Source organism: Dyadobacter sp. CY327 (assembly GCF_021390415.1).
GTDB classification, from domain to species: Bacteria; Bacteroidota; Bacteroidia; order Cytophagales; family Spirosomataceae; genus Dyadobacter; species Dyadobacter chenhuakuii.
This window is the reverse complement of sequence record NZ_JAJUXJ010000007.1, coordinates 1-115,343: the sequence shown is the minus strand read 5'-3', so window position 1 is coordinate 115,343 and position 115,343 is coordinate 1. Positions and strand designations below refer to the sequence as shown.

Below are 115,343 nucleotides of genomic sequence, written 5' to 3'. Positions count from 1 at the left end.
GAAGCACACTTTCAATCTGAGCCCTGCGGGGTTCGTATTGAGCGGGAAGCTGTAAACCCGTTCCCAATTCCTCAACCGTTTCATCCGTTGCAAACCCAGGATTATCACTTGCGATTTCAAACAACACACCGCCTGGCTCGCGGAAATACAGCGAATAGAAGTAATTCCGGTCAATTTTATCCGTGATCTGATGTCCTGCTTCAATCACTTTTTTACGGAACTCCATCAAAATATCATCATTAGCAACGCGGAAAGCAACGTGGTGAACAGATCCGCCAGCTACGTGACCGGCGCGTTCGCCAGGCACTTCGACCAGGTCAACGATCGCCGCATTTTCAACCGCATCCGTCACAAAGCGGTAACGGTTCACATGTTGTTCCAGCAGTTTATAACCAAAAATGTCTGTCAGGATCTTCGCCGTTTCTTCGATTTTGTTGCTGGTGATCGTGATGCTGTGGAATCCGCGTGTGGCGTTTTCCGCAGTCACTTCCGAGGTTTCGTAAGGCGTTCGGTTATCAGCCGTTTCGGACACAGTAAGCTCGAATTTCAAACCATCCGGATCTAAAAATGTCAGGTATTGCTCTCCGAATTTTTCGGCCACTTTGTTGTAAGTAACGTGATTGGCATCCAGTCTTTTCAACCAGAAATCTAGACTTCCTTCCGGCACAGAGTAACCGATCTCAGTAACCTGCCGCGTTCCCCGGCGACCAGCAGGAATCTGGCTGCCCCATGGGAAGAATGTCAGGATAGTACCCGGTGTTCCTTCCTTGTCGCCATAATAGAAGTGATATGTATTAGGGTCATCGAAGTTGACGGTTTTTTTCACCATCCTCAAACCTAAAACCCTTGTATAGAAGTCATAATTTTTTTTAGCATCACCAGCTATAGCTGTAATGTGGTGGATCCCGTTGATTGTATGTTCCATGTTTTCTAAAAAGTTTAGTTCTCTTTGTTTTTGCTGACACAAAGATACCACCCCCCGAAAGGGCAAAACATTGAACTAGGACAAGAAAAACGGGATGATAGGAAGTTTCAGGAAATCCGCTTCGCCACTTCCTCAAGCAAGGCCTCATCTTCCGTTACCCGCTTATTTTGTTTTGCAGCTTCCAGGTAGACGCTCATGGGAAACTTGCCGTCGAAAGTGGGGTCGATTTCGACCATGGGGACTTTGAGCCTGGCGTGTTTGATGCTTTCCAGGTCGGTGATGGAAACGTAGCTCAATTCTGGTTTTCCCTGGCCCAGATCGCACAAACCGAATGCAATGTTGTTAGTCGCATCCAACTCGGACAATAGCCATATTGCCTTACCATATTTAGAATGAAGCTTAACGACGGGCGGGTGATCCTTAGCCAGGTCGCTTTGCACTTCCTGCGCATTATGGATCATTATTTCTCTTAAATTCTGTGGGATCATCTTTGTCATTCCACAAAAATAGTGGATTTCCGGCTTAAAACCGGGCGTAGAATTAGAGCTACGTGCCGTCTTTACGGTTAATAAATAATGCGGGGGGATTGGCAAAAACTACGAATCATCCTCTATTTTGCACCTGGCAATTTTCTCATTTCTCCAAGGCAAAGCCCTGATAGACGGGCAAAAAATCAACTCTGGCGAGTCAGGACACTTATGTCCGCTTACATGAAAAATCTTATAAATAAATTAAACAATAATCACAACCAACTTCTACTCTATGAAGAAACTCCCTGTAACCTGGAAGTATTTCAATGTCCGCAACACAGGAAACAGCCGACCTTTGATCCAGTGGGCAACTTCTGAGGAAACGAACGCATCCCATTTTGAGTTGGAGCGCAGTGAAAATGCAGTTGTTTTCACAAGCATTAACACGGTTGCAGCGGCCGGACATTCGATGGCAACGAACGCCTATGCATATCAGGAAGAATTTCTTCCCTCAGGCGTTTACTACTATCGTATCAAACAAGTGGATCTGGATGGGAAGTTTAATTTCACCCGGGTTGTAAGCACCATTATTGAAGAAAGCAGCATAATCAAAGCGTACCCTAATCCGGTAACCGATCTGCTGAACATTGAGTCAGAAAAAGTGCTGGGAATTGTGGAAGTATTTAATGTAGCAGGAACAAGGCTTTATACATCCAAGCAAAATTTGAATACTATGTCCCTGGATATGAGCAAATTTCCAACCGGCCTGTATACTGTCACTACGAACGGCAAAAGCGCTAAGGTGATAAAAAAATAAGGTTTGAACGCTCGAAGAAGCTGTCGGCTATGTGAGCATTCTTTGTTTTTATCACGCCAGGCTTAGCACGGAAGCTTAGGGTGTATTGCTAAATCAGGACATCAGCGGAAGAGAAGGCGTTTCGATCAGCTTGATCGATAACGCTTTCTCTAACTTGCAAATCGTTTCCAAAGTAAGATTCTCCGACCCTTTCACAATCTTGTTGACATATTGAGGAGAGCATTTCAAATTCTCTGCAAGATCTTTTTGCGTCATTTTGCGCTCGCGTAAGGCGCTCAGCACGCTGACGCCAATCGCAAATGAAATCCGCAGCCACGCATGATTCTCCTGCCTCGCCTTCGCCTCGGGCAGCCAAGTAATGTCCTGCTTGGCATTTTTTAGTTTTTCTTTGATCTTTTCCATTTTTCTCCGGTTAATACATCTCAAAAATCTCCAACTCATTATTTTCAGCATCACCAAGGTAACCCCGCAAAAATTCCAGTTTTTCCAATTCCGTTACCAGATGACTCCGCTCATTCATAGTCCTTGTCAACTTAATTGCACCACCAGAAACCACAAAAAAATTAACATCCACCCTGATTGCATAGATTCGCAACCAACTACGCCGCCGCGAACCTCTCACCTTGCTTCTCTCCAGTTCTTCCAGTTTTGTTGTTCCATTTCGCAATGGCCTGAACAAGCAGGAAAGCGTCTCATTCTCGTCTGTCAGCCCGGTTTGCGCTACTGCCACTAACTTCCGCTCCAACAAAATGGCTTCATTCATTGTCGCGATAACAGCTTCCTGAACAGTCACATGCTGCCAGAAGGCGTTCAAATCCTGCTTATGTTCCTCAAAAAATGCTTCAAGGAATTCGGCATCATTCCAGAGCTCAAACATTCGCGCGAACGCATTGCGGTCTTCCTTCTGGAATTTTGCCGCAAAGAGGCTGTCCCGAACAATCACAAAGATATTACTAATTTTCATAAATCAACTTATAAGTTTATATTTATTTCATTTGTTTTCCTTTTAGACGTTGATCGGTTATTTGGTCACATTTTTTACAAAAAAGAATTGCAAGCGTATGTTCATGAAAAAGACAGCGTACCATGTTTACATCCATACGCCGCTGCACCCAGCTTTAGACTAACTTTTAACCTACCTCCTCCAAACTGGAACGCTTTTTTTCGGGATGGGGAATGAAAAAAGGTGTTAATGTTGTTGTAGAGACATTGCCGGAATTAAAGTCAATTTTTCGCTTGAAATTATGAATTGGATTACAATCAATAGTACGGAAGAGGTCGAGAGAATTTACAAGTCATCTGAGTATGCTATCATTTACAAACATAGCCCGCGATGCATGACGAGCCTGATGGCTTATCGCCAGTTGAAATCGGACGTAAGCTCGGTTCCAGATATAGATGTGCCTCTTTACATTGTGGATGTGGTCAATAACCGCACGGAATCCCTGTCCATTGCGAACACATTCAAAATACAGCATGAATCTCCGCAACTCCTGGTTGTAAAAAATGGGGAATGTGTTTTTGACGCTTCGCACGAGGACATTTCACTGCATGATACGCTGGGCTATTTTCAGTAGGCAAATGTTTAGTAAGCAAACATGTTGAAATAAAAACATGTTGATAAAAAAAAGAGATCGTTCCAAGGGATAAACCTTCTGAACGATCTCTTTTTTTGGAATACTAATATAAAAACACAGGCACACTAAAAGCACAAACCGAGCACTAGGTCGCCAGCGGCGGGCCTGATGGGATCATGATTTTCTCACGCTTCATTTTGAATTTTTGCTTTTTGGCCGTGAACTTCGCAGTCATGTATTCGCCCATGTAAATAGAGCCTGTCATTACATCGTCTTTAACAGTTCCTGAAAACATAAATGTGATGGCATCACCCGGCTGACGGTCTGTACTGCGCATTTTAAACTCATTTCCTTCCACTGTTCCCTGCATTTCGCGGACGCTGAACTCGCCCTTGTGAGAACCTTCAAGCCAGTTGCCATCCTGCTCGATGATGAGCGTTTGCTTGCTTTTGGAAGAGAAAAACTCGACGTCCGCCTCCCAATGTCCCTTCAAAGAAACCGAAGGAGCAGTCATCTCCGCTTTTTGCGGCGTTCTTTTTTGAGATAAAACCTCAAACAGCCGATCTGAAACCACCTTATCGTCACCCGGCTGCATTTGTCCGGTCGTGATCGATACAAATGTGGCGCCGTCGCGCGTTCCGCCACCCAGGGCGATCCGTGGTTTTGTACGTCCGAAAAGTTCTGCGATTTCCTCACCTGTAATATTCAGTTTCGCCGGGTCCCACGAAATTCTCAGCTGGGGCGTACGGTTCGAGAGTTGCTTCGGTTCAACAACCGTTGTCTTAACGGAATCAATGGTCGATACTTTTTTGGAAATGTTGTCGAGCCAGGAAAGCCATTTTTTCCATTCGCCTGCATGGTCTCTTTTAATCCAAGCCTCCACAGCAGCAACCATTCCCATCGTCTCTTCCCTACCCACTTTATTATCGCGACCGGGACCGTGATGGGGAGCACTTGCCTGCCAGGCAGACATGAGCAAATCTTTCCTGCCCAACACCAAACCGGCACATTGCGGGCCGCATAAGGCCTTTCCGCCGCTATAAATCACCACATCCGCGCCCATTTTCAAATGCACGTTCGGAATAGTAAGGTCCTCTGCAGCTGCGTCTACCATAACAGGAATATTTTTCGGCTTGGCCAGTTTGGAGATCGCTTCCAGCGACATAGGCCCGCTCATGGACTCGTCGCCAGCCATCAGATATATCATCGCAGTCCGCGAGCTGATTGCATTTGACAGCTCGTCGATGGAATCAACCGTGATCAGGGTTACGCCCACATTGCGCAGCGCATGATCGTAAACATTGCGGGAATATCTTGGGATAATCACTTCTGTTTTATCAAAGCCAGCCAGGTTGGGAACACGGATGAGCTTTTCGGGATTACCACCCGTTACACATGCAACCGTAACATGCTTCATCCCTGCGGCACAACCGGCCGAAACCAGGCCCCACTCCGCACCGGTAAGCTCGGCAAGTCGCTTTCCGGCACCAAATGCCAGCTCATCATACTGCACAAAAACCTGTGCTGCGGCATCCATTGCAGCCCTTACTTCCGGCCTTTCAATGGATCCGCCAATGATGGTGAATGTTCCGCGACAGTTGATAATCGGCTCCACACCAATAGCCTGGTAAATCTCCTTGCCCGCAGCTACATCCGCATTGCGGGAGACCGTTTCAGCTGATTTTTTCTGCGGAAGCATAATACTCCCTGCAAGCGGAAGCATGGATAAATCTTTAATGGCATCTCTACGTTTCATTACTTTTTCAAAAGAGGTTAAGGAATATTAAAGGTTTGGGGATACACAAGCGACTTTGAGTATAAAATTTTGCATATTAGCATGACTACCGACCATTGTATGGCACAATGCTGAATATCAGGACGAGTTTAACACTAAAACAAAACTTAACCAAATTCGAAAAATCACACACTCGGGCAGGTCACCGGTTTTTTGGAATTTGTAACTAATGGAAAATTAGCGTTCGGGATTTCGCCTAACACATTAATTTTCTTTCGCGCTTTGCGCATACATCGCATTAATTCGTGATATTTACACTAATAAATACCTTCCTATCATACCTAAATAAAGCTACTGTTTTGCGTTCCGAATCCAAGCTTTACAATTTTTGGATCAAACTGTCTGGGTCATCTGACGAATTCCCTCTAAATGCCCGGATTTTTCACTCCGTTTGTCTGATATCCCTAGCTGCGCTGATTTACAATGTTCCATTTAATTACATCATCGGCTTGCCCAAAGTGGCACTCATCAGCTTTCTAGTCCTGGTTGCAGTTGCCGTTTTATATTATAATTCGCGTTTCCGTCATCGGTTTGGCATCTCTATCCTGATCGCCGACATTGTGGGGCTTTTACTGTTTGTGGTCAACTACTTTTTGAACTCCGGCCTCCGCGGGCCGACGGATCTGTATTTCCTGCTTCTTCTGTTGCTGAGCATTGGAATCAGCCCGGCGAAGCAGTACAAAATATGGATCCCGGTCAACATATCGGTGGTGCTGGCGTTGAATGTTTTTGAATATTACTACCCGGGAACCGTACCCTATACGTATGCAAACAGGTTCGCAATGTTTGTGGATCATATGTCTTCGTATGTGGTGGTGGCCATATTGGCTTATATCTGCACAGATTATATCCGCCGGAGTTATGAAAATGAAAGGCGGTCGGCGGTGGAGAAATCGCTGTTTATAGCAGAGAAAAATCAACAGATTCTCAAACAGAATGTAGAGCTCGAACGCATTAATGCTGAAAAGAACAAGCTGATGTCGATCGTCGCACACGACGTGCGGGGGCCATTGGCCAGCATTCAGAGTTTTCTGGAATTGCTTTCTGAGTATGATCTGGATGAAACGGAACGGCAAGGCATCAAGCGGGAACTGCTGCATGCTACAAATGACACGATGGCTTTGCTGTCCAAGTTGTTGAATTGGTCAAAATCACAATTGAATGGTGTTTCAGCTCAAAAGGAGGCGCTGAACCTGGATGAGCTGCTGAATTCGACATTATCGCTGGAAAAAAGCAGCGCCATCAGGAAGGATATAAAACTGAATTACGAAATCGATCCGTCGATCGAAATTTTCGCGGATCGTGATATGATGCAGGTTGTATTCCGGAACCTGATCGGCAATGCCATAAAATTTACACCGGAAGGCGGACAAGTAAGCATTGAATCAGAAATATCCGGCAATGAATGTATTATAACGGTTCGCGACAATGGAATCGGGATTTCGCCGGATAAGCAAGCCGTGCTATTTTCCTTGAATGTTCAATCGACTTACGGCACCAAAAATGAAAAAGGTGTCGGCTTGGGTTTGCTGCTTACGCAAGAATTTTTGGCTGCGCAAAACGGGAAAATCTGGTTTGAATCGACGCCTTCGGTAGGCACAAGCTTCTTTGTTTCTGTTCCCAGACATGGCTATTCTTTGATCAAAAATGATTAGTTTTGATCAAAGAAAATTTTTGAAATGAATTTCCAGGAGCGTAAGAAAAAGATCATGGCTGCGGTTGATGAGTTTGGCAGCTTATCTGTATTTGAATTGTCCGAAAAACTGGGCATGTCGCCTGCAACAATCCGCCGCGATCTTCACGACATTGCGGAAGAAGGTTTGCTCTTGCGTACGCACGGCGGCGCAATGAAAATTGAGGGCTTAGTACTAACCAGTTTTGCCGCCAAAGCAGGTCATAACGAAGATAAAAAAGATAAGATTGCTCAGCTCGCCGCTGGTTATGTGGCCGATAACGACATTATATTTATGGATTGCGGCAGCACGGTTTTCAAAATGTGCCGCTATCTGAAAAAAAGAAAAGGAATTAAGGTCATCACCAATTCGCTGCCGATCATGGCCGAGCTGATCGACACGCCTTCGATCAGCCTGAACCTGATCGGCGGTGAAATCGATAAATCGCGCAAGGCGGTTCATGGTCACAAGGCAATCGCGCATATCGAAAGTTACCACGCGCACAAAGCTTTCATTGGAATCGATGGAATTTCGGCGCAAAATGGCCTTACCGCACACAGCGAGCATGAATCGTCAATCACATCGGCATTCATTAACAATGCTTCGCAAGTGTTTGTATTATGTGATTCGTCCAAAATCGGCAAGGATAGTCATATGAAAGTTGCCAGCTTATCCCAGGTTAACAGTCTCTTCACGGATCCGGATCTGGATGCTCCAAGAAAAAAAGAGTTAATGGAATCAGGGTTGGACGTGGTTGTTGCCGATTAAGTAAACTGGTGTTCTCTTAATGCGTATGACACCCACCGTTATGCTCATTATCAACTTAATACGTTTTTTTAAACGCTCCACAAACGCAATTGTGGAGGTAGCTGTCGACTGGCATAATGCAAAGATTCAAGAATGCTACTCAAAGTTTATGGGTACGTTTTAGAATAATTTCTACAAATGTTTGGCTATTGATAAGAAGTTGTATATTAGATTTGCTATTTTTAAAGGAAGGCAAGCTCACATACTCACTTTGAAACACCTGACAGCAAGAATGAAACAAATATTACTTGTAGAAGACCACTCAGTTGTCAGACTGGCGACCCGCTTTTTAATCAACGACCTCATTGGCTCGGCCAATGTTCTGGAAGCATCCAATTTTGAAGAAGCACTCACACAAGTCGCGTCCACACACATTGATCTCATCATCCTGGACATTGACATTCCTGGTGGCGAAGGTTTCAACATGATCCCGAGAATCAGGAAATTACAACCGAAAGTTTGCATCCTGGTGTTTTCAGGCATGGACGAAGCACTTTATGCCATGCACTACCTGAAAGCAGGGGCCAACGGATTTCTTGCCAAAAACTCACCGCAACAAACCATCAAAACGGCGATTTTATCCGTCCTGGAAAAAGGAAGATATGTAAGCGACGTGGTGCAGCAACAACTCATGCGGCACACTTTCGAAGCCAATACAAACAGTGAACATCCGCTGGAAAACCTGTCTCAAAGGGAGCTGGAAGTGATGGATCTGCTGCTGGACGGCAAGTGGACGAAGGAAATAGCAACACAACTGAACATTACAGGAAGCTCCGTCAGCACGTATAAATCACGGATTTTTGAGAAACTTGAAGTTTCCACTATCATCGAAATGTTTGTAAAGGTAGAGCATTACAAAAACGGAAGCCCTGGTAAATAAGGGCTTACAAATTCTATCCATTTATTAGCTTAATTAGCTGCGGAAGATTTACGCAATGTGATATTTCAAATTATATTTGTAAATCACAAGCTTCAAATGAAGGAACAAAAGAAGATTTATTTGGCCGATGACGATCAGGACGACCGTTTCTTCCTACGACAAGCCATCCAGGCAGCCAACGCCTCCACCGAAATAATTGAGGTTGAAAACGGCCTGGAGCTGATCAAAGCGATGAAACAGCTTCCCGGGAAACAGGCATCACTTATTCTGATGGACATGAATATGCCCAAAATGAATGGCCTTGAAACCATTGCTGCAATCCGCGCAGATGCGGATCTGTCTGCTGTCCCGGTAGTGATGATTTCCACCTCTTCCAACACATTGTTAATTGAGAAAGCTTACCAGGCGGGCGCCGACAGCTTCATTACCAAGCCCAGCACATTTGAAGAATTCAACCAGCTTGGCATTCAATTGACCGAGCAGTTTCTCTCCTAGCATACGCACTTTGGGTGAAGACGAACCATTGTTACTAATGTTTTTTGTGCAACCAAAAAAACAATTGGTACGGTATTTGTAAATGTGCTTCCAACACACATTTAACCGAAGTGAAATCAGAATAGCTTAATCAAATGAACTCCAACTCCTCTGACTCAATAATCGGTCTTCCAGCATTGCAGAAGGCACGAACAGGCATCAAAGGTCTCGATGAAATTACCCTCGGCGGGCTTCCTCAGGGTAGGCCCACATTGATTTGTGGCTCTGCCGGATGCGGCAAAACACTTTTTTCTATTGAATTTCTGGTCCATGGCGCACTTCAATTCGGAGAGCCTGGCGTGTTTGTTGCATTTGAGGAAAAAAGTGAAGAATTGAGCATCAATGTCGCTTCCCTTGGTTTCGATCTGGACCGGATGCAAAAAGACAAGCTCATCAAACTGGACCATGTTCACATCGAAAGAAGTGAAATTGAGGAGACAGGAGAGTATGACCTCGACGGGCTGTTCATCAGACTAGGTCACGCCATTGACAGCATTGGTGCAAAACGCGTTGTTTTAGACACCATTGAAAGTCTTTTTTCAGGATTGAACAATGAGGCGATCATACGCGCCGAGTTGCGGAGATTATTTGAATGGCTAAAAGAGAAAAACGTAACGACCATTATAACAGGCGAACGCGGTGAAGGCTCGCTGACACGCCAGGGATTGGAAGAATATGTGTCCGATTGCGTGATTTTGCTGGATCACCGTGTCGCCAATAAGATTTCAACACGTTTGCTGCGCATTGTCAAATACAGAGGCTCAGTACACGGCACCAACGAATATCCGTTCCTGATTGATGAAGATGGCATTTCCGTTTTGCCGGTTACTTCCCTGACTTTATCCCACAATGCATCCAGCAAACGCATTTCATCCGGTATTCCGGCATTGAATAGAATGCTGGGCGGAGAAGGTTTTTTTGAAGGAAGCAGCATTCTTGTATCCGGAACCGCCGGGACGGGAAAAACAAGCATTGCAGGCTCATTTGCTAACGAAACCTGCCTGAACGGCAATCGCTGTATTTATTTTGCTTTTGAAGAATCGCCCAAACAGATCGTGCGCAACATGCGCTCCATAGGCGTCGATTTGCAAAGTCATATCGACAATGGCCTGTTGAAATTCCATGCTTCCCGCCCCACATTGAACGGGCTGGAAATGCATTTGCTTTCGATAAATAAACTGATCACACAGTTCAAACCAAAAACGGTTATCGTGGATCCGATAACGAACCTGATTACGGTTGGGTCCGTAAGTGAAGTAAAAAGTGTGCTCATTAGGCTGATCGATTTTCTTCAGGCAGAGGAAACTACTGTCCTGTTTACGGCGCTCTCGTTAAACGATAGCATTTCTGAACAGACAGATGAAAGTATTTCTTCCCTGGTAGACGCCTGGCTGCTTATCCGCGACATTGAGATGAACGGCGAGCGCAACAGAGGTCTGTATGTAATGAAATCCCGTGGGATGAAACATTCCAATCAGGTGCGGGAGTTCGTGATCAGTGATAATGGATTGGATCTCGTGGATGTGTTCCTGGGACCAGAGGGTGTACTTACGGGATCAGCAAGAGAGGCACAACAACTGCTCGAACAAACGGGTGTTGTGTTGCGTGACCATGCAGTATCAAGGAAAGACAGAGAGATTGAGCGGAAAAAAATGGTGCTGGAAGCCAAAATTGAAAGCCTGAAAGAAGAATTCGCATCCTTGCAAGAGGAGTTGAATAAAACCTTTATTGAAGATGATTTAAAAAAAGAAGTCTTCGAAAAGAACCGGCAGGAACTTTCCCAGATTCGGGATGGCAAAAAGAATGAGTAATAACCGCACCAATCAGATATAAATGGAAGACGCAGCAGAAATATGGGAGCTTAGATTGTATGTAGCCGGCAAAACCACCAAATCGGTCACCGCGCTCGCTAATCTTAAAAAATACTGTGAAGAATATTTAAAGGATAAATATGTCATTGAAGTAATTGATCTGCTGTTACAACCGCAATTGGCTGAGGGCGACCAGATACTTGCTATTCCTACGCTTGTGAAAAAAGTCCCCGAGCCAATCCGCAAGATTATCGGCGACCTTTCGAACGAGGAAAAAGTATTGGTTGGACTTAATATACGCCCTGCAAAGAGAACAGAATGAGCGATAACACAGACATTATGCCGTCAAACGGGGATGAAGATGATATTCACTACGAGCTAAGGCTGTTCATTACAGGCGCGTCCATCAATTCCAGAAGGGCAGTCGTTAATGTAAAGGAAATCTGTGAAACATACCTCAAAGACAGATACTCTCTGGAAATCATTGATGTTTACCAACAAAAAACCATAGCTGAAAAAGAACAGATCATTGCCTTACCTCTACTCATTAAAAGTGCGCCGCTACCGGCACGAAGACTGATCGGAGACATGTCCGATACAGAAAAAGTACTCAAAGGTCTGGGAATTTCAATTGAAACATGAACACGCATAAGACATATGAAGAGCTGTTAAGGGAGAACGAAGAGCTGCACGCGCAACTTGAAGAAGCTACGGAGACGATCCATGCGATCCGTTCCGGGCAAGTGGATGCATTGGTTGTTCAGAATCCCGATGGCGGACATCAGCTTTTTACATTGAAAACCGCCGACCAAACTTATCGCGTTTTCATTGAGAAAATGAATGAGGGAGCTGTAACGCTCAATCATGAGGGCCTGATATTGTATTGCAACTCCATGTTCGCGTCTATGATCAACCTCCCGCTTTCAAAAGTGGTGGGACTGCATTTCGCCGATTTCATTGCCGATGGATTTCTTGAAATATACTTGGATCTTTTCCATAACGGGTGGAACGAGGATAGCAAAACAGAACTTTGCATTAGCAGAGGCGGCGCGCAGGTTCCCTGCCAGCTGTCCGTAACCATGCTGCAATTGGACGAGGGCCCGGCGCTGAGCATTATATTGACAGACTTGTCTTTTCAGAAAGAAATTCAACAACTACTGAAACAGAATAACTTGCGTCTCGCCGAGATTAACACCGAGCTGGAAACCAGCAACCATGACCTACAACAATTTGCATCCATAGCCTCCCACGACTTGCAGGAACCGCTGCGCAAAATATTAATTTTCTCCACGATACTCAGGAACAAGCTGGTCGATGAGCTGACGGAAGAGAACATTACATATCTGGACAAAATCATCGCATCTTCTCAAAGAATGCGCAACATGATCACCGATATACTCAGTTATTCAAGGCTTTCAACTAATCTTAACAACTATTCCTTGACCAGCTTAAATGAGGTCGTCAATGAGGTGCTGGAAGATTATGAAATCCTCATTTTGGAAAGAAACGCAGAGGTTATAGTTGACCAACTGCCTGATATAGAAGTCAACAGAGGTCAAATTAAACAGGTTTTTCAAAACCTGATCAGCAACTCTATCAAGTTCTCCAAGCCCGGGCTTGCGCCGGTAATACGCGTTTCGGGAGGCGTTCACGAGGAAGCGGAAGGTGCATTGAAAGATTCTTCAACGGCAGCGACCTGCTACATTACGGTTTCTGACAACGGCATTGGTTTTGACGAGCTGTATAACGAGAAGATTTTCTCTCTGTTTGAGCGGTTAAATACCAAAGACAAGTATGAAGGATCCGGCATTGGTCTGGCCATTACCAAAAAGATCATTGACAAGCACAATGGAAGCATTGCCGTGTCCAGCAAAGAGGGCGAAGGCGCCATTTTTGAACTGACATTGCCTGTAAATCAGCGTGTTTGACGCGTGGGATTTAACTATTTTTAAGATTTCGCCTATTAGTTAATGTATAATTTTGAAGATCATCGAAATCTTCAAAATGCATCCCATAGACCTCCAGACGTCGAAAAAGCGGTTCCTACAGTCTTGCCCTGCATAGCCAAACGCCCGTTTGCATGCTTACCGGAGCTAATACGAGTGGTAAAACTACCTTTCTAAAAACATGGTTGAAAATGCATGGTAAATTCGAAGAATGGCTATAATTTCCGTTCAATCCACACGGCAAGAAAGCAAACAATAATCAATGCAAACCACATCCAATCCGGAAGTTTTTGCTTGACTTCGTTTGAATGTTGCGATGAAATGCCGGTTTCATTCCGCAACTTTTTTTGCAGGCTGTTGTAGATTATTATGAAGTTCGTTAGCCTGGCTGTATTATAAAGATCTCCGGCAGTAGCCTGATTTTCAACAAACATTTCCATTTTCAGAGAGTCGCGCGAGCTTATCCAGCCAATTTCTGTGGGCTTAAAAAAGGCCTTGGCTGATCCCTCATTTATAGGTGAAGTGCTTAAAAAGACTGAGTCGGAACCGATCTTTATGAAATTTAATAAATTAGAAAATCCATTGAATGTCACCTCGGTATCAACGCCCTCGAACAAAGGTGCCTGCACTTGAACGTTATTGGTGGTTGCGGGCACAACGGGTGCCAGAATTGCATCCCAAACCTTTTGATAGGCAGCACTATCGCCTGCCAGTTGCAGTGGAAAAGTTTCATTTAATAAGCTCACGCCTACCCTTCCGCGAATCCTCTCAACTGCAATAGGCAGTGTCCCGGAAGTAAAATAACGATTGCCCGGCACGAAACGGAAAGGCAGCGCCGTAAGCCCGGGACTTACCAAAACGGATTCCTCCACCGATATCCTCCTTACCTTCAGCTGGGTTCCCAAGGAAGCGTTTATAGCCTTGATCTCATCCTCTGGCTTGTTAACATTAATAAACAAGACACTTTTACCAGCTGCTAAGACCTTCTTAACCAATCTATTGTTAACATTTCCAGCGTCAGTTACGACAACGTCAGGATCCTTTGCCCTGTTAATCGTCTCCTGGCTCCGGATGTTTTTGGACAATGTTGCTGCATAGATCACGGCGTGCCCGGCTTTGCCGAGCCAGTTTGCCAGCGCCCGGCTTTCAAAATCAGGGCTGTCCAGTAAAAACTGAAATGTGAATTTCTGTGATGGCCGCGCATAGAAACGGATTGTATCTCGAATTTCGCTGCCCATAGCAAGCTCAATAAGCGTCCTTTCTTCCGTGAACACCGGAAATTGCAGGTGGAATTGATTAAACCCTTTTTGTAATGCAATGCTATCGAGCACATTATCACCGTATTTTAATTTCAAAACCTGCGGTTTGGATGAAAGCACATTACCCTGCACAACCTGCATCTCCCCTTTTCGAACAACGCCTTTCCAGTGTAACTGCTGCCATTTGTCTTCCGGCAAATAGGGAATCCACTGAATTCGCTTCGGCGCGGCTTGCAGGATTGTGTTAAATATTTCGGGCTGAAAATCCTGGCCAGCCAGAATCAGTGTATCAAATCTTGCACTTTTAATATCGCTGGAAACCGTTTTTTTAAGACTGTTAATGCTGTCTGTTAATGCAGTAGCATACGATGACGGAATATCATCACCAACTATAAAACCCGTAACCGTTTCTGCCTTTTTGAGCAAATACGGCCGAATGATAAAAGCCACAACAGCCAACCATAACAACACGTTCAGGCTCAGTCTGAGCCAGTGCCGCGGGATCAGTTGATTATCCTTTTTCGCACGTAAGCTCAGCCACAGTTGCAAAGGCAACAGTAACAGCGCAAGTGCCAGAATAATGAGGTTAAGGGGCTCAGGCCAGTTAAAATCGAATTGAATCATACGTATTTGTTGAGCCAACCAGCTGTTTTTAATTTAATGCAGCTTTCTCCAAAATGCTTCTTCCAACCTTTTCTCGCTGGAATAATGGCTTCGGCTCTGCTCAGAATGATTGGTGTATTTGTATAAACCGTTTCTCAGGCGCTGTTTTTCATTGGACGACAACTTTCTCCCATTAACAAGTTTCTGAAGCGCGCCAATCATTTCCCAATTCCCTAACCCGCCATTGAACGGTTCGTTGTTCATGAGCCGGTCTGACAATGCAGTTCCAGCCAGTCGCAATCTGGCCCGTTGTTCGTTGTCAAGCTTTTCGTAGCCCAAAAATCCTGAAACTTCTGCTGCCAGCTGAGCAATCGTTTTATTTTTATAGAACTTTTCAACGCTTAGATCTGCGTTGATCTGCTTCAATTCACCGCTCAAACGCTTCTCTTTTTCCTTGATCGGCGGCGGATCATAACCGCTTTTTTTGACATACGTCCGGGCTTTTTGCTGAGCAGTTTTTAAGAATTCAAGGGCCTTATGCTCAAACGGGAGCGCTTTTTCGGGCTCATACAACCGTAAATGCAACTCTGACTGCCACATTTGTTCCAAGGCCATTTTCAGCAAACTCCGCGTCGATTGCTCATAAAATGTGTTCGTCTCCGCATCGTCATGCGCATGAACATATTGCTCCATTAATGCCGCCAGCGGATCCTTCTCCCCTGCATCCCCATGCGCTTTTTCATGCGCGTGCCCGTCATGGTCGTGCTGATGCTCCGGCTCTGCGGCCCGGCTGTCCGCAGCCCGGCTGTCCGCAGCCCGGCTGTCCGAAGCTTCTCCCTCACCATCCGACTTGTGCGTAAAAGCATCCAGCATATTGCCTCCATCGGCTTCCGGCGGTGCACCGCCGCCGCCAATGCTCGTTTCAAATTCCTCTCCCAAATACTGCCCGTAACGCAGCCTCAGCACTTTTTGATCAAAACCTATCTCATTGGAAACAGAAGCAAATTCCTTCGCAGGGATCTTTTTACGTTTGGCAATTAATTTTTCGGTGTCAATGATGATTTGTCGCTGGCTTCTGAAATATTCAGGCATAATGTTCACGGCCATTGTCGCCAGTTCTGCCTCCTCGACTTGGGAAGTGTCTTTGTAAACCAAGAAGTAAGTGTCTGATTTGCTGAAATTTGGCTGAGGTGACTTGTTGTCAACTGCTGCCCAATAGTAGTAAAGTTCGTCCCCCGGAGTAAAGTTTAGCTCATTGAGATTGATCACCTTTTGTAAATCAGCCTCTTTAAAATCTGTCGGGAATAATGGGAATTTCACCTCGCGGAACTTCACATTTTCCCCTGAGCCGCGTGCGAGCGTGGCTACAATAAATGCCTGACTAACACGGAAATCGTCCGAAATTTTTGCCGTAACCTTGATCGTCTTAGTGTCTTTCAGGAAATGATATTTATACAATTCTTTTGATGCAGGCTCTATTTTTGGCGCAAGATCGGGCAAGGCTTCGAGCCGGTAAAAATCAGATTGGTATATAAGCGAATCTTTCCAATAACCCTTAATGGAATACAACCCGGATCCTGTAATCTTGTCTGAATGTGTAAAAAGGCTATTCTGCCTTCGAAACGAGACCTCCTCACCCTGGCTGTTGGCGAGACGAAGGACAAGGTTTTCTGAATGGGTGAATTTCACATTCCATGTTAACGCCGAGCCGGTTACAGCACTCACATTCAGGTCACTCGACTGCTGCTCAGGCAATTTCGTATAGGCGGGTGGCGCAATGTTGATGGTGGCAGATTCGTATCTGGGTGCAAGGGTAACATTCGCTTTTTGTGGCTCCTGTTTCCTTATGTACTCTTGACCTGTTGTATTTTCATTAAATGAAATGGATGGATAAATGATATAAAATGCCACCGCAATCAGAAACAGGGCCATATAGGCGATGAGGCCGTTATAAAGTTTGGCGATAGGAAAGTCAAAATTGCGGTTCGCGATGCGCTCTAACTGCAATTGCTCTGCAACATTCAATTCAGTTTTTTCCAGGAGGTGGAGGCTGTATTCCGTTTCACCGACATGGTTGTGGATCAGCGAGATAGCCTCTTCTCTGTTGTTTTTATAAATCCCTGTGAAAACAATCCCGGCTCCCAAAGCCGCAAACGCAGCAAATATGCTGAGCATATGCAACGGACCTGCAAAAACCGAAACGAAAAGGTAGGCAGAACCGGCCAGCAGCAAGCACCGGAAAATCGCGCTCACATACAGCTGGCTCGTCACCGACCCGATCAGTTTCCTTAACTCATGCATTGCGCGCCGTTTTGTGATTGAGTGAAATCCAACGTTCCAGCATGACTACCAGCACAAACAATAACAATAACCAATGATACAAACCATCCGAATGCCGTTCTTTCAGCGGTTCCACGCTGCCAAATGCTGATTCCAACTGCCTTTGGCTTAAAGGCCTCAGATTTTTATCTAGCTGATAATGCGTGATCAACATTTCTCCTAGCCACTCGGGCAACTGTCCGTTCTGCACCATTGCGGATGTCGCCAACCGCAATGAATCACTTACTGAAATGACATTACCAAACACCTGGTTATCAATGCCTTTTTGTGGAACAACATACAAGGTTTGCTCATTTAGGAGGGTAATTGGCTTATCCGTAAATATCCAATCGTATTTGCTTTTTAACCCGGTTGCCATATCAATGCTGACAGGAATTTCAAAAACATCTTTCAATGCTTCCAAGCCAGCCTGAACCGTCTCCGCTTCATCCTGATTTTCATAGTCAATCAAAACATTAATGTTATCGCGACCCGTTTTCTGAGCGAACCCGATCAAAGGGTTCTCCGCCTGCTGCGCTGAATCCTTAACTGCATATAATTTGTAAGTTCCAGGGACCACAATTTTTGGTAACCGGCTTATATCCTGATTATTAAGCAGATATAAGTTCAAATGCGTGTTATCCCCGGCAATGCTATTAATGCTCTGCTGCAAGAAGAATAAGCTGCCCTTTGTCTCAGGAATGTTCGTTAGGTCTGCCAGTGGCTTCAAATCAGCGCTAACGAAGACGACCCTTTCTTTCCGTTGCAATGCATTTTCAAGCTCGAAACGAAAGTTACTGGTCACCTTTGGGTCAGCCTGGACCAGATGCACCTGCTCTTTTTCCTGATTTCTGCCGAACTGATTTAAGATAGGTCCACTCAGCAGCATTGAAAGTAAAATCACTAGTAAACAGCGAATCAACAGCAGGGGAATTTCGTCTATTCTAATGCCTCGGTGCTTTAACGAAGTTTTGTCGATAAGCCATTGCGAAGCCGCCCAGGCAATCTGTTTGCCTTTTTTTTGATACCAGAAATGGATAATTACCGGTAAAGCAACTGCCAGCATTCCCCAAAGCATATATGGATTCAGAAATCCCATTTATCCTTTCCGTTTGGTTAAATACGCCTTCAAAACCATCCCTATTGGATCGCTCATGCGCACACGCACCAGGGTCACATGCGGGATCTGCAAAGCCTCCTTCAATTCAAGTAAATACCGATCAGCCGATTCACGGAATTTCTCCCGAACAGATCCTGCTTCCAGTTCTATCTCCTTACCCGTTTCCAAATCCTTAAAACGATAGAAACCTTCGAGGTTAAAATCCATTTCCTGATCACCAAGGATTTGAAATACAACGATTTCACGATAAGGCCCCGCAAGGGAACGGATCAGATCCAGCCATTCATCGTGTGTTTGCAAAAAATCACTTACAAAAATCAGCTGCTCCTTTTTCTTCGATTGAAACTCGGGAAACTTGATTTTCTGACCGGTTTTGGATTCCCTATCCCATATTCCGCTCGCAATAGTTTTCTCTAAACCAACCAAAATCTTCTGGAAAGCCTGCTTACCGGAAGACGATGCGCCAGTCGCGGAAATGGTGTGGATCGAGCTGTCTTTCAATGTATAAAGCGACATTTGATCATTCTGAATGTAGCAGAGATACGCCAGTGAGGCCAATAAAATCTGCCCATACTGCAACCGGCTCACACCATTTTCAAGATAATTCATGGAACCGGAAAGGTCCAGCACAAACCGCACCTGCTTATCGCTCTCCGTTGAGGATTCGCGGATCAAATGCTTATCCGTGCGCGCAAACAGCTTCCAATCAATCCGCTTGGGATCATCCCCGGGCTCATAATGCCGATATTGCTCAAACTCCACTCCTATCCCCGACCGCTTGCTGGCATGGATTCCCAACATCAGCTCCTCGCTCACCAGCTTGCCGGTCAGTTGCAGATTTTTCAGCTTGATGAGCTGTGAAGCAAGCAGGCCGGTGGTCACTGCCATATGAATAATGTTATATGTCTCTGGAAATAGAAAAACGAAACTGAGTTGTGTCACCCGACCAACATCAGTTTTTCACAGCAGGCAGCAATTGGTCGATCACCTGATCGGTGGTTATGCCTTCTGCCTCCGCACGAAAATTCATGGCGATCCGGTGCCGTAATACCGGGTAAGCCAATGTCTGAATATCTTCCGGAATCACCGCGAAGCGTTCGTGCAGGACCGCGCGGGCTTTTGCGCAGAGTACGAGCGCCTGCCCTGCCCTTGGCCCCGCTCCCCAATCGCACCATTCCCTCACAAAATCCGATGGGCTTCCCTCGGGCCTTGTTGCCCTAACAAGCTTATTGATCCGCGTTATCAGCTCGTCGCTAATGTGAACTTGCCGGGTCAGCTGTTGTAAGGCAACGATTTCCGTGTCGGCCAGGACACGGTTAATGCCAGGCCTCAGCGATCCGGTTGTGCCTTTCAGCACGTCGAGCTCTTCCTGCTCATTGGGATAATTTAATTTGATATACAACAAAAACCGATCAAGCTGCGCCTCAGGCAATGGATAGGTGCCTGCTTGCTCGATCGGGTTTTGCGTTGCAATGATCAGGAATGGGTTCGGAAGCTCGTAGTTTGTTCCACCATATGTTACAGTTTTTTCCTGCATGGCTTCGAGCAATGCGGCCTGCGTTTTAGGCGGCGTCCGGTTAATTTCATCGGCCAGGACTACATTCGCAAACACAGGGCCGCGGTTGAATTTGAAGAATTTCTTGCCGGTTTCATGATCTTCTTCCAGAATTTCGGTCCCTACAATGTCTCCGGGCATCAGATCGGGCGTAAACTGGATCCTTTTGAAGCTCATATGCAGCGCTTCGGACATGGTTTTTACCATTAATGTCTTTGCCAAACCCGGAACGCCTTCCAACAGGCAATGCCCTCCGGCAAGCAGGGAAATCAATATTTCATCAATCGCTTCCTGCTGACCAACAATCACTTTGGCAATTTCCTTTTTCAGAAGCGGCAGCCTTGCAACCAGCTCTTTGTAATGGCTCAACTCCAATTTTTCCAAACCTCAGAATGCAGTTTTATTTGTTAAAAAGTTAAAAGTCGACAAGTGTAATGATCGTGTTAATCATGCTAAACTGGCTATGCATTTAGCGCATAGACTACAATATTCACACCAAAACGTGTATTGTCAACTGCCAGAAAACGCTTGTTACGAAAATCATAATCCCATTCGCAGCCGTAATCTTTATTGCTATATAACACACCGATCCGTCCATTGATCGTAATCGCTTTGAGATAATCATGCACAAGATCATCGCCCCAGCCATTCAACTCGAATGAAGTCGTTGGCGGCCCTTCCTCAAATTTGAAAAAACTGGAATAAATAGGGTGGTTATTGGGGATCTTTTGCAAGGCTTTGGGACCAAACGTCCGTTCCATTTCCTGCTCAAACGATTTGGCGAAAAGTCCATCGATATCATGATTGCAATCGTCCACAAAAACGAAGCCGCCATTTTGCACATATCGACGAAAATGGTCCCTTTCCTGCGTCGAAAACTCAACCAGCTTGTGCCCGCTCAGGTAGCAAAAAGGACTTTTGAAAATTTCATTGCTGTTCAATTGTACAACTTTTTCCTTCTCATCAATCGGAATAGTGGTGTATTCAACCAGCGAATGCAGCAGATTGGACGGCATTCGCTGGTCGGTGTCCCAGTTTCCGGACGTGTATTGAATTCGAGTAAAGAAAAAAGGCTTCAAACCGCGTCGGAAAGTGAAGAAAAAGTAAACTCCCTGATTTTCATTGGCGGAACCATATAATTCCTGTCCGATTCCGTACTCACGACCCTTTCTGATCTACCCAATGTTTCGAGGTTGTTCAGCATAATGACAGGACTTTCGTTAAAACGGAAATTTTTGACCGGATGCTTAATGACGCCGTTTTCAATGTAAAATGTGCCGTCCCGGGTAAGGCCGGTCAGTAACAATGTTTGCGGGTCCACTTCCCGGATATACCAGAGTTTGGTAACCAAAATCCCCTGTTTCGTGGATTTGATCAGTTCTTCCATGGTGGCGGTTCCTCCGTCCATAATCACATTGCTGGGAGATGGAACGGCCTTTACATTGTTTTTTTGTGCCCAATAGCGCGAGTAGACCATGTTTTTGACAACCCCTTTTTCTATCCAGGCCATTTTGTTCAAAGGCTGCCCATCTCCTGCCCAGGGCGATGCCGGCAGATCCGGATGCGTGGGATCGGAGTAAATGTTCACGCGCTCGTCGACGATTTTCTCGCCCAACTTGGTCTTCCCCCCTGGCTTGCTTAAAAAAGAGCGGCCTTCGTCAGCGCTTCTTGCATCAAAATTGAAATATATATTTTCCAGTAAAACCGCCGCCGCCGTTGGTTCCAGAATGACGGTGTATTTTCCCGGCTCCAATGCTTTCGCATTCATGGAACCCATCGCTTTCTGGATCGCTATGGTCGTTGCAGCAGCCGTATCAAGCTTGTTTACATCACTATAACCCCGCGCAATGTAGCCAGAGCCCGTGCCATCCGGCGTGCGAACCGTGAGGGAAAAGTTGACGCTTGTGCTCGGGTAATAAGCGAATAACCCTTTGGAATTCATCATGGCGGAATAGCCTTTCTGGTTGTCCAGGAAGCCCGCTGCCGTCAGGTTTTTTCCTCTCGATAGTTCCAGGCTTTTCGCAACGGCATCGGCGCGCTTATCAGCATTGATGCCAGCCGTGGATTCGAAGAAACCGGATGATTTGAGATAAGTCTGCGGACCCAGAATGCTCACATATTCAGGATTTTCGGGCGCCAGCTGAGCGAGCTCCTCAGACCTCCTTACCACTTTTTCCAGCGACTCATCGCTGAATTCATCAATGGTGGCGACACCCACTTTTTTGCCAAAAGCCGATTGTACGGATAAATTCTGGTTGACCAGCGATCCGCTTGTGGACACTTCGTTCCTTGCGTAACGCAGGTTGCCCCGCTCTTCTCCCAGCAGGTTAATTTCGCATTCGTCCGCTTTGGAGTAAGCCAGCACTTTCTGCATTAATGCCTTTGCTTCTGATTCAGATAGTATGATAGACATGGCTGGTTATATTTTTCTGGCTGTATTGATCACATTAACCCCGTTAAAACGCGTTGTCGAACTTCCGTGCGATACAGCGCTGGATTGCGAGGGCTGGCCTTTGCCGTCGAAGAATGAGCCGCCGAGACGATAGTCCTTTTCATCACAAACCTGCACGCAAGAATTCCAGAACTCCTGTGTATTGGATTGATAAGCCACATCTTTCAGCATGCCGACAATCTTACCGTCCTTGATTTCATAAAACAACTGCCCGCCAAACTGGAAATTATAGCGCTGCTGATCAATCGAGAACGAGCCGTCACCAATAATATAAATGCCTTTTTTGACATCCTTGATCATGTCGTCCACGGATAACGGCGTCTTGCCAGCAGCCAGCGAAACATTCGGCATTCTCTGGAATTGTACGGAAGACCAGCTATCGGCATAGCAGCAGCCATGCGACTCTTTCTCACCGATAATGTGCGCCTGATCGCGGATTGCCTGATAATTGACTAAGACACCATCCTTCACCAAGTCCCATTTCTTTGTATTAACACCTTCATCATCCCAGCCAACAGCTCCCAAAGATCCTTCCTGTAATTTGTCGGCGATCAGGTTCACTTGTTTGCTGCCATACTGGAAGTTTTTGGATTTCCATTTATCCAATGTTGCAAACGAAGTCCCTGCAAAATTGGCCTCATAACCGAGCACACGGTCCAGTTCGAGCGGGTGGCCGACGGATTCGTGAATGGTCAGCCAGAGGTGCGATGGATCCAGAATAAGGTCATATTTGCCGGCTTCCACTGATTTTGCCGTCAACTTTTCTTTGGCTTGTTTGGCTGCCGCAGTAGCATCTTCCAGCATGTCGTAACCTTTGTTGTAGCGCGTGGTCACGCCGGTAATTTTGTCGGACGGGTTGGCTTGCAGATAATCGTAACCCATGCCCATTGGTGCGCTTAATGCGTTCCTGGTTTCAAATTTTCCACTTTTCGGATCAATGGCCGTAACATTGAAGATCGGCCAGATCCGGTGAACGTCCTGGTCAATGTAGGAACCATCGGTGGAAGCAAAATATTTTTGTTCATTGACTAAAAAAAGCACTGAATTCACATAATTAGCGCCATTCTTCATCGCTGCATCATTTACAGAAAGCAGCAGGTCAACCTTCTCCTTAATAGGCACTTCGAAAGCATTTTTCTTGATCGGCGCTTTCCAGCTCACTTCACCAAAGCCTTTTTGCGCGGCCAGTTGCACGGGCTCTTTCATCAGCTTTGCATTCGCTTTCGCAATTGCCACGGCATCTTCGGCGGCTTTTGCCATTTGCGCCTCATTATTTACATCAACAACAGCGGCAAAGCCCCAGCATCCGTTGGCAATCACGCGCACGCCCACGCCGTAGGATTCTGTGTTTACAATGTTCTGCACTTTGTCTTCACGGGTTACCACAAACTGATTGAGATAACGTCCGATCCTGACGTCGGCATAGGAAGCGCCTTTGGATTTTGCAGCATTCAGCGCGGCATCAGCCAGTCGTTTTTTGACGGCTACATCCACACTTTTCTCAAGAAATGCTTCGGGGGAGACATTTCTGCCCATTGCAAAAGCAGGCATCATGAACGCTCCGGTTCCGAGTCCAGCCAATTGTATAAAGTCTCTGCGTTTCAAAGTATATGGTTGCTAATAGTGACGAATTGGGTCATTGGAATAAAAGGCGTAATGCATAAGCTAGCGAAAAGCTGCAACAGATTCAATGCACTTTTTATGTAAGGAAATTAAAAATACATGAGTGGTCATGTGCGCTAAACTGCGTCCGAGAGACTCGTGAATGTGAAATCGCGGATTTTCAGCGGCGGTACCAGGTTACCGCCCGCACGGACGGGCTTGCCAATCGCCTCTATATTATTGAGCATGATAACCGGACTTTCGTTAAACCGGAAATTCTTAACCGGATATTTGATCTGCCCGTTTTCAATGTAGAATGTGCCATCCCGCGTCAAGCCCGTGTAAAGCAATGTCTGTGGGTCCACCGCGCGGATATACCAAAGCCGGGTTACCAGAATGCCCTTTTCAGTTCCTTTGATAAGATCGGCCAACGATTCATTTCCACCCTGAAAAATAAATCCGGATGGAGGAGCAATGGCCTTAACACCTTGTTTTTGTGCCCAAAAGCGCGAGTAAGACATATTTTTAACCACACCATTCTCTATCCATATCACTTTCTCCTGTGGCCTGCCATCGCCACTGAATGGCGATCCGGGGATTTCCTGATTTTGAGGATCTGAATAAATGTTCACGCGTTCATCGAAAAGCTTTTCACCGAGCCGCGTCCCACCTCCTTTTTTACCCAAAAAACTTCTGCCTTCATCCGCATTACGCGCATCCATGCTGCGCATCATGTTATCCAAAAGATCAACGCCCGCAGTCGGTTCCAGGATTACGGTGTACTTTCCGGGTTCCAGTGCTTTTGCCGTTGCAGAAGCCATCGCCTTTTGCATCGCAACTTCTGTTGCCGAAGCGGTGCTGAGCTTAGAGGCATCATTGTAATCCCGCGCCGCATAGCCGGAGCCTTTGCCATCGGCCGTTCTAACAGTGATAGAAAAATCAATGGAGGTAGATCTGTTATATCCAAAAAGCCCCTTATTGTTGCCCATTGCATTAAATCCGGCCGCATCTTCCAGATAACCGGCCGCGGTCAGATTCTTTTTAATGCAAGGATCAATGCTATCGAAAGCTGCTTTGGCGCGATAATCCGGATTGATCGCTGCCGTGCTTTCTGCAAAAGAATTGGTTTCAAGATATTGCTGGGGCCCGAGCATAGGGACATATTCCGGGTTGTCGGGTGCGAGTTTGGCTATTTCTTCGGCCCGTCTTACTGTCTTTTCCAGAGAAGCATCATCAAACTCATTAATGGTTGACGTGCCTGATTTCTTGCCAAAAACAGACGTTACGGACAAGGAAAGATCAGTCGTTTCTCCGCTTGTGGATACGGAATTGCGTGCGTAGCGAATGTTGCCCGTCCGGTTGCCAAAAAGGCCTACGCTTATTTCATCGGCTTTGGAAAATGCCAATACTTTATCAATTATTTTCTTCGCTTCGTCTCTGGATAAAATAGCCATGTTAATTTCAATTTTGAATGAGTGAATGAGTGAATGATTGAATGTTACAGTAGATGATTGATATTGAAGCTATACATGTCGCCCCAACAAGGGTATGCATTAGCAAATCATTCACTCATTCACTCATTCAGTCATTCAATCCTTATATCTTCCGTCCCGTATTGATGACGTTCACCCCGTCAAAACGGGACGTTGAACTTCCGTGTGACACTGCGCTCACTTGTGCAGGTTGCCCTTTTCCGTCGAAAAACGACCCGAATGTGCGGTAATCGTCCTTGTCGCAAAGCTGTGTACAGGAATTCCAGAACTCTTGTGTATTGGACTGGTAAGCAACGTCATCCAGCATGCCTGTGATTGCCCCGTTCTTGATTTCATAAAACACCTGACCGCCAAACTGGAAGTTATAACGCTGCTGATCAATGGAATATGAACCCCGGCCAATGATATAAATGCCTTTTTCCACGCCTTTGATCATGTCCATTACGCTCCGTTTCTCAGTGCCCGGCTTCAACGAGATGTTCGGCATCCGTTGAAATTGAACGGAATTCCAGTTATCGGCATAGCAGCAGCCGTGCGATTCTTTTTCGCCAATGATCTTCACCTGATCGCGAATGGCCTGGTAATTCACCAAAACGCCATCTTTGATAATATCCCACTCCTTGCACGGCACGCCCTCATCGTCATAACCGACAGCCCCAAGTGTATTCGGCTGCGTTTTGTCCGCCACAATGTTTACTAGTTTGCTGCCATAGGCGAAGTTTTTAGACTCCCATTTATCCAATGTTGCAAAACTTGTCCCTGCATAATTGGCCTCATAACCCAGCACACGATCCAGCTCAGTGGGGTGCCCAACGGATTCGTGAATGGTTAGGCCAAGATGGTTGGGATCCAGGACCAGGTCATACTTGCCGGGAAGCACCGATTTTGCAGTCATTTTTTCCTTAGCCTGCTTCGCTGCATTGATCGCATCTTCCACCATGTCGTAAGAGTTCCGGTAACCGACCAGACCATTCGGGCCGGCAATTTTTTCCGAAGCTAAGCCATCCAGATATTCATAGCCCATGCCCATGGGCGAGCTGATGGCATCGCGGGTTTTGAATTTACCGGCAGCTTTATCGGTGACTGTTACCGTAAATGTAGGCCATATGCGGTGCACGTCCTGGTCGATAAATGAGCCGTCGGACGAAGCAAAATATTTCTGTTCATTCACAAAAAACATATTGGAGGTGACGAAGCCCGCACCGTTTTTCATGGCCTCACCATTCACATTCATGAGCAGGTCAATCTTTTCCTGAATGGGAATTTCAAATGCATTCTTCTTGATCGGCGTCTTCCACGTTTTGTCGCCAACTCCTTTCTGCTCAGCCAACACGACCGGTTCTTTTTGAAATTTGGAATTTGCTTTCGCAATCTCAACAGCCGTTGCAGCGCACTTGGCAATGCCCTCGGCCGTTACATCGCTGGTGGCCGAAAAACCCCAGGTTCCGTTCGCTATTACCCGGATCCCAACGCCGTAGGACTCCGTATTCACGATATTCTGAACCTGTTTTTCACGTGTAAATAAATATTGCTGTAAGTAACGCCCGATCCGGACGTCGGTATAAGTTGCGCCTTTGCTTTTGGCCGCATTGAGAGCGATTTCTGCAAATTTTTTCTTGGCAGCGACATCAATCCAGGGTTCGAGCAGATGCGCGGCGCTCACAGGATTTCCCACGACTGGCACGGACGAAAGCATTAAAGCTCCTGCGCCCATTCCTGTCATTTGCATAAAATCTCGTCTTTTCATCGAATATTTCAGGAAATAAAAATGGAAGATTACCGGGTTATGAAATGGCCGAAAACAGTCTAATTGGACCGAAACAGCGACTTCATGAGGAATGTTGATATTGAAAACACAATGTAAAAAATATTTCCAACAAATATTGCTGTGGCAATTTTTTTAGCATTTCGATAACTGGCACCCCTCAAAGAAAAATGAGCGTGCCCCTTGCCGGAACACGCTCACTCACTGCTTCTTAAAAGTTTTACATCATATTGGTGATGATCAGCCGCCTTAAATCCTGTTCATCCCACGGTTTTGTTACAAAATTGTGGAGATAACCTTTCACTTCCGCATGCTTGAATTCAGCATTGTAGGCCTGTCCTGTGAGCAGGACGCGGATACTTTCAGGATATTGTTTGGACGCCATTTTCAAGAATTCCAGACCCGTCATATCAGGCATCTGGTGATCGACGAAAATGACATCGATTTGTTCTTCTTCTAAAACTTTGCGGCCTTTATCCAAGGTGTCTGCGAGGTAAATTGTCGCGTCTCTTCGGAAGGAAGCTTTAAAGGAGTTGAGATTATTGATCTCATGATCAATGTAAAGTATGCTCATAATATTCTGATAGTGGGTTACGGTTGTCGCTAAAATACAACTTTTTACTTTTCTCGAATAGTTTTAAAAACAATACTTTAAACTCCTGCTGTTTACCTCCACAAAAGTCCCCAAAAATTGCTACCAGCCACTCACTGCAAGGTTATTGTCTGACTCATAGTACTCCTGCCAAACATCTACCAGATTGGGATCTCCCTGCCATGCCGAGCCATCAAAATTAGTGATCAGGTTATTATCTAAATCCTGTTTGAAGATGACGTGATGAATGTTTCCATCCTTCGTGCGCATGAATGCCTTCACAGCGTACTTCCTGACATAGGTTGTCTGCCATTTACGCGGGTTAGGGATCGGATCCGCCACGTCGCCGGCTCCGTAAAAACGTCTGTAAAAATCGGCTATCGCCGCCTCCTGGTTATATTCAAACGATTGATCAGCCTGGAAAAAATTAGACTTGAAAAAGTCTCTTAACTGCTCTGGGGTTGGTTTCATTGCTAAGTCTCATAAAGCATGCGCTGGACATTCGGCTGCCCATCTTGTAAGATACGATTAATATCTGCCAAAAGCTAAAAAACAGGGGAAACAGGACAATTGATTTGAGATTGTCGGCAACCGCATGATAAAAGGCAGTTGCCGCCTGATAAATGGCGCCGGCTGTTCGTCCTCGTTGGTAACAACCTCACAACTGTTTTCACCTTATTGCAACATCTATTTACAGAAAAAGTAAAGCTATTATGACAAAACAACTATTCCCTTGCAGCCTCTCGGCGAGACTGATCCTGCTCCTGTCCATTGCTATTTTCTCTTGTGAAAAAAGTGAGAAAATGCCCGATCCTGCCATGACTAAAAACGTAAAAACGGATGCGAATGCATTCGTTGTGGGGCAGCTTCTTTTACAAACCACAATGCCTGGCTTTGACATAACTGACATTCAGTACAATGCGAATAATTCACTCAAAAGTTACCGGACCGAAGGCGGAGCTTATGTCACAACTTTGACCTATGCCCCTGACAAAGTGATCTACACAACCGTTTACGGCGGCAAAAAGAGCTCCGACATTGTGTATGATCTTGTAAATCAATACGCAACCAGGAAAGTTGAAACATTTTATACGAGCGGCGGCAACATTACGGATGTGATACAAACCGATTACATTTATCAGGCCGGAAAGGTGGTTAAGGAATATTACCGGGAAAATAATCTCCCTGATGGCCATCTGGTGTATTACTATGACGACCAAAATGTTTCTTCCCAGGAGCGCTATGATGCGGACGGCGCCATTGTGAATAAAGTGAGCTACGAATACTATATGAAACATGCAGATAAGTCCGCTCATTTCAGCCAGTTCAATCTCAAAATGGACGGAAAATTGTTTCCCCCGAAGACATTGAACCTCGTGGAAAACAAGTATCTGAAAAAACCGGCCAAAAACCCTGTTGCCACGCATTACACATACTTACTGAATGCTTCCGGCTATCCAACTAGCGGCAGTGTCACCGGACCTGATCCTTATAACTGGACAAGCAACTGGCAGTAATGTTGCCATGGACCGGTCAGTGAACCAACAATTTTTGCGTGTACAATCGATATCCTTGCTGGTTTTTGATTTGTAAAATATAAATATCCGCTGGAAGATCGAATGTGTCGAAACGCGTGGCTATCCCTGGATTTATATCGAATCGCTTTCTGGGAACCCCACGTTTGTTAACGACCTCACCTGTGAGCAGATCCGTATTTTCTGCCGACTCGGTTTGTATTTCATAAATGTTTTGCTGCTTTTGCAAAACATTTATTTTCATTCCATTGCAAGCGTCCGGGGCGTAAAGGATACGCGTAAATTGATATCGTCCATCATAATCGACTTGTTTGAGCCTGTAATAGTTACGCGGATTAGGGAGGGAGTCTGTGAAGCGATATTGCTGAGATATGTTGCTTGATCCCGCTGCGCTTACCCGGCCAATATCCTCAAACGTTTTCGCATCGGCACTGCGCTGAATAACGAAATAATCCGCATTGACTTCCTGGCTGGTTGTCCAGTGCACATTTACATGACATTGTTCAGCCTGTGCTTCAAAGCTTGCAAAATGAACCGGAAGTGCGTCATTGATGGCGGTGCTGAAAAACGCAAACGGAGCGATTGTGACAGCGATTTCCTGGACCGTAAATTCCGACATTTCAACAGCCTCACGCGCGTCCGTATAGCGACGGAGCACAGGATAAGGGTCTTCTTTTTCGAAACCATAGGGATATCGGTTTGCCGAGTCCTGGATTGCAAAGCTGGACGGCCTGTTCATAACCAGCGACGCAGCAGGGCCAAATACCGGGATGCCGGGAACTGGCTCGGTGTATTTGTTTTGAACCGTTGACCAATGCAGAGGAAATTTCGGAGCATTTTTGCCAACGCCGGTAATCATGCTTTTAGATAATGGATTGTTGCCCAAAGGAATATCAAGCTGAATTTTTGCCAGATCCAGCAGTTCGGGCTTGGACAGCAGATAACTGAACATAATATAGTCAAATGCATAGCTCTGGGCCATGCCAAAAGTCCCGTAGCCGACATAACCCTTAAAAGGATGATATGCACCATGATACGCATGAATGTCCATTGTCCTATGGTTGTAATTGACCAGCACTTCGGTATTCAGCTTGGACTTAAACTCCGCAACAGGAGCATTACTGACTGGAAATTTGGTTGTAGAATAAGCCCACGCCGCTTTGAAAGTTTGGTGTGCCCAGCTCATGGTGGCATGGAACTCGTGAGGGATCTTGGCATAGTAATCCAGAAAAGCATTATTATACATGACTTCGCCCGTCGTCTTATAGAGCTCGGCAGCCGCCCAGGCGCGGTTATCCAGGTCAATAGGATCCGGATAAGGTCCAGCCGAAATGCCGGGCACATTCACAGGAGCTGATGCTTGCGGATGCAGTTGCAGGAAAGCCCAGGCTTTTTTCGCCATATCGAGACAATTCTGGGCGTAGTTGGGGAAATAGGCTTTCATATTTCGAGCCGCCATGGCCATCGCTGCTGCAAAAAGTGCTGTGGACTGCGTTGTTTTTTCAGAAACGAAAAGTGTACTGACCTCATCTTCCGGCAATCCGGTCGACCAGGTAGCAGGTGTAACCCGGAAATACACGCCACCATCTTGTGCCTGCATTTGTTTCAGCCAATCGGTTTCATATTTGATCTCATCGAGCAGGTCAGGAATGCTGTTGCCACTTTCGGGAATGTTGTAACAATTGTCCGGAAACTTTTGCGGATACAGCTCAAAAGCAGTAAAGAGAATAAACAAAGCACTTGCCGCCGTGGGAACATACCGGCCGTAGTCACCGGCATCCAGCCAGCCTTGGCTCATCGAAATTTTACTACCGACAGCTGGATCGGACGCACTATGCAGCGGAGATGATGCGTGAGAAGAATGAATTTCCGCCAACGACGCCGGCAAACCGCCGCGATGCCAGTTCCCTGCCTGCGGCGCATCCAGTTTTCCCGATCTCTGGTAATACAAAGCCCTGGCCGTGTGTTTATGTAACTCATCGTACACTTCATCAGCAATGGTGAATGTTTCAGAACGGCCGCAACCTTCTACATACAAATAATATGTGCCTGGAATGGTCACTTCCGAAAAATCCAGGTCGAAAACCAATTCGCCGCTAAATGATGAATCGGCTTTTAGAAACTTACTTATGCCGCTATAAACAACTTGATCTGCCTCGTCTCGAACCTCAAAAACAGGTATACCGACCGAATCAATGGGCATAAACCAGGCATCACCCAGAAAGCTGCCCAGCTTGCCCAGTTTCGGGCTATCGGGCAAATACCCAACCTGGTTGGCCTTTACGTTTCCGTAAATTGCAAGGTCATTGAAAGTGAACGCCGTGTCCAATGCAGCTGCATTACCAGATAAGTCTCTGATGTCAGTGACTGTCAAATTGTATAAGCCAGCATTAATCAATGGTTTATCAAAAATCAGATACAGCTCATACACAACGATTGGCACTCCGGACGTCGGAAGTAACCCCTTAACATAATGATGCCGTCCGATTTTAACGGGATGTTGCTGTTGCAGATACGCCGGATCTGCCTGGCTCGCCCAACTGTAGTTGGCAGTTTTATAGCATCCTGTCGTATCAAACCGTTCACTAACGCTGATCTTTAAAACCCGGCTGGAAACCGGTTGTAATGAGAGCTTGGGCGATTTTAAGTCGACAACCTGAATGTCATCGATAAAGTAGAAAAGTTGGTTTAAAGTTGTAGTTGCAAATTCGAGATATTCAATAGAACTGAGATCGTAACCTTGCTTTTTGAACAATTTCAGCGGAATTCTGACTTCCTTATAATCGGTAGTAATCCCGCCCGCACCCTGTATATAAGGGCCAATATCGACCCAATTGCTACGAGCGAAGTAAGTGATAAGCCGTATGGAAGTGGTCTGCGCGTTTTGATTTGACTTTACAAAAAAACGAAGCTCATCGAACCCCGAAATATCCGCCCGCCAGGCACCGCTGCAATTAAACCCGATTTTCGGCATATGAAACTTATCCGGCTCCGCGCGGAAACAAGCATCACCGGCAAAAGCATCGGATCCCGAAATGATAGAACCGTAGGCCTTTTTACAATTAGCCGGATTTGCTTCACCGTCCCAGAGTGTTTTTGTTTGAGAAAAGCATGGCACAGCAATGAAGGCCATGAAGAGAAAGAATATTTTGCACATAATAGCACTTAAAAGTTTGCTACATACAAGCGCTAAATCGGTGCCATACCAACTGTTTTTAAGCAGAGAGTTTTCAGGAGGCGGGTTTGGGTGATTGATCGGTCAAATGATCTTGGAAGAGACTTCAAATTGTGGGGTTAAACGCATAAGACGTGGCTCTTACGATCTAATAACCTTTGGAGATCAAATCATTGTTTAGATTTTGAAACGCATCCCTAAGCTTATCGTGCCGCGGATTATCATTTCGGAGGATTAGCGAAGCATAACCATAGAATGTGTCAGCTCCTTGCAGATCAATGTCATACTTTTCGATCAATGTCGGTTTGTATTCAGAAGCCTTTTTGTACCAATCTTTAAATAATTTGCGACGGCACAGTTCGCGTGCATCATTGTTAGCGCAAATCGAAACAATAGATTTAGTGGGGAACTTGGTCAGAAACTCCTCCATGATAGCGAAAATCGTATCCCGCACCCGCAAATCTATTTTTGCTCTTCGCTTTAAATTGCAATTTGAATCCAAGAAAAAAGCTTCAGACCTTCTCTCATTTGGAGAAAACCCAAAGCTCACAACATGTTCATTCAAATCTAAATAATCTTCAAAATAGTTAGTCCCGACAAAGAAAGCTGAATATTGATCGCCGGAATCAGTTACAAAATTGTAAGAAAGATTTACCTCAACGAAACTATAATGGTTTAATAAATTTGATTCCTCTGGCATTCAGCTCATCAATTGAAATTTCCCCTTGAAAAAAGCGGTAAATCGCTTTTTTGTCGTCCAGCATTCTAAGAAAAACAGGCTGCTTCTGATCCATATTGACACCAGCAACAACTTTTGCATCCGATGTTTTTGTTGTTTGTATCATTTTAAGTTGAGTTTCGTTTCTTAAAGATATTAAATTTTACGTGTCTATTCCAGCAGCAATACAGGGCATTTATCCTTCGGTGGAAATGAGCAAACAATCGGCAAAATATATTCTATACAAGGTTTCTCAACCCTAAAAATCCAAAATCCAAATCTCAATTACGCGCCTGCAAAACGCCAATACATTTATCAAATCGCTGCAACTGCATTAAAGATTAAACTCCCCCGGAGCATCGCGGCCTCAGAAACTTAGAAGCTCCGGGTTTCTTATTACAGGATATAAGTCGAGTTTTCCGACAAAAGTCAGTCAAAAATTTTAGTTTGGTGTGAACGTTATCTCAATCTTAACATCGATTTTACCAAAGTCTGATAAAATGTTTTCCATTCTCCTTTCAGAAATTCCTTGCTGATAAGTATAATCCTTCCAAGCACTTGTATACCTACCCTTTTTCACGTCCGGCGGCAAAGCCGGATAAATGTGCTTCGCCCACCAGTCAAAGGCCTCTTTCATCGTTGAGAATTTCTTCATAGCCAAAGATAGAAATCAAGTCGGAGTTTCCGACAAAACCTTTAAGTTCATTAATAACATTATTTTGGAACTACGCCTGTAAAGCTAATGATTTGCCTACCTGGACTAAACCCCGTTTCATACAAATCCCCCATCTTTATTGCCTCCAACACTTCTTTCGCGAGCTCTCGCTTGAATTGTCCGAAACATTGGCCATTCCGTATCTACCAGTCTTCGGATGAACAAAGGCAAGGTAGAGGCAGTCGTTTTTAATTACAATGTAATAGTAGGCCCGATAGCCTCCCGCGCCTTCCAGACGCTTCTTTATGAATGGATCTGTCGCATGACCATTCAATTTCGTCCCATTTCGCTTGTCGATTTTATCATTGAAGAAATACTCGATGAGCTGGCTTTGTAGGGAGGCGTAAGATTGATTTCTTACCAATTTATCAAACTGGCATTTGAAACTCTCAGTACAAAAAATTTTCATCTATAACTCCGACAGCTCGTCAAAAATTTTATTGAAGCCGTCAAGTTTGGGAAGGGTAATGATTGCGGATTCTACATCCTGGATTGTTTCTTGAAGATCGTCGAGTGCTCGAAGATAAGCGTTGGATTCTCCGCTATCAGCAAATTTTAGGGAAGCAATAAATTCTTTCTCCTGAGTGTAAAAGTCTTTTGCAATCTGAATAAGATCAATAATGGCTGTTCTTGTTTCCTCATCCGAAATTTTGATCCAGGTAAGATCTTGAAGAAAACCGATCAGTTTCTCAATGGACTTTGTCCTAGCGTTCAATTCGCGTTTTAATTCGTGAATTGTACGGTCGCTTGGGTTTGCAACTGGACTAGTAATTGTCGTGCTGTCAGCCTTGTGCAGATAAGGCCTGATATTTTGACTAAGCGTACTAATGCTTGAATGTGAAGAGATCATGTTCAATTTGAGTTAGTATGTGTAAGCAACGATTGCCTTGCAATGATAGGAAAGATAATGTAGAAGACAAACACCCTGGTAACAAAAAAAGCACCTAACAAATGTTAAGTGCTTGCGTGATCCGGATGTGATTCGAACACATGACCTGCTGCTTAGAAGGCAGCTGCTCTATCCAGCTGAGCTACCGGACCGTAGTCAAAAAAATAGGCAGTCAGCGATTCGCAGTTTTATCTGCAACGGCCTAACTGCCTAAATCTTTTTTGTCGGGGAGACAGGATTCGAACCTGCGACCCTCTGGTCCCAAACCAGATGCGCTACCGGGCTGCGCCACTCCCCGAGTTATTTTACTTGTTAGGCTGAGTCTCGATTTCGTAAGAGGTCAGCCCCTCTTTTTACTCTATTTTAGATCGGTGTAGAGGAAGCGGGATTCGAACCCGCGGTACCCTTGCGAGTACGGCAGTTTAGCAAACTACTGGTTTCAGCCACTCACCCATCCCTCCTTCTTTCCGTTCTGGGTTGCAAATATAGAAGGTTGCCGTTCAGAAAAACAAACATTTCCCTAAAAAAACTTTATCAGAAGCCACAATTCCCTATTTTTGAAAAATTTTAAATTACCCAAAGCGTTCATTATGAACTGGAATTACCCCTTTGACACCACTGAATTTTTTTTCATATTTTTTTTCATTTTAATCTACACAGCCTACATTATCCGCACCGTCCGCATCGCCCGGCAGTTGCAAACCACCGCAAGAACCCTCATCCTGAAACTATTTTTAAGGTCCATTACATTCGCATTATTGATCATCAGTTTGCTCGGACCGTCGTTCGGGGAGGCCGACCGGCAGATCCAGTCCAAAGGCAAGGACATTTTTTTGATCGTGGACCTTTCCAAATCCATGGACGCAGCGGATGTGACGCCCTCGCGGTTGGAAAAAGTAAAATTTGAGATGAACAGATTTGTGCAGAATGAGCGGGCAAACCGGATCGGGATCATTATTTTTTCCAATGAAGCATTCATCCACGTGCCGCTGACTTATGATGGCGCTGCTTTGGAATTATTTATACAATCATTACAAACGGATTTACTGGCGACGGGCGGGACCAACATTTGCGATGCAACCGAACTGGCTTACAACAAATTAATGAATGCTGCCGATCCCGGCGGACGCTCGAAAATGATGATCCTTTTTACGGATGGTGAGAATAATTCATCTTGCAGCGGGCCGTTGTACAACAATTTACGTCGGTTTGGAATAGGCGTTTACACGGTGGCGGTGGGGACGAAAGTGGGCATCAGCATCCAGCAGGACGGCAAGCCGCTGATGGATAAAAACGACAAACTGGTGATCAGCAAACTGGATGAAAATTTCCTGAAAACGATGGCAACCGCGGCGAGAGGAACTTACTATGAGCTTAATAATACCAAAAATGACATGTTGAAACTCATCAATGACGTCAACCAGGCGGAGGGAACATTGGTCGATTCGCGGACAATTACGGTGGTGAGTAACAAATACTATTATTTCCTGGGCGCGGCACTGATCCTGATCCTGCTGGACGTTTTAATTACGATAGGAACGTTCCGACTATAAGGATTCATGCTTATTTTTGCGACACAAATCGACCGCCTATGACCGCCATTATTCTTTATATTCTGCTTTGGCTCTGGGATAATCGGACATTTGACTCCATTACCAAGGCCAATGAGCGGAAACTGGGCGCGGAGCAGGCATACAACAACAAACAATACAAGCAGTCGGCCGATTTGTATTACCAAATTACGTACGGCTCCCTTTTTTCCAACCCGGCGGCGCGCCTGAATCTGGCCCACTCCTACTATCAGATGGGCAATTACAAATTGGCGTTGAAACATTACGAACTGCTGGATCACATTGATGATAACACCATTGCATCCATTGCAAACAGCCAAATCGCATTAATTCGAGTGAATCAAAAGGACACAGTGAATGCGCTCGATCATTTGAAAACAGCGCTGCGGCTGGAACCAGGAAACAGCCTGGCAAGGAGCAATTACATTGTTTTGAAAAAAGCATTTTCAGGCGTCGACAAGCCTTCTGACCAGAATAATAAGAAACAAAAATCGGAGCGGGATGCCATTGCGGAGCGCAACCAGCCTGCGCCGCCGGAGCCGAAACCGGAGACGCGGGAAGTGGCCGAAGATGTGCAGAAAGAGGAGCTGCTGCGAAGTTTGCGGGAAATGAATATGTCTGAGGAGCAGGCCCGTGCGATATTGGATGCCATGAAATCAAACGAATCGCAATATATTTACCAGCTCAGAAGGAAGCAATACAAGTCTAAAACAGCAAAACAAGACGAAATAGAGTGGTAATTTTTACTATAAAAAGATGAATAGCATTCCAGAAACCAACTTTCAATTTCCTGGCCAGACAGCGTTTTACAAAGGAAAAGTGCGCGACGTTTATTCCTTCGAGAAAAAACTTGTGATGGTTGCCAGCGACCGCATTTCGGCTTTCGACGTGATCCTGCCTCGGGCAATTCCATATAAAGGACAGGTTTTGAACCAGATAGCGGCACATTTCCTGAATGCAACGTCGGGCATCGTGCCCAACTGGCTCGAAGAAGTGCCAGATCCGAATGTGAGCATTGGGCTGAAATGCCAGGCTTATCCTGTAGAAATGGTCGTTCGCGGTTATCTGGCAGGACATGCGTGGCGGGAATATTCGCTTGGCAAACGCTCGGTATGCGGCGTTTCTTTGCCGGATGGATTGAAAGAAAATGATAAACTTCCCCAGCCGATCATTACGCCGACTACGAAAGCGCACGAAGGACACGACGAGGACATTTCGCGCGAAGAAATCCTTGCGCAGGGCCTGGTAAGCGAGGATGATTACGAGCATCTGGAAAAATACACCCTCGCGCTTTTTGCCAAAGGAACCGAAATGGCTGCCGATCAGGGACTGATCCTGGTGGATACAAAATATGAGTTTGGCCAACTGGATGGCATAATTTACCTCATTGACGAAATCCACACGCCGGATTCATCCCGCTATTTCTATGCAGACGTATATGCGGAAAACCAGCGGGCGGGACTTCCCCAGAAACAGCTTAGCAAGGAATTTGTAAGAGAGTGGCTCATTCAGAATGGTTTCCAGGGAAAAGAAGGCCAGACTGTTCCGGTGATGGACGATGAGCGCATTCAGCTGATCTCCGACCGTTACATTGAGTTATTTGAAAAAGTAACAGGCAATAAATTCCAGAAAAACAATCTGGACGATCCATTGAAAAGAATAGAAAACGCCATTTTAAGGGCATTGTAATCACATTCTGTTGATATTTTATTAAAAATCTTGTTTGAACAAAACAAAAAATTGAAATGAACTATAAACTGGAAAAGAAAGAACAATTCGTATATATAGAGCTGGAAGAGCCCGCATTTGCGGGTGACGTCCCGGCGGCATTTGAGGAAACGGCACGCGAAATTTTCCGTGAAGGTTACCACAATCTGATCGTCAATATGCAGCCTGTGAAATCGGTGGATGCGGCAGGAACTGCAATCTTGAAAAAAATAAACTGGCTCTGCGCCAATGACCTTGGCCTGCTCGTGATCGTGACGCGGGATGATGATTTTATGGACTTGCTGGAAGACCTGAAGATTCCGGATATGGAAGTTTTACCATCCAAAGAGGAAGCCATTGACGCCGTTTTCATGCATAGTCTGGAGAATGAATTTGGTGCAGGCGACGATGGTTATGATGACGAAGATTACGACAATGTAAGCGAATCCAAAGAGCCATAATCAGCACAAAAAATTCATAAACACAATTGCCCAGCCTTTCACGGCTGGGCTTTTTTTTGGTCATAACAGAAAGATTTATTATTTTAACAAGACGGTATTTGGATTTAGGTAAGACAACTTTATAGTGGTTTTTGATTATGAATTTGACAACTAATCACTAAAAGCACTGATCGTTTTATCAATATTTCTATATTAATTGTGATAAAAAAATCAAAATATCATACAGATAGAAAATTTTGCCATTTCCGTATTCGGCCAAATATTTTTTATGGTTATCTTGCGTGGCTTTACCCAATTCATAACGGGATGGCGGTTTCTTAAAAATTTTTAATTGCTTATTTAAACAAATTCTATTTACGAATTTGTCAACTCTAGAATCTTCGATTAATGTCGCAAATGTCTGAACCAATGGTAGAAAATCAGGGACTGTACCGTCCGGAATTTGAGCATGATGCATGTGGTATAGGTTTCCGGGCTAACATTAAGGGCCGCAAGTCACACCAGATCGTGGCTGACGCCATTCACATGCTCGAACGCATGGAGCATAGGGGTGCTACCGGTTTCGATCCGAACACGGGTGATGGCGCAGGCATTTTGATTCAGATTCCACACGAGTTCTTTGTTGAAGAATGTTCTAAGCTTGGTTTTCAATTGCCTCCTGCAGGCGAGTACGGCGTTGGGATGATCTTTTTTCCTGGCAACGAAATCATGCGTGAAGAGTGCCGCGACATTCTGAGCCGTAAAGCCAAAAAGCTTGGACTGCATATATTAGGTTACAGAAAAGTGCCAACATTGAACAACACATTGGGCGAAGGCTCATTGTCTGTTGAACCGCATGTTGAGCAATTGTTTATCAAGCGTCCGGACGAAGTAACGGACGATCTTGGGTTTGAAAGAAAGCTTTACATCCTGCGCCAGGTTTCTGCGCGGATTATCAGAGATACGGTTAAGGGCGTGGAAAGAAGCTTTTACTATTCTTCCTTATCCTGCCGCACGATCTCATACAAAGGCCAGCTTACAACTGCCCAGCTAAAATATTACTTCCCGGACCTGGAAAACGAATCGGTAGTTTCGGCCCTTGCGGTTGTTCACTCGCGTTTTTCTACGAACACATTCCCTTCCTGGGAGCTTGCTCAGCCGTTCCGCTACATTGCGCACAATGGTGAGATCAACACCGTAAAAGGAAATGTGAACTGGATCCGCGCCGGGGAAAAATCATTTGCTTCTGAGTTTTTTACAAAAGAAGAAATGGACATGATCGTCCCGATTTGCGACAGAAACCAATCTGACTCTGCGAACCTGGACAATGCCATTGAATTGCTGCACCTTTCTGGCCGTTCATTGCCGCACGTAATGATGATGCTGATTCCTGAGGCTTGGGACGGAAATGAGCAGATGGATCCGGAACGCAAAGCATTCTACGAATACAATGCTGCGATGATGGAGCCCTGGGATGGTCCGGCTTCGATCTCGTTCACAGATGGTAAAATGGTCGGCGCAACGCTTGACCGCAATGGTCTTCGTCCTTCGCGTTACTGGGTTTTAGATGACGATACGATCATTATGGCATCTGAGGCCGGGGTTTTGGATGTGGATCAGTCAAGAGTTGTTACCAAAGGTCGTTTGCAGCCAGGACGCATGTTCGTCGTGGACATGGAGCAAGGCCGTATTATTCCGGATGAAGAAATTAAAGCAGCAGTTTGTTCAGGTCAGCCTTATCAGAAATGGCTGGATGACAATAAGTTGCACGTAGATCAGCTGGATCATCCGATCCGGACTTACCGCGCTTATGACGACAATGCATTGCTGAAACGTCAGGTTGCATTTGGTTACACTTCGGAAGATTTACGCATGATCCTGGCTCCTATGGGACAAACAGGTCAGGAAGCAATCGGTTCGATGGGAACGGATGTGCCTTTGGCCGTGCTTTCTGAGCAAAGCCAGCATTTGTCTAACTATTTCAAACAGCTTTTTGCACAGGTTACCAACCCACCGATTGACTCGATCCGCGAACGTTCGATCATGTCGCTGATTTCTTTCGTCGGTGGAACTGAAAATATATTAACCGAGACGCCGAAACATTGTCGCCAGATCGCACTGCCGCATCCGATTTTGTCGGTGCAGGAGTTTGATAAGCTACGTTTTGTTGATAAAGATGGTTTCCAGGCGAAAACAATCAACACCTATTTCCGCGCTGACGAAGGCGGAAAAGCGCTGGAAAGAGCATTAGAACGCATTTGCCGCTACGCAACTGACGCGATTGATGATGGATTTGAAATCCTGATCCTGTCCGACCGTGCGATTGACTCAGATCATGCGCCAATTCCTTCATTACTAGCCACTGCAACCATTCACCACCATTTGATCCGTGAAGGATTGAGAGGAAAAGTAGGGTTATTGGTTGAAGCGGGAGACGTTTGGGAAACACACCATGTGGCCGCATTGATCGGTTATGGTGCTGCGGGAATCTGCCCTTACATGGCATTCGAAACGCTTTCGTTCATGAACCGTCAGAAGATGGTTGATGGTGAGTTTACCGATGAAAAACTACATTACAACTACATTAAGGCCGTTAATAAGGAGCTTTTGAAGATTTTCTCTAAAATGGGAATTTCAACATTGCAGTCTTACCAAGGCGCTCAGATCTTCGAATGCGTTGGTTTGAACAAAGATGTGGTTGACAAATATTTTACAGGAACCATTTCCCGCATCAGTGGAATGGGCATTTCTGAGATTGCGCGTGAAATTCTGGTGCGTCATAAAGTGGCTTACCACGAAACGCCGGATTCGAAACCGAAGCTGGAAGTGGGTGGATTTTACCAATGGAAACAACGCGGAGAAGCGCACATTTTTAACCCGGCGTCTGTGCATTTGTTGCAGCAATCTACGAAGACAAACAGCTACGAAACATTCAAGAAATACTCAAAACTGATTGACGATCAGAGCCATAAGGCGTTAACGCTTCGCGGTTTGCTTCGTTTCAAAAAAGGAACAAGTATTCCAATTGAAGAAGTAGAGCCGGTTGAGAGCATTTTCAAACGCTTTGCTACGGGTGCCATGTCATTTGGTTCTATCTCGTGGGAAGCGCATACTACATTGGCCATTGCCATGAACCGGATCGGTGGAAAATCGAACTCCGGTGAAGGCGGCGAGGACGAACTGCGTTACACGCCTTTGGCAAATGGCGACAGCATGAATTCGCAGATCAAACAGGTTGCTTCGGGACGTTTCGGGGTTACCAGCCATTATCTGAGCAATGCTGGCGAGTTACAGATCAAAACCGCACAAGGTGCAAAACCGGGTGAAGGAGGACAGCTTCCAGGCTTCAAGGTGGATGACTGGATCGGCCGCACGCGTCACTCGACGCCGGGTGTAGGCTTGATCTCTCCCCCGCCCCACCACGATATTTACTCGATTGAGGATTTGGCTCAGTTGATTTTTGACCTTAAAAATGCAAACCGTCAGGCGCGTATCAGCGTAAAACTGGTTTCGGAAGCGGGCGTTGGAACGGTTGCTTCGGGTGTTGCGAAAGCGCATGCGGACCACATTCTGATCTCCGGTTATGACGGCGGAACGGGTGCTTCACCATTGAGCTCGATTCGTCACGCTGGTTTGCCCTGGGAGCTTGGTCTTGCGGAAACGCACCAGACTTTGGTTAAAAACAAATTGCGCGGACGGGTTACCGTTCAGGCTGATGGTCAGCTTCGTACAGGTCGAGACCTTGCGATTGCGGCGATGCTGGGCGCGGAAGAATGGGGCGTGGCGACGGCTGCACTGGTTGCGGCAGGTTGCATTATGATGCGCAAATGCCATTTGAACACTTGCCCAGTCGGCGTAGCAACCCAAAATAAAGAATTGCGCGCATTGTTCTCCGGTAAGCCTGAGCACGTGGTGAACATGTTCCATTTTATGGCCGAAGAGTTGCGCGAGATCATGGCACAACTTGGTTTCCGGACTGTAAATGAGATGGTTGGCCAGGCTCAATATCTCGAACTGCGTAACGATATCAAACATTGGAAATATAAAAACCTGAATTTCGACGCCATCCTTTATAAAGAAGGTGATCTTTCAGTGGCTCAGTTCAAACAGGAAGAGCAGGATCACGGCATCGACAGCATTATCGACTGGGATCTGATCAAGGCAGCGCAACCTGCGTTGGACAGCCAGGAGGAAATTTATGCTGAGTTCGCATTGAACAACCTGAACCGTTCGGTGGGAACAATGCTATCGAACGAAATTTCTAAAAAATACGGCGGTGCTGGTCTTGCAAAAGGCAACATTCACTTCAAATTCCGCGGAACGGCCGGACAAAGCTTTGGTGCATTTAACACAGCCGGGCTTCGTCTGGAACTGGAAGGTGACGCCAATGACTATTTCGGAAAAGGACTTTGCGGCGCTGAGTTGATCGTTTATCCAGACCGCGACTCGAAATTCAAGCCGGAAGAGAATATTATCATTGGTAACGTGGCTTTCTACGGCGCAACTTCGGGAGACGCTTATATCAGAGGAACAGCCGGAGAACGTTTCTGCGTCCGTAACTCAGGTGCGAAAGTGGTTGTTGAAGGCGTTGGTGACCACGGTCTGGAATACATGACGGGCGGTTTGGCTGTGATTCTTGGTGAAACAGGAAGAAACTTCGCGGCCGGGATGTCGGGCGGAGTGGCTTATGTTTTGGACAAAAACGGCACATTCAAAGAGAAAGTGAACATGGAAATGGTTTCACTCGATCCGCTTAATGAAGAAGATCAGGGTATTTTGCGCGAATATCTGGACAAACATTTCCAGTATACAACCAGCAACATTGCATTCCAGCTAATCCAAAACTGGGAACAATCTGTGAAGCAATTTGTGAAAGTGTTGCCTGCCGATTTCAAAAAAGCGCTGGAAGGACGCAACATTACATTGGCGCAGCAGATTGCCGATAAGAATGTGGTTTACAAAGACATCGTTGTGGATGTAGTTCATCAATAAGCGATTACCCACATTTTGTTGAAGTTGTTTTAATTAGAATAACGATTTAATAAGAAATATAAGAATGGGAAAACCAACCGGATTTTTAGAGTTTGAAAGGGAGTTGCCAAAGAAAAGAAGTGTTGACGAACGTCTTTCGGATTACCGCGAGATTGAAACTGCCCCAACCGACTCTCATTCCAAACAGCAGGCAGCCCGTTGCATGGACTGCGGAATCCCTTTTTGCCACAATGGTTGCCCGCTAGGCAACATTATCCCCGAGTTCAACGACGCGGTGTATGATGAAAACTGGGCGCTGGCTTACGAAATTTTGTCTTCGACCAATAACTTCCCAGAATTTACGGGACGGATTTGCCCTGCCCCATGCGAATCATCTTGCGTGCTCGGCATCAACAAGCCACCAGTGGCGATTGAATACATTGAAAAAGCGATCATTGAGAAAGCGTTCGAACTAGGCCTTGTAAAACCAAGAATTCCGAAATTCCGCACTGGCAGAAAAGTCGCTGTTATTGGTTCCGGACCTGCGGGAATGGCCGCTGCTTACCAGCTTAACCAAGCCGGACATTCGGTGGTTTTGATGGAACGCGCTGATAAAATCGGTGGACTGGTTCGTTACGGAATTCCTGATTTTAAGCTGGATAAAGCCGTTATTGACCGTCGTTTGGCGGTTATGGAAGCCGAAGGCGTTGAATTCCGCACGAATGTGAATGTGGGTGTGACTGTGAAAGCAAACGAATTGCTGGATGAGTTCGATGCAGTTTTATTGACAATGGGATCGACGGTTCCAAGAGATGTGAAAATCGAAGGCCGTCATTTGAAAGGTGTTCACTTTGCGATGGAATTCCTGAGCCAGCAAAACAAACGCGTGGCGGGCATTAACCCGGAAGTGGATCACCGCGGAGCGCCTTACACAAACGGACAGATCATTGCGAAAGACAAACACGTGGTGGTAATCGGTGGCGGTGACACGGGTTCTGACTGTGTGGGAACATCCGGCCGTCATGGTGCAGCTTCCATTACACAAATTGAATTAATGCCTATTCCTCCGAAGGAACGCGATGCAAGTACGCCCTGGCCAAACTGGCCGATGATGTTGCGGACTTCAACTTCGCACGAGGAAGGCTGCGACAGACATTGGTCTATCAATACAAAAGAATTTGTTGGCGACGAAAACGGCAATTTGAAAGAGTTGAAAATCGTTGACCTCGATTGGCAAAAAGATCCTGAAACGGGCCGTATGCAGATGAAAGAAGTGGCGGGAAGCGAAAGAAACATTCCTTGCGACCTGGCATTTTTGGCAGCCGGATTCTTGCACCCGCAACAAGAAGGCCTTTTGAACGACCTGGAAGTAGTATTTGACGAGCGCGGCAACATTAAAACAAACGGTTACCAATCAACTTCCAATGAAAAAGTGTTTGCAGCCGGTGACTGCCGCCGCGGACAATCTTTGGTTGTGTGGGCGATCAGCGAAGGCCGTGAAGCAGCGAGATCGGTGGATGAATATTTGATGGGACAGTCGTTTTTGGAAGCGAAAGCGGTTTCCATGTTCAACCCCGCATTTGCGCATGCCTGATCGGTGATTTTATAAAAGCTACATATTATATTAAGCGAGAAGCTGCTCCAAATGGGCAGCTTCTTATTTTATATCCCTTTATATTTGACCACAAATATTGGCCGACACCATTTAAAATAATGTTTTTACACCATTCGCCTTTCTGGCTGAAAGCGTTTTTTCCGGGCTTTATCTGGCGCGTTCCGACGCAGGAAAAAAAGATTTACCTGACCTTTGACGACGGCCCTATTCCCGACATTACCGAGTCTGTTCTGGAAACATTGGCACGTTACAAGGCGAAAGCGACCTTTTTTTGCATTGGAAATAATGTGGAGAAACATCCGGAGATTTACAAACAACTGCTTGATAATCAACATGCCATAGGCAATCACACATTCAATCACATGAACGGCTGGAAGACTGAGGATGCAGTGTATCTCGACAACATTAAGCAATGTGAGAAGCAGCTGAATGTGCCGACGAATCTATTCAGGCCACCTTATGGACGGATCAAAAAAAGCCAGTCGCGTGTTGTTAAAAGTGAGCGCGACATTATCATGTGGGATGTTTTAAGCGGGGATTTTTCCAAAGAAATTACACAGGAAATTTGTCTGCGAAAATCGATTCAATACACCCGGCCTGGCTCAATTGTTTTGTTCCACGACAGCGTCAAAGCCGCACCTAATATGCAATACGCGCTTCCGAGGTTTTTGGAGCATTTCAGTAATGAGGGATTTACATTCGAAGCAATGGCGATGAAGTGACGCTATGACATTACTAATGAACACTTTATGATCGCAAAATTTATACTATTACATGCTTCAAACCGGCAATCGCATTAAAGTGAGCGTGCTCGTCGCGGCACGTAACGAAGAAAATAATATTGAAAGATGTCTCAAATCGCTGCATGAACTCGATTTTCCGAAAGAAAATATTGAAATCATTATCGGCGACGACGATTCCGAAGACCTTACCGAAGAGCTTATAGCCGGATTTATTTGGGACAAACACCAGTTTAAATGCCTTAAAATCACGAAGCAAGTTGCAGGATTAAAGGGAAAAGCTAATGTGCTGGCGCAGCTTGCGCACGAAGCCAAAGGTGATTATCTGTTCTATTGTGACGCCGACATTACCGTTGCGCCGACCTGGGTAAAGGGCATGCTAAGGCATTTTAAAGAAAAAACCGGCGTCGTAGTCGGCCTGACGCGCATGAAAAAAAGCCATTTACGAGCAGATCTTTTGTCCACCGAATGGCTGTTTGCACTGAGTGTCGCACGCTTTTTTTCTTTGTTCAAAATTCCTATGACCGGCATGGGTAACAACATGGCCGTGGCTCGGGAAGCGTATTTCGCCGTTGGCGGTTATGAAAAGCTTGGGTTTTCCATTGTGGAGGATTACACGCTATTCATGGGCATCGCAAAAGGCGGCTATGATTTTAAAATGGCGTATCACAGGGACATTCTGAATGTTTCCGAACCCGTTACCAGCTTTGCAGAGTTGCTGAAACAGCGGAAACGTTGGATGCAGGGCGTTATGCAGTCCTTTTGGGTGACCAAATGGAGCCTGATCTTGTCATCCTTGATCGTTCCCATATTTCTGATTCTCTCCATATGGTTTCCTATCGAGCCGTGGATCGGAATAGGGCGCTATTACGTGCTGATCACGATTATCTCGCTGATTTCCATTGTGTTGCTGCGGCAATTTGACCTTTGGAAAGCCGCGCTGCTGTTCTGGTTTCATATGACGCTGATCGGGTGGATTATGCTGGCCAATTACTTTTTACCTGGAAAAACCGTCTGGAAAGGACGTGAATATTAATACAGATGATTGAAACCCACGCTCATATATACAGTGACGATTATGCTGAGGACCGCGATGCCATGCTTGATCGCGCCTGGAATGCAGGCATAGAGCAGATTTGGATGCCCAATTGCGACCACGCCACCATTCCCGGCATGATGGAACTGGCCGAGCGCTTCCCCGGCAAATGCCTGCCGATGATCGGCTTGCATCCGACGTATGTAAAAGATGATTTTGAGACAGAACTTACCATCATCGAAGAATGGCTCGACAAAGCCAGCTTTATAGCCATCGGTGAAATCGGGATGGATTTATTTTGGGATAAAACATTCCGGGAACAGCAGGAAAAGGCATTTTTATATCAATGCAAACTGGCAAGAAAACACAATCTCTGGATCGACATTCATAGCAGAAGCGCATTTTGGGAAACTGTAAAACTCATTGAAGAATTTGGAGATCCCAACCTGAAAGGCATTTTCCACTGCTTTACCGGAACTTTGGATGAAGCCAACAAAGCCATTGAACTCGGTTTCAAACTCGGCATAGGCGGCGTTGCGACATTTAAAAACGGCGGCTTGGATAAAGTGATTCCTTTTGTTGACATTGAACATTTAGTTTTGGAAACGGATGCGCCCTACCTGGCGCCCGTTCCATACCGCGGCAAAAGAAATGAGGTTGCTTACATCGATCTCGTTGCCCAGCGCGTGGCCGATTTGAAACAGATTACCAAGCAGGAAGCCATTATAGCCACCAGTGAAAACGCCAGAAAAATGCTTGTAAAAGCATCCTAGCCTTCTCACTCGTACAAGCATCCAGCATTCCCAAAAGCAAATTTGCATGTCATACAGCAAAATTCACATTAACCCCATTTCTCCCGAGCCAACCGTAGGCTCCGTGCTAGTCATTTACACCGGCGGAACATTGGGAATGGTCTACGAAACCAAAGGAAAGCAACTCGTCCCATTCAATTTCGACCAGATTATTGACCGCGTTCCTGAGATCAGCAGGCTCAATTTCGACATTACATTCCTGTCCCTATCCGAGCCCATCGACTCATCAAACATGAGCCCTGAAATCTGGATCGAGCTGGCGACGATCATTGAACAGGAATATGCGCAATACGACAGCTTCGTTATCCTGCACGGCACGGACACAATGGCCTATACAGCATCCGCACTTAGTTTTTTACTCGACAATCTCAACAAACCCGTCATTCTCACCGGCGCACAACTGCCCATCGGCGTCGCTCGTTCGGACGCCCGGGAGAATGTAATCACCGCATTGGAACTCGCCGCAGCCAAAAATGAAAACGGCCAGCCGATGATTTCGGAAGTTTGTATTTATTTCAATTCAATGTTGCTCCGTGGCAATCGCAGCAAAAAGCGCGAAAGCTCCGATTTCAATGCGTTCCACTCCGAAAACTATCCCGCACTCGCTAACGCCGGCGTGAGGATTGAATATAATTTACCCTACATTAAGTCACACGAACCCAACCAGCAACTGACGGTCCACAAACACATGGACAATCATGTTGCATTCCTGAAAATGTTCCCGGGAATCAGTCAGTTGGTGGTCGATTCCATCTTGAATATCAAAGGCTTAAAAGGCGTTGTTCTGGAAACCTACGGAGCTGGCAACGCCACCACCGCGCCATGGTTCCTCGATGCTATTAGCAACGCTATTGCCAGAAACATCCTCATTTTCAACGTCTCCCAATGCGACGGCGGCCGCGTCGCACAAGGCCACTACGAAACCAGCCGCTTCCTCAAACAAGCCGGCGTAGTAAGCGGCTCGGACATCACTGCCGAAGCCGCCATCACGAAAATGATGTACATCTTCGGCAAAGAAAGCGATCCCCGAAAATGCGCAGAGTTACTGGCAACGCCGCTCCGGGGCGAGATGAGTGTCTAAGCGCTTAAATGCATTTATCTAAAACATGCGAAGTTTCTATTTGCATCTTGCATGAGAAAAGTTATCTTTGCACCCTCAATAACCACACAGAGAGGTGTCCGAGTGGTTGAAGGAGCTACCCTGGAAAGGTAGTATATGGGTAACTGTATCGAGAGTTCGAATCTCTTCCTCTCTGCAAGTAAGAATACCAAAAAGCATCAAAAGCCTGTAAATCAATTATTTACAGGCTTTTTTGTTTTTCAGATCTTACCAAAATATGCAAATATTCGCAATATTCGGGTGAGCATCTCGGGAGCATTTCGAAAGTGAAACAATGCTCACCCAATGCGATGCAACGGTTTGATTAACAACATGTTCACGAAATAAACATCTTGATTTTTTGGTAGCACTATTCGTAGTTTTATTCACTTAAAATTAATGTTATGCTAACAAGAAACTTCACTATGTTTTTTTATTTAAAGAAACGTAGCAATCACACAGAGGATGAACATTCGATTTATGCTCGACTCACACTGAATGGCGAGCGAGTAGAAATCTCCACCGGCCGCAAATGTGAGCCAGGAAAGTGGAATCCGAAAAAGGAAAGAAAAAACGGAACCAGGGAAGATGCTAAAATTCTAAATGCTTATCTCGATACTTTGCAATTCAGAATTTACGAGATATATCGTCAGGCAGTTGAATCTGACATAGAGTTCACCGCAGAAATGCTCAAGAATAGAATTAACGGAGTTCCCGACAAGTCAAGGCTTATCCTTGAGATCTTTCAAACTCACAATGATAAAATGGCGAAGCTTGTCGGGAGTGACTTTGCTATGGGAACACTCGGGCGGTATCGAACTACTTTTGATCATACAAAGGCTTTCATTGGATGGAAGTACAAAACATCAGATTTAAGTATTCAGGATCTCGACTTTGATTTTATCTCTGAGTTTGAATTCTGGATGAAAACGGTTCGAAAAATTGGTCACAATACAACAATGAAGTACCTCGCCAATTTTAAGAAGATAGTTATTATCTGTGTTAAAAAAGGATGGCTTGCAAGGGATCCATTCATTGCTTTCAAGATGTCTATCCGGGAGGTCAATCGGGACGCATTATCGCAAGTCGAATTGCAAAATATCTCTAATAAAGAGTTTGACAATGAGCGCTTGGAACAGGTTAGAGATATATTTCTATTTTGCTGTTACACCGGTTTAGCTTATGCCGATGTGTTTAAGCTTAAATCTTCCGAGATCATTGTCGGTATTGACGGCGAAAAGTGGCTTTCAATTAAAAGGCAAAAAACGGATACGCCATCCAGAATCCCTCTCCTACCCATGGCTATGATTGTACTTGACAAATATAAGGATCATCCAAGATGCATAGCGAAGAATAGCTTGCTGCCGGTTCTCACTAATCAAAAAATGAATTCGTACCTAAAGGAAATCGGAGATGTGTGTGGTGTGAATAAAATTATAACCTTCCACCTAGCCAGGCATACTTTTGCAACTACTGTAACACTTACTAACGGAGTACCGCTGGAAAGTGTTTCAAAAATGCTCGGGCATCGCAATATCAGAACGACTCAGCAGTATGCGAAGATCGTTGATAAGAAAATTAGTGATGATATGAAGAACTTGAAGATAGTTCTTGAAAAAAAATAGAATATCCAGAGATTTAGCACTACCGGAATTTACTCTCAACTCACAATCATCCGGTAGTGCTAACATCTAAAAATCTCGGTCAGATGAGTACGTTTTAACGTGTCCCTATAAGGAGTACTGTAATTTGTTTTGATGTACCACTACTCTGTAATTTGATAGTGCAGAATAGTGGCGATTTTTTCAACTGGACACACGGAATGCTACAAGTCTAAGAGTACGGAAATACCACCGGTTTATTTGGCGGGTTAAGATCGTATAATTGGATGTAACCAACCACTGTTTTGGTGTCAAAGTGGATCGACTAACCAGAAGACGTGCTTGAACCAAGAACCTGAATGACTTAACCACATTTTAAAATATGGTTAAGTCATTCAGGAAATCCCGGATTTTTCGTTCTATAATTTCCAACTATTGTCATACTTTCTGGATCACTTTGTGAGTATTAGATCATATACCATATGCGTTTCATTCAAAAGGTTTCATTCTACTTCACTCTGCTGTCCATTTTTGCATTTGCATGTTCAAAAAAAGGTGAAGATTGTGGTTGTGATGGCTCAACAAGCCGTATTTTAGAGAATCGAAAAGCCAGATACATTGGCGATGGTACTTTTGTTGTTCCAGATTCAATATCAATTTTTATAAGCGTACGTGCTTGTGTTGTTGATACTGTTTGGGAAATAAGTAAGAATGAAAATAACTGGAATTATACTATCTCGGGTGATATTAAAAACACATGTCTAGGCCCAAATCCTGAGTTAAGGCTTCGGGCACCAGGAGGCCCAATTCAGATTACATTCATAAAAAAGAATTAGGTTGAACTAGTGGAGCTACCAAATTCTATAACAGCAGTTTCTTGTGCTGCCATTTTTGGTTTCTGTCACCAGGCCTGCCGGTAAGTGCTTCTTCGGGGCTTCGGCATACACTGCCAACTTGTAACTAACTAACCTCTCTGAAGACTTATCATAAAAGCAGTTCAATTTAACCATCGGTTTCTTAAGGCTGTTTAAGGGGTTACACATTATATTAAAGAATACAATACTTTTGAGCCGAGCTGGTAGTATACGGAGCCAGAAGATACCCTAGACGAAGATCCAATTATAGCACAGACACAAACTAGTGTGAGGGTTTAAAAGTAAATTTCCTGCACCAATCGAGCATTCTGGGGTACAATGCATAAACATTTAATGACGGATGTTCCTTTTTTAAACTTGCTAGTGCTTTGTTGAAAGCAGGGAAGTTGATAAAACCCCGATAAGATACCATAAGTTGTTCCCGTGCTGCAATTAGAGATGCGGCCGTTTGCGGTTCGAAACGGCCCGAAGCATACAAACAGAATAAAGCATGGGTCATATATTCATTGAATACGCTCACCGGGGAGCCATAATACTCGGTTTCCCGCTTGAGATTCACCCATAATGCTCTTTTTGAAAATATACTGTCTATGGATTCTTCATAATCGCCGGACCGCTCGTTGACATAATTGTGATCTATTTCTGTAAATACAATACCGCTTACAAAGCCGGACTTCTGCATTTCGGAAAGTTCTTTTCTTATGTCGTAAATTTCGGGGCCGGAAACAAACATCACGCATTCCTGAAAGCGCTGCTCTGCCTGAAAATCCCATACAGCAAAGCGCTGGGTGCTGTGGCTGGCGAGTATGAGCGGAGAAAATATGACTTTGTAGGACCGGAACTTCGGGCGGGGAAACTCCTTTTCAAGCCAAGACCACATATCTTCTGCGTCCATCATTTGCCGCTCCTTGCTGATCAGCTCTTCATAATATCCGGTGTGCTTTTTGTAAAAATCCTGAAAACCGGTGGTTTTTGCAAAATCGGCTATTTCTGTGAGGTTATTGTTAAACAAATTGGAATAGGTTGAATCATCCGATCCATCAATAAAAAAGTAGTTTTCAGATCCCACAAGTTTGTCTCCTTCGAAATTAAAACATATGCTGTTTTCACGAAACTCATAATAGCTCTTCATATAAGCGGCAGTTTCAAAATCCAGCTTTTTGAACAGTGGATGATCCTGAAATGGCCTGAAATACGTCATCACCTCATTGTAGTAATCGCCGTCCTTTCGAATATTTGTGGCTTTCCTTCCCGCAGGGGACAGCGCAAGAATCACGTTCGCGAGTTCAAAAACTTCCGGGACAATTATCTGAACCTTGCCGTCGTGCTCTTTGATATAGTCTTTTGTGAAATAGCCGCGAACATTATTGAAATGCCAGCGAAATATATAGGGCTTTCCTGCAAGCACAATGGGGATATAATGCACCTGGAAGTATGGAAAGGACGAATTTTGAATGGTAATCGAATCCTTTCCAATCCATGCGGTAACAGAAACATCGCGCCTGCCGTCCATTCCGTAGTCGATCGTATCCCTGCTGCCGGCGAATACTGTGTACCGCTTGTCCGATGTCGAAAATTTCACCGTAAAAGCAAGATCCTGACTGCGCATCGTATCCTTGTGGGCTGTATACACCGGCTGTGCGTAAACAAGATTAAATGCAGAAAATATCGAAACTACAAGTATCCATAATCTCATGTCATTACAAGTTAAAGTTGAATGCAGTGTCAGTAATATAACCATTACAATTAAATATGTAACTATAATCTGATGTTTGTTAATTAATTAGGGGCCTCTTTATTTTAGGCCGAAAAGAGTACACTTTAACCACCGAATAATTTTCCAATTAAAGCCCATAGATGAAATCTATATGCTTGGGCTGACAGAGGGTTTAATTTTCGAAAAACACCGGAAACTTACTTTCTGTAGGCAATAAATTATGATATTCTCCTTTTCATATTAGGATGGCATCTATTGTGTCTTTTCCTCTTCTTAATTTTAGCAATAACATACAGTATTAATCCTGCTACATGAGACGAATCGTACTGATGGCATTAGTAATGTTAAAGGCTATTAATTCATTGTCGGCTCAAACTGTAACAATAAGTGGTCTTATCACGGAACGAGGATCCCAGGAGAGCGTTACAAGTGCTGTTGTTTATATTGTGGATCTAGGCGTTTTTTCCCAAACCAATGCCTACGGATTTTATTCTTTGACAATTCCAAAATCAGATTCTATCGATCTGAAAGTATCATTGATTGGATACCAGACACAGCTCAATCGAATTCCGGCAAGGGTTGATCGCCGGGTGGATTTATCCCTTACACCGGTTGACCTGGAACTAAGCGAGGTGACTATCAGCGCGCTAGAACAGGAAAAGAAAAGCCTGTCTCCAAAAATCAGCACGATCAGAATTCCTATACAGCAGTTAAACGACGTTCCTTCTTTGTTGGGAGAAAAGGATATTTTAAAGGCCATTCAGCTGCTGCCGGGTGTTCAGAGTGGGACTGAGGGAAGCAATGGACTCTTTATTCGAGGGGGCGGATCGGATCAAAACCTAATTCTGATGGACGAAGCGAAGGTGTACAACATCTCGCATTTTTTTGGTTTTTTTTCTATTTTCAACGGGGATGCCTTGCGCAGCATGGAGTTTATCAAAGGCGGGTTTCCTGCCAGGTATGGCGGACGCATATCCTCGGTTTTGGACGTTCAGATGAAGGAAGGCAACAAAAGCGGTACGCATGGCGAGGCTGGCATTGGCTTGCTCAGCAGCCGGATCACGTTGGAGGCGCCCATTAAAAAAGGCAAATCATCCTTTATTATTTCCGCCCGTCGTTCCTATCCGGACCTTTTGCTTTCACTGGCCAAAAACGCGAAGGGCGGCATCATAAAAAGCAATTTTTATGATGTTAATGCAAAAGCCAATTTTGAGCTGAATCGTAATAACAAGCTATTTTTGAGCACTTACCTGGGCAAGGATAATCTTTTTGAACGGGTAAACAAAAAAGGGGATGAATACCGGAATATGGGTTTTAGCTGGGGGAACAGGACCGCTACACTGCGGTGGAGCCACCTGTTTTCGCCCAAGGTTTTCTCCAATCTGAGCCTGGTTTACAGTAATTTTAATTATTCCCTGGAAAACACCTTTGGTGCATCCAGCCAGCAATATGCCTCCCGAGTCAACGAGGTCGGCCTGAAGTACGATTTTGAATACATACCCAATCCCCGGCACGATATCCGTTTTGGCATTAATCTGTCCCGGCTAAATTTTGTCCCAAACAGCTTTGCGTTTAGTAGTGACCGTGAACCGGGCAGGCAGGAGATAGAGCGCATCAACGCCATTGACGGAGCCTTGTATGCGGAAGATATCCATATCCTTTTCAAAAGGTTTACAGTCCATTACGGCATCAGATTAGCCATGTTCGCGCCATTGGAAAAATCGTACGTTTTTGTAGAACCCAGGCTAGCCTTCAATTACAACTTTATTGAAAATTGGTCATTAAAGGGCGCTTTCACCATCATGAACCAGCCGATTCAGCTGCTTACCAACAGTGGTCTTGGTTTATCTGTGGACGTTTGGGTGCCATCAACTGCAAAGATGCCCCCACAGAGTTCTCGGCAATACACTCTGGGGCTCACGTGGGATTTTGCGGACAAGAATTTGAGCATCGAAGTGGAAGTTTACTCAAAAAAGATGAAGAATATTCTCAGTTTCAAAGAGGGAGCAAGTATTCTTTCCATGGTAAGTTTGTTCAGAGACCGTGATTTTGCGTCATCCAGCATCCTTTGGAACGATGTATCTACTGCGGGTACAGGGAATTCAAGAGGCCTGGAATTGTTTATGCATAAACGAACAGGGAAGTTAACGGGATGGGGCAGCTATACGCTTAGCAGGACTGTTTACCAGTTCGACCAGATAAATTCAGGAAGAAGTTTCTATCCTTTTCATGACCGCAGACATCAGTTTTCTCTCGTCGGAACTTATCAGCACAGTAAAAGGGTGAAATTTTCGGGAAACTATGTGTTTCGCTCCGGGAACCCAGTGACGATTCCTAAACTTGTTTATGACGGGTTTATGGTTAATCCATTCACCAATGAGCTGGTCTCTAATCTGGATATCATTGATTACGGCAAGCAACGAAATGATAGCCGGACACGGGTCTATAATCGTCTGGATCTGAGCGTACAACTGATAAAACAGAAAAAAAGAGGTAGGAGGACATGGGAATTTGGACTCTACAACATCTTGGGTAGCAAGAATGTGTTCATGTATGAGGCAGATATCAATGGCAGGTTTGACCAGAACAAGGAATTTATTGTGACCAAAGCGCTGAATGAAGTGAGCCTGCTGTTGTTCGTCCCTTCCATATCATACAGTTTCAAATTTTAGCTATGCTCAAACCCATTTACACCCTTTTACTCATCTTCTTATTTGGTTCATGTATTAAAGAAGTGGGCGGATTACAGGATATTCCGGAAGAACTGGTCCTGCAGTGCTACATAAGTCCGTCAGATACGGTGATCAGTGCAGTTTTGTCAAAGGCGACATCTTTTGCCATTACCGAGATTCCGTATAAAGAACTATTTGTACAAGACGCAAAAATCACCATTAGTAATGGAGTACAGGAGAAACAGCTAACTTTTAATCCGAATAAGAACTTTTACGAATTTAAAGTTTCAGACGAGTTTAAAATTGAGAAAGGGAAAACGTATGCACTAAAGGCTATTGCCGGAAACGGCAAGGTGCTGACGTCTTCCTGTACTGTACCTGTGAAATCAGTTTCAGCAGGTGACATTATAGTAGATAAGTTGTTCAGAGGAAGTGATTTTGTAGATGTAAGGTTAAAGTGGCCTAATAGCCCGATAGGGTATTACGTACTGCGCCCATACTTCTATTATTCAGTGTCGCAATTCAAGGATTTACCCACTGCCCATACAGTTCAATTTTTGGATGGAGTCACAGACCATAAAGATGATATTACCTCCAATTATTTCACAAATAACCTGGTCACCAATCAGCGCAAAAATGTGATCTTTCTTTACGTAGCTGATGTTAACTTTTACACCTATGCGAAATCGGTCCAGCTGAATGACAACAATCAGAGCGATCCATTCGCGCAGCCAGTTAATGCAAAAACCAATGTAAATGGAGGGTTCGGTTGTTTTGGAGCGTACAATGTTACCCGAGTTGATTTGGAGTATTAAGAACTTTTGATCACTTCCTATGGGTCTCTGCCACCCTTCGCATATGGGGCAAATCTGACTTTCTACGTACCTCCAATCATGCACAGCTTAACAAGGGTGGAACAGCTGCATGCACTTCGCGCCTGGCTTTGGTTTGGTGGTGATAGACATCTCAGGCGAAAACAGGAAGGTGCCCAACAAGAAACTGCAGGTTGTTTAAACGTTCTGACAAACCTGGTTGTGGTTTAGAATACGGTTTATACACAGGAAGTACTTAAAAGGCATCAGGCGGAAGGCAATCCGGTCGATGGAAGTGATTTTGAACATATTTCACCGGCTAGGTTTGCACATATTAACCGGTTAGGCAGATATACTCTTCAAAAAGTAAAGCAACTCGAGGACAATGGTTTAAGATCATAAATCCTAAGCGCTATTCTTTTGTCCATTTACTATAAAAACCCCTTTTAGTTGTCCAGAAGCAATACTCTTTTAAATACGGGGTCAGAATTTATTAGATACTCTTTGGAGTTAGTATGCCTTTCTCGTAACCTTTTAAGCTGCTCTTCCAGTGATAGTACTAATTCTGGTTTAGCAACCAGCGATACATATCCGTTCCAACTTTGTCCCAGTTGTACATTTCATAATTCGTGTTTCCATTTTTGTCGACAGGAAAAAAGTTATGATCCAGTCCAATGTAAGCATGAAAGGTGAAATTATCTTTCTTTTCTCTAATCGTCTCTACCCTGAGATAATCGTTGTAGGGTGAACAATAATCGCTTGTTCCGTATCCAATTAATACAGGGATCGACAGTTTTTTTAGATAGTCCCGCGGTGGTATAGAAAACTGATAGGTAGCCTTGAACGAGTCACCTGTGCCTGTTATTTTTTCAGGATTTTCAACCACATTTTCCCAATAAATAAAATCTTCATCGGCAAGTCTGCTGCTGTCTGTTTCATTACGGCGGTCTCTTTCAATGATTGACATAATCCGCCCGAATGGATTCCCACTCAGATAAATGAGATGAGTTACAGCCTTGGAAGTACTTGCTAATTTTGCAGCAATTGTGCTTCCCTCCGAATGCCCGGCCAGAACCAGTTTCTTGCTTGAAACCCACTTCTGTTGTTGTAAAAATCGGATAACAGCTTTGTTTCGTTCAACGTAATAATCCAGATAATTTCGCTCTGTATAGGCCTGTGGAAATTCTTTGGTATCCGGATCGATAAAGTTTAGCTCCTTGGATAGCTGATTTTCAGAGGTTAGTAGTGGGATATATGGTTTTCCAATAATGGCAACATGGTAATGGAGCGCTAAACTATCCACATCAAAAGGGAATGTACCGTATGCACGGGTGGTATCATATATTACGATGAGTGGTCTGGGTAAAGACCCCTGGATAAAGAGGAATAAAGGTTTTGGGATCAGCTCATCTCCTTTTTTTGATTTTACGAGAATATCTACCTGATCAGTTTTGTAAGCAGTAGTCAGGTGCCTCAATCCCAAACTTTTAGGAGTTGGCCGTTGTCCATAAGCACCGATGCTTAGGATCAAGAAAGTAACAAGAACTCTATTTTTCATTGAAGGTTTTTTCACCAGGATAACTAAATACACTACAATTCGTAATATAGGGGGTATAATAATAACTTTTTGGTTTATCGAAAAGGATCTAGACGGAAAGGTGACCGGCGGACTTTTGATTGGGATACAGTCATAATGTGTTGTCAACTGCCTGGATAAAATTTAAAGTAGTATACTATCATTTAAATCTGATTAAATAACATGGCATTCACTTGGAAAATTATGACTATCCTTTTCGTTCTTCAGACTGCTGGTGGATTAATTAAAAATGTGTTTGCGCAACAAAAATTGGATCTTGGTAAACCTAACGATTACTATTTCTCTTCACAAATCTTCAAAATAGCAGAAAAGAAAGATTTTCATTTGGCCTCTTTTCAATTTTCATTTATTAGCGATTACAAAAAAGCACTTCAATATGCTGATAGCAGCGGATCTCAATTCGGGGTTTTAACCAAGGAAGACTCCTCGTATTTCAGCAAATTTAAACCTGTATCAGCTCATACTTATATTATCGAGCGGGCAAAACGGGAACGGATCATCATTTTTAATGAAGCGCACCACAATCCCCAGCACCGGGCTTTTACACTTTCGTTGCTGCAGGATCTTTATGATTCATGATACCGGTATTTTGGATCAGAAACGCTTAGCTTCGCTGATTCACTTCTCAATCAACGCGGGTACCCCGTAAAGTCTTCTGGATGGTATAGTGTTGAACCTCAGTATGGTGAGCTTATCAGGCAGGCACTGAAAATCGGCTTTCACGTTTTTGACTATGAGGCAAAAACGCTGGAAACTTTTCAGGACAATTATAAAAGGGAAATAGCCCAGGCAACTAACATAAAAGAAGTCCTGGACAAAGATCCAAATGCCAAGATCCTGCTGCACGCCGGTTTTGACCATATTAGAGAAGATTCGATTGGCGGAACCTGGGGGAAAGCAATGGCAGGCAGGCTCACGGAATTGACAGGAATCAATCCATTTACGGTCAATCAGGAGATGATGACTGAAAAAAGTTCTACCAGGTATGAAAACCCTTATTACAAGATGGTTGATGTCAGGCAGCCAAGTCTTTTTGTAAATGAGAATGGTGAAATATTTGCCGGACCATTCTGGGATAAACCAAGATTCGATGCAAGGCTTTTTCATTCTAGGACCAATTTAATATATGGCCGTGCTGACTGGCTATTTTTGGATGGGAAAAGAAAGCCATACCAGCTGAAGCCTGAAATTGTAAAAATGACTCCGTGCCTGGTTCTTGCTTACTATGAAAATGAGGATATTGAAAATGCGGTTCCTGCGGATGTCATAGAAATTACAAGTAAGCAATCTCCAAATACATTAGTTTTATATCCGGGAAACTATAAAATCCTTATAAAGGATACTCAGGGAAATACTGACCAAAAGCTTATATCCATCAAATAGTTACTTTTCCTTAAATAATGGTCATAAAATACCATCGATTTCAATAATGGGGTTGAATTAAAAAAGGTACGGCAATGACCTCGTCTAACAATTCCCACTCTGGGCTATTTGACTAGGCATAGCCCTTTGGAAGTCGCTGGTAAGCCAATTGCAATTCTACCAGGTCAATACACCGCCAGCGCTGGTGAAATGACAGTCATCTCTTTTCTTGGACTAGGCAACATAAAACTTTTTGGTCCGTCTACTCTGGGAGTTCCGACAGGCAAATCTAACTTGGCTTTACCAGATAGTGCCATAATTTCGCTTACGAGTTCTGTATGTTAAGATCGGCAAAAAGTGCGATATGTCGGCCTAATTCAACCCAATGTCGAATGCTTAGAAGAAGAAGCCGAGATGCTTGCTATAAGTTGGATAGATACTTTTAGAGCATTTTAGTTTAAATCTTTTGTGATTCTATTCTCAATTAACGACTGTTTGATGAACCTGCCATTGCAAAATATCTCTGTTAAAACAGTGCAAAACAATTCTAAAATTCACAGAAAAGGAAGAAAAATCGAGAGGCCAAAGAGTACAGAAATACCACCGTTTCCACATACGCTGATAAACGGCAAAAGAGAGGGAAATGGGCCACGGACTTAACGCACTGTCGGCCAAGCAAAATTGGAGGACGCCTTGGGGACGAACGTGTTAATCATACCTATCTATTTTGCGTTCATTTGAAGTGGAATCGATAAACCTACCTTTACGCAATTCATGGCGACCAATGTGCGAAAGCGTTTCATATTCGGATTGTTAAAAAATAGACGCCTGGTTAATAATTCGTAATCACCCATACTGGCTACTGAGACAACTAAAACAAAATCCATTTCACCGGTTACATAATAACATTGTTGTACTTCGGGTGTTGCAAGGAAAGATGCCTTAGCCTGGTCAATTAAGTCTACATGCTCGCTTTCCAGTTCAACTTCGACTATTATCGTAATGCGTTGGCCAACTTTTTCGGCATCCAAAACAGCAATGTTAGCTCGAATGACCCCATCAGCCTCCATCCGCTTGATACGACGATTAACTGCCGCAGCTGAAAGGTTGACTCGCTCTCCTATGGTCCGCTGGGGAGTAAGATTCCCTTCCTGGAGAATGGCTAAAATTTCAATATCAAAATGATCCAAAGACATAATCTTATAATACTGGCTGAAATGAAGGCCCCTATGAAACAAAATTGCAACTTTATATCAATTACAAAGGAAATGTTTCATACAAATCGCAATATTTTTGCAGAAATTCTAATTCAGATCTATAATAATTGAAAAATGAACCCTAAAACAAGTACCCTGATATTTTTCATGTGTATGTATGCAAATATCCTTTTCGCTCAAAAAACCAACCCAGCCACTCCTGACCAGCTCTACAAAGACATTGTTAAGGCGGACAGCCTCCTGTTTAATGCCTTTAATAATTGTGACAGCTTAACTTATCGTAAATTCATAAACGACGACATCGAGTTCTATCATGACCTGGGCGGTTTAAACGTAGGTGCGGATTACGAAATGCGCTCTATCATGGAAATGTGCGCCAGAGGCAACCATATCAGGAGAGAGCTGATCAAAAGCACTTTGGAAGTACATCCAATAAAAGGATATGGTGCTGTTGAAATCGGAGTGCATACATTTTATCACACCAACAAAGGCCAGGCACAGGAAAAAGTCAGTGGAACCTACAAATTTGTTCAACTTTGGCAGTTCAAAGACGAAGCCTGGAAATTAGCCCGGGTTATTAGTTACGGTCACAACGAGATGCATAATGATTAAGAAAGTCTTCTGTGCTCTGGTTTTGGCCTTTCTGGTCTCGGCAGTGCATGCTCAAATTAAAACCCTAAACGGAAATATAGTCTCGAGGGCATCCCTTGATCAGTTTCTGGCATCCCAGGTGAATCCGGGTAACTTGCCTGGTTTGTCCATAGCAATCATTAATAATGGAAAGATTGTTTATCACCGGTCTATGGGAACCACAAGTATGGAAACTCACGCACCCTTAAATGACCAGTCCATTTTTGAGGCTGCATCTTTATCCAAAACTGTTTTTACTTATTTTGTATTAAGACTCGTTGATCAGGGCATTTTGAATCTGGATACGCCATTATATAAGTACATGCTGTATGAAGACATATCTGGTGACGAGCGCTATAAATTAATCACCGCACGAATGGTGCTTGAACACACCTCTGGCCTTCCAAACTGGCGTACATCAGATCTGGCCGATAGTGCAAGACATATTGCAAAAGGAACGCTCTATCTCAAATTTAAACCAGGAACAGCGTACGCTTATTCCGGAGAGGGATATTACTACTTATCGAGGGTGATTGCAAAAATTACAAAGAATGAGTTGACCACTCTGGATGTTAATTTTCAAAAAGAGGTCTCAATACCATTGGGCATGTCCTATGCCTGGTTTAGTGTTAATCCGTTCATTACCAGTCACAAAGTGACAGGATACATGAATGGCAAAGCTATTCACCGATGGCCCGGTTCATTGCCAAAGCAGGATTCGACCTGGTTTGGAGCAGCGGGAGGCCTGCATACTGAGGCTGTAAGCTATGCCAATTTTTTAATTGCGCTGATGAAAGGCCATGGACTTAAAAAGGGAACTGCCGATGAATTATTCAAGGTGCAGGTAACACTTCCGGCTGATGGAAACTATGACGGCGACACGGGTTGGGGATTGGGTATTGGTATCAGACCCGGGTTCCACGGCACCGATTATAATCACCGGGGTAACAATGGCAACTTCCAATCCTATTACCGCATCAACCGGGCGAAGCAAAGCGGCTACGTCTTTTTTACCAATTGCGACAAAGGGGGAGATTTTAATGAACGGCTTGAAAAATTCTTTCTGACGGGAAAGTAATTCAGAATCGGTAAGATCAAACCAACCTTTAATTTAATTAGCTATAAGCCATGAAAATTCTATTGCTTCTCATATGCTACATCTTTGCATTAGATGTCACTGCACAAAATCAAGAAACTCCTTTTCAGTCATGTAATGTGAAAGGGAGCACGACCATTTATGATTATAACAAACATCAATGGACTACCACGGACGAATCTGACTCCCACATAGGGAGCCAACCAGCTTCTACTTTTAAAGTTATCAATCTATTGATTGCGCTTGAAACTGGTGTAGTCAAAAATGAAAACGACATCATCAAGTGGCCTGGGACAACAGATACCACAATTTATGGCTATCGTCCGGATATTTACAGGGACATCTCTGTAAAGGAGGCATTTGAATTATCAGCCGGGTGGGCCTTCATTGAGCTTGCCAAGCAAGTGGGTCGGGAAAAATACAAAAAGATTTTAGAGAAGTCAAAATATGGTAATGGAGACCTTTCCGAGCAAGGAGACGATTTCTGGAATTTTGGAAAATTCGCTATATCTCCCCGTAATCAGATTGAGTTTTTGATCAATGTATATGAGAATAAGACTCCCTTTTCAAAACAGAACATCGCTATTTTAAAGAAAGTGATGGTTACAGAGCATACAGACAGCCATACTTTAAGATCCAAAACAGGATGGACCCGGGTTGAAGGAAATGATATTGGCTGGTGGGTGGGTTATGTGGAATCAAAGGGAAACGTATATTTTTTCGCAACCCGAATTACTAAACCACGCTCAGTATCAAATCCTGGCTTTGGAGAATGCCGTAAAACAATTACGAAAGAATTTCTAAGGCAACTAATGGCAAATTAGGGCTGATACAATCGCGACTTGTAGCTGAAAAAGATTTCAGCATGAACTACCTACGGATGATTTAATTCCAAAGTCTTAATTGCCATTATATTACCACCTTACCTACCAATTCAATAATGAACCACTTTTTTAGAACAGCATTTGCAACCCTTTTTATTCTTATATCCATTATCGCGCCAGGTTCGATAGCTCAGCAAATATATTCGAAAGCCTATGGTCAGAAAGGAGATCCAGCTATTATATATTTACATGGTGGCCCTAGGGGTAACTCGACATTGTTCGAAGCAACAACTGCAAACGCGCTCGCTAAAAAAGGCTTTTATGTAATTGTATATGACAGGAGAGGTGAGGGACGATCTAGCGATACGGAAGCAAAAATAAATTTTGATGAAGCCTTTTCTGATTTAAATACGCTTATTAAAGATTACGACTTGGCAAAGGTAAACCTCCTAGGTCATAGCTTCGGTGGTATCGTTTCGACATTGTATACAGAGAGATTTCCGCAAAAAGTAGAGCGGCTTATTTTAGTCGGTGCTTTGTTCTCTCAACAGGAGTCCTATGACCATATACTTACCACAAGTCTAAAAATTGCAACACAAAAAAGAGATTCAACGATGCTCAAAAAGATTTTTTACATTAAAACCTTGAACGAGCAAAGTGAACAGTATCGGAAACAGACATATGAGGTAGCATCGCACTTTGGCTTCTTCAAAATGCCGAGACCTACTTTAGAATCAAGAGAGCTGACTGAAGAGTACGAAAATAGCAATTTTTCCAAGTCAAATATCCGTAATGATAAAGCTCCCATTCTATTTTATCAAAATGAATCTCGTGTTAATATTGACACCAAACCGATTTTAAAGGATATCATTCAGAAAAATATAAAGCTCTCAGCCATTTATGGACTGCAAGATGGCATTTTCTCGAAAAATCAGATTTCAGATATAAAGAGGATCATTGGTCCGCAAAATTTATACATAATAGAAAATTGCTCTCATTACCCATTTGTAGATCAACAAGCAAAGTTTTTGCAAAATGTTCAGGAAATAATGGATAAATGAGGTTTATACATGGTTAGGCGACAAAAATGATTCCAGCGGGATAACTTCCGCCATGTCAAATGGTGCTTTTTGGTTCAAAAACGTCGTTTTCTACGAAGTTTGTCGAGACAAAGTTTTCATTCTGACTGAATCCGGGTTGAAATATTCACTAACCAACTCGGTAACCAGCTTCGGCTACCGAATTGGGTTAACCTGAGCGTCATGGCGAATCGGTTTTTTTTCACCATTATAATAATATGTCCTCACTCTATGAGGAAAGAATCTAATAACTATCTCTATGCTGAATCAGCTCATACATAATTTCTATTGCCTATTATACTCCACCCAGTATTGCAGGTTTATAGTGGGAATGAAGTAAAAACTCTTTAGCGTTTTCATCTGTTAGATTTAGTCCGATCATATATGCCAGGGCTTGCTTCTTATCCTTGCTCTTATCGTAAAACTCTTACAAGTCTTGTAACCAACAAAATCGCCCAGATCTCGACTGCTCTTTCCATCAATTTCCTTGCAAACCCACCTAAAAGTTTCAGCGGCAGTTGTGCAACAGCCACAATCATTTTTCCACACCCAAACCTTCTAACGCTTAAAGCATTTAAATTTAATAATTAGGATTCTGCTGCATATTCGGGTTCGCTAGCAGTTCATTTTGCGGGATTGGCCAGAGGTAGTCGCGACTTGGATTATAGGATCGTTCCTCTACGCGCACTGGCACACCCGTTTCCGGATTAGTAGCACCAAAAACCTGGCCGTTCATTACCTCATTCACGATCCCCCACCTGCGGATATCATAGTAGCGCTGTCCCTCAAAGGCCAGTTCCGCCTGCCGTTCGCGACGGATTAGCTCCCGAAGTTTCACCTGCGAATTGTAAACTTTCACATCCACATTCGGCATTTTTGACCTGTTTCGCACCATATTGATATTTTTCAATACTTCCGGGTTACTCCATTCGCCCAGCTCGATCAACGCTTCCGCATAATTAAGCAGCACTTCTGCATAGCGAATGATCATGAAATCGAGCGTGCCCCCTCTTGGCTGGCGGTCGCGTGGATCCAGGTATTTTTTGATCCAGTAGCCTGTCGCCGTAGACTTTTCCAGCCCAATCCGGTCGGGGTTATTGGGCGATGCATTAAACGGATCGACGGTGTAGGTGTTATCAACGAACTTTTCACCTGAAAACAATACGGAGGCAAGCAGTCTGGGATCGCGGTTGTTCCGATGGTTTGGGTTTTTCCGGTAAGCTGCCAGAGAATCGGGCCCCAGCTCAAAAATCGTTTTTCCCTGCTTCGTTTCCCAGTTGTCGACCACCGTGCTGGTAGGTGAAGTGTACGTTTCGCCACCAATCCCGAAAGGTGCAAAACGCGTCCAGGCCACAGCAGCACCACTCGGACGTATCATAATGCGCTCATTATTAAGCATTCCGGAATAGGTGAATAATTCTGCAAGATTATTGGCTCCGGCCGTTTTGCTGGTATACAACTCGTAAATCCGCTTGTCGATCACCTTTTGGGAAGCATCACGTGCAAGCGCGAAATCCTTTTTGTATAGCGCCAGCCGGGCGATCAGTGTCCAGCAGGCTGCACTGTTTACCCGCCAGAATTCATCGTTGGTGTAAGTATCGGGCAGGTTTTGCGCACATTCGGTGAGTTCGGAAATGATAAAGTTATAAACCTCTTCCTCGGAATTCCGGCTTACGTTATTCTCATTGGGCGTCAGCGACTTGGTCACAATGGGTATCCCTCCAAAAAACTGAAACAATTCCATGTGATAGTAGGCGCGCAATGCACGGGCCTCATATTTCATACGGGTTTTAAGCGCTTCGTCCATAAAGCATTTGTCGACGTGTTCCAGGAAGCGGCTTGCCCGGCGCGTGCCCGAAAAGTCAGAACTCCAGAACCAAAGTGATGTACTCCAATTGCTGTTGTGCACGCCGCGGGTAAATTCCTCGTAGGCGCCAATGTAATCTGCTCGGTGCACAGCCTCATCGCTCAGACCGGAGATGATCATTATATTACTGGTATTCAATGGCATATCCCGACCATTGGTCCCGCCAGGCAGTGCGTCGTATACGATTCTCAAAGCATCGCGGGCGTGCGTTTCGGTTTCCCAGAATTTGTCGTCGGTGATCCCGGTCGGGTGGTTTTGGGTTAAAAAGTCTTCACAGCCTGTAAAAACCGTCAGCATTAAAACCGTGAGAATTATTTGAAATAGCTTTTTCATCGTTGCAGCCACTAAAATTTGACATTAATACCAACTGTGTACACTTTCATGATCCCGTAGGTCCACTGATTTCCGAGACTTTCAGGATCCATTAATTTCATCGGGGTAAATACAAAAGGATTCTGTGCGTTCACATACAGCCTCGCCCCCATTGCGCCTACTTTCCTGACGGCATTAACCGGGAGATTGTAACCCAGCTGAATGTATTTCACACGGCAATACGCTCCGTTCTGGATCCAGAAATCGGACGAAAGTTTATTGTTCGCAGGTGTGTTGGAAAGTCTTGGAAACCGCGCGCCGGTTCGCTCCGGCGTCCAGTAACGATCTGCGTAGTAAGTAGTTGGCACGCCTCCGTCGGCTGTCTGATCCAGCGGGTAAGCCAGCATGCCAGTCAATCGCTGGTCGCTTTGCCCGGTTCCCTGTATCAGCATTTCAATATCAAACTTTTTGTGCGCCAGGCGAACATTGGTGAAGTAGTTGACCATCGGGACAGGGTTACCAATTGCCTCCTGGTCCTGCGCGTCGATCTGTCCGTTTCCATTCAGGTCAAGGTAGCGGATATCACCCGGCTTGGCCCCTACCACCGCCGGAACAAGTGCAGTTCCACTTGATTCAAAGTCACTTTGCTGCAATAGTCCGCCGGTGCGGTATCCGTATATGCTGCCGATCGGCTTACCCTCCTGGTTGATACTCGTACTCGTCAGATAAGGTCCGTTTTGCAGGTCCAAAATGCGGTTCTGGTTGTAAGAGAGCCCCGGCTTCACCGACAGGTTCCAGTTTTTGCCCAACTCCTTGAAATAATTGAGAGACAACTCCCATCCCCGGTTTCTTACCTTTCCGGCATTGATAGGCACATTACCCATTCCGCCCACATAGGAAACCTGTGGTTGCAGGATAATGTCTTTGGTTACTTTATTATAATAGTCGAATATCAGTTCAAAGCTGTTGTTGAATAGCCCAACGTCGATTCCGACATCGAAAAGTCCGACGGTTTCCCAGGTAATATCGGGGTTACCCCAGATGTTCTCATAACCGTTTGTGCCTTCTACCAATGTCTGGAACCGGTACAGTCCGATATTTTCGTTCCCCAGCAAACCATAGGAAGCGCGCAGTTTCAGGTTATTAATGCCTCGCACATTTTTCAAAAAATCCTCCTGGTGCATATTCCATCCTACCGCCGCAGAAGGAAAGAACCCCCACTGGTGCCCCGGCCCGAATTTGGAGGAGCCATCCATTCGCGCCGTCGCTTCCAACAAATATTTGTCCTTGAATGAATAGTTGAGTTTGGTATAACCCGACACCATCGTATTCACATCCCAGTAACCCGAATTATTCTTTTCTGTTGAAAAACCACCAAATGCATAAAGGCGGTGGTCGTTTTTGGTGAAAGTGTAATCGGCATTGGCAGCCATGTAAATGTAGGTTCCGCGCGCAAAATTTGCACCCCGCTGCACGCCCCAGCTTTGCACCAACTGGTTTGTTCCGTAATCAAAGAAATTGTAAGCGTCTGCTACGGTCCGCTCCTGGTCGCTGTCCAATCGAAAGCTGAACTGCCCTTTCAGGTTAAAATCCGGGAAAATCTCCCATTTGGGTTGGATATTGATCAGTGCCTGCCCACTTTCAAAATCCCGGTAACCGCCTTTCTCAGCGTATGCAAGTGGGTTCACAATATCCGCGTACCTGCCGTACATGGTGCGCCCGTTCTTTTCAGGGTATTTAGGTAAAATAGTCGGAGGCACGCGGTACACATCTTCCAGCATCCGGTTACCCTGGTTGGCATCCGGGCGGGTATTGTTGCGTGTATTTCTTTTTATGGCTAATAGATCGACGTCGAAAACAAAACTTTTATTGACCGTAATGGAAGTATTCGCACGGATGTTGAAGCGGTCCATTTTGCTAAGCGGGATCATTCCATCCTGGTAGAGATAGTTGGCTGTTACCGCAAACCTGGCGAGGTTATTGCCCCCATCAAGTGAAATGGAGTGGCTGGTGATCGGCGAGTTTTCCCGCACGATCAGGTCCACCCAATCGGTATTTGGGTACATGATCGGATCTGAGTTTTCCGCTGTTTTCTGAATTACTTCATCGGTGTAAAAAGGCTGGTTACCCGAGTTGACACGCGCTTCATTGTACATGCGCATATACTGCGGCGCATCGACGAGCTTTTGCAAATAAGTAGGCGATTGCGAACCGACATAACCATCGTAAGTTACCGAAATTTTGCCTGGCGTACCGCGCCTTGTCGTGACCAGGATCACACCATTGGCCGCCCTGGCACCATACATGGCTGACGCAGCCGCATCTTTCAAAACCGTTACACTTTCCACGGTTACAGGATCAATGTGGTTCATGTCCATTGGAATCCCATCAACCAGAATAAGCGGGTTAGAGTTGCCCAGCGTGCTGATACCACGGATTTTGATCGCCGCTGCGTCGCCACCGGGCATACCCGAGCTTTGCTGCACCTGCAAACCGGTAACCCCGCCTTGCAGCGATTGCGACAAAGTTGTGATCGGCTTTCCGCTGATCTGCGAAGCGACATTCATTGTTGTGATCGAACCCGCAATGTGTTTTTTCTTCTGCTCCGTCTGTCCCACAACCACCGCTTCATCCAGGCTGGCAATTTCTTCCTGTAATGCGATGATCAGGTTGGAATTTGCTGATTTGGCAACATACTCCATGCTTTTGTGACCGACCATCGAGAATACCAGAACCGCATCACGCGGCACATCGAGTGCGAAATATCCGTTTTCGTCCGTCGTCGCGCCTTCGTTCGTTCCTTTGATGGCAATCGTTACGCCGGGCAGCTCACGGGGTGGCTCGTGCGTATCGAACACTTTTCCCTTGATCGTGATCTCATTGGGTGCGACACGTGTCGTTTTCGGTATCTCTTTTCCTGCTTCTGTTTTGAAGAGAATCGCAGGCAATTCCTGTTTGTATTCTTCCGGCTGCCCGGGAGCGAGCGCCTCTGGCTTCATAAACTCGCGCGTCCTTTTCTGGTCCAGCAACACATACGTGCCCTTTTTTACTTTCCTGAACTGAATTCCCGTCGATCCCAACAAGGTTTTCAGGTTGGTTTCAAATGAGGTGCCGGACCGTATTGAATTGCCCGGTACGAGTATTTCGGGGAGGATCTGTTCTTCAAATAAAAGGTCAACCTGGTACTTTGCTTTCAGCAAAAGTAACATTTCTTTGAGCTTCATCGCGCGCTGCGGCTCTGCTTGCTGCGGAACGTGCTGACTTTTCAGCTTTGCCAGCAGCTGGCCTGAAACGAGCGTGGGTAAAGCACTGATTGCAAGCAATAGGAATAGCCGTCGGACTGATAATAGTCGTTTCTGCATAATCAGTTGGTTGGGTTAGGAAGTAAAGGAAAAAGTTAAGGGATAGGATTAATCAGGAATTGTTTTTTGGTTTTGACGATCTCGAAACCGTACATGACCGACATATTGGTCAGTAATTCTTCGGCACTCTCCGCAGGAAAAGAACCGGTTGCAGTTCTGAGGGCGAGGCCTTTATCAGGGATATGGACCTCCACACCGAAAACTTCCCGGATCTTGCGGGCCACGGCGCTCAACGGGGTATTATCGAACACGAAACGATGTTCTTTCCACGCCATTTCCGCGGCAAGCTCTTTTTCAGACAACATTTCAACTTTTATTTCACCACTTTTCACGATCGTCGCGCGCTCTCCTGGCTGCATAGTTCTCGACTTCTCGGCGGCGGCGGAAGATAATCTTACTTTTCCTTTGTTCAATACCACATTGGTAAGCTGCTCACGGGCATGCACGGTGAACTCCGTACCAAGCACGGTTATGAGGGAATTGTCCATCGTATGAACCTGAAAAAGCTGATGATCAGGTAAGTGCTTAATGGCAAATTCAGCTTCACCTTCCAGAAATACATTCCGGTCCGAAACACCAAATGTCCAGCGCGGAACCCGCAGAACTGCGTTTGCATTGAGCGTAACCCGGCTTCCGTCGGAGAGGGTTATTTCTTTCATTTTGCCTAAATCGGTACTGTAGCGCTGATAGCGGATCTGATCCCTATTGATAAAGCCAGCAAACGTGATCAATGCAAGGAATACAGCCGCAGCAAGGTAACGATATCTGTTAAACGTTTTTTTACTCTCACAAGCAGCAGGAATGGAAAGTACTTTTTGGGGCTCCTGCATATATTGATTAAACCGCGCCTGCGGCTCCTCCATTTGAGGATCGTAGACCGGGAAAGTCATCTCCCACTCGGCAAGCCAGGCATAAAACTGATCCTGGTTTGCTGCTGTCTGCAGCCACTCCTCGATCAGCTTTTTTTGAAGCACCGAAGTGCGGCCTGCGAAATGTTCAAATAGTAAAGGTTTGCTTATCAACGACATAATCGACTTTAATAGCTTAATTGAGATTTTAACAGAATTGAACAGTAAAGAGCATGACCGACTCTACCCAATAATGCCGCAGCCCGTGCCGGATCACATTCAGCGCTCTTGATATATGCGCTTCAACAGTTCGGGTAGACAGATTCAGTTCCGTCGCGATTTCCTTGCCTGCTTTGCCTTCAAATCGGTTCATCACAAAAACCTTCTGACATTGCGGTGGAAGTCCCTGAACAAGCGTGTTCACCTGCTGGTAAAGCTCCTCGTACTGCATCATTTTTTCGGGTAAATGGGAGGCGAACGGTTCGTTTTCGATGATGGCATCGAGCGGGAGTGTTTTGTTCTGCTCCTTTTGTAAGTAATTGAAACAACGGTTCCTTACCGACTTGAAAAGGTAGGCGCCGTAAGATATATTGATAGTGCAGTGAATCTGGGCGTCCCAGAAGTTACAGAAAATGTCGGCGACTATATCTTCGGCAATGTCTTTGGAATACACAAACCGCACTGCATGGCTGCACATTGGCTTGTAATAGCGCTGAAAAAGCAGCTCACAGCCTTTTTGAACGTCCGTTTCAAATGTTTTACGGATAAAGAACTCAGTATCCGCCAAACCATCCAGCCCCGCTTCCGGCATAGCTTCCTCTCCTGTTGCCTTCAAAGCGCGCTTATCTCCCGCTTTATCAGAAGACTCCAGACTGATGACTCCGATCATATGTAACCCTGTTTTACTTTCCAAGGTATGACAGATCACCGGTTAAAATTACCTAGTCGTTTTAAAAAGAATTTTGTGATATCGATTCCAGAGCTCAGAATCGCCATTTATTTTATTGGAAATACAATATTTTCCTGCTAGAAAAATGGTTAATAAGAAATAACATGCTCGCAAGATTCAAGTCGATCAGCCTACTTTCACGATCAACGCAAGGCGGTCGACGAATTAGGTGAACTAACTTTTAAAGATTCCAAGAACATTTACAAAACTCCAATCTCGCTCTTGATCTAGGGTTTGTTGTTTAACTTAAAATGGGTTATAAAAACTCCAAGAGCCGGTTCTTGTTTTGGAGGCTGAAATGAGTATTAATATTGCATTTTGCACATGCGTTAGAAATCCTCTCCTAAAATATATGTTATAACTTAACCTCCCTAACTCCAAACCCTTTCCTTCGAAGTAACTGTATTAAGCCTGTTTTAAATTTTAAATGAGCAAGACCTACTGCCACTAAACATGACCCTTCACTCATTTTTGACATAATTTTAGGTATCCACAGTTCATGCCTTTCAATAGTGTTCTCTTTAAGAAATACGCTTGCTTCCTGATTAAGCATCATATCATTGCGCAACGAATCGTGATAACTTTTCGGATCATATAGATCGGGAGTCGTTATTTCTTCCTCTTTAAGATCATTTTTGATCAAAATAATAATAACCTGTGCTAGTTTCCTATGGTCTGCCTTTGCTTCTTGCCGCGCCATTTGACCGGTTTCATCAAGTTGAAAAGTTGGCTTATTTAAACGCTCCATTTCAAAGTGCAGAAAGTCATCGAATGTCATATCCTGATCTTTCGTCTCCCCTTTTTTAATCATCATGACCGCCTGTGCCATACCTTGTAATGATGCATTATTATTGTGTGGTTTGATACTTCCATACGACGAAGCGGTAAAAAAACTGTCAACTAGGGCATACTCACTTTTCGTAAAAATGGAATCCAGCGGCGGCGAATAAATATCAGCATCCTGAACATTACCGATCACGTTTCCACCTTTTTCGAATAATCCAAAATCAGAGGACTTTGCAATATTCATGACCGTTGGAAAGCGGTTTAGTAATTGTGACGACGCTATATGAACAGTACCGAATAAATAAGAACTTTTGGATAATCCATTACCTGATACTTCCCACAATACGGACTCATTTTTTTGACCTAAAACGGCTGTTGGAAGAAGTAGACCAATAAAATATCCTACTATAAAAAGTTTTTTCATTTTTCTCAGCTATTATTTACCTAAGTATACTATTTCACATTCCAAATTCAAAACCCCTATTTCTGCAGCGCCAACTCTTTCTTTTCCCTTGTTTTGTTCAATGCCTTGGCTCTACTCCTTGGCTTGTCGGGCTTGGTGGCCCCGCTTCGCCACGAGCATATTAGTCCACTGCATGCCAGTCCTGTCAAGCATCACTTTTCAGTACTAGAACGTGTCAGATTGCTCACGTTCATAGCCAAACGTTCGGTCAGGCTTTCTTACGGTCCTGTAAATCAAGCTGGTCAAACTACCCAAATTTCTGGCTGCGGCCGACGTTGTATCCTTGTTAACAATCATATGTAAAGTATTGTAAAATAAACGTTCATATAAATAGTAAGGATAATTTAGCAAAAAGGCTATAATATTACACCATAATTATTATAAAATAAATCTGATAATTAGGTTTTCATCTAACCACTCAAAAAATGCCTCGAAATATTGCATATTTACGTGTCTCGACCCTGGACCAAGACCTTGAAAAGAATAAAGCTGACATACTGCACTTAGCTAATGAGAAAAATTTAGGGAAAGTTGAGTTTGTGCAAGAAAAGGTCTCCGGAAAAGTTTCCTGGCGTAACCGCAAAATTGGTCCAATCTTGGACGAACTCAAAAAAGGAGATGTCATTTTACTTAGTGAGTTTTCCAGACTTGGCCGGTCTATGCTTGAAGTAATGGAAATTATTTCCATCGCCATGCAAAAAGGCATCCGGATCTATACTGTGAAAGGTGCCTGGCAACTTGACGACTCGATCCAGAGTAAAGTCATGGCGATGGTTTTTGCAATGGCATCAGAAATTGAAAGAGACCTGATCAGTAAGAGGACGAAAGAGTCACTTGCAGCCAAGAAACTATCGGGAATAAAATTAGGCCGGCCAACTGGACCAGGTAAAAGCAAGCTTGATCAGTTTCGACCAGAAATCGAAGCCTTGCTCCTAAGTGGTTCGAGTCAGAAATACATTGCAGACCGGTACCGTATTACGGAAGCAACATTATCTAACTGGATCAAAAAGAATGGTGTCAAAAAATATCGAAAGGCTGCATAGTATAGAAATAAATGCTGACAGAGAAAGATAATATAAAATAGATTATTTTTCAACCAGATCAAAGTCTGTAACTAAGCCCTCAGAGGTGAGATGGATGAGTATATAGGTGTCCGTAAGATTGGATTTCAATTGATAAGTTACTATTTCGCTTACCTCGTTGTCATGGCGTTTAATTCCCCGCCCTGTGACGTTTTCTGAATGAATAAAAGTCAATGATCTCAAAGTTTCCGGCTCTGGCATTCCTGATGCATAATCGCGTTTGGCTCCCAAAGTAAGACCTGATGCTTCCTCTAATATTTTACCGCCTTTTACCATAGCCTGCAAAGCCGCCATGATTTTGGGTGTGCGTGACGGATCAGGATCGGCAATGGTTTTATGGACATCGGCAAGCGGCCCGATACGCGGTACTTTTCGCTGATAGCCTTGTTCATCGTCTTGAAGGGTCAAGCCATTCACATTTCCATTAGCGTCAGGATTGAAGATCACAGAAACATTGCGGTCAGTCGATGTAAACTTATTAGTAGCGACGGGCAAGAATTCTTCATCAATAAAACCATCTTCCAAGGTAAAAAGCCGCTGATTATCAGCTACAAAAGTGACAATTCGATTATTGAATAACTCATATCGACCTTCAAAAGCCATTAGAGATTGGGAATCCACATCTACCGCCGCCGGTTTAGTCTTTACAGGAAATCCATCCCAGTGGTAATAGTCAGCGATGAAATCAACAATCCTGCCCATCATATGCGAGTTATCATTCGCATTGATCATGATCACAATGCCTTGTCCTTTGTCCACACTAGAGGTAAGCAACGCATCAAAACCCTCGTCGCGCCCATCGTGACCGAAGCGGAGCTTAGTACTGTCGCCCTGCAAAAAAACACCAAGTCCATCCCTGTTTTTCTGATTTGTCAACATCTGGCGGGTCATGGACTGGGATAATACACTTCCTGATTTTCCGGCATAGGCATTCTGAATACCAATCGCGAACCGGGCCAAGTCGGACGGAGTGGTCCACAATCCCGCCGCTGCCATCTCAGGATAAATGTGCCAGCGACCTTCCACCAAACTTCGGTTGTTGTAATGACCTGTTGCCGTCAATTTGGCCAGTTCCAAAGGTAAAGGTTGCTGGTAGGTACTATTTTTCATACCCAGTGTCGAAAGCACATTTTTTTTCATGAATTCCGCAAAAGCATCACCAGTCACATCCACTATTAGTTGTTGCATGACCGTATAGCCGCCACCTGAATACCTCCAGCGAGAGCCCGGAACAAAGTCTACGCGAACGGGTGGTGTATTGGCCGGGGTCGTCCCATCCAAAATCTGAACTACCGAAGGCATCTTTGCGCCCACAGCGTACCCCGGGAATCCGTGCACGGTAAGACCGGTAGTATGGCTTAGTATCCCGCGAAGGTTACCTTTTTGTCATTAGTAAATTCATTATCAGGAACTTTCCAACTTTTAAGTTTTACGTTCACATTTTCATCCAGAGAGAGTTTATTCTGTTCAACCAGATACAGAGCGCCCAGCCGCAACCGATTTACTAACCGAGCCTGCCTGAAACAAGGTGTTCGTTGTGACAGGCATCTTTCCATTCTTATCAATAAATCCATAGGACTGAGCCTTCAAGATTTTTCCATCCTTAATGATGGCCAGGGACAAACCGGGAATACCCCGCTTCTTCATTTGGTTCCGGATAAAATCGTCCAGATCATCCGCCTGGACGTGAAATACAACTAGTAGAAAGGAAAGAATCAGATAGAGGCGGTGGTTTTTCATGGATAGTTTGGTCTGAATAGTTATTTATCTCAAATGTTAAATTAAATATTGTCACAGAAAATACCGGCCATTTGAAAGGGCCTCACGTGGTAAAATTGGAACAGTATATGCGAGCACCGTTCTTCTATTTATTTTTTGCTTACAGGGTTCAACCACAGCAGCGACCGCCACTGCAGTGGCCGCAAAGCTAAAAGTTTCTATCCTGGCGTCCGTTAACGACTGGTAAAAGAAAGTTTACGAAATGTAAAAGTTGCCGCTACAGCCGATTTTACAGACTGCTATGGATTTTAGCCCCTTCGAAGTTGGATATACGATACAGAAAATATTGCTTATACAACTGTATTACAAAATAGTGTTTCAAAAGAAAAGCTTAGCGCCCTGATTAGTTCGTCTTGTTTTTTGCTACCATCTTGATATGGAATTCAATAGAATCCGACATAGTTTGACTAGCTAAATTATTATAGAACTTTCCTGATTTATATCGGATATCCCATAATGTTCGATCAATGACTAGCTTGCTATCCGCTTTAACAATTCCGTCCTTAGCTTCCATTTTGACTGGAAAAGTAACTGGGCGCGTCATGCCTTTAATGGTCAGGTTCGCTGTAACTTTTTAATATCTTCATTTAATGACGTAACCCTAGTAATAGCAATTGTAGAAAAGGGAAACCTTTCAACCTCAAAAAAATCAGGGTCTTTCAAGTGATGAACGAGTTTATTATCACGCCCATGATTTTTGTCTTCAATTGTATTCATGTCGACTTCAACTGTCCCCCCTGTGAGCTCGCCGTTTTCAATCAGCAATTCTCCTTTGGATATATAAACATATCCAGTTTGACTGTTTAATCCATTCAAATTATAACCTCTCCATGTGACAACGCTTTCTTTTGTATCTATTGCCACATATTTTTCATTCCCAACATGTAAGGATACAGAGCTTGCCGTTACATTATTTTTCTTTTCCTCTTTTACTGTTCCATGGCAACCGAAGAAGAAAAGAACAATAAATAAAATTAGGTACGAGAGTGGGTGCTTTTTGTTCATGGAACAGAAATAATACTGATTGATATAATTGAGAAATGATTTTAAATTCAACAATACACGCTATCTCCGTTCCACTTTTCTTTTAAAATCCGTGATATTTTTTCCGTCATAGCGATACACTCCGTTCATCGATCCAAACCAGATACTTCCATCGTTAGCTTCCAATATCCCACAAAGCATTTTCTCTGTAGACATTATTTCGGTTACAACCGGGTTTTTATTGTATAAGGACTTTTGGTCGTAACGTAGAAGTTTCCACGGTCCGACCCCATTAGGATTGACTGCACCGGTTGTCCAGATGTTTCCTTTTATATCTTCAATGATAGCAGAAGTACCTCTCTGATTTATTTTGATAAAGACGCTGCCGTCATAGCGCCAAAGTCCGGCTGTCACAATTAGTGTATCACCTTTCTTTTCTTCGATTGTCGTTGCACCAAACCAGATATTACCTTTTTTATCTTCGGTTATGCCCCAAACGTTGTTGAAGGCTTTACCGTCTTTATTTCTGAAAACAGTAAAAGTCTTTCCATCATAAAAGCAAGCCTCACCTCTTGAGCCAATCCATAATTTGCCGTTTTTATCTTCCATAATCGTTGTAATGCCGTTATTGGGAAGTCCGTCTTTCATTGTAAAATTTTGAAAGGATTTTCCACCCGCCCGTCTGGGATCGTAACGGCTTACCCCGCCTGCTGTACCAAACCAAATAAAGCCTGCCTTATCTTCATAAATTGACATAACTGCATTACTGGCAAGCCCCTCCTTGGTTGTAAAATGTTGAAACCCTCCCTGTCTGCTGGCTAAGGATTTATCGTGCTCGACTTTGTCATTCAGGCGAGCAGGGTAATAATAAACACCTGAATCAGTAGTAGCGATCCAATGGTTCCCGCTTCGGTCTTCCAGAACATCCCAGAATCTGCGCGTCCCTATTTGACTTGTAAGATTTGCAAATGACTTTCCATTGTACCGAAAAACGCCGGCAAAAGATGCAGCGATCAAAATAGTGCCGTTTCTGCATTCTTTTACATTACGAACCATTGCGTTAGGCCCATAGAAAGTGACCAACTCTTTGGCTTCTGACTTGAATTTATCTTTGTGCACATCTGTTTTGTTTTGTCCACAGGAAGTGCAAAAAATTAGCACCTGGAACAAAGTATATACTTGTGGGTATTTCATAATCTATTTTATTTATTCTTAAAATTCTCGACAAACCAGAAGTTGATGAGCAATATTACTTTGATATCTCACAGCGTGGGGAATTTGGATTGTAAATAAAAATGTAAACTTTGTAAATAAAATTTTGACATTATGCTTGTTAGTCTAAATCTCCTTTCCAGAAAACGTAAGTGTATGTGTGCCTTATTATTACTCTTTTCTATCTCTGTAATCAGTGCAGCTTTTAATACGGCGGATAGTGACGACTTTGATACTTCCAGAAGGGAAATTTTGCTACGCCGAATTGGACATGAGCTACTGTTACAGTCGGGCGACAGTACATCAAGGGTGCTTCCAATAAAAAAGATCGCTGATAATGTGTACCAGATCTCATTTGAAAATGATCTTACTTTTCAACCGGACTCTCTGATCTCGACCACTGAGCGTTTCTTAGTCAAAGATCCGCTCGCAAGTGATTACATTGTTAACGTACTTAATTGCGCCAACGCCAGTGTAGCTTTTGGTTACGCAATATCAAACGATAAAAAAGAAAATATTATAGCCTGTAAAGGGAGAAAGCAACCCATAGCATGTTACATGATTAACATCAAATTTAAACCGCCGGGCATAAATACGGCTTGGAATGAATATCTCTTGGGCGGACTGTCATTTTTGGCTTTTGTTGGATTCGTTTTTTTCAGATCTGTTAAGCCGCCCAGAAACGTTCCTGGCGGTGAGCACACAGATTTGTTCATGTTAGGCGCAGTATTGTTTGACGATAAGAACCGTAAGCTTGTGATTAATGAACAAACAATAGACTTGACCGGAACCGAAAGTCGTGTACTACGCATTTTCGCATTGTCTCCAAACGAGACTATCGATCGAAGCCGGCTGCAAAAAGAGATATGGGAGGATGAAGGTGTTATAGTAGGCCGCAGTCTGGATATGTTCATTTCAAAACTTAGAAAAAAACTTGAGTTTGATCCAAACATCAAGATAGTTGTTATACGTGGCAAAGGATATAAGCTTGAAGTTAATATGGCTTAATAACAATATCTACCTCAAAACTGACTTCTTGAGTACGACCGTTTGGTGTATGCGGCATCTTACAACCAGATCGGTAATATCCGGGCTGCCAACAAGTGGTACCAGAGCTTTCCGCAAGATGCTATTGATAGTAAAGGTTATCAGAAATTATCAATGCCGGTTCTGGGCATCGCAGGCGAAGGGAATAATATGCTCGAAGCTGGACTGCAAATAATTGCTGAGCACTATTAATGGCATACAATACCCAAAATCGGCCATTTCCTTGTTGAAGAAAGCCCTACGGAGGTAGCTGAACTGATGATCAGATTTCTTAACGGGTAGCACAGGGAAGGGACTACTGTATTAGGGGTTCAGTATCATTTATCATAATCGGTAGAGTGGAATCTGCAGGTTATTGTTGAAGCATATTGGTATGAACCAATAAAATCAGTGAAAACCGAGGTATCCAAGAGTACGGAAAAACCACCGAATAATTTTTCAGTTAAAGCTGATAGACAAATCTATATGCACTAGTTAAACTGCCGTTGCCTTAGATTATCCATTGTTCCCCGACTGGCCCGGGTATGAGCAAGCTAAATAGGCCCAAGGGTGAAGATCAAAGCATTGCTGCTAAGAGGTTCGAGTCAGAAGTACATTGCAGACCGTTACCTACAAACTGAGGCTACATGACCAGGCGGGGAAAATTGTACTTTTGAGTAGTAGTTAAGCCCAACATGAGATTTTTAAAGGAAATCTATCAAGGTAAATCTATCTCGTAATTTGAAAAAAGATATTCTGAATAAGTCGGTGACACAATTCTCCTGTATAGAGATATTTAGGTTGGAAGAATTGCGTGCTGGTATTTTCGATCATTATCAGCGGTTCAACTTCCATCAGCTGCTATGGAGTACCCAGACCGATGGAAATATATCTTTTAGTATTGACTTTAATGATTTTGAAACCCGTGGCTCCCAGGCCGTCGTCATTTACCCATACCAGAATATCAAAATTGATCTCACTAATAATAAAGGATATTTATTCTTAATCCATAATGATGTATTCTTTTGGATAAATCAAAAGATAGGTTCAGATTACTTGAATGGGTTCTTTATCAATCAATTGGTATCGCTTGAGGGTAAAAGTGCCATAACAATGAGATCCATCGTTGATCTGCTGCTTGCGGAGTATAGCACCGACAATAGAGCATTAATGATGGAAAGCCATATGTTTTCAATTTTATTTCACGTGTCAGCTATTTTTGATCAAAGCCCAAGGCTTAGGGAATATGTGGACTATCCTGTTTTTGGAAAACTGATGAGTCTGATCGAAACGCATTTTATTACAGAAAAAGGAGCTGCGTTTTATATCAAAGAATTGAATATTTCTGCCAAAAAGCTCAATCAGATCTGCGAAAGTATTACCAACAAAAAATTAAAGTATCTGATCCAGGACCGCATTGTTCTGGAAATCCGAAAGGAATTGCATCTCGGCAAAAGGACTGTAAAGGAAATAGCATATGATCTGGGGTTTGCCGAACCCTCCTATCTTTCACGTTTTACAAAAAAACATACAGGCCTGACCCCAAAAGAATTTGCAAAGCAGTAAAGTGCTTTTTTTAGGCTGGAAAGTGTAATTTTTCCCCCTCTCTGTTACGCTACATTTGCGCTGTAAGTAAACAGAAATGGAAAAGTACACTTCAAGACTAAAATGAAAAAAGCCTCCTTAGTTGCCTATCTGAAAACAAAGCGTGTTCTCTTTATACTAGTTGGGATTTTCCTGATTGCATCCGGATTAGTTTTGGCCTTTGCCTGGTCAGCAGGTCTAACTGGAGGACGCATTACCACCCGAACATTCCTAAAGGATACACCAAAAACATACCCAGCAGGTTACCGCCGGGCCCATGGAAAGGGAATCTGCTTTGAAGGCACTTTTCGTGCGTCCGGTAAAGGGGTGTCATTTTCGATCGCAAGGGTTTTTGCCCAACAGAAAGTTCCGGTTATAGGCCGTTTCTCACTGGGTAGTCCAGATCCCTACGCGCCTGATAATTCCACCCGAACAGTAAGTATGGCCTTGATGCTTACTGCTGATGACGGGGAACAATGGCGAATGAAGCTGAACAACGAACCTTATTTTGCTACCCGCGATCCGGAAGGTTTCCTGGAGCAAGTGGAAGCATATAAACCTGTCTCCAACACAGGTGCTCCCGACCCAGCTCGGGTAGCGGCTTTCTTGAAAAAACATCCAGAGGCTCAGAAATATGTAAAATGGGATGCTACCGCACCTTGGACCCGCAGTTTTGCAGGGGCTCAGTATAACGTTATTAATTCATTCATCTTAATTGACGCAAATGGTAAACAGCAGGTAATACGCTGGTCTATGCGTCCACACGCAGAATTCACCTCTTGGAGTGTCAGTCAGCGTAAACAGGCCAGCCACGACTTCCTGTTTGAAGATTTGAAAAAGCGTCTTGAAAAGGGGCCGCTATACTGGGACCTTGTGCTGACTTTGGCCGAACCAGGCGACCCGGTAAATGACCCATCACAAGTTTGGCCTGAAAACCGCAGACAGATAGTGGCAGGCACATTGGAAGTGTCCCATGTTTTTGACCAGACTAAGGGTGGTTGCAGGGATGTTAACTTCGATCCCACCCGTGTCCCCAAGGGAATTACTCTTTCCGATGATCCGGTTCTGGCAGCCCGGGCCGGCATTTATTCTCATTCGCACAGCGATCGGGTACGCGAGATCGGGTATGGTAAGGCCACGGATGCAGTAGGGAAACATCAAAAAGATAACGCTGCAAATAAGTAATCATGGCTAGAAATAAAAATATCCCTTCGGCTCCGCCAACGCATTTCAATATTACTGCCCGAATATTGCACTGGCTGATGGCATCGATGATACTTACCATGCTATTCGTCGGATTGGGAATGATGACATCCCTGACGTGGAGACCCTGGCTGCTGGACCTTCATATTCCATTAGGCATAGCTATACTGTTGTTGGTCATTATCCGGTTTATAAACAGGCTTAGCTTTGCTGTACCAAAAATGCCTGCTGGCGTGTCCAGTTTTCAGTCAAAAGCGGCAGGAATACTGCATTGGGCCCTGTATGGCATGATGCTGGCTCTGCCACTGACAGGATGGGCACAATTGTCGGCCGCAGGTTTTCTGGTAAAGCTGTTTCCGGGTATGAACCTTCCCTCAATCCTGCCACAAAGTCCATTTTTATTTGCATGGTTGCACGATACCCACAAGGTGATGGCCTGGATGCTTTTCCTAATGGTAGTAGGGCACCTTTCCGCAGCATTGTTACATGCCTGGGTATATCGTGACGGCCTGTTTTCGAGTATTACGTGGTCAAGAAAAACAATTGATAGATCTGGACAGTCTCCTGCTGGAGGGGCTGAATCATGATAAAAAAGTAAAACCGGGGATGAATAACTGGGTAATTTCTGATTTTCTTAATTGAGTTGAACTCAGCAGCCGCTGGTACGAACCAAATCAGCGGCCACTAATTCAATCATTTTAAAGCTGATAAGCCGCTTTCAGAAAGTCCTTCACAGATTCTGGCTCTCTTCCCAGGATATGCTGCAAATCAGTAGAAGGCAAGTCGAATTCACCCTGGGCAATGGCTACACATATAGTAGTTATGCCCTGGATTGCTTCATCAGGAAGACCATAGCTTTTCAACTTCTGGGTAAATACTTCGGCTGATGGAGTAACATACTCTATGGTTTTACCTGACAGCTCACTAAGTATGCCTGCAATGTCTTCAAAAGAGTACGCCACAGGAGCACACATTTCGTAAATCTTGTTTTCATGGCCTTCCGAGGTCAGAAGATTTGCAGCCGCTGCTGCAAAGTCCTTGCGGCTCACAAATGTTGACTTTCCATCACCGGCAGGAAGGAAAATCGTGCCGTTTTCAATCACCTTGTCACCGATGAACATTGGCAAAACATCAGCATACAAGCCATGTCTTAAAATGGTGTAGGCAAGCCCTGATTCTTTAATCAGATTGTCGGTTTTAAAGTGTGCATCAGAAACAAAGGCGATCGGTGAGCTCCCATCTTCTGATTTGCGCTGCACGCTGGTATAGAAGATATGTACTACCCCCGCTTCAACCGCAGCTTTAACAACATTTAGATGCTGGGGGAAGCGGTTAGGGTTATCGCTCGATGAGACAAAGTAAAGCTTGTCAACACCCCTAAAAGCAGCTATCAGCGAATCATAATCTGTGTAATCGCCTTGAATAACGTGGACACCTTTGCCTTTCAGGTCTTCCACCTTTGCCGGGTCACGGACCAGTGCAGAAATGTTTTTTGCATCTACCTTTCGCAACAGCTCTTTCACCGCTGCTTTACCTAAATGTCCGGATGCCCCGGTTACTAGTATCCTACTCATAATGATTATCTGTGTTCGTTTTATTTCTGCATAATTAATACATTAGCATTCTAAAAGATAGCAGTTAACTAATAGTAGCCAGTTACCTTTAGGTAGCCAGCTTTACAGAAGATATGAAGAAGAGAGACCATACACAATGCACCGGGGCGCTCTTGCCCATCCGCGATGCACTGGAAGTTTTGAGTGGAAAATGGAAGCTGCAAATTATTATTGCCATCTCAGCAGGCAACAGCCGTTTCCGTGAGATTGAGCGGGCTGTAACAGGGATTACCTCCAAGGTCCTGACCAAGGAACTCAAAGACTTGGAAGAACACCAGTTGATCAGGCGCACAGTCTATACGGGCACACCGGTACTGGTGGAATACACTTTGGACGAGTATGCAAACAGCCTGGAACAGGTAATTGTTTCTTTAAATGATTGGGGGACCGGCCACCGCAAAAGGCTGATGCAAACCGGACAGGTCGAATTGATGGGATGATAAAAAGGTTGTTCAGACAAGTCCGTCAATCTTAAAAAAGGTAGTATTTGTTCACATACTTATGACGGTGAGTATGTGTATCCACATCATTAGGGAAGTACAGTTTAAGGTGACCTATTTAGAGTAAATTAAACTTAAAAGGCACTCATCAGCTCCGAACCTACATATGGGAGCAACAGTCCTAAGTACATTTTAACCACCGTATCTGCGAACTCCAAACGTTTTTTTGAGGGATGGCGAAAAAGGTAGTTCTAGCACGCTTAAGCCACAATCATATGTTGGCATTTAAGATCTTTAATCACTATCAATCGAGTCTGCATTGATAAGTGACCTCAGAAATTGATTTTTAACTATCGTTCGAGTTATAGCGGTAATTATATAAATTAACTCATATTCATGCTTTTCTTAAATATACAATTAACAACTATATGTTTGCTTTGATAAGTTTGGTTGCTTGCTGTTTGTTAAAACTGCACCACTTTAAGGGCAGGCATACATATCACTTAAACTATGCATGCACATTCAAAATTCAGATTAATCTTCGTGCCATCACCTACAGATGAATTGATCAACATTTCACCTTTAAGCAGCATTACCCTGTTTTTGATATTTAAAAGACCATTACCCGTTGAAGCGCCAGAAGTGTCAAATCCTACACCATTATCCTTATATGTCAGATAGAACCTGTTCTTCTCGCATGCGAAATTCAGCCAGACAACGGATGCCTGAGAAAGCTTCATAGCATTCTGTAATAGCTCCTGCACGATCCTGAAAAGATTGATCTCTACCTGCTCCGGTAAATGTTCCGGGACGTTTTCTGCATCGAACTCTACTTTTAAACCGTTGCCTAAATTCACTAACCCAACCATATCTTCAACGGCTCTGACCAGACCCATTTCTTTCAGATTTCGCGGATGCATATCGTGGATGAGCCTCCGGATCTCATCAACCGAGCCTGCCAGTAACCTTTCCGAACGTTCTTTCAGTTCGGCCATAGGAACGTCTGCATCGCCAAAGGATGACAAATACATTTTCAGTAACGAAAGGTTTGCCCCTATCCCATCGTGCAATTCCCTCGAAAACCGCTGCCGTTCCGCTTCCTGAGCCATTAGAGACGCCCGGATTTCATTTTCACGCTGGCGCAGCTGCTGGGCCAGACGGTAGCGGAACAAGCCGTAAATGCCTCCAGCAAACAGCATGATCAATAAACTCCTGAACCACCAGGTCCCCCACCATGGCGGCATAATCGTGATTTGCAATGAAGTGCCTTTTTTATTCCAGAGGCCGTCATTGTTGCTGCCGATCACCCTGAATGTATAATCTCCGGGAGGCAGGTTGGTGTAATTTGCGACTCGTTTGCTTCCGGCTTTAATCCACTGCTCGTCAATACCTTCCATTTTATACTGATACTGATTTTTGGTAGCATTAGTGAGGTTGAGGGCTATGAAATCGATGTCAATGAAGTTTTGTTTATATGTGAGCCGGAGTACCTCCGAATTGAGCGGATGTGGCGCGCCCATTACATGGATCTCTGTAATTTTTACGGGTGGAATGGCTTTGTTTATCTTTAACTCTTCTGGATTGAAATATGTGATTCCCTTACTTCCGGTAAAGAAAATAGTCCCGTTTTTATGGTGATATAGTGGCACTGAATTGAGCAATGCTGTTTGCAATTCATCCTGATATCGAAACTTTCTCACGATTCCAGTTGTCGGGGAAAATTCTACGAGTTCTTTTGCTCCAAAAAGCCAGAAATGGTTTTTACCATCCCTGGTCAGGTTCAGGATAGATCCATCCGGATAATCCGTATTCCCCAGATTGTATTTGGCCATGACGGAAAGATCTTTTTTTGAGAGCTGGTAAAGACCTAGGTCCGTTACAGCCCATATGTTCGACCGGTCTTCCAGCAAATCATATGTAATCTGTATGGTATCCCCCGAATAACGACCTACATCCACATTCCCATTCTCAATATTATATCGTAGAAAGGGCATATAGATTCCGGCAATGAATACTGCGCCATCATTTCCGGCGCGAATAAAATGCACCGATCTTTCCAAAGCATATCTGGTGAGTGTCTTAGGTAAATCCAGATTGTCCATCCATTTTCTTGTGTAAATATCAAATCTTGAAAGACCGAGGTTGTCGCCAATCCAGATTTCCTGTCTTTTTTGGGCAGAACTGCCCGAATTCTTTTTATCTATTACCGTAACTACGTTCAGCCCACCGGTCTTAAATTCCCTTCCATTGGGAAAAGAATAGAAGTCCACCTTTCTGTTTTTTAAGTCATACGTATAAATACCACTCGCATTCAAAAGCCAATCCTTGCCTGTCCTGTCTTTAACCCAGAACTGCGCAACCGTAGGCCACCGCAGAGGATTATTTCCAAAAGCTGATTTATACTTCTTTTCCTTTAGTGAATAAATCATCTCATGATTCTGCGTTCCTTCAAATAAGAAAAGACTATCACCCTCTCCGAAATACATATAGTTAGTCTCCGAAGTTTTTTTGAAGCCACTATCGAACTGCGGAATTGTCCGAAAATGACTTTTTACAGGATCAAATAAATCGACACCACCAAAGGACGATCCAATCCAGACTCTTCCCTGCCGGTCTGAGTGGAGCGCGAAAATATCATTGAAATTGATGCCTGAGGGATTAATCTGTGAACTTTTAAGGTGATCCCATTTCTTAGCGCCGTATTCGTAAACCGATACCCCCTGCCCAATAGTACCGATCCAGATCCGCCCGCTTTTGTCCTCGGTGATCCCGGTTACATTTTTGCAATTACAATTTTGCAAAGAAGCCTTTTCAGTTTGCGATAGCACTATCCCATTGCGACTCCTTGTTGGTCTAAACTGGTAAATGCCGGATCGGTCTGTTCCAATCCATATGTTACCATTTTTACCCTCAAAGATTTTTGTTATTTCTGCTTCTGCTGGCATTTCTACCTGCCTTCGCATCTCCACACGAGCAAAGCTGCCGTCCAAATCGTCCAGGCGATGTAATTCTTTATTTGATACAACCCACACCCGGCCCGATTTATCCTGCAACCAATCGACCACCTGCTGGCCCTTTGGAAATTTAAAAATCCTTCTTTTGCCCGTGACTGGATTAAATAAGTAAAGTTTGCCGGAAGACTGTGCTATCCAAAGGTTTCCCTGGTTATCTTCTCCAACGATCATGGTAACATAATCGGGCTCCATCACCTTCTTATAAATGCTGTCAACCTCCATTCTATATCTGCCCGACTGGCCCGGTTTCTTTATCCATGATTCGGGTTTTTTACAAAGAAATAAGTTTCCTCTGGCACCGTACCATAGTTGTCCCTTCCGGTCAAATAAGTAATAATAGGTACTTGCCTTTATCAGTGAATCGCCAAGGTACAATTCAGCAAATTTGAAATTGATCCCATCGAACCTTGCCATTTGATTGAAGGCTGTATACCCTGAGAACCAAATAAAGCCATTATGTTCCTTTATCCTGCCGCCACCCAGCCCCTCGGCCCCGTCCGTCGTAAAATGGTCGAAACTGTATTTGTCCGAAGGTTGCGCGGGAAAATCCTTGTCTGTCGGCTGGCTCTGTGCCTTCGCTGAAAGCATTGTCAGCAACATCATTAAGGTTCCGAAACATTGTAGCTTTTTCAAAGTGTTGGATTTTTTAGGATCAAATGCTTTTTGACATAATGCGTCAGTTCCACATTGGTATGCACATTCAGTTTCCGGTAAATGTTCTTTCGATGAGTTTCGACTGTGCGGGAGCTCAGGAACAGCTTTTGAGCGATTGCTGCCGAGGTAAAGCCATTGCAGATCAATCCAATGATCTCGTTTTCACGCTCAGTCAGCCGGTTTTCAGACATTTTCCCGTTCTGACCATTTAATATCAACTGAAACGATTTCGGCCAGTAAGTTCCACCTTCCCTGATTTTCTGAATAGCTTTAAAAACCTCCTCTCTCCCATCGCTTTTAATGCAATATCCTCTCGCTCCGTTCTGGAACATGCGATCCATTGAACCCACATCATCCAGCATTGAAAGCGCCAGGATTCGTATCTGTGGATAGGTTTTCTTAATCATTTTGGCAACATCAAAACCGGGCAGATCGGGCAAATCGATATCCAAGAGTATCAGATCGATTTGATTGTGGGTTAAAAAAGGAATTACATCCTTGCCGGACTGCAGCACACCTGTTACTTCCAGGTCCGTCGTGTGTTCGATCAGAAAGCGGATTCCGTCTGTGAATATCCGGTGATCGTCGACAATTAGCAATCGGTTCATAAAGAAGTAGTTATCGCTAAATATAATCTATAACCCATGGAAGACAATACCTCTAAATAAGTCACATCATAAATATTCCCACGATAGCGACAAGTATGGCCAGCAATGATATCACCAGCCATACGAGTTCCATTTTTTTTACTTTCGTCCGCATTTATTCGATAATCAGTTTTCGGTTTTCAATACCCCCGTTTTCAAAATTTAGTGTCAATACATACAGTCCGGCGGGAGCGCTGATATTTTCCAGTTCCAGATGTGTCGTACGGATCCGGCTATTCTCGCTGACAATTTTCCCTCCCGGTGAAACCAGCCGGTAACCAATAATGGCCTGTTCGGAGGTTGCAGATAGGGAATTCGTTACCGGATTTGGATAAACGTTAAGATCAGGAGTAACATTCATATTCACTGACAAGATCCGCGACATGGCAAACGTCGCGTCCCGATCGACCATTTTCATCCGGTACAGGTTATCGCGCGGGGCAGGATTTGTGTGCATGTATGTATAGCGTTGCATAACCTTGCTATCGCCCGCCGCATTTACCTTCGCGATCTCGCTCCATCGTTTTCCATCAGTACTATGCTGGATTTCAAACCGTTCGCTGTTGGTCTCTTCGGTGGTCTGCCAGTCCAACATGACGCCATTTTCCTGCTTTTGGGCATTAAAATTGAGAAGGGTTACAGGCAGGGGTTGGGCATCCTCGGTTGTTATAAAGAAGCCCGAGAAATTGGTAAGGTTCCGAATCGTTACCTGCCATACATTATAATACGTATTCCAGGAAGTATAAATATCGGCGTTGGAAGTTCCTGACACCGGATTATACAATTCATCCACTGAGGTATAGGTCTCTGGGCCGCCTCCTGCTACCGATGGCTGGCCATGAGCGAATAGTACCCTAAGTGGTGTCTTACCATAATAAATGCTACCGTCATCTATAAAATCCCCGTTATCGTTGAAATATCCGTAATTGCCGTTAGGTTGCTTCGGCAGTTTAGGGGTTTCAGAGCTCGTAGTTGCGTTGAAAGCATCAAACTCGGCCTGGGTAAAATAAAGTTGAACCGAATAGGATGTTGGCGTGGCCGGATACGTCGCACTAGTGGACGGAACGAAATCGTAATGTCTTGTTAAATAAGGGCTTCCGTTATACGTTTTTATAGTATTATCAAAACTCGCTCTTGCCTTCAACTGATAGGCCGGGAAAGTTCCTCCTCCTATGCCACCTGACCCTTCAAACTGAGCTAATAGTTTTTTACAATTATCTTTTATATCGGTGAGACCATTTCCGTACGAATAAGAAAATGTAACATCCGGGGTCGTGCTTGTCGTGTAGTATGGGGCAACGCCATAATTTGATATTGAAATAGCGTTGCTAGGCGAACCAGTGCAGGACTCATTTTTATATAAAACACGATATTCGACAGGATTTGTAATGGTGCCCGCATGCGGCGCGATTATCGAATTACCCGTCTGCTCGTTCATCACTCCCCAATTTGGATTAGGGCTAGAAAGCTTTTGCCATACTTTACTGTATTCTGCAACAGGACCGGTAATGGATAATGATACATCCGGGCACGTAGTAGCTGCCGTAATGGTGGGAGCAGGCGGTACATTGCCAGCCCCTACTACCACTTGTACCGGGTTCCAGGAACACGGTGGAAGAGGAGTTGCAGATGAGGATACGAAAGAAGCTTTGTACCAGAATGTCCCGGCCGAAGTGGGCGTGTAGGTAAATGACACGTTACATCTCATCCACGTCATCGGGCTTGTACTAATGTCTGTATACGTACCATTCTCGGAGGTGGCATATGCCCAGGTAACCGTGCCGTCGCCCACGCACGCTGCAACCTGTAAAGTAATGGATTGGGTTAGGCAAATCGTATTCTGGCTAACGGTAAAGTTACCGGAGCAGGACTGGCCATAAATCGGAATTGCGCTAATAGTCGAAAGCGTGATCAGTAACAGTAAAATACGTTTCATAAGATTGCATATTTAGTAAAACAAGTCTGTGAAAAATGACTTTCTGAGCATTACAAAATTGCTCTGTCCGACCATTTCTATCAATACCAGGATCACGGTATATTGAATGTAGAATTCACGTTGTGATTAGGAACTTAGCTCGACTGAGAAATCGCTGATCGCAGTAATAGACGGTCAGCATGAAAACAAACCATAATTGCAAAATTTTGGTAATGCTTATTAGTTTGGAACGATATAAAATGGACTCATTGGTTGCCATTAAGCGTGTTACAAATTTTGGTATAGCAATAGGTCTATGTATTATGTTGGCACTTACATCTCGTGTCCCGTAATTAGTTAAGAAACAGGATACTGTATTTGAACAGAGCAATACCACCTAATCTTTTTCTACCTTTGCATCCTCAAAACAACCCAACAGCGTCTAACTGAAACCGCACCTCCTGTTGCCCGAACAAGCGAGTTTACCTCTTCACTCTGACCCGTTTCTCAACAAATGAATCGCCACCCCAGGTCTCAGCAGGCGTTAACTTTCCCTGGCGGTCAAATACTTTTTTAAATCCTTTGGTAACGAGGGTGTCTCCTTTCAGCTCCCATTCCTGCTCATCGCTATACCCTATCCAGGTAGGATTGGACTCAAATTCAAACGTTTCTCGGTACTTGTTTCCGTCAATATCATACGGTCCCGCACCTGCACCGTGAAAACTTCCATCTGGGTTATACATGAAGATGTTGAAATAGCCATCCAGAAAGGTTTTGAACTGAGGTGACTTCACCGGTACCACCAGTTTACCATTGACTACGTTTTCAACCAGAAGCCAATTACCCTCGATTGGTGATTTTTTCTTGTTACCAATCCCCTCCTTGCTGGTAGAGCAAGCCAAACACGTACTTAGCACTAAGCAAAAATATTTATTCATGGTGATTGATGATTACATTGTAAATCAATTGATGCATAGTAGGTTAAGAGGCCGTTTCAAATACTGAGATCAGTGCCTACTCTACCTTTTTATCTTTCCCATTAGTCCATTCCCTTGAAAGATGACTGCCATTTTGACTCGACAAAGGTTTATTAAAGCAGAGAGCGAGGCAATACCAAGATCTTGGTATTTATGTGCTGACAACATAAAATGATAGGTACCAAAACAACCAGTTTAGCAGCCAGGCAAGGTGTACCCGACCCGGGTTGATGTAAGAGTTCCATTTTCGTTATCGTTCTTAGGAATAGTACGATTTAACCTACTTCAAAGCACCTAAAACATATCAAAATAAACTTTTAGATAGTTGAAACTGGTAGAAGCAGTGAATCTCCCTATTTCGCTTTAACAACCGGATTTTGGGACAGCTAAAAGCGGTTACAAAATCAACTTTCTATCGAGTTTGAATCTCAGTAATCTATTGCATAGTAATCTGGTATTTACCATATAGGTGTTACAACTATTCACAAGGCATTAGCGTCATGAATCTGAGATATAATGTTTTAAGATCTAACTATGACAAAACTCACCGTAATCTTAGCCATACTGGCGTCAATGCTGCTGGTTACAAGCTGCAAAAAGGAACTCGATCCTCAGATTCCAGTCGGTGCATTTTTTAAAATAACTGCACAAGGCAAACTTCAAAATAATCTGGAATACAGCAACGGACAGGTTTCGCGCATACTGGCATATAGCAATTGTGAAACGCCTTACTCGATTGTCGAATATGGCTACACGCGTGACCAAATCACCTCAATACGATCGGGTACCCGTGGCATTCTCTCGTCATGGAGTGGTGCAATGTGTGATCCAGATCTGCCTTTCGACTTTCAAACTTATACGCTCAAACTAAATAACCAGAACCGATATAGCAAAGTAACAAGCGAGAACATGATTGCCACTTTTTCATATGCTGGCTTGAAAGCAGCCATTAATGTGACTGACAATGCGGGAAAGTCAGGCAGGAGGATCTATCTGTTGTTTGACAGCAACGGCAATATTATTGAACAACGAAATTCAGAGACTGACACCTTAGGGCTCGTCCGTTATGAGTATGACAGCCATCCTAATCCCATGCGTGGACTCAATTCTTATGGTTTGCCGAATCCATTCGCATGCCCAAACAATGTCGTACGCTCCCTTGATTCACGCGGGCAAATACAATGGGACCGAAAATTTACTTACAACGACGCTGGATGGCCAGTGACCTGCAATGAAGGCAATGGCATAGAATATCAATACCATTACCGGGATAATTAAAGCTACTGTTTCAATGCGCCCATTTACGAAAACATTTCTGTTAAATACTGCAAAAACAATTCTAAAATATGCATAATTAAAAGGAAGGAAAGCCAAAGTGTTCGCTCGCTGCTGGCCATGAGAATTTTAAGAGTGTCGAATACTTGCTGAACAACGTATATCCGTATTATGGCGGTAAAACAAATGGGAGTGAATACCCAATGATCATGTTTTTTAGCGAATAACGGAACTGGATAACCAATCACCACAATTCTATTTCAGATAATTCCTTATAACAATATCTTAGACCAAAAAGATATTCGATGGGATTACTTGAATGGTTTCTTGAATCCGGTAACCCGGGCCCGGTTGGCAAAGTAGAGATAAACTCACCTAAGCCGGATGATGATAATGATAAGCCACCTGGTAAATGGATCATTTACATTGTAACCATAATAGGTCTCTTTCTGGCGGTTAGTGGACTTTATTGGGTATTTAATAATGTCCCAGATGAAGGATTTAAGCATACACTTATTAAATTATGCTTCCTAAGTCTTTACGTTGTAGTTGGGCATTTCGTTAAGCCTACTCCTGATCACACAAATATTGGATGGTTAGGAGGGCTAGTGGATAACCCTTTTCGTATTTCGGACGATTACAACAGATGGCTCCTATTTGCGCAAATTATTTTACTGCCTGCAAGGTTAATAGCCTATGGATTGATTATGAGCTGGATAATAGGAAGGCATTTTTATAGGAAAGATAAATTTCTCTAAGATATAGACCATTCGAAGGTAACCACCCCGAATTACTTGATACCTAAACGTCAGATGGCAAGTCTCAAAAACTAGATAATAATTAACCAAGTTTTGATATAAATGGGTTATATTAAAAGATTGAACGGCAGCGGCCGCCACGAAAAGTACCGTGGGTTTGATCAAGCTCTACCTAGTGAGATTTGTTACAATGCCAATCTCGTTGCATTGTTTTGGGTATTGACAATGTTTAGGTTGGAAATGATAGGGGTTCATGGATCATTCATTAATCAGATTCTAAGGCTAATGCAGCGGCATACTTCCATTGCCTGTCGTTGCTTTCTAATATATCAGTTACGCTGTTTACTAAAGGATGATCGGGCAAAACACCTCTGTTATTCTTACGGACGGTAACGGCATTCCAATAGCACAGGCAAGGTATATTTACCTTCAATCCAGAATTGGGCAATTTCGCTTGTAAAAATATGCCCGAAGTATTCCCTTCCGCACCTCCACCTGTTTCTTCCCCAATGAAGATCGCGGTAGTGATCCGCCTGATCACAGCGGCTGCATCTGCGGCGGTAGAGAAGGTGTAACCATCTGTCAAAACAAACAATTTCCCCTTGAAATTTATTGAAGATGGTTGTTGTATATTAATACCGGCTTTTATTGCACCGGTAAGGAGATGTCGATCGACAGGGTCTGCAACTGTGCCTGTGTCTAGTATATTAAGCAAATCATGGCTCCACCCACCAAATGAAGGTTTAATTGTCCGCATTTGTATTTTTCTAAAATATCTGAAAGGTGCTGATGTAAGATGCGAAACAAGTGCTGCGCCATAAACATCTTCACCTCCACCATTGCCCCGCAGATCAAGTATCAGTGTCTTAGTATTTTTTTGATCGACAATTCTAAAAACACTATCCAACTCATTTTCAAATTCTTTTCCTTTGAATCCCTGAATTCGCAGGTTAGCAGTTTTACCTTCATTTGTAAAGCTTAAAGATACGTTTGGACCCCGACCTTCAAATTGGGTAACACCTTTTCTCACTTGCAGGTTGACAATTGAAAGTCTATTAACTTCGCGGTTCGCGTCCGTTACCCCTACTACGTTAGTAGTGATCACCTTACCGGCGCTGTCTTTTGCTTTCATAGTAAACCGGTCCTGCTGACCAAAATATAGCCATAGGTTTTGAGGAAAATTATCAGCGAGCCGCTTGTTCCGGTGTGAATAGCCATATCCATCAGCTGAAATATGCGGTATCATTGCCTTAATAAGCTGCCCAGACTGATGGCCGTTAATGCTTAGAATCTCCATGCCTGGGGTAATTGACTGGTCTTCTGCAGTTTCATTATAAAGCACTCTCAATTTCCCATTTTCTACCATAATAGTGAAGGGGAAAAGTTTCGATGTTTTTAAAAGATTGTTCGTCTCATCATCATATTCCACCTTCATGTGGCCTTCCCTGAAACTGGCAATTAAGGTTGTCAATAGTGAAATAAAGTCAGCCTGGTCATTTATGGTCGCTAACTGTCTGCGATATTTATCGAACCTTTTTTGGACATTAATGCTATCGCTCAGACGGTAGATACCTCCATATGTTTCGACAAGCGCATGTTCTAATTTGTCAAAATCTGCCTTATGCTGCCCTTCGTTAAGCTTTCTAAGCGCTATTGGTGGTGGATTGTAAGTAGGTTTCCTGTTTTGTGCTTTAACCGGGTCGCAAAAACAAAATGCAATCAAAAAAGTAATAAAATATGGCATAATTGGTTCACATTTTCGGAAATGCCTTTACATAGGGCTTGGGATTCAGAGAAGCTAATGCTCTATCAATGCTGGAAGATAAACTAATCTATTTTTTGAAAATTTTCGTTATAAAACGATTGCTGTTCTTTTTCAAAACCGATTATCATCCCATTTTTATCCCTGATGAAAACCAACTTGGCAATGACCTCATTAAGAAAGAAGTCATCTTTTGCGGCAGGGTGGAGCTCATATTTTCGTTGGGAATTATTCTTAACATACACAAATAACTTTCCCTTTTCCGTAAGAAGAACGAAATTAGGTGTTGTTGGATCTGAACTTTTATATTCTCCAACGTAACTATTTACATCAATAGGGATATCAGCATCCTTTACCGGATATTCTTGACCATGTTTAAAAAAATATTCAAGATGTTGCATGATGTGCTCCTCCATGTTGTTGTTAATAAAGATGACGAAGCCACTCTTTTTATCAGGATACATGATGTAATCAGCATTAAAAATTTGATTGTTCCCGTTATGCGAAATGCGGTTACCGGCTGATGTATGATGGATAAACACCCCTAACCCTTTCGCCGCTGTATGTGATGGCGGATTATCATACGCCTGATCTTTAAACATTTCATTCAACGATTGTTTTTTCAACCCCTTATAATTTATTAACGCAATCATGAATTTAGCAAACTCTGGTGCATTTGAACGTAAACTTCCTGCGGCATTAAGCTCATCAAAAGTTTCAAAATTGCCCTTCCAGTTGGAACCATCGTCATTGCGCAAATATCCGGTTGCCCTGAACTGGTCAACATAATTGTTTCTTATTAAAGTGGAATTTGTCATTCCCAGTGATGTGCAAACCTCTTTATTCATGATCTCTCCCAAGCCCCTCAGGTTAGTGTTTAATAGATGGGCGATTGTTTTAGCTAAATATTGAAATCCTTCTCCTGAATAACTCACCCGGGTGCCCGGGCGAAAGTTCAGATACAGACTGCCTTTTTTAGCCTTGTTGCTTAGTGAGTCTGGGACTTGATCATCGCGCCAGTTTGGGAAGCCCGTTGTATGACTAAGTGCCATTCGCGCTGTTATCAGTTTATACCGCTCATCATAAGCGATATCGGGATATGGCATGTATTTATATAAAGGTGTGTCCAGTGCTATCAATCCTTTCTCTACCTGCTTGAGCACATAATAGGCAAAAACTGATTTGGTTAACGATGCAGCTTCAAAAAGCGTTTGACGAGTCACCTTTGTTTGTTGTTCAATGTCGGCGAGCCCCATTTCGCGGCTGTAAACTACCTTGCCATTATTGATGATAGCGATCGATAGCCCGGGAATACTCCCGGCCGCCATTTCCTTTTTAAGGAAGGCGTCTATTGCCGTTGGCGAAATATCCTTGCCATTCAACGACTTGATTTGAGCTGTGCAAAATGTGGTCAGGGAACAAAAAATAATAGTAAGGAAAAGATTGTTTTTAGACGAAAACATGTAGGATAGAGTACTTTAATTTGGGTTATTTATGATCAGGTCTATACTGAGGGAAAAATATTCTGCCAATACAGGAAATCCTCCTTTAAACGCTCGAATGTTAGATTCTGGAATTTTAAAGCGTTCACTATTGAACGAAATTTCGAGGTAGTGTCCGCTACGCAGATGCCAACAGCATGCTGGCTAATCGTATCAGATATCTCTGGCCTTGGCTTGCTAGCTTGGGTTAAAGTACAAGTTTGTATGGCAGTGGCCTGGTCGGCCACGCCGCCGTATCAAAAGCCACGCTAACGTCTCTTCTTCAAAAAACCCTTTATATCAACGCCACTGTACTTTAAAATTTTGTACAATGTAGGCTGGCTTTTTATTTTGAACATTTCTCTGATTTCATCGGTACTCCGACTGTTCTTCTCATAAATTTCCTTGACTTCCGGGGCAATTTTGCGATAGCGCTCGCTTAATCCTTCTGGCCTGCCCCCGGATCTGCCCCTTGCCCTGGCCGACTCCAGGCCTGCTTTTGTACGCTCGCGGATAATGTTACGCTCATGTTCGGCTAACACACACATGAACTGAAAAAATAGATTGCCGGTCGCCGTACTGGTATCGATGGCTTCAGAAAGTGATTTAAGATTCACTCCCTTGTTTTTTAATTGTTCAATCAGCTCAATCAACTTAATAGTACTTCTTCCAAGCCGGTCCAATTTCCAAATGACAATGGTATCACCTGGCCGCGCGTACTCCATTAATTTTTCAAAATTTGGCTTGGTAGCCTTTACTCCGGAAACCTTATCTGTAAAAACTTGCTTGCACCCTTCCTTCTTTAATGCATCCAGTTGAAGATCCAGATTCTGTTCTTGGGTGGAGACCCGGGCGTATCCTAATTTGATCATTTTATGTACGAAACTTAATAAAATCAAATATATTACATTTAGATTAATTACATGTCAATATAAATAATGATTTTATACAGATTTGGATGATTTTGGATTGTGTAAAAATTCGTTCGTTTTATTACATACCTCATGGGCCAGGAATCAGATCCCCGAAGTAAATTTCGGGACTCTTTTCCACGAAAATTTCGGAACTAAGTACCTTGATATAGGTACCAATATTCAGGATGGGTCAAAGGTCTAAGAGTACGGAAATACTCCCGAATTTTTTTACATAGGATTGCATAGATAGAATTTATAACTCAACATAGATTGCGGTAATACAAAGCTCCTTGTCGGTTTGTAATAATCTATTAAACACAGAATGGCCGATTGTTCATGGATAAGAAGTCTGAAGATTTACGTTTATTATTTTAGATACGGGCAGTTGCCTGGGTTGCAAATTAACTACCCATCAGACTCCACACCAGCTTGACCCGGTCTGGTTAAGCTGGACATTATACTTTGCAACTCGTCCATATTAACTGGTTTTAACAAGTGACCATCAAAACCTGCTTCCCTACTCCGTTGTTTATCTTCTTCTTGCCCGTAGCCCGATAACGCAATCAATGTAACTTTGCTTCCCCACGCTCCTTGCCGGATTAGTCCGGCCGCCTGATACCCATCCAAATCCGGCATGCCGATATCGCAAAGCACCACCGCAGGCTTTAAGGCTTCGACAGCTTCCGCCCCGGCTTTACCATCAAAACGGATATCGACCTGATAACCCTTCAGTTTCAAAAGCATGGATGTGATCCTGGCCAGATCTTCCATATCATCGATCAAAAGGATGTGCACGGTTGATTGTTTAGCGGAACCGTTGGGTTGCGTAGATGCAGGTTGCTTTGGCGCATCCAGTAAGGGTAAATAAACCGTAAAGATGCTCCCCTGACCAATTCCTGGGCTCTGGGCTTGGACCCGCCCGCTGTGCATGTCAACGAGCTGTCGGACCAGCGTCAAGCCAATCCCAAGCCCGCCCTGCGAGCGTGCAAGCGAGTTGTCGGCTTGCACGAACAGCTCAAAAACAGATGTCTGTTGCTCAGCGCTCAGCCCGATCCCATTGTCTTTGACCTGGATAACAACTTCATTATTTTCTACTGAAAGACTTGCCCAAGCCTGCCCGTCATTGCCTGTATAACGAAGACTATTGGTCAACAGGTTTGTCACAACCTGCGATAGCCGGGTCTGGTCGCCGTGTACAAAAAGCCCGGGCGGCATGCTGGATAAATGAAGCTTTTTACCGCGGCCCTCGAATTGTGGGAGTATGGCTTTCACTGCGTTTTGGATCAATGCCCCTACTTCCAGCCGTTCGGAATGAAGCTGGATTTTGCCTTGGGTAACCCGGCTTACGTCCAATAAATCATCGATCATGCGCACCAGGTGCGTGACCTGATTGTCCATCATTTCCACTATTTCAGAGACCTGCGGATCTGATTGCTGGATGATTTTCAGGATATAAATCCCATTTCCCACAGTTGCCAACGGGTTTCGCAGCTCATGGGCAAGCATGGCCAGGAATTCATCTTTCCGCTTGCTGGCCTCTTCCAAGGCTTCTTCGCTGCGTTTCTGGTGTGTCAAATCACGCATTACGGTTAGAAGACCGATCACCTTTCCAGCTTCATCCAGTAGTGGGCTGGTAATGCCGGAACCATAGAAGCGGGAACCATTTTTGCGAAGATGCCAACGTTCATTCTTCGAGCGCCCTTCTTGTATCGCCTTGTCACGTTCATATGCCGGGACGCCTTTTGCCCGGTCCTCAGCAACAAAAAAAATTTCACCATGCTGACCGATAATCTCTTCTTCAGAGTAACCCATCATATTCTGTGCGCCCACGTTCCAGTCAACGATACGCATGTCTAAATCCATTGTTAGAATAGCATAATCAGTCGCACTTTCGATAATTGCTTTCTGACGTTCTTCGCTACGGCGCAGGTCATTTTCAGCCTGCCGCCGCTCTGTGATGTCAAGCATGACCCCACTTATGGATATGGGCTGATCACCTGATTTTTCCATGACCCGTCCATACCCACTCATCCAGCGCTGGGTGCCGTCTTCAAGTACAGCCAGAAATTCCGTATCAAATTCCACGTCATTTGCCAGGGCATCCCGGAGCTGGTCTTCGACACGTTTCCTATCAGATGGATGAATGTGCTCAAAAAAAATTTCGGGGTCAACAGGCCCAGCATGCGGCTCCAAACCGAAAAGCCGGAAGTGCTGCTCGTTCCAAATGACCTTATTTTCTATCAAATTCCATTCCCAGGTTGCCATATCCGCCGCCTCCGTGGCTATGCGGAGCCGTCTTTCCGAGTCACGTACTTGTTGCTCAACGTTAGCCCGCTCAACGGCAGCCCATAGACGGTCCGCAAATTCTTCCAGCATCCGGACTTCGGCTTCCGTCCACTTACGAGGGGTTTTGGAATGAACGGCTACAACGGTAACCAGACGGCCATCTTTGATGAGAGGAACCGCAAGCCATGCCCGAAGACCTATCGCCCGGTATGCCCGTGGGTTAGGCTCGTTTTCTGTGTCAGTGACCATCTGCGTTTTGCCACACCTGTACTGCTCAGCCACGGTCGGTGAAAAATCGGAAAGGCGGAGCTGGTCAGGACTCGCAACCGCATCCTTTTCAAACTGGGCTGTCAGTGTGACACTGTCCTGGTCTGCTTCGTAATAAATGGCCCGTATCACATTGAACTGCTCCCCGAGCAATCTCAGGGCTTCCGTCTTTATGGCTGCGACATCGGCCCGGGGAGCGCGCAGTATATCGCTTAACTTTATCAAAAATTCACTATACTCTTCCTGTTGTTTTCGCTCGGTGATGTCATCGAAAACGATGGCGACGCGGTTGCTGCCCTGATCGCCCACGCGCACAACGAACGCTGAATACCAGTGCCTGGTGGCCTGGTGATAACTTTCAACACGTGCCGGCTCGCCTGTGCGAGCAACACAATCGAAATTTTCAAGCCAGAAAGGTTCCTCCCCGGGAACATATTCGCTGGCGAGTTTGCCACGTGCATTGGCGACTCCCGTCTGCAACTCGAAAACACCATTCGCTTCGAGAAGACGGTAATCTACGCCTACGCCCATTGGGTCGCGCACAATTTCGATCATGCAAAAGGCTTGATCAATTGAATCGAACACCGTGCGAAGTTTTTCTTCTGATTCACGCAGAGCTTCTTCGGATTCTCTGCGATCATGAATATCAGTGGCGGCGCCGTACATTTTAACAACATTTCCGCTTTCATCCTTAACCGGCGATGTGCTAACAACAAACCAGCGGTAGGCGCCATCGTGACGCCTGATCCGGTGCTCCTGCTGCAAAAACTGGCTAGCTTCGACCGCCTTGCCATAGCGCTCTGCCGAAGCATCCCGGTCGTCGGGATGAATGGCATCAACCCAGCCCCAACCAATCGCCTGTTCCAAAGTCTGCCCGGTATATTCAATCCAACGCTGGTTATACCAGTTGGTTGAGCCATCCGGCTGGCTATCCCAAAGCAGGTCCGGCACCAGGTTAGCAATTGATTGGAATTGTTTTTGTGAATCCAGCAAGGCTGCTTGGGCTTTCGATCTTTCCAAAGCCACCCAGGTATGTTCGGCCAGTTCTTCTACTAGCTGCACTTGGGCAGGGGTCCAGTTTCGCGGCTGCTCAGCATGAATGCCTACGATGGCGACCAGCTGCCCATTTTTGACCAGTGGCACGGCAATCGCTGCACGGACACCGAAGGCGCGATATCTTTCGGGCTTGGCTTCGTGTTCGGTATCACAAATAACCAGGGTTTGCCCCTTGCGAAATTGATTCACTCGATCAGTCGAAATGTCGGAAATCCGCCTTTGAGCAGGAAATGTTGACGTGCCTTTTTGATAACGGGCTGTCAGACTGATCGTAACACCGTCCGGATCGACTTCAAAATAGGCGGCCCGCATCACATCAAGCTCCTGGCCCAATATCTTTATTGCTGTTTCCTGGATCTCGACCGGATTCTTGAATGGCCTGAGCCCGTCGCTAAGTTTTAACAGGAAATTCTGGTGCTGTTCGCGCTGCTTGCGCTCGGAGATATTCCTGAATGATGTGGAAAGATATCCATTGGGTGTTATGTTCAAATCAATCTCAATCCAACTTCCCAGTATGGGTGAAACAGATTCCAAATGCTCCGCTGCGCCGGAATCCATCACGCGCTGGTGCGCAGCATATGACTCGCTTGATGCTTCATTGGGGAAGGCTTCCAGGAAGATATGCCCTACAACTTCTTGCTGTGATTTTTGCCACACCTTCAAGGCTGCACGGCTGACAAAAACAAAGCGCCAATCCCGGTCCAGCACATAAAACGGTTCGCCAATGCTCTCAAGAACGAGGCGTAAACTTTGCTCACTTTCGCGTAGCGCTTGTTCTGACTGTTCTTTTTCCCGGGCGTCTGATCTGGTAACGATCAGGATGGCAGCGGTCTGGGTCACAACGTCGACCATTGCAAGCTCTGTTTCAGAGGCTTCACGGGGATTTTGAAAATAGAGGGCAAATGTGCCAACAGCTTTTTGGTCCCTTGTTTTGATAGGGAATGACCAGCAGCCCCGATAGCTGTATTTTTTTGCAAGATGCGTCCATGGCTCCCATAATGGATCTTCCAAGACGTCATGGCTTATCACGGGTTGGCCGGTAGGGACAGCCAGTCCGCATGCCAGAGAATCCTCGCCGATCTTTAACTTATCAATTTGATTTAAATATGCCAGGGGCATTGTTGAAGCGCCAAAGACCGGATGTAAAAATTCTCGTGCATCATCGGCCAGGTAGAAAGCGCACCGCGCCTCTGCCGCTGTTTCCCTGGTAACCATCTCAACGAGCATGCTGAGTCCGTCTTCCAGTGTGCCGCCGTTCATTGCGGATAGAAAAGCGTCCTTTTGCACGCGCATCCGTTCCTGGTTTGTATCAAGCGCGCCCTGCACAGCTTCCAGGCTCGTCAGGGCTTGCCGCAATGCCTTTCCCTGCTGCGCTGCTTCGGCTTCGGATTTATCAAGCAGTAGTGCTGCCAGGTGCGGATGGTGGGCCATGAGCGCCTGCACATCGGGTTCATATGCCAGTTCGGGATGGGTTTCAGTCCAGTAATGGGCCGTGCGGATAAAGGCTAAAAACGCAGTTATTAACTCAAAATTAGCTTGCCCGTAAGCCTTTCCAACTGCACTGCGCGTGCGGCCGGAAAGTCGCGGTTCTAAAAACAGGACTGCCAGGGCTTCAAACAAATCCTGTTCAGCCTGCTGGCCGGCAGCTGGAATAACCAACGGGCCCGAAATAAATTCAAGCCTGGTCAATAATGCATTTAAGTCATCGGTTTCGGGAAGCGGCCAGCTCAGCATCTCCGTAACCTGCTCAATGGTCTGGGGTAGTATGCCGGCGTCCCCGGCAGGCCTGCCCAGCCCCATCAAAAACCCTGTATGCCGGATGATGCAATACCTGACCGGGCAAAAACGGGACAAGTATACGAACAGGCGCTCCTTAAACAGGGAAGGCAAAGGATTGTCCAGATAAGAAGACTTTGCAAAACCCCACAATTCCTCGATCAGGCCCGGGGCAGCAGCAGCGGTTGTGAAAAAGTTAGGCAAAACGCCCAGGCGACTGGTGACTTGGTCTGGAAAAGGTTTGGTTAGCTTGTTATCTGGCATCGGTAGCTTAGTTGAAATAACGGATCAAAATAGCGTGTGGTTGACTGAACCATCCCTGGAATAACAAGCAAGATTTGCATCTTAAACCATTGATCGTCAAGTTAATTAAGCTCAGCTATCCCCACAGTTTTAAATTTCAATCAGCCTTCTGTTAAATTATCGTGCCGACTAGTACGCCGCTGGACGCACTGATAGGCAGGGTTCGGCACTTGGGTAAACGCGGATGGATATGTTTAATAGCTGCTTTGACGCTCCGGGCTATTTTAAAAAGGATTATTTTATGACACTAGTATTATGATATCACACAAATAACTAATGCGATAAACCTTGCCGAATAGCCTGGTCCAGCTTGGTGAATGGGACTGTTTTCGTCAGGTGCTGATCAAACCCAGCTCTTACTGTATATCTCTCTGTACTGCTGGCGCTGTAACCAGTCAATGCAATGATATGGATTTTCTTTCCCCACAACAGCCGCCGGATTTTACGACAGACCTCATAGCCATCAACATTAGGAATGCCCAGATCCAAAAGCATCACGTCAGGCAGAAAATCCCTGGCAGCTGCATATCCTTCTGGCCCCGTATAGCGGACAATTACATCGTACCCGCTAAGTCTGATGAGCTTTGCCGTTATATCAGCAAAGCTTTTATTATCATCTACTATTAAAACTCGCCCTGTTAGATGTCCCTTCATACCTATCACACTTTACAACAAATTGCTCTAACAATGCTAGTTATCTTTTTTCCATGTTCCTATTTAATTCTGCTTTTAGTGTCCAGATTATTGTGTTCGAACAATATTTTTGACTGGTACTTCTTATTGCTTCACGTACTGGCCGATCAGTTTTGCCGGCTATTTAATTTAAAATCTTTGCCCTGATTGATTTACCTGGTATATAAACCCTGCCACCATGATTGATTAAAAGGACCACTGGCCTAATTTTTTACAATTATCAAGATCCCCTAAAGCCTTGACTTGTATGAATAAAGACGGTGAAATAATAATCATTGAAGATGACGAAGATGATCAGTTTCTTTTAGAAGAAGTCTTTAAATCATTAGATTATCCAAACAAGCGAGTTTACTTGCCAGATGGCCTTCAAGCTCTCGAATATCTTCACAGTGAGAAAATCGCGCCCTTCCTTATTCTTTCGGACGTAAACATGCCAAAGTTGAACGGGCTTGAATTAAGAAACAAATTACAGACAGATGCAGAGCTAAACCTTCGATGCATTCCATATCTCTTTTTTTCAACAGCCATCAATCAGAAGGTTGTCATTGATGCTTACAGTACTTCTGCACAAGGTTTTTTTATAAAGCAGACATCTTTTGGTGCGTTGCAGGATACTATCCGCGTCATTGTAGAATATTGGCAAAAATGTGCCGCACCCAATAATTTCTAAAAGGGTTGGCATTATGGCAGGCTTCAATTTTATAAAGCTAGGCTAACCATAGCCTATCCCCAGACAATTAAAATCCCCTCTCAAAAAAAGTTTGTCTTCTACCAATTGACGCTTGTCAACTAAGGCAGGTGCCTTGGAGTAAGATTACTACTGGCCCGGAATAGTTGGGGAAGCGGTTTCTGATACCGGGACGCCCGTAAGCATCCTGAATCCTATCATCCTCCCTGATCGACTTTTAACGCTTCTGGCCTGATATTAATAAGCCACGGGCCTTTCATCGGGTTAGACTCGTGGCATCCACGGAATTTCACTGGCTGCAACAGTTTATTCAGGGCTGCATACGCTCATTACCTTACCACCTACAGAACAACAACAGTATGAAAAATCAGGATGTAAGTCATCGGGTATCGCCGACCACAAAAGGAATTACTATTTCAGCCCAGACCAGTGTTGAGCTGACTAGTGCAAGCGAATCACGGCGACTGTTTGAGCTAGCAAAAGGCAGACTTTTTGATGTCAGCTCATGGCAGTCGATGACCGGGACATTTTATGCTAATTTTGAGCTCACCAATGCATTCGGGCATCCCATAACAGGTGATGCCAGTGAGAACAACCTGTTCCGTATTGACATTCCCGGACCGGGAAGTGTTGAAGGACGTGGACATGACTGGGTACTCATTGAAAAGATAACGCATCAGGCGCAAGGTGAGTATGAAAGCATTTCCATTACGGTCCGACCGTGCCCCAATCCAATGTCGCAGGATGAAACCACGGCGCATTTTTATCATCAACTAGCTAGCAGTACTTTCAGTATCGCCATTCAGGATTTAAAAGTTACCGCTTCCGTGGTTGACCAACAGGTCCGTCCGAATATGGAACCTAAGCCTATTTTGGCTAAACTAAGAAATGCTTTGGTAGGCCTGGGAGGTATGATCCTCTTTTCAAAAATGCAGTGGAAAAGCTTAACCAAAGGACTATTGGGCCAGCCATAATAATGCTCCATCCATTTCCGGCCTTTATGACCAAGCATAATAAGATGGACATAATCTAGATTATAGCCCGGCTTGTTCTTTCTGTTTTTCAATCGCATCCAGCAGTTTCTGGAAAGGTTCGGTGAACTTGTCTATTCCCTCATTTTCGAGCTGGACAGCCACAGCTTCCATATCAATCCCCCCAGCCTTTATTTTTCCCAAAATAGATGCTGCGTTGTCCAGGTCTTCTTCCAGGCGGCTTGCCGGATCTCCGTGATCCCGGAATGCTTCCAGCGTTTGCAGCGGAATGGTGTTGACCGTGTCTGGTCCGATGAGTGCTTCCACATACCGGGTGTCTTTGAAAGCAGGATCCTTACTGCTGGTACTCGCCCACAGCAACCGCTGCGGTACTGCACCTTTTGCAGATAGCTTCTTCCAGCGCTCAGAGCTGAACAGTCTCTTATATATCTGGTAAGCCGTTTTTGCAGATGCGATGGCAACTTGCCCGCGCAGATCACCCAGCCCATTCTTGTCTAAAAACGGGTCTACCAAAATGTCGATCCGGCTCAAAAAGAAGCTGGCAACAGAAGAAACATGGTTAATGGGCAGTCCTTGTTTTTCCCTTTTTTCCAGTCCTGAAATATATGCTTCCACGACTGCTTCATAACGTTTAAGGCTGAAAAGCAAGGTAACATTCACATTAATTCCCTCACTGATTGCTGTCTCGATGGCAATAATGCCCGCCTGGGTTCCAGGGATTTTAATCATTACATTGTCCTTGTCAACCTGCTCCCAGAGCTCGCGCGCCTGCTTGATGGTAGCCTGGGTATCACGTGCCAGGAACGGGGACACTTCCAGGCTTACATAGCCATCAGCGCCAACCACGTCTTCTTGATTGTATACAGGTGCCAGCACATCGCATGCAAGTTTGATATCAGACACAGCCAGTCCAAAAAATACTTCATCCGTACTCAGACCTTCATTAGTCAGGCGGGCAATGTCCTGATCGTAATCGGAACTGCTGCTGATGGCCTTTTCAAAAATAGCCGGGTTGGATGTCACACCACGCACACCGTCTTCTTCAATCAATTTCTTTAATTCTCCCGAGAAAATGATCTTGCGGTCAATGAAATCAAGCCAGATGCTCTGGCCATAATCATGTATTTGTTTTACCTTATTATTGTCCATATTCAAATCTGTTTTTAGTGTATTGAATGCGATTATTTATTCTTTGTCAATCATGCCGGCAACTGACCGCAATACAGTTGCCAAAGCTGCCAGCAGTGAAGGCCTTCTCCTTCTGCGCCAATTTTCGGTGCGATCAGTAAATATGTTGCCAGCTCGTGCCACGCGTCCCCAAAATGATCAAACTGACCAATGCTGCGGCAAATAAAGGCAAGCTAAAAAACTCAAATATGAATAGCATAAGCAGGGGCACCATGCACAGTACTTTTACCCAACTCATAAGTGGGAGACAGTTACGGCAGTCTACCAAGACGTTCAACCTTTTAAAAAACTTTTTGAAGATTCTAACTTGCCCTTGGTCTGATTAGCTCGCCCGCTTGATCAGACCACCCATATGATGGGTTTGTAATACGTTGTCTATAAATGTCATAAAGTAATAATTAGTGCCGGATCTGATGAATGGAGCCTTGCCTAGCAATTATCGATCCATCAGCGCTTCTTACATCAAACTTTTATTGATTTCCCAGACATGGCAGCAAGAAAGCTGCGAGAGATTGGAGCACTTTTAAACTAATTTAAGTTGCTCACCGATGGGATGTATGGACCATATTTGTGCTATGCACTTGACACGGCAAACAAGCCAGACTTGTAACAACCTTTACACCAAAATTCAGACCACATTCGGATCTATCTATCAAGGACAAGGTGGCACTGCACACCAGTTATCAGTTAATCCAGGATGCTAAGCCCCCTTTTAAATTGTTGGAGTTAATATTTTTTTGGAAGGTTTTAACCACTAAAAGCCTGGTGCTTTTAACTGCCATTTTCAAAAAGTTACCGGAGTATTGGGGCCTTGCCATAAATGATCAGTGAACGAGCTGGCAGCGTCAACCGGACTGATTTACCATTCCTGTCTTCAACATTTAACTCGGCCGGGATTTGTTGGGGACCAAATAAAAGGTATAATTTTTCATCTGGTGCATACAAGTCTTTATCTATGGTTACATATACTATTGCCTGTTTATGCTGATCCAGGTTTATAGCACATAGTATTTCTTGCCCATTTAAAATCTTTGACCAAGCAAAAATCTTTTCTACACCACTAATATTACTGTTTGAGTTGGTGAATATTGTCCCGTTCTCAGAACTCGGCCGCCAATAGTGCGAGCCATTTTTAACAGCTGGTTGCAAATCCATAAGTGATTGCAGGCCGGCCATCAAAGCAGGGTTTACTTTAAATTCTTTCCAAAAATTCTGTATTTCAGTCTCGGTATCGCCTGGTAGCCATTCGTTGCCATTCATTGTTTCCATTGTAATATCCATCTAAACACATGCCTTCAATAAGTCTTTTACTTCATTTAGACTGGCTTGAAGCTCCGTTAAAAGCTGCGCAGTAACACGCTGCAAGCGCAAATTCTGCTTGATTTTTGGCTTGGTGATTTTGTCTTTGCCAAACCCAGATATGAAATGCTTCGAACCAATTCTTTCAATTCCTGCCTTATGTTGACTTGGCAAATTTTCATTTAATTGTATTTCTGGCAGCGTTTTTTTTCTCGGCGCCATCTTATTCTTCTTCCATTTGTACTGGCCTAAGGCCTAGCCTTGCTCTTTACCTGGTTTTGCGAGCTTTGGAGTCATTACTCTATGTCTTTCATCTAACCTGCAAACGGAGCCCAGTGCCTTCCCTACATTCTCTTATTACTGAGCATTTTTGATATATTTTGGTGATTCACATTCTTGCCAGTACTCCACAATCTTTACTATCATTTCTTTTAATCTATCGTAATTACTTGGTTTGATAAAAAATCCTTGAATAGACCTTGAATACGCATCGATCACATGCTTTTGCTCAGCACTTGTAGAAAAGAAAAGATATGGGATTGATTTGAGTCTCAAATCTTCGTTGTTATGAATTTTTTCATACAGTTCCATCCCATTTAATTTTGGCATGTTGATGTCAGAAAGAACAAGAAAAGGTTCAATATCTATGTGTGTCAAGTAATCCAATGCTTGTACACCGTCTCCGAAAAAAAACAGTTCATTCTTATAATTCAGTTCTTTGAAAATTTCAGACAGGATATCCTGATCGTCCATGTCATCTTCTATGATTATAATAGGTCCTTTTTTATTCATAACCGTTTACTGTTTTTACGTTTGATTAAATACTAAAAAGTGAGCATCAACTGGGTGTATCCTGAGCAGTCCCTTTGTCATCAGCAAGCAGGATGGCCTTGATCCGGTCAATGTGAACCTGGGACAGTTCTGCCCTTTCGAGCGCCGACTTCTTGATTGCCCCGGTTTGCTCTTTTGCAAAAGTGGTCAAAAGGTTCCTTCTTTCTTCAAACATCCGGAGCGCCGTCCACATCGTCTCTTCGATCTTCAAGGTTTGCTCGGCGATCAAAGTCTGCGCCGTGTAGGCATGACCGGTATGACAGCGGTAGCGTGTCAGGGGGCCTTTGTCTACTTTCCATAGGACACCACCACAGCCCGGGCAATTGAAAGGCACCTGATCTCCCAGAGAATTGACAGCAGGCAAATCGCTTAACACGCGTTTGGCAATTTTTGCTTCGGTCAATATATCCTTTGGGATGGGCCCGCTTTTTTCCGGTTTTGCTGCCAGGAGTTGATACAGTAAACCGCCCATTTCCATAAGGGGCAAGCAAAAATCAACATCTACTTGCTTGATAGCGTTGGCTGGCATATCAGGGTATTCTGCATCTGAGGGGTCTTGAACTATGCACGTACCGCCGCACCTTTTGATAGCAATCATCCCGGCTGTTCCATCATCCAGGTAACCTGTCAGCAGGACCCCAATTACATTGCTACCGAAAACAACAGCAGCTGACCGAAACAATGGATCAATTGCAGGCCGGGAGCGGTTTTCCTGCGCGCCTTTGGTAACGAGGATTTTCTGGTCATCACCGATCATTAGATGATGATCAGAAGGTGCCAGGTACAAATGCCCGTTTTGAAGGCTTTCGCCATTTACAGCATGTTGACAGTGGATGTTGGTTTGCTTGTTTAGCACGTCCAAAAGAACGCTGCCCGTCGCATCAGCTGAAATATGCTGGACAACCAGTATGGGTGCTGGAAAATTTTCTTGCAGCTGATTAATCAATGTTTTCAGTGCATTCAGGCCACCGGAAGACGTGCCGATGACGACAACCTTTCCAGATAAGGCTTTTTTGTTTTTTGCCATATTAATTTGGTGATGAAGCGTGGACAATCTGGGTAAGCCACTTAACAGGTAGCACGCATTGGCTATCTGTTTATTTTAGCCCAGCTACCGGGAAATAGATCACAAATTTGCTTCCCTTGCCAGGCGTGCTTTCAACGCGGATACTGCCACCGGAAGCATCAATTATTTTTCTAGCCAGATAAAGCCCGATTCCCTGCCCTTCATGGTCAGTTTGGAGCCTGTGGTACTTCTGAAAAATCTTGTCAACATCATTTTCGGACATCCCGCTCCCATTATCCTGGACTGTCAGGGCAGTGAATTCACCTACACTCGAAGTTTGGATGGTGACAAAAGGTGTATCCTCTGATCGGTACTTGATCGCATTCGATACCAGATTGAACAAGATGCTCCTTAGGTTCTTTTTGGAAAAAAGTATTTGAGGTACTTTCAAATCACTGGTAATCACTGCGCCAGTCTGCCTGATCTTGTCGCCAAGGCTCCACAGGATGTTCTCCAGAATTTCGTTCAGCGCTACCATCTCAGTCAAAATGGCCTGGTCTTCAATTCTGGCCACTGTGCCGATGTCCCTGACCAGGGCCCCGAACTTCTTCACTGAATTGCCGATAATGTTTAAAATCGGTTTCAGTTCTACATCGTCTGCCCGCATTTCAGTTAATAGGCCGATACTAATACCTATATTACTGAGCGGTCCTAGCAAGTCATGAGATGCCGTATGTACAAAATTGTCCAGGTCGCCGTTTATGCGGGTCAGGATTTCATTCTTTTTGTCCAGCTGGTGTTGTATTTCTTTCAGGCTGGTAATATCATTGAAAGTAATGATGGCACCCGTTCTTTTATTGCCAAGCTGCTGGATATATGGCATGGTCATAACCTGGTACCACTTGCCATCATTGGCCTGGATTTCACGGATTATAGGATAACCCTTGTCCAGAACATCTGTTATGTCATCAGAAAGGGTTTCAAACCTGAAATTGGTTGAAATGTTACTGATTGGCCGTCCTATGTCGCTTTCAACCAAGTTGATATGCCGGACGGTCCCAGGCGAAAATCGCATCAGGCGAAGATCTGAGCTGATAAAGAGCTGGCCATTGATATTGCTTTTAAAATAATTGTTCAGATCATCGTTAAGCTCTAAGAGCTCACGGTTCTTTAACTGGTAATCCGCATTGATCGTGTGCAGCTCTTCATTGACGGACTGCATTTCCTCATTGCTGCTCTGCATCTCCTCATTGGCCGATAGCAGCTCCTCATTAAAGGACTGCATATTCTCGTTGAGTGCAAACAGTTTTTCGGTGGCAGCAGCCAGTTGCTCTTTCTGGTCTTTGTTTTCCTGCTCCAAAAACTTGGTATAATCGTCTAGATAGAGCTTCTCGTCAAACTGCATTGCATCTGCTGGCTGGCCGGAACCTTGATCCTCGCTAAACTGTACAACTAAGAACCCATTAGGCCGGCCTTTAAGGACCATCGGGCTAACCGACAAGTTTACCTTGATTGTCTCTTGGGAGTGCTGGATCTGTATCCCTGTGACTACTGTTCTTTTATGGGTTTCGATGACATTTTTGCAGGATGTCTTAAAAGCAATATTAAGAGGGCCCGGTAGAAGTTCGGTCAGATCTGACGTTAAAATCTTTTGGGTAAGGAACCTTCCGGTTGGGCCGTAGGATTTAAGCACCCTGTTGTTTTCATCAATACAGACAAGCAGGCGCTGCTCTTCATTAAGGATGGTTTCATGGATTGCCCCATCCAGGGTGCGGTCGGGCGCTTTATTGGTTTCTGGTTGAGCAACCCCTAAGCTGGTCGGTTTGTGGTAGGTATATTCCGGCAGGGTAAACGTTTCAAAGTTTACGGATGGGGTAGCATCCAGTTTCTGGTAGATCTTTGCATTTTTATCAATGACTTTCATGCTCTTTAATATCGGCGAGGGACTCTCACTGGATCCTAGAAACAGGTATCCCTCGGGTTTTAGCCCAAAGAGGAGCATGTGATAGATTTTTTGTTGTAAGATCGGGGTCATGTAAATCAGCAGGTTGCGGCAGCTGATCAGATGCATGTTGCAGTAGGGCGGGTTTTTCACCAGGTCATGTCTGGAAAAGATAACCATTTTACGCAAGGCAACCGTTACCTTATAATCCTCCCCCTCCTGTATAAAGTATTTTTCCAGGTAGGATTGCGGCATTTTGGACACTACAGCAGCAGCGTAAATGCCTTTACCGGCATGGGCCAGGGCAGCAGTATCAATATCGGTAGCAAAGATTTTCACCTGCTGGTCCTGGATCTTTTCCCCCAAAAGCTCCCGCACCAGGATTGCCATCGAGTAGGCTTCTTCGCCCGTCGCACAACCAGTAACCCATATCCTGATCTCCTGACCAGTAGAAAGGCTTCTAATGATAGAAGGCAGTACCCGTTTTTCCAGCGCACTAAATGCTTCGGTGTCCCTAAAAAAAGCAGTCACGCTAATCAGGAAATCTTTGGCAAGCGCTTCAATTTCATCAGGGGAACCTTTGGCAAATTCCAGGTAAGCTTCCAGGCGTTCAAAGTTGTTATAAGCCGCCCTTCTTTTGATCCGTCGCAAAATAGTCGACTGCTTGTAGTCTGAAAAATCCAGTGGAAGCTGCTGGCTTATGATCTCGATCAAACCAGCCATATTTTCTCCATCAGAGATACCGGCCGCTAGCAGTTCAATTTCCCGCTTGACATATTCTTCAATAGCGCCGGGCATTGCCTCGGGCTCCACGATGAAATCGACCATTCCAGTGGCGATTGCATTGGAAGGCATACTGTTGAATTCAGTGGTTTGTGGGTTTCGGGCAATCACCATCCCGCCTGCCTTCTTAACTGCTTTTACACCATCACTACCATCAGAACCCAGGCCGGACAGGATGACGCCAATCGCCTTTGGGCCGTAGTCGGCAGCGAGGGAAGATAAGAATGTATTGATGGTCATGTGCGGACCGCGCACGTCGGTTTTATCGCTTAAATGTAAATGCCCCCTTTTAACAGTCATAAACTTATCTCCCGGGATTACATATACATAATTGGACGCAATGCCCGTCCCTTCTACCGCCTGTACCATGGTCAGCTTGCTGTACCTGGATAAGACTTCTGCCAACCTGCTTTCATAATCAGCGGATAAATGCTGGACCACAACGTAGGCAATACCATCCAGAGGTGTGTTTTCAAAAAAAGAAATCAGCTCATCAAGGCCCCCGGCCGATGCACCGATGGCAACAATGTGATTTGGTTCAATTGAATTCATTAAGATGGTAAGGTTAGGTGCAGGATGTTGAGCGTAAATGCCACATCATCAAATAATTATTCCTATAAGGTACAGAAAGTTATTGTAGGTGGCACAATGTTTTTCGCAATATGCAACCAGGCGTTGACTACTTACCTACTTGTTGGAATGTAATCTTATGTGTAACTGACTTGAAATGACAAGCTATGTAAGTAAATATTGAGCTTACACTAAACTAATTATCGGATGGATAAAAATGGCCCAATTATCATTATAGAAGATGATGCAGACGACCAGTTCGTATTGGAAGAAGTTTTCGGCGAATTAGGGTATTCTAATGAAAGGATGTATTTCTCAGATGGTCAATCGGCATTGGATTTTCTTTATACCAGCAAAGAGCTGCCTTTCATTATTATTTCAGATATTAATCTGCCACAGTTAAATGGACTGGAGCTTAGAAGAAAGCTGCAGACCGATGCAGAACTTAGCCTTAAATGCATTCCCTACGTTTACTTTACCACTGCGATTAACCAGCAGGTAGTTATCGACGCATATAGCACATCTGCACAAGGTTTTTTTGTTAAGCCCGGTGAATTTGGTGAAATTAAAGAAACAATTAAAGTGATGATCGACTACTGGAAAAGGTGTGCAGCCCCAAATAACTTCTGATTGCAATACCCAAAAAACTTGGCTTTGCTATACAGCAACTCTTTTGTAAGATAACCCGCTTAAGCATTTGACAACGATAGCGCACGTCTTGATGACTTGGCCGTCTTAAAAACCGAAGTTTTAACAAAGTATACTTAGACTTCTTTATAAATATTCATTAATAGAAGAGCTTTGTATTTTATAAAATATAACGAGGTTACTTTTTGCAACCTCGTTATAACTAGACCCCTTTTATTTATTCTCGGATGGCACCATTTAGATTTTTATACCTAGCTTTTTGGCAATATCGGCAAACATTTCAGGATCAATGCCGTCTTCACCAGGTGAATTAAGTTGTGGCTCCTCCTCTAGGTCTGGCATTGGGTATCCTTCGGGGGAACCAAAAATCACCTCTAATGGCTGACCATCTTCCGGATGCGGCCCATTAAAAATTAAGCCAGCAGTCTGATAGTCTTCTTTGCTAAACGTATATAGTTTGCGGTGTACACCATTCTCTTCGTATTTTCTGGTTTCCTTAAATGCCTTGTTGCTTAAATCAGGAACAGGAACAAGTTTGGTTACGGCTACGCCTGTAAGCACTTCCAGTGCCCTGGCGTATGCAACTACGTGTAGCCCGCCGCGAACCAGTAAGAAACCGACCATCTCTCGTGCCGTAGGATCGGTAACCATTTCGTAAACGCGCATTTTGTTGGCACGGGCACCACATTCCAGGAAGAAATTGTGAAGTAAATCCAGCTTAAGGTTACCACTACTAAACACATTTTGTCCGGTCCACCAGTCACCCATAGAGTCCATGGGCAGCGACGCTTGTCCGCTGGATAAGAAATGGCGGGAAATGCGCGCATTGACACTCTCATTCAATGGGCCAGGCTCAGGGTCAAAACCTCTTTTGGTTGTTCCCGTCAGAAGCAGATTGATTGCATAGGAAACGACTTCAATGTGGCTATACTCTTCACCTGCAATACTGGCTGTAACGTCGTAAAAAGGCTTTAAACGTTTCTTTCCCCTGAAATTGAACGACTGAAAAGTGTAGTTCATCAAAGTAGACATTTCTCCAAACTTGCCTCCTAGCAATTCCTGAAGAGCGGCGGCATCATTGGGTGATGGATTGTTGGGTGTTGGCAGCTCGATGGGCAACCTGTCCATTTTTAAAATCATAAACAGCGGAATTTAGTGTACGATAAGTTTTTGAAAGTCAACGCCATACATAAAAACCGTGCCTATTTTGGATTACCTAACACTTATACGTATCCTAAGTATTCTGGAAAGATAAAATATGTATAAATTTAAAATTTTTGACTTCCCCGATATCGGCAATCGCTTCCCCGATATTGAAAAATCAATTATTCATGTGATACTAAGAATAGATTTGCTGATTCACATTAACAAACGTTGTTTGAAATGTCAACTGTAGTCTTACTGTTCTAATCCTACCATAAATTCAGTTGAACTGAGCTCAGATGCATATAAGCAACGCATTAAATGCTATGCGGAGCAAGTTAAACCTTTTGATTTTGCAAATATGGCGTATGGTATCGCTTTAAAAAATCCTGCTTTGAATCCTTGTAGCTGGTAACTGCGCCAATCATATACATAAATTTGATATAGTACCATGCTAAGTCAACC

At 44.4% G+C, this 115,343-nt stretch carries 94 protein-coding genes, 4 tRNA genes and 2 pseudogenes (1 of these 100 running past the window's edge); 46 read left to right on the top strand and 54 right to left on the bottom strand.

The genetic code is table 11. The features are described from left to right. Both LZG74_RS16695 and LZG74_RS16690 read right to left on the bottom strand, forming a co-directional pair. A protein-coding gene (locus LZG74_RS16695) for a ring-cleaving dioxygenase (RefSeq protein WP_233797672.1) crosses the window boundary here: on the bottom strand, positions 1–925 show its 5' portion. 14 nt of this gene lie to the left of the window's left edge; the window shows 925 of its 939 coding nt (coding positions 1–925); the start codon lies at positions 923–925; its stop codon lies beyond the left edge, outside the window. A gap of 107 nt (positions 926–1,032) precedes the next feature. Beyond that, entirely contained in the window at positions 1,033–1,422 is a 390-nt protein-coding gene (locus LZG74_RS16690; RefSeq protein ID WP_233797671.1) for a DUF2958 domain-containing protein, read from the bottom strand. 265 nt (positions 1,423–1,687) lie between these two features. Here LZG74_RS16690 and LZG74_RS16685 point away from each other — a divergent pair, with 265 nt between their 5' ends. Continuing rightward, on the top strand, positions 1,688–2,212 hold the full coding sequence (locus tag LZG74_RS16685; RefSeq protein WP_233797670.1) for a T9SS type A sorting domain-containing protein: 525 nt from the start codon (positions 1,688–1,690) through the stop codon (positions 2,210–2,212). 93 nt (positions 2,213–2,305) lie between these two features. On the opposite strand, the gene LZG74_RS16680 is transcribed toward LZG74_RS16685, so the two are convergent. Then, positions 2,306–2,614: a helix-turn-helix transcriptional regulator gene (locus LZG74_RS16680; protein ID WP_233797669.1), complete on the bottom strand. Its 309-nt coding sequence runs from the start codon at positions 2,612–2,614 to the stop codon at positions 2,306–2,308. Positions 2,615–2,624: 10 nt separating this feature from the next. Next, the gene (locus tag LZG74_RS16675; protein ID WP_233797668.1) at positions 2,625–3,176 is read right to left on the bottom strand and encodes a hypothetical protein; all 552 of its coding nucleotides are present in this window, start codon (positions 3,174–3,176) and stop codon (positions 2,625–2,627) included. 280 nt (positions 3,177–3,456) lie between these two features. On the opposite strand from LZG74_RS16675, the gene ytxJ reads away from it, so the two are divergent. Beyond that, positions 3,457–3,789, top strand: a complete 333-nt coding sequence (gene ytxJ / locus LZG74_RS16670) for a bacillithiol system redox-active protein YtxJ (RefSeq protein ID WP_233797667.1) — start codon at positions 3,457–3,459, stop codon at positions 3,787–3,789. Between the two features lie 145 nt (positions 3,790–3,934). On the opposite strand, the gene LZG74_RS16665 is transcribed toward ytxJ, so the two are convergent. Next, positions 3,935–5,545 (bottom strand): aminotransferase class V-fold PLP-dependent enzyme, encoded by a 1,611-nt coding sequence (locus tag LZG74_RS16665; RefSeq protein ID WP_233797666.1) that lies wholly within the window; start codon positions 5,543–5,545, stop codon positions 3,935–3,937. 338 nt (positions 5,546–5,883) lie between these two features. On the opposite strand from LZG74_RS16665, the gene LZG74_RS16660 reads away from it, so the two are divergent. From LZG74_RS16660 to LZG74_RS16625, 8 genes are all read left to right on the top strand, one after another. Continuing rightward, positions 5,884–7,239: a sensor histidine kinase KdpD gene (locus LZG74_RS16660; protein ID WP_233797665.1), complete on the top strand. Its 1,356-nt coding sequence runs from the start codon at positions 5,884–5,886 to the stop codon at positions 7,237–7,239. A gap of 24 nt (positions 7,240–7,263) precedes the next feature. Continuing rightward, positions 7,264–8,025 (top strand): DeoR/GlpR family DNA-binding transcription regulator, encoded by a 762-nt coding sequence (locus LZG74_RS16655; protein WP_233797664.1) that lies wholly within the window; start codon positions 7,264–7,266, stop codon positions 8,023–8,025. Between the two features lie 271 nt (positions 8,026–8,296). After that, positions 8,297–8,944 (top strand): response regulator transcription factor, encoded by a 648-nt coding sequence (locus tag LZG74_RS16650; protein WP_233797663.1) that lies wholly within the window; start codon positions 8,297–8,299, stop codon positions 8,942–8,944. A gap of 96 nt (positions 8,945–9,040) precedes the next feature. Then, a complete protein-coding gene (locus LZG74_RS16645) occupies positions 9,041–9,439 on the top strand; it encodes a response regulator (protein WP_233797662.1) in 399 nt (132 codons plus the stop codon). 134 nt (positions 9,440–9,573) lie between these two features. Continuing rightward, the gene (gene kaiC, locus LZG74_RS16640) at positions 9,574–11,289 is read left to right on the top strand and encodes a circadian clock protein KaiC (RefSeq protein WP_233797661.1); all 1,716 of its coding nucleotides are present in this window, start codon (positions 9,574–9,576) and stop codon (positions 11,287–11,289) included. A gap of 22 nt (positions 11,290–11,311) precedes the next feature. After that, on the top strand, positions 11,312–11,611 hold the full coding sequence (locus tag LZG74_RS16635; RefSeq protein WP_026629890.1) for a circadian clock KaiB family protein: 300 nt from the start codon (positions 11,312–11,314) through the stop codon (positions 11,609–11,611). Next, positions 11,608–11,931, top strand: a complete 324-nt coding sequence (locus LZG74_RS16630; RefSeq protein ID WP_233797660.1) for a circadian clock KaiB family protein — start codon at positions 11,608–11,610, stop codon at positions 11,929–11,931. The genes LZG74_RS16635 and LZG74_RS16630 overlap by 4 nt, the downstream gene beginning before the upstream one ends. Further along, entirely contained in the window at positions 11,928–13,217 is a 1,290-nt protein-coding gene (locus tag LZG74_RS16625) for an ATP-binding protein (protein ID WP_233797659.1), read from the top strand. The genes LZG74_RS16630 and LZG74_RS16625 overlap by 4 nt, the downstream gene beginning before the upstream one ends. A gap of 233 nt (positions 13,218–13,450) precedes the next feature. On the opposite strand, the gene LZG74_RS16620 is transcribed toward LZG74_RS16625, so the two are convergent. The 12 genes from LZG74_RS16620 to LZG74_RS16565 form a co-directional block, all read right to left on the bottom strand. Beyond that, entirely contained in the window at positions 13,451–15,118 is a 1,668-nt protein-coding gene (locus LZG74_RS16620; RefSeq protein ID WP_233797658.1) for a hypothetical protein, read from the bottom strand. A 33-nt stretch (positions 15,119–15,151) separates the two neighbouring features. Then, positions 15,152–17,398 (bottom strand): hypothetical protein, encoded by a 2,247-nt coding sequence (locus LZG74_RS16615; RefSeq protein WP_233797657.1) that lies wholly within the window; start codon positions 17,396–17,398, stop codon positions 15,152–15,154. Then, positions 17,391–18,515: a BatA domain-containing protein gene (locus tag LZG74_RS16610; RefSeq protein WP_233797656.1), complete on the bottom strand. Its 1,125-nt coding sequence runs from the start codon at positions 18,513–18,515 to the stop codon at positions 17,391–17,393. Before LZG74_RS16610 ends, LZG74_RS16615 begins: the two co-directional genes overlap by 8 nt. Further along, a complete protein-coding gene (locus LZG74_RS16605) occupies positions 18,516–19,424 on the bottom strand; it encodes a DUF58 domain-containing protein (protein WP_233797655.1) in 909 nt (302 codons plus the stop codon). A 64-nt stretch (positions 19,425–19,488) separates the two neighbouring features. After that, positions 19,489–20,475, bottom strand: a complete 987-nt coding sequence (locus tag LZG74_RS16600) for a MoxR family ATPase (protein ID WP_233797654.1) — start codon at positions 20,473–20,475, stop codon at positions 19,489–19,491. A gap of 77 nt (positions 20,476–20,552) precedes the next feature. Continuing rightward, a complete protein-coding gene (locus tag LZG74_RS16595) occupies positions 20,553–21,170 on the bottom strand; it encodes a DUF4159 domain-containing protein (protein WP_233797653.1) in 618 nt (205 codons plus the stop codon). Further along, complete coding sequence (locus LZG74_RS16590; RefSeq protein WP_026629880.1) at positions 21,167–22,504, bottom strand: TldD/PmbA family protein; 1,338 nt, start codon at positions 22,502–22,504, stop codon at positions 21,167–21,169. Before LZG74_RS16590 ends, LZG74_RS16595 begins: the two co-directional genes overlap by 4 nt. A 6-nt stretch (positions 22,505–22,510) precedes the next feature. Next, the gene (locus LZG74_RS16585; protein ID WP_233797652.1) at positions 22,511–24,148 is read right to left on the bottom strand and encodes a TldD/PmbA family protein; all 1,638 of its coding nucleotides are present in this window, start codon (positions 24,146–24,148) and stop codon (positions 22,511–22,513) included. A gap of 134 nt (positions 24,149–24,282) precedes the next feature. After that, positions 24,283–25,599 (bottom strand): TldD/PmbA family protein, encoded by a 1,317-nt coding sequence (locus LZG74_RS16580; RefSeq protein WP_233797651.1) that lies wholly within the window; start codon positions 25,597–25,599, stop codon positions 24,283–24,285. Positions 25,600–25,741: 142 nt separating this feature from the next. After that, the gene (locus LZG74_RS16575; RefSeq protein WP_233797650.1) at positions 25,742–27,385 is read right to left on the bottom strand and encodes a TldD/PmbA family protein; all 1,644 of its coding nucleotides are present in this window, start codon (positions 27,383–27,385) and stop codon (positions 25,742–25,744) included. Positions 27,386–27,623: 238 nt separating this feature from the next. After that, positions 27,624–27,977 carry a response regulator gene (locus LZG74_RS16570; RefSeq protein ID WP_233797649.1) on the bottom strand — a complete coding sequence of 118 codons (354 nt, stop codon included), beginning with the start codon at positions 27,975–27,977 and terminating at the stop codon, positions 27,624–27,626. 120 nt (positions 27,978–28,097) lie between these two features. Continuing rightward, on the bottom strand, positions 28,098–28,466 hold the full coding sequence (locus LZG74_RS16565; RefSeq protein WP_026629875.1) for a hypothetical protein: 369 nt from the start codon (positions 28,464–28,466) through the stop codon (positions 28,098–28,100). A gap of 242 nt (positions 28,467–28,708) precedes the next feature. Between LZG74_RS16565 and LZG74_RS16560 the strand changes: the two genes are divergently transcribed. Further along, a complete protein-coding gene (locus LZG74_RS16560) occupies positions 28,709–29,512 on the top strand; it encodes a hypothetical protein (RefSeq protein ID WP_233797648.1) in 804 nt (267 codons plus the stop codon). Between the two features lie 16 nt (positions 29,513–29,528). On the opposite strand, the gene LZG74_RS16555 is transcribed toward LZG74_RS16560, so the two are convergent. The 4 genes from LZG74_RS16555 to LZG74_RS16540 form a co-directional block, all read right to left on the bottom strand. Continuing rightward, complete coding sequence (locus tag LZG74_RS16555) at positions 29,529–32,663, bottom strand: glycoside hydrolase family 9 protein (RefSeq protein WP_233797647.1); 3,135 nt, start codon at positions 32,661–32,663, stop codon at positions 29,529–29,531. Between the two features lie 190 nt (positions 32,664–32,853). Beyond that, a complete protein-coding gene (locus tag LZG74_RS16550; protein WP_233797646.1) occupies positions 32,854–33,405 on the bottom strand; it encodes a DUF6169 family protein in 552 nt (183 codons plus the stop codon). Continuing rightward, on the bottom strand, positions 33,371–33,550 hold the full coding sequence (locus LZG74_RS16545) for a hypothetical protein (RefSeq protein ID WP_233797645.1): 180 nt from the start codon (positions 33,548–33,550) through the stop codon (positions 33,371–33,373). Before LZG74_RS16545 ends, LZG74_RS16550 begins: the two co-directional genes overlap by 35 nt. A 315-nt stretch (positions 33,551–33,865) precedes the next feature. Continuing rightward, positions 33,866–34,078 (bottom strand): hypothetical protein, encoded by a 213-nt coding sequence (locus tag LZG74_RS16540; protein ID WP_233797644.1) that lies wholly within the window; start codon positions 34,076–34,078, stop codon positions 33,866–33,868. A 217-nt stretch (positions 34,079–34,295) separates the two neighbouring features. Here LZG74_RS16540 and LZG74_RS16535 point away from each other — a divergent pair, with 217 nt between their 5' ends. Then, positions 34,296–34,475 carry a hypothetical protein gene (locus tag LZG74_RS16535; protein WP_233797643.1) on the top strand — a complete coding sequence of 60 codons (180 nt, stop codon included), beginning with the start codon at positions 34,296–34,298 and terminating at the stop codon, positions 34,473–34,475. A 72-nt stretch (positions 34,476–34,547) separates the two neighbouring features. On the opposite strand, the gene LZG74_RS16530 is transcribed toward LZG74_RS16535, so the two are convergent. The 4 genes from LZG74_RS16530 to LZG74_RS16515 all read right to left on the bottom strand — a co-directional run bounded on the left by LZG74_RS16530 (position 34,548) and on the right by LZG74_RS16515 (position 35,488). After that, on the bottom strand, positions 34,548–34,988 hold the full coding sequence (locus LZG74_RS16530) for a hypothetical protein (RefSeq protein WP_233797642.1): 441 nt from the start codon (positions 34,986–34,988) through the stop codon (positions 34,548–34,550). A 117-nt stretch (positions 34,989–35,105) separates the two neighbouring features. After that, a tRNA-Arg gene (locus LZG74_RS16525) sits at positions 35,106–35,179 on the bottom strand. 72 nt (positions 35,180–35,251) lie between these two features. Further along, positions 35,252–35,325, bottom strand: a tRNA-Pro gene (locus LZG74_RS16520). Positions 35,326–35,401: 76 nt separating this feature from the next. Further along, a tRNA-Ser gene (locus LZG74_RS16515) sits at positions 35,402–35,488 on the bottom strand. A gap of 129 nt (positions 35,489–35,617) precedes the next feature. Between LZG74_RS16515 and LZG74_RS16510 the strand changes: the two genes are divergently transcribed. From LZG74_RS16510 to LZG74_RS16450, 13 genes are all read left to right on the top strand, one after another. Beyond that, positions 35,618–36,580, top strand: coding sequence for a VWA domain-containing protein (locus LZG74_RS16510; RefSeq protein WP_233797641.1), 963 nt, complete (start codon positions 35,618–35,620; stop codon positions 36,578–36,580). A 38-nt stretch (positions 36,581–36,618) separates the two neighbouring features. Continuing rightward, entirely contained in the window at positions 36,619–37,338 is a 720-nt protein-coding gene (locus LZG74_RS16505) for a hypothetical protein (protein WP_233797640.1), read from the top strand. A 16-nt stretch (positions 37,339–37,354) separates the two neighbouring features. After that, on the top strand, positions 37,355–38,287 hold the full coding sequence (locus tag LZG74_RS16500) for a phosphoribosylaminoimidazolesuccinocarboxamide synthase (protein ID WP_233797639.1): 933 nt from the start codon (positions 37,355–37,357) through the stop codon (positions 38,285–38,287). Positions 38,288–38,343: 56 nt separating this feature from the next. After that, complete coding sequence (locus tag LZG74_RS16495; protein WP_026629865.1) at positions 38,344–38,766, top strand: STAS domain-containing protein; 423 nt, start codon at positions 38,344–38,346, stop codon at positions 38,764–38,766. Between the two features lie 387 nt (positions 38,767–39,153). Further along, entirely contained in the window at positions 39,154–43,737 is a 4,584-nt protein-coding gene (gltB, locus tag LZG74_RS16490; RefSeq protein ID WP_409014498.1) for a glutamate synthase large subunit, read from the top strand. Between the two features lie 64 nt (positions 43,738–43,801). Further along, a complete protein-coding gene (locus tag LZG74_RS16485) occupies positions 43,802–45,310 on the top strand; it encodes a glutamate synthase subunit beta (RefSeq protein WP_233797637.1) in 1,509 nt (502 codons plus the stop codon). 119 nt (positions 45,311–45,429) lie between these two features. Beyond that, positions 45,430–46,053, top strand: coding sequence for a polysaccharide deacetylase family protein (locus tag LZG74_RS16480; protein ID WP_233797636.1), 624 nt, complete (start codon positions 45,430–45,432; stop codon positions 46,051–46,053). Positions 46,054–46,105: 52 nt separating this feature from the next. Further along, entirely contained in the window at positions 46,106–47,107 is a 1,002-nt protein-coding gene (locus tag LZG74_RS16475; protein WP_233797635.1) for a glycosyltransferase, read from the top strand. A gap of 5 nt (positions 47,108–47,112) precedes the next feature. Beyond that, positions 47,113–47,880 carry a TatD family hydrolase gene (locus LZG74_RS16470; protein ID WP_233797634.1) on the top strand — a complete coding sequence of 256 codons (768 nt, stop codon included), beginning with the start codon at positions 47,113–47,115 and terminating at the stop codon, positions 47,878–47,880. Positions 47,881–47,926: 46 nt separating this feature from the next. After that, positions 47,927–49,000, top strand: a complete 1,074-nt coding sequence (locus LZG74_RS16465; RefSeq protein ID WP_233797633.1) for an asparaginase — start codon at positions 47,927–47,929, stop codon at positions 48,998–49,000. Positions 49,001–49,088: 88 nt separating this feature from the next. Beyond that, positions 49,089–49,175: transfer RNA gene (locus tag LZG74_RS16460), tRNA-Ser, on the top strand. A gap of 247 nt (positions 49,176–49,422) precedes the next feature. Next, the gene (locus tag LZG74_RS16455) at positions 49,423–50,643 is read left to right on the top strand and encodes a site-specific integrase (protein WP_233797632.1); all 1,221 of its coding nucleotides are present in this window, start codon (positions 49,423–49,425) and stop codon (positions 50,641–50,643) included. A gap of 458 nt (positions 50,644–51,101) precedes the next feature. Then, a complete protein-coding gene (locus tag LZG74_RS16450; RefSeq protein WP_233797631.1) occupies positions 51,102–51,455 on the top strand; it encodes a hypothetical protein in 354 nt (117 codons plus the stop codon). 301 nt (positions 51,456–51,756) lie between these two features. Here the strand turns inward: LZG74_RS16450 and LZG74_RS16445 are convergent, their stop codons facing one another. Then, positions 51,757–53,190, bottom strand: coding sequence for a DUF4932 domain-containing protein (locus LZG74_RS16445; protein ID WP_233797630.1), 1,434 nt, complete (start codon positions 53,188–53,190; stop codon positions 51,757–51,759). Between the two features lie 332 nt (positions 53,191–53,522). Here LZG74_RS16445 and LZG74_RS16440 point away from each other — a divergent pair, with 332 nt between their 5' ends. From LZG74_RS16440 to LZG74_RS26565, 3 genes and pseudogenes are all read left to right on the top strand, one after another. Beyond that, on the top strand, positions 53,523–55,883 hold the full coding sequence (locus LZG74_RS16440) for a TonB-dependent receptor plug domain-containing protein (protein WP_233797629.1): 2,361 nt from the start codon (positions 53,523–53,525) through the stop codon (positions 55,881–55,883). 2 nt (positions 55,884–55,885) lie between these two features. Beyond that, the gene (locus LZG74_RS16435) at positions 55,886–56,698 is read left to right on the top strand and encodes a DUF4249 domain-containing protein (protein ID WP_233797628.1); all 813 of its coding nucleotides are present in this window, start codon (positions 55,886–55,888) and stop codon (positions 56,696–56,698) included. A gap of 78 nt (positions 56,699–56,776) precedes the next feature. Further along, positions 56,777–57,097 (top strand): annotated as a pseudogene (locus tag LZG74_RS26565) (Tn3 family transposase). Between the two features lie 157 nt (positions 57,098–57,254). Here LZG74_RS26565 and LZG74_RS16430 read toward each other — a convergent pair. Continuing rightward, positions 57,255–58,253 carry a hypothetical protein gene (locus LZG74_RS16430; protein ID WP_233797627.1) on the bottom strand — a complete coding sequence of 333 codons (999 nt, stop codon included), beginning with the start codon at positions 58,251–58,253 and terminating at the stop codon, positions 57,255–57,257. A gap of 222 nt (positions 58,254–58,475) precedes the next feature. Here LZG74_RS16430 and LZG74_RS16425 point away from each other — a divergent pair, with 222 nt between their 5' ends. The 3 genes from LZG74_RS16425 (at position 58,476) to LZG74_RS26560 (ending at position 59,999) form a co-directional block, all read left to right on the top strand. Further along, the gene (locus tag LZG74_RS16425; protein ID WP_233797626.1) at positions 58,476–58,871 is read left to right on the top strand and encodes a hypothetical protein; all 396 of its coding nucleotides are present in this window, start codon (positions 58,476–58,478) and stop codon (positions 58,869–58,871) included. 321 nt (positions 58,872–59,192) lie between these two features. Further along, a complete protein-coding gene (locus tag LZG74_RS16420) occupies positions 59,193–59,675 on the top strand; it encodes a hypothetical protein (protein WP_233797625.1) in 483 nt (160 codons plus the stop codon). Between the two features lie 108 nt (positions 59,676–59,783). Further along, positions 59,784–59,999, top strand: coding sequence for a S41 family peptidase (locus tag LZG74_RS26560; protein ID WP_409014496.1), 216 nt, complete (start codon positions 59,784–59,786; stop codon positions 59,997–59,999). Between the two features lie 377 nt (positions 60,000–60,376). On the opposite strand, the gene LZG74_RS16415 is transcribed toward LZG74_RS26560, so the two are convergent. Continuing rightward, on the bottom strand, positions 60,377–60,850 hold the full coding sequence (locus LZG74_RS16415; RefSeq protein ID WP_233797624.1) for an Lrp/AsnC family transcriptional regulator: 474 nt from the start codon (positions 60,848–60,850) through the stop codon (positions 60,377–60,379). Between the two features lie 174 nt (positions 60,851–61,024). Here LZG74_RS16415 and LZG74_RS16410 point away from each other — a divergent pair, with 174 nt between their 5' ends. From LZG74_RS16410 to LZG74_RS16395, 4 genes are all read left to right on the top strand, one after another. Next, positions 61,025–61,483 (top strand): nuclear transport factor 2 family protein, encoded by a 459-nt coding sequence (locus LZG74_RS16410; protein ID WP_233797623.1) that lies wholly within the window; start codon positions 61,025–61,027, stop codon positions 61,481–61,483. Then, positions 61,476–62,579 carry a serine hydrolase gene (locus LZG74_RS16405; protein ID WP_233797622.1) on the top strand — a complete coding sequence of 368 codons (1,104 nt, stop codon included), beginning with the start codon at positions 61,476–61,478 and terminating at the stop codon, positions 62,577–62,579. The genes LZG74_RS16410 and LZG74_RS16405 overlap by 8 nt, the downstream gene beginning before the upstream one ends. Positions 62,580–62,629: 50 nt before the next feature. Continuing rightward, positions 62,630–63,421 (top strand): penicillin-binding transpeptidase domain-containing protein, encoded by a 792-nt coding sequence (locus tag LZG74_RS16400; protein WP_233797621.1) that lies wholly within the window; start codon positions 62,630–62,632, stop codon positions 63,419–63,421. Positions 63,422–63,537: 116 nt separating this feature from the next. Further along, positions 63,538–64,482 carry an alpha/beta fold hydrolase gene (locus tag LZG74_RS16395; RefSeq protein ID WP_233797620.1) on the top strand — a complete coding sequence of 315 codons (945 nt, stop codon included), beginning with the start codon at positions 63,538–63,540 and terminating at the stop codon, positions 64,480–64,482. 598 nt (positions 64,483–65,080) lie between these two features. Here LZG74_RS16395 and LZG74_RS16390 read toward each other — a convergent pair. The 5 genes from LZG74_RS16390 to LZG74_RS16370 all read right to left on the bottom strand — a co-directional run bounded on the left by LZG74_RS16390 (position 65,081) and on the right by LZG74_RS16370 (position 73,048). Next, positions 65,081–66,700, bottom strand: coding sequence for a RagB/SusD family nutrient uptake outer membrane protein (locus LZG74_RS16390; protein ID WP_233797619.1), 1,620 nt, complete (start codon positions 66,698–66,700; stop codon positions 65,081–65,083). Positions 66,701–66,711: 11 nt separating this feature from the next. Further along, a complete protein-coding gene (locus tag LZG74_RS16385) occupies positions 66,712–70,041 on the bottom strand; it encodes a TonB-dependent receptor (RefSeq protein ID WP_233797618.1) in 3,330 nt (1,109 codons plus the stop codon). Positions 70,042–70,076: 35 nt separating this feature from the next. Continuing rightward, on the bottom strand, positions 70,077–71,069 hold the full coding sequence (locus LZG74_RS16380) for a FecR family protein (protein ID WP_233797617.1): 993 nt from the start codon (positions 71,067–71,069) through the stop codon (positions 70,077–70,079). 28 nt (positions 71,070–71,097) lie between these two features. Beyond that, complete coding sequence (locus LZG74_RS16375) at positions 71,098–71,778, bottom strand: RNA polymerase sigma-70 factor (protein ID WP_233797616.1); 681 nt, start codon at positions 71,776–71,778, stop codon at positions 71,098–71,100. Positions 71,779–72,193: 415 nt separating this feature from the next. Continuing rightward, on the bottom strand, positions 72,194–73,048 hold the full coding sequence (locus tag LZG74_RS16370) for a TraB/GumN family protein (RefSeq protein ID WP_233797615.1): 855 nt from the start codon (positions 73,046–73,048) through the stop codon (positions 72,194–72,196). A gap of 464 nt (positions 73,049–73,512) precedes the next feature. Between LZG74_RS16370 and LZG74_RS16365 the strand changes: the two genes are divergently transcribed. Continuing rightward, complete coding sequence (locus LZG74_RS16365) at positions 73,513–74,130, top strand: recombinase family protein (RefSeq protein WP_233797614.1); 618 nt, start codon at positions 73,513–73,515, stop codon at positions 74,128–74,130. A gap of 42 nt (positions 74,131–74,172) precedes the next feature. Here the strand turns inward: LZG74_RS16365 and LZG74_RS16360 are convergent. From LZG74_RS16360 to LZG74_RS16350, 4 genes and pseudogenes are all read right to left on the bottom strand, one after another. Continuing rightward, positions 74,173–75,909 (bottom strand): annotated as a pseudogene (locus LZG74_RS16360) (serine hydrolase domain-containing protein). Positions 75,910–76,291: 382 nt separating this feature from the next. Further along, entirely contained in the window at positions 76,292–76,462 is a 171-nt protein-coding gene (locus LZG74_RS26555) for a hypothetical protein (RefSeq protein ID WP_409014517.1), read from the bottom strand. Positions 76,463–76,503: 41 nt separating this feature from the next. Next, a complete protein-coding gene (locus tag LZG74_RS16355) occupies positions 76,504–76,953 on the bottom strand; it encodes a YceI family protein (protein WP_233797613.1) in 450 nt (149 codons plus the stop codon). 60 nt (positions 76,954–77,013) lie between these two features. Further along, entirely contained in the window at positions 77,014–78,051 is a 1,038-nt protein-coding gene (locus LZG74_RS16350; RefSeq protein WP_233797612.1) for a two-component regulator propeller domain-containing protein, read from the bottom strand. A 207-nt stretch (positions 78,052–78,258) separates the two neighbouring features. On the opposite strand from LZG74_RS16350, the gene LZG74_RS16345 reads away from it, so the two are divergent. The 4 genes from LZG74_RS16345 (at position 78,259) to LZG74_RS16330 (ending at position 82,544) form a co-directional block, all read left to right on the top strand. Then, on the top strand, positions 78,259–79,152 hold the full coding sequence (locus LZG74_RS16345) for a winged helix-turn-helix domain-containing protein (RefSeq protein ID WP_233797611.1): 894 nt from the start codon (positions 78,259–78,261) through the stop codon (positions 79,150–79,152). Positions 79,153–80,283: 1,131 nt separating this feature from the next. Continuing rightward, positions 80,284–80,736 (top strand): helix-turn-helix domain-containing protein, encoded by a 453-nt coding sequence (locus tag LZG74_RS16340; protein ID WP_233797610.1) that lies wholly within the window; start codon positions 80,284–80,286, stop codon positions 80,734–80,736. A 102-nt stretch (positions 80,737–80,838) separates the two neighbouring features. Continuing rightward, the gene (locus LZG74_RS16335; RefSeq protein WP_233797609.1) at positions 80,839–81,939 is read left to right on the top strand and encodes a catalase family peroxidase; all 1,101 of its coding nucleotides are present in this window, start codon (positions 80,839–80,841) and stop codon (positions 81,937–81,939) included. A gap of 2 nt (positions 81,940–81,941) precedes the next feature. Continuing rightward, positions 81,942–82,544 carry a cytochrome b gene (locus tag LZG74_RS16330; RefSeq protein WP_233797608.1) on the top strand — a complete coding sequence of 201 codons (603 nt, stop codon included), beginning with the start codon at positions 81,942–81,944 and terminating at the stop codon, positions 82,542–82,544. A 111-nt stretch (positions 82,545–82,655) separates the two neighbouring features. Here LZG74_RS16330 and LZG74_RS16325 read toward each other — a convergent pair whose 3' ends face one another. Then, a complete protein-coding gene (locus LZG74_RS16325; RefSeq protein ID WP_233797607.1) occupies positions 82,656–83,531 on the bottom strand; it encodes an SDR family oxidoreductase in 876 nt (291 codons plus the stop codon). A gap of 113 nt (positions 83,532–83,644) precedes the next feature. Here LZG74_RS16325 and LZG74_RS16320 point away from each other — a divergent pair, with 113 nt between their 5' ends. After that, entirely contained in the window at positions 83,645–84,010 is a 366-nt protein-coding gene (locus LZG74_RS16320; RefSeq protein ID WP_233797606.1) for a helix-turn-helix domain-containing protein, read from the top strand. 503 nt (positions 84,011–84,513) lie between these two features. Here the strand turns inward: LZG74_RS16320 and LZG74_RS16315 are convergent. From LZG74_RS16315 to LZG74_RS16300, 4 genes are all read right to left on the bottom strand, one after another. Continuing rightward, complete coding sequence (locus LZG74_RS16315) at positions 84,514–87,657, bottom strand: sensor histidine kinase (RefSeq protein WP_233797605.1); 3,144 nt, start codon at positions 87,655–87,657, stop codon at positions 84,514–84,516. Beyond that, positions 87,654–88,286, bottom strand: coding sequence for a response regulator transcription factor (locus tag LZG74_RS16310; protein ID WP_233797604.1), 633 nt, complete (start codon positions 88,284–88,286; stop codon positions 87,654–87,656). Before LZG74_RS16310 ends, LZG74_RS16315 begins: the two co-directional genes overlap by 4 nt. A 154-nt stretch (positions 88,287–88,440) precedes the next feature. Then, complete coding sequence (locus LZG74_RS16305; RefSeq protein ID WP_233797603.1) at positions 88,441–90,261, bottom strand: T9SS type A sorting domain-containing protein; 1,821 nt, start codon at positions 90,259–90,261, stop codon at positions 88,441–88,443. Positions 90,262–90,722: 461 nt separating this feature from the next. After that, positions 90,723–91,157 carry a hypothetical protein gene (locus LZG74_RS16300; RefSeq protein ID WP_233797602.1) on the bottom strand — a complete coding sequence of 145 codons (435 nt, stop codon included), beginning with the start codon at positions 91,155–91,157 and terminating at the stop codon, positions 90,723–90,725. Between the two features lie 594 nt (positions 91,158–91,751). Here LZG74_RS16300 and LZG74_RS16295 point away from each other — a divergent pair. Both LZG74_RS16295 and LZG74_RS16290 read left to right on the top strand, forming a co-directional pair. Beyond that, positions 91,752–92,495: a hypothetical protein gene (locus LZG74_RS16295; protein ID WP_233797601.1), complete on the top strand. Its 744-nt coding sequence runs from the start codon at positions 91,752–91,754 to the stop codon at positions 92,493–92,495. 302 nt (positions 92,496–92,797) lie between these two features. Beyond that, the gene (locus LZG74_RS16290) at positions 92,798–93,250 is read left to right on the top strand and encodes a hypothetical protein (protein WP_233797600.1); all 453 of its coding nucleotides are present in this window, start codon (positions 92,798–92,800) and stop codon (positions 93,248–93,250) included. Between the two features lie 265 nt (positions 93,251–93,515). Here the strand turns inward: LZG74_RS16290 and LZG74_RS16285 are convergent, their stop codons facing one another. From LZG74_RS16285 to LZG74_RS16265, 5 genes are all read right to left on the bottom strand, one after another. After that, complete coding sequence (locus tag LZG74_RS16285; protein WP_233797599.1) at positions 93,516–94,994, bottom strand: S41 family peptidase; 1,479 nt, start codon at positions 94,992–94,994, stop codon at positions 93,516–93,518. A gap of 83 nt (positions 94,995–95,077) precedes the next feature. Continuing rightward, on the bottom strand, positions 95,078–96,475 hold the full coding sequence (locus LZG74_RS16280) for a serine hydrolase (protein WP_233797598.1): 1,398 nt from the start codon (positions 96,473–96,475) through the stop codon (positions 95,078–95,080). A 287-nt stretch (positions 96,476–96,762) separates the two neighbouring features. After that, positions 96,763–97,392 carry a recombinase family protein gene (locus tag LZG74_RS16275; protein WP_255699354.1) on the bottom strand — a complete coding sequence of 210 codons (630 nt, stop codon included), beginning with the start codon at positions 97,390–97,392 and terminating at the stop codon, positions 96,763–96,765. 420 nt (positions 97,393–97,812) lie between these two features. Next, on the bottom strand, positions 97,813–103,056 hold the full coding sequence (locus LZG74_RS16270) for a PAS domain S-box protein (RefSeq protein WP_233797597.1): 5,244 nt from the start codon (positions 103,054–103,056) through the stop codon (positions 97,813–97,815). 312 nt (positions 103,057–103,368) lie between these two features. Beyond that, positions 103,369–103,749 carry a response regulator gene (locus LZG74_RS16265; protein ID WP_233797596.1) on the bottom strand — a complete coding sequence of 127 codons (381 nt, stop codon included), beginning with the start codon at positions 103,747–103,749 and terminating at the stop codon, positions 103,369–103,371. A gap of 286 nt (positions 103,750–104,035) precedes the next feature. Between LZG74_RS16265 and LZG74_RS16260 the strand changes: the two genes are divergently transcribed. Together LZG74_RS16260 and LZG74_RS16255 are read left to right on the top strand one after the other, a co-directional pair. After that, complete coding sequence (locus LZG74_RS16260) at positions 104,036–104,458, top strand: response regulator (RefSeq protein ID WP_233797595.1); 423 nt, start codon at positions 104,036–104,038, stop codon at positions 104,456–104,458. A gap of 377 nt (positions 104,459–104,835) precedes the next feature. Beyond that, entirely contained in the window at positions 104,836–105,450 is a 615-nt protein-coding gene (locus LZG74_RS16255; protein WP_233797594.1) for a hypothetical protein, read from the top strand. A 60-nt stretch (positions 105,451–105,510) separates the two neighbouring features. On the opposite strand, the gene tal is transcribed toward LZG74_RS16255, so the two are convergent. The 6 genes from tal to LZG74_RS16225 form a co-directional block, all read right to left on the bottom strand. Further along, positions 105,511–106,617 (bottom strand): transaldolase, encoded by a 1,107-nt coding sequence (gene tal, locus LZG74_RS16250; protein WP_233797593.1) that lies wholly within the window; start codon positions 106,615–106,617, stop codon positions 105,511–105,513. Between the two features lie 831 nt (positions 106,618–107,448). Beyond that, on the bottom strand, positions 107,449–107,925 hold the full coding sequence (locus tag LZG74_RS16245; RefSeq protein WP_233797592.1) for a hypothetical protein: 477 nt from the start codon (positions 107,923–107,925) through the stop codon (positions 107,449–107,451). A gap of 12 nt (positions 107,926–107,937) precedes the next feature. Then, positions 107,938–108,177, bottom strand: coding sequence for a hypothetical protein (locus LZG74_RS16240; RefSeq protein WP_233797591.1), 240 nt, complete (start codon positions 108,175–108,177; stop codon positions 107,938–107,940). Positions 108,178–108,312: 135 nt separating this feature from the next. Further along, the gene (locus LZG74_RS16235) at positions 108,313–108,747 is read right to left on the bottom strand and encodes a response regulator (protein ID WP_233797590.1); all 435 of its coding nucleotides are present in this window, start codon (positions 108,745–108,747) and stop codon (positions 108,313–108,315) included. 46 nt (positions 108,748–108,793) lie between these two features. Further along, complete coding sequence (locus LZG74_RS16230) at positions 108,794–109,813, bottom strand: chemotaxis protein CheB (protein WP_233797589.1); 1,020 nt, start codon at positions 109,811–109,813, stop codon at positions 108,794–108,796. Between the two features lie 70 nt (positions 109,814–109,883). Beyond that, entirely contained in the window at positions 109,884–113,069 is a 3,186-nt protein-coding gene (locus LZG74_RS16225) for a chemotaxis protein CheB (RefSeq protein ID WP_233797588.1), read from the bottom strand. Positions 113,070–113,294: 225 nt separating this feature from the next. Between LZG74_RS16225 and LZG74_RS16220 the strand changes: the two genes are divergently transcribed. Next, complete coding sequence (locus LZG74_RS16220; protein ID WP_233797587.1) at positions 113,295–113,717, top strand: response regulator; 423 nt, start codon at positions 113,295–113,297, stop codon at positions 113,715–113,717. A 255-nt stretch (positions 113,718–113,972) separates the two neighbouring features. On the opposite strand, the gene LZG74_RS16215 is transcribed toward LZG74_RS16220, so the two are convergent. Next, positions 113,973–114,875 carry a manganese catalase family protein gene (locus LZG74_RS16215; protein WP_233797586.1) on the bottom strand — a complete coding sequence of 301 codons (903 nt, stop codon included), beginning with the start codon at positions 114,873–114,875 and terminating at the stop codon, positions 113,973–113,975. Positions 114,876–115,343 lie beyond the last annotated feature (468 nt).

What these genes read in the sequence shown, in the direction of transcription:
- LZG74_RS16465 (WP_233797633.1), top strand. Translation starts at nt 47,927, where the DNA reads ATGTCATACAGCAAAATTCACATTAACCCCATTTCTCCCGAGCCAACC.
- LZG74_RS16245 (WP_233797592.1), bottom strand. Translation starts at nt 107,925, where the DNA reads ATGGAAACAATGAATGGCAACGAATGGCTACCAGGCGATACCGAGACT.
- LZG74_RS16395 (WP_233797620.1), top strand. Translation starts at nt 63,538, where the DNA reads ATGAACCACTTTTTTAGAACAGCATTTGCAACCCTTTTTATTCTTATA.
- LZG74_RS16655 (WP_233797664.1), top strand. Translation starts at nt 7,264, where the DNA reads ATGAATTTCCAGGAGCGTAAGAAAAAGATCATGGCTGCGGTTGATGAG.
- LZG74_RS16325 (WP_233797607.1), bottom strand. Translation starts at nt 83,531, where the DNA reads ATGAGTAGGATACTAGTAACCGGGGCATCCGGACATTTAGGTAAAGCA.
- LZG74_RS16630 (WP_233797660.1), top strand. Translation starts at nt 11,608, where the DNA reads ATGAGCGATAACACAGACATTATGCCGTCAAACGGGGATGAAGATGAT.
- LZG74_RS16330 (WP_233797608.1), top strand. Translation starts at nt 81,942, where the DNA reads ATGGCTAGAAATAAAAATATCCCTTCGGCTCCGCCAACGCATTTCAAT.
- LZG74_RS16380 (WP_233797617.1), bottom strand. Translation starts at nt 71,069, where the DNA reads ATGTCGTTGATAAGCAAACCTTTACTATTTGAACATTTCGCAGGCCGC.
- LZG74_RS16605 (WP_233797655.1), bottom strand. Translation starts at nt 19,424, where the DNA reads ATGGCAGTGACCACCGGCCTGCTTGCTTCACAGCTCATCAAGCTGAAA.
- LZG74_RS16265 (WP_233797596.1), bottom strand. Translation starts at nt 103,749, where the DNA reads ATGAAGGGACATCTAACAGGGCGAGTTTTAATAGTAGATGATAATAAA.
- LZG74_RS16675 (WP_233797668.1), bottom strand. Translation starts at nt 3,176, where the DNA reads ATGAAAATTAGTAATATCTTTGTGATTGTTCGGGACAGCCTCTTTGCG.
- LZG74_RS16535 (WP_233797643.1), top strand. Translation starts at nt 34,296, where the DNA reads ATGAACAAAGGCAAGGTAGAGGCAGTCGTTTTTAATTACAATGTAATA.
- LZG74_RS16500 (WP_233797639.1), top strand. Translation starts at nt 37,355, where the DNA reads ATGAATAGCATTCCAGAAACCAACTTTCAATTTCCTGGCCAGACAGCG.
- LZG74_RS16375 (WP_233797616.1), bottom strand. Translation starts at nt 71,778, where the DNA reads ATGATCGGAGTCATCAGTCTGGAGTCTTCTGATAAAGCGGGAGATAAG.
- LZG74_RS16690 (WP_233797671.1), bottom strand. Translation starts at nt 1,422, where the DNA reads ATGACAAAGATGATCCCACAGAATTTAAGAGAAATAATGATCCATAAT.
- LZG74_RS16565 (WP_026629875.1), bottom strand. Translation starts at nt 28,466, where the DNA reads ATGAAACCAACCCCAGAGCAGTTAAGAGACTTTTTCAAGTCTAATTTT.
- LZG74_RS16385 (WP_233797618.1), bottom strand. Translation starts at nt 70,041, where the DNA reads ATGCAGAAACGACTATTATCAGTCCGACGGCTATTCCTATTGCTTGCA.
- LZG74_RS16480 (WP_233797636.1), top strand. Translation starts at nt 45,430, where the DNA reads ATGTTTTTACACCATTCGCCTTTCTGGCTGAAAGCGTTTTTTCCGGGC.
- LZG74_RS16570 (WP_233797649.1), bottom strand. Translation starts at nt 27,977, where the DNA reads ATGAGCATACTTTACATTGATCATGAGATCAATAATCTCAACTCCTTT.
- LZG74_RS16370 (WP_233797615.1), bottom strand. Translation starts at nt 73,048, where the DNA reads ATGAAAAAACTTTTTATAGTAGGATATTTTATTGGTCTACTTCTTCCA.
- LZG74_RS16440 (WP_233797629.1), top strand. Translation starts at nt 53,523, where the DNA reads ATGAGACGAATCGTACTGATGGCATTAGTAATGTTAAAGGCTATTAAT.
- LZG74_RS16645 (WP_233797662.1), top strand. Translation starts at nt 9,041, where the DNA reads ATGAAGGAACAAAAGAAGATTTATTTGGCCGATGACGATCAGGACGAC.
- LZG74_RS16510 (WP_233797641.1), top strand. Translation starts at nt 35,618, where the DNA reads ATGAACTGGAATTACCCCTTTGACACCACTGAATTTTTTTTCATATTT.
- LZG74_RS16635 (WP_026629890.1), top strand. Translation starts at nt 11,312, where the DNA reads ATGGAAGACGCAGCAGAAATATGGGAGCTTAGATTGTATGTAGCCGGC.
- LZG74_RS16240 (WP_233797591.1), bottom strand. Translation starts at nt 108,177, where the DNA reads ATGGCGCCGAGAAAAAAAACGCTGCCAGAAATACAATTAAATGAAAAT.
- LZG74_RS16355 (WP_233797613.1), bottom strand. Translation starts at nt 76,953, where the DNA reads ATGAACAAAAAGCACCCACTCTCGTACCTAATTTTATTTATTGTTCTT.
- LZG74_RS16610 (WP_233797656.1), bottom strand. Translation starts at nt 18,515, where the DNA reads ATGGGATTTCTGAATCCATATATGCTTTGGGGAATGCTGGCAGTTGCT.
- LZG74_RS16285 (WP_233797599.1), bottom strand. Translation starts at nt 94,994, where the DNA reads ATGCCATATTTTATTACTTTTTTGATTGCATTTTGTTTTTGCGACCCG.
- LZG74_RS16550 (WP_233797646.1), bottom strand. Translation starts at nt 33,405, where the DNA reads ATGCCAGAGGAATCAAATTTATTAAACCATTATAGTTTCGTTGAGGTA.
- LZG74_RS16390 (WP_233797619.1), bottom strand. Translation starts at nt 66,700, where the DNA reads ATGAAAAAGCTATTTCAAATAATTCTCACGGTTTTAATGCTGACGGTT.
- LZG74_RS16505 (WP_233797640.1), top strand. Translation starts at nt 36,619, where the DNA reads ATGACCGCCATTATTCTTTATATTCTGCTTTGGCTCTGGGATAATCGG.
- LZG74_RS16255 (WP_233797594.1), top strand. Translation starts at nt 104,836, where the DNA reads ATGAAAAATCAGGATGTAAGTCATCGGGTATCGCCGACCACAAAAGGA.
- LZG74_RS16320 (WP_233797606.1), top strand. Translation starts at nt 83,645, where the DNA reads ATGAAGAAGAGAGACCATACACAATGCACCGGGGCGCTCTTGCCCATC.
- LZG74_RS16445 (WP_233797630.1), bottom strand. Translation starts at nt 53,190, where the DNA reads ATGAGATTATGGATACTTGTAGTTTCGATATTTTCTGCATTTAATCTT.
- tal (WP_233797593.1), bottom strand. Translation starts at nt 106,617, where the DNA reads ATGGACAATAATAAGGTAAAACAAATACATGATTATGGCCAGAGCATC.
- LZG74_RS16335 (WP_233797609.1), top strand. Translation starts at nt 80,839, where the DNA reads ATGAAAAAAGCCTCCTTAGTTGCCTATCTGAAAACAAAGCGTGTTCTC.
- LZG74_RS16225 (WP_233797588.1), bottom strand. Translation starts at nt 113,069, where the DNA reads ATGAATTCAATTGAACCAAATCACATTGTTGCCATCGGTGCATCGGCC.
- gltB (WP_409014498.1), top strand. Translation starts at nt 39,154, where the DNA reads ATGTCGCAAATGTCTGAACCAATGGTAGAAAATCAGGGACTGTACCGT.
- LZG74_RS16685 (WP_233797670.1), top strand. Translation starts at nt 1,688, where the DNA reads ATGAAGAAACTCCCTGTAACCTGGAAGTATTTCAATGTCCGCAACACA.
- LZG74_RS16665 (WP_233797666.1), bottom strand. Translation starts at nt 5,545, where the DNA reads ATGAAACGTAGAGATGCCATTAAAGATTTATCCATGCTTCCGCTTGCA.
- LZG74_RS16235 (WP_233797590.1), bottom strand. Translation starts at nt 108,747, where the DNA reads ATGAATAAAAAAGGACCTATTATAATCATAGAAGATGACATGGACGAT.
- LZG74_RS16305 (WP_233797603.1), bottom strand. Translation starts at nt 90,261, where the DNA reads ATGAAACGTATTTTACTGTTACTGATCACGCTTTCGACTATTAGCGCA.
- LZG74_RS16340 (WP_233797610.1), top strand. Translation starts at nt 80,284, where the DNA reads ATGAGATCCATCGTTGATCTGCTGCTTGCGGAGTATAGCACCGACAAT.
- LZG74_RS16290 (WP_233797600.1), top strand. Translation starts at nt 92,798, where the DNA reads ATGGGATTACTTGAATGGTTTCTTGAATCCGGTAACCCGGGCCCGGTT.
- LZG74_RS16575 (WP_233797650.1), bottom strand. Translation starts at nt 27,385, where the DNA reads ATGAAAAGACGAGATTTTATGCAAATGACAGGAATGGGCGCAGGAGCT.
- LZG74_RS16270 (WP_233797597.1), bottom strand. Translation starts at nt 103,056, where the DNA reads ATGCCAGATAACAAGCTAACCAAACCTTTTCCAGACCAAGTCACCAGT.
- LZG74_RS16400 (WP_233797621.1), top strand. Translation starts at nt 62,630, where the DNA reads ATGAAAATTCTATTGCTTCTCATATGCTACATCTTTGCATTAGATGTC.
- LZG74_RS16580 (WP_233797651.1), bottom strand. Translation starts at nt 25,599, where the DNA reads ATGGCTATTTTATCCAGAGACGAAGCGAAGAAAATAATTGATAAAGTA.
- LZG74_RS16430 (WP_233797627.1), bottom strand. Translation starts at nt 58,253, where the DNA reads ATGAAAAATAGAGTTCTTGTTACTTTCTTGATCCTAAGCATCGGTGCT.
- LZG74_RS16310 (WP_233797604.1), bottom strand. Translation starts at nt 88,286, where the DNA reads ATGAACCGATTGCTAATTGTCGACGATCACCGGATATTCACAGACGGA.
- LZG74_RS16470 (WP_233797634.1), top strand. Translation starts at nt 47,113, where the DNA reads ATGATTGAAACCCACGCTCATATATACAGTGACGATTATGCTGAGGAC.
- LZG74_RS16560 (WP_233797648.1), top strand. Translation starts at nt 28,709, where the DNA reads ATGACAAAACAACTATTCCCTTGCAGCCTCTCGGCGAGACTGATCCTG.
- LZG74_RS26555 (WP_409014517.1), bottom strand. Translation starts at nt 76,462, where the DNA reads ATGGAAGCTAAGGACGGAATTGTTAAAGCGGATAGCAAGCTAGTCATT.
- LZG74_RS16345 (WP_233797611.1), top strand. Translation starts at nt 78,259, where the DNA reads ATGCTTGTTAGTCTAAATCTCCTTTCCAGAAAACGTAAGTGTATGTGT.
- LZG74_RS16425 (WP_233797626.1), top strand. Translation starts at nt 58,476, where the DNA reads ATGACTATCCTTTTCGTTCTTCAGACTGCTGGTGGATTAATTAAAAAT.
- LZG74_RS16590 (WP_026629880.1), bottom strand. Translation starts at nt 22,504, where the DNA reads ATGTCTATCATACTATCTGAATCAGAAGCAAAGGCATTAATGCAGAAA.
- LZG74_RS16220 (WP_233797587.1), top strand. Translation starts at nt 113,295, where the DNA reads ATGGATAAAAATGGCCCAATTATCATTATAGAAGATGATGCAGACGAC.
- LZG74_RS16280 (WP_233797598.1), bottom strand. Translation starts at nt 96,475, where the DNA reads ATGTTTTCGTCTAAAAACAATCTTTTCCTTACTATTATTTTTTGTTCC.
- LZG74_RS16485 (WP_233797637.1), top strand. Translation starts at nt 43,802, where the DNA reads ATGGGAAAACCAACCGGATTTTTAGAGTTTGAAAGGGAGTTGCCAAAG.
- LZG74_RS16475 (WP_233797635.1), top strand. Translation starts at nt 46,106, where the DNA reads ATGCTTCAAACCGGCAATCGCATTAAAGTGAGCGTGCTCGTCGCGGCA.
- LZG74_RS16540 (WP_233797644.1), bottom strand. Translation starts at nt 34,078, where the DNA reads ATGAAGAAATTCTCAACGATGAAAGAGGCCTTTGACTGGTGGGCGAAG.
- LZG74_RS16625 (WP_233797659.1), top strand. Translation starts at nt 11,928, where the DNA reads ATGAACACGCATAAGACATATGAAGAGCTGTTAAGGGAGAACGAAGAG.
- LZG74_RS16530 (WP_233797642.1), bottom strand. Translation starts at nt 34,988, where the DNA reads ATGATCTCTTCACATTCAAGCATTAGTACGCTTAGTCAAAATATCAGG.
- LZG74_RS16260 (WP_233797595.1), top strand. Translation starts at nt 104,036, where the DNA reads ATGAATAAAGACGGTGAAATAATAATCATTGAAGATGACGAAGATGAT.
- LZG74_RS16680 (WP_233797669.1), bottom strand. Translation starts at nt 2,614, where the DNA reads ATGGAAAAGATCAAAGAAAAACTAAAAAATGCCAAGCAGGACATTACT.
- LZG74_RS16615 (WP_233797657.1), bottom strand. Translation starts at nt 17,398, where the DNA reads ATGCATGAGTTAAGGAAACTGATCGGGTCGGTGACGAGCCAGCTGTAT.
- LZG74_RS16415 (WP_233797624.1), bottom strand. Translation starts at nt 60,850, where the DNA reads ATGTCTTTGGATCATTTTGATATTGAAATTTTAGCCATTCTCCAGGAA.
- LZG74_RS16435 (WP_233797628.1), top strand. Translation starts at nt 55,886, where the DNA reads ATGCTCAAACCCATTTACACCCTTTTACTCATCTTCTTATTTGGTTCA.
- LZG74_RS16495 (WP_026629865.1), top strand. Translation starts at nt 38,344, where the DNA reads ATGAACTATAAACTGGAAAAGAAAGAACAATTCGTATATATAGAGCTG.
- LZG74_RS16365 (WP_233797614.1), top strand. Translation starts at nt 73,513, where the DNA reads ATGCCTCGAAATATTGCATATTTACGTGTCTCGACCCTGGACCAAGAC.
- LZG74_RS16555 (WP_233797647.1), bottom strand. Translation starts at nt 32,663, where the DNA reads ATGGCCTTCATTGCTGTGCCATGCTTTTCTCAAACAAAAACACTCTGG.
- LZG74_RS16230 (WP_233797589.1), bottom strand. Translation starts at nt 109,813, where the DNA reads ATGGCAAAAAACAAAAAAGCCTTATCTGGAAAGGTTGTCGTCATCGGC.
- LZG74_RS16545 (WP_233797645.1), bottom strand. Translation starts at nt 33,550, where the DNA reads ATGATACAAACAACAAAAACATCGGATGCAAAAGTTGTTGCTGGTGTC.
- LZG74_RS16450 (WP_233797631.1), top strand. Translation starts at nt 51,102, where the DNA reads ATGCGTTTCATTCAAAAGGTTTCATTCTACTTCACTCTGCTGTCCATT.
- LZG74_RS16455 (WP_233797632.1), top strand. Translation starts at nt 49,423, where the DNA reads ATGCTAACAAGAAACTTCACTATGTTTTTTTATTTAAAGAAACGTAGC.
- LZG74_RS16620 (WP_233797658.1), bottom strand. Translation starts at nt 15,118, where the DNA reads ATGATTCAATTCGATTTTAACTGGCCTGAGCCCCTTAACCTCATTATT.
- LZG74_RS16295 (WP_233797601.1), top strand. Translation starts at nt 91,752, where the DNA reads ATGACAAAACTCACCGTAATCTTAGCCATACTGGCGTCAATGCTGCTG.
- ytxJ (WP_233797667.1), top strand. Translation starts at nt 3,457, where the DNA reads ATGAATTGGATTACAATCAATAGTACGGAAGAGGTCGAGAGAATTTAC.
- LZG74_RS16215 (WP_233797586.1), bottom strand. Translation starts at nt 114,875, where the DNA reads ATGATTTTAAAAATGGACAGGTTGCCCATCGAGCTGCCAACACCCAAC.
- LZG74_RS16410 (WP_233797623.1), top strand. Translation starts at nt 61,025, where the DNA reads ATGTATGCAAATATCCTTTTCGCTCAAAAAACCAACCCAGCCACTCCT.
- LZG74_RS16420 (WP_233797625.1), top strand. Translation starts at nt 59,193, where the DNA reads ATGGCAGGCAGGCTCACGGAATTGACAGGAATCAATCCATTTACGGTC.
- kaiC (WP_233797661.1), top strand. Translation starts at nt 9,574, where the DNA reads ATGAACTCCAACTCCTCTGACTCAATAATCGGTCTTCCAGCATTGCAG.
- LZG74_RS16405 (WP_233797622.1), top strand. Translation starts at nt 61,476, where the DNA reads ATGATTAAGAAAGTCTTCTGTGCTCTGGTTTTGGCCTTTCTGGTCTCG.
- LZG74_RS16650 (WP_233797663.1), top strand. Translation starts at nt 8,297, where the DNA reads ATGAAACAAATATTACTTGTAGAAGACCACTCAGTTGTCAGACTGGCG.